The organism is Pseudoalteromonas sp. C2R02 (assembly GCF_018860845.1).
Classification (GTDB): Bacteria; Pseudomonadota; Gammaproteobacteria; order Enterobacterales; family Alteromonadaceae; genus Pseudoalteromonas.
The window spans coordinates 1-115,343 of sequence record NZ_JAHKQC010000036.1; the positions used below are offsets into that span (position 1 = coordinate 1).

Annotated in this window: 122 protein-coding genes (1 of these 122 running past the window's edge); 40 read left to right on the plus strand and 82 right to left on the minus strand. The window is 33.4% G+C overall.

Annotated features, from left to right (window positions below):
• The 8 genes from KO527_RS15605 to KO527_RS15635 all read left to right on the plus strand — a co-directional run.
• Nucleotides 1-877 (plus strand): AraC family transcriptional regulator (locus KO527_RS15605; RefSeq protein ID WP_216041219.1); only part of this gene is annotated, 877 nt, incomplete at its 5' end.
• A 120-nt stretch (nt 878-997) separates the two neighbouring features.
• Nucleotides 998-2,014 carry an ATP-dependent 6-phosphofructokinase gene (locus KO527_RS15610; RefSeq protein WP_216041220.1) on the plus strand — a complete coding sequence of 339 codons (1,017 nt, stop codon included), beginning with the start codon at nt 998-1,000 and terminating at the stop codon, nt 2,012-2,014.
• 84 nt (nt 2,015-2,098) lie between these two features.
• Nucleotides 2,099-2,428, plus strand: coding sequence for a hypothetical protein (locus KO527_RS15615; protein WP_216041221.1), 330 nt, complete (start codon nt 2,099-2,101; stop codon nt 2,426-2,428).
• A gap of 535 nt (nt 2,429-2,963) precedes the next feature.
• On the plus strand, nt 2,964-3,137 hold the full coding sequence (locus KO527_RS15620) for a hypothetical protein (protein ID WP_216041222.1): 174 nt from the start codon (nt 2,964-2,966) through the stop codon (nt 3,135-3,137).
• A gap of 685 nt (nt 3,138-3,822) precedes the next feature.
• Nucleotides 3,823-4,410, plus strand: coding sequence for a 3'-5' exonuclease (locus KO527_RS15625; protein ID WP_216041223.1), 588 nt, complete (start codon nt 3,823-3,825; stop codon nt 4,408-4,410).
• Between the two features lie 97 nt (nt 4,411-4,507).
• Nucleotides 4,508-4,861 carry a transporter substrate-binding domain-containing protein gene (locus KO527_RS15630; RefSeq protein WP_216041224.1) on the plus strand — a complete coding sequence of 118 codons (354 nt, stop codon included), beginning with the start codon at nt 4,508-4,510 and terminating at the stop codon, nt 4,859-4,861.
• Nucleotides 4,839-4,970, plus strand: a complete 132-nt coding sequence (locus tag KO527_RS26310; RefSeq protein WP_289847705.1) for a hypothetical protein — start codon at nt 4,839-4,841, stop codon at nt 4,968-4,970. The genes KO527_RS15630 and KO527_RS26310 overlap by 23 nt, the downstream gene beginning before the upstream one ends.
• On the plus strand, nt 4,951-5,286 hold the full coding sequence (locus KO527_RS15635) for a hypothetical protein (protein WP_216041225.1): 336 nt from the start codon (nt 4,951-4,953) through the stop codon (nt 5,284-5,286). Before KO527_RS26310 ends, KO527_RS15635 begins: the two co-directional genes overlap by 20 nt.
• Before the next feature lie 204 nt (nt 5,287-5,490).
• Here the strand turns inward: KO527_RS15635 and KO527_RS15640 are convergent, their stop codons facing one another.
• The 3 genes from KO527_RS15640 to udk are packed head-to-tail and all read right to left on the minus strand — an operon-like array spanning nt 5,491 to nt 8,254.
• Nucleotides 5,491-6,330: a 2OG-Fe(II) oxygenase family protein gene (locus KO527_RS15640; protein ID WP_216041226.1), complete on the minus strand. Its 840-nt coding sequence runs from the start codon at nt 6,328-6,330 to the stop codon at nt 5,491-5,493.
• Nucleotides 6,331-6,361: 31 nt separating this feature from the next.
• Nucleotides 6,362-7,585, minus strand: coding sequence for a NupC/NupG family nucleoside CNT transporter (locus tag KO527_RS15645; RefSeq protein ID WP_216041227.1), 1,224 nt, complete (start codon nt 7,583-7,585; stop codon nt 6,362-6,364).
• A 39-nt stretch (nt 7,586-7,624) separates the two neighbouring features.
• Nucleotides 7,625-8,254: a uridine kinase gene (gene udk, locus KO527_RS15650; RefSeq protein ID WP_216041228.1), complete on the minus strand. Its 630-nt coding sequence runs from the start codon at nt 8,252-8,254 to the stop codon at nt 7,625-7,627.
• A 343-nt stretch (nt 8,255-8,597) separates the two neighbouring features.
• Between udk and KO527_RS15655 the strand changes: the two genes are divergently transcribed.
• The 4 genes from KO527_RS15655 to deoD all read left to right on the plus strand — a co-directional run bounded on the left by KO527_RS15655 (nt 8,598) and on the right by deoD (nt 13,914).
• The gene (locus tag KO527_RS15655) at nt 8,598-10,724 is read left to right on the plus strand and encodes a TonB-dependent receptor (RefSeq protein WP_216041229.1); all 2,127 of its coding nucleotides are present in this window, start codon (nt 8,598-8,600) and stop codon (nt 10,722-10,724) included.
• Nucleotides 10,725-10,790: 66 nt separating this feature from the next.
• Nucleotides 10,791-11,864, plus strand: coding sequence for a PepSY-associated TM helix domain-containing protein (locus KO527_RS15660; RefSeq protein WP_216041230.1), 1,074 nt, complete (start codon nt 10,791-10,793; stop codon nt 11,862-11,864).
• 105 nt (nt 11,865-11,969) lie between these two features.
• Nucleotides 11,970-13,184 (plus strand): phosphopentomutase, encoded by a 1,215-nt coding sequence (locus tag KO527_RS15665; RefSeq protein ID WP_216041231.1) that lies wholly within the window; start codon nt 11,970-11,972, stop codon nt 13,182-13,184.
• Between the two features lie 28 nt (nt 13,185-13,212).
• Nucleotides 13,213-13,914, plus strand: a complete 702-nt coding sequence (gene deoD, locus KO527_RS15670; RefSeq protein ID WP_042143192.1) for a purine-nucleoside phosphorylase — start codon at nt 13,213-13,215, stop codon at nt 13,912-13,914.
• A gap of 65 nt (nt 13,915-13,979) precedes the next feature.
• On the opposite strand, the gene zwf is transcribed toward deoD, so the two are convergent.
• A complete protein-coding gene (gene zwf, locus KO527_RS15675; RefSeq protein WP_042143194.1) occupies nt 13,980-15,443 on the minus strand; it encodes a glucose-6-phosphate dehydrogenase in 1,464 nt (487 codons plus the stop codon).
• 286 nt (nt 15,444-15,729) lie between these two features.
• Here zwf and KO527_RS15680 point away from each other — a divergent pair, with 286 nt between their 5' ends.
• The gene (locus KO527_RS15680) at nt 15,730-15,960 is read left to right on the plus strand and encodes a response regulator (protein WP_216041232.1); all 231 of its coding nucleotides are present in this window, start codon (nt 15,730-15,732) and stop codon (nt 15,958-15,960) included.
• A 65-nt stretch (nt 15,961-16,025) separates the two neighbouring features.
• Nucleotides 16,026-16,934 (plus strand): EAL domain-containing protein, encoded by a 909-nt coding sequence (locus KO527_RS15685; RefSeq protein WP_216041233.1) that lies wholly within the window; start codon nt 16,026-16,028, stop codon nt 16,932-16,934.
• Here KO527_RS15685 and arfB read toward each other — a convergent pair.
• Nucleotides 16,931-17,344 (minus strand): alternative ribosome rescue aminoacyl-tRNA hydrolase ArfB, encoded by a 414-nt coding sequence (gene arfB / locus KO527_RS15690; protein WP_042143197.1) that lies wholly within the window; start codon nt 17,342-17,344, stop codon nt 16,931-16,933. The genes KO527_RS15685 and arfB overlap by 4 nt on opposite strands.
• A 33-nt stretch (nt 17,345-17,377) precedes the next feature.
• A complete protein-coding gene (locus KO527_RS15695; protein ID WP_216041234.1) occupies nt 17,378-17,950 on the minus strand; it encodes a hypothetical protein in 573 nt (190 codons plus the stop codon).
• Between the two features lie 193 nt (nt 17,951-18,143).
• Here KO527_RS15695 and KO527_RS15700 point away from each other — a divergent pair, with 193 nt between their 5' ends.
• From KO527_RS15700 to KO527_RS15710, 3 genes are all read left to right on the plus strand, one after another.
• Entirely contained in the window at nt 18,144-18,707 is a 564-nt protein-coding gene (locus tag KO527_RS15700; protein ID WP_216041235.1) for an RNA polymerase sigma factor, read from the plus strand.
• On the plus strand, nt 18,708-19,763 hold the full coding sequence (locus KO527_RS15705) for a FecR domain-containing protein (protein ID WP_216041236.1): 1,056 nt from the start codon (nt 18,708-18,710) through the stop codon (nt 19,761-19,763).
• A gap of 275 nt (nt 19,764-20,038) precedes the next feature.
• Nucleotides 20,039-22,795 carry a TonB-dependent receptor gene (locus tag KO527_RS15710; RefSeq protein ID WP_252733797.1) on the plus strand — a complete coding sequence of 919 codons (2,757 nt, stop codon included), beginning with the start codon at nt 20,039-20,041 and terminating at the stop codon, nt 22,793-22,795.
• A gap of 8 nt (nt 22,796-22,803) precedes the next feature.
• Here the strand turns inward: KO527_RS15710 and KO527_RS15715 are convergent, their stop codons facing one another.
• The 4 genes from KO527_RS15715 to KO527_RS15730 form a co-directional block, all read right to left on the minus strand.
• Nucleotides 22,804-23,520 (minus strand): transporter substrate-binding domain-containing protein, encoded by a 717-nt coding sequence (locus KO527_RS15715; RefSeq protein ID WP_216041238.1) that lies wholly within the window; start codon nt 23,518-23,520, stop codon nt 22,804-22,806.
• A gap of 150 nt (nt 23,521-23,670) precedes the next feature.
• A complete protein-coding gene (locus KO527_RS15720) occupies nt 23,671-23,871 on the minus strand; it encodes a hypothetical protein (RefSeq protein ID WP_042143207.1) in 201 nt (66 codons plus the stop codon).
• A gap of 24 nt (nt 23,872-23,895) precedes the next feature.
• Nucleotides 23,896-24,732: an SPFH domain-containing protein gene (locus KO527_RS15725; protein ID WP_216041239.1), complete on the minus strand. Its 837-nt coding sequence runs from the start codon at nt 24,730-24,732 to the stop codon at nt 23,896-23,898.
• A 90-nt stretch (nt 24,733-24,822) separates the two neighbouring features.
• Entirely contained in the window at nt 24,823-25,659 is an 837-nt protein-coding gene (locus KO527_RS15730) for a carbon-nitrogen hydrolase family protein (protein WP_216041384.1), read from the minus strand.
• A 645-nt stretch (nt 25,660-26,304) separates the two neighbouring features.
• Between KO527_RS15730 and KO527_RS15735 the strand changes: the two genes are divergently transcribed.
• The gene (locus KO527_RS15735) at nt 26,305-28,437 is read left to right on the plus strand and encodes a TonB-dependent siderophore receptor (protein WP_216041240.1); all 2,133 of its coding nucleotides are present in this window, start codon (nt 26,305-26,307) and stop codon (nt 28,435-28,437) included.
• A gap of 96 nt (nt 28,438-28,533) precedes the next feature.
• Entirely contained in the window at nt 28,534-29,658 is a 1,125-nt protein-coding gene (locus tag KO527_RS15740; RefSeq protein ID WP_216041241.1) for a PepSY-associated TM helix domain-containing protein, read from the plus strand.
• 23 nt (nt 29,659-29,681) lie between these two features.
• On the opposite strand, the gene KO527_RS15745 is transcribed toward KO527_RS15740, so the two are convergent.
• The 4 genes from KO527_RS15745 to KO527_RS15760 form a co-directional block, all read right to left on the minus strand.
• Entirely contained in the window at nt 29,682-30,938 is a 1,257-nt protein-coding gene (locus KO527_RS15745) for a Y-family DNA polymerase (protein ID WP_216041242.1), read from the minus strand.
• A complete protein-coding gene (locus KO527_RS15750) occupies nt 30,926-31,339 on the minus strand; it encodes a S24 family peptidase (RefSeq protein ID WP_216041243.1) in 414 nt (137 codons plus the stop codon). Before KO527_RS15750 ends, KO527_RS15745 begins: the two co-directional genes overlap by 13 nt.
• Nucleotides 31,340-31,457: 118 nt before the next feature.
• Complete coding sequence (locus tag KO527_RS15755) at nt 31,458-32,096, minus strand: ankyrin repeat domain-containing protein (RefSeq protein WP_216041244.1); 639 nt, start codon at nt 32,094-32,096, stop codon at nt 31,458-31,460.
• 545 nt (nt 32,097-32,641) lie between these two features.
• The gene (locus KO527_RS15760) at nt 32,642-33,811 is read right to left on the minus strand and encodes an alpha/beta hydrolase-fold protein (protein WP_216041245.1); all 1,170 of its coding nucleotides are present in this window, start codon (nt 33,809-33,811) and stop codon (nt 32,642-32,644) included.
• 227 nt (nt 33,812-34,038) lie between these two features.
• On the opposite strand from KO527_RS15760, the gene KO527_RS15765 reads away from it, so the two are divergent.
• Nucleotides 34,039-36,192: a winged helix-turn-helix domain-containing protein gene (locus KO527_RS15765; protein WP_216041246.1), complete on the plus strand. Its 2,154-nt coding sequence runs from the start codon at nt 34,039-34,041 to the stop codon at nt 36,190-36,192.
• A gap of 187 nt (nt 36,193-36,379) precedes the next feature.
• Here the strand turns inward: KO527_RS15765 and KO527_RS15770 are convergent, their stop codons facing one another.
• The 7 genes from KO527_RS15770 to KO527_RS15800 are packed head-to-tail and all read right to left on the minus strand — an operon-like array spanning nt 36,380 to nt 40,452.
• A complete protein-coding gene (locus KO527_RS15770) occupies nt 36,380-37,297 on the minus strand; it encodes an MBL fold metallo-hydrolase (protein WP_216041247.1) in 918 nt (305 codons plus the stop codon).
• A gap of 44 nt (nt 37,298-37,341) precedes the next feature.
• Entirely contained in the window at nt 37,342-37,713 is a 372-nt protein-coding gene (locus KO527_RS15775) for a MerR family transcriptional regulator (protein WP_216041248.1), read from the minus strand.
• 1 nt (nt 37,714) lies between these two features.
• Nucleotides 37,715-38,347, minus strand: coding sequence for a LysE family translocator (locus KO527_RS15780; RefSeq protein ID WP_216041249.1), 633 nt, complete (start codon nt 38,345-38,347; stop codon nt 37,715-37,717).
• 37 nt (nt 38,348-38,384) lie between these two features.
• Nucleotides 38,385-39,107, minus strand: coding sequence for an SIMPL domain-containing protein (locus KO527_RS15785; protein ID WP_216041250.1), 723 nt, complete (start codon nt 39,105-39,107; stop codon nt 38,385-38,387).
• 33 nt (nt 39,108-39,140) lie between these two features.
• The gene (locus KO527_RS15790; RefSeq protein ID WP_216041251.1) at nt 39,141-39,632 is read right to left on the minus strand and encodes a gamma-glutamylcyclotransferase family protein; all 492 of its coding nucleotides are present in this window, start codon (nt 39,630-39,632) and stop codon (nt 39,141-39,143) included.
• Between the two features lie 35 nt (nt 39,633-39,667).
• Nucleotides 39,668-40,030 (minus strand): VOC family protein, encoded by a 363-nt coding sequence (locus tag KO527_RS15795; RefSeq protein ID WP_252733799.1) that lies wholly within the window; start codon nt 40,028-40,030, stop codon nt 39,668-39,670.
• 2 nt (nt 40,031-40,032) lie between these two features.
• Entirely contained in the window at nt 40,033-40,452 is a 420-nt protein-coding gene (locus KO527_RS15800) for a GNAT family N-acetyltransferase (protein ID WP_216041252.1), read from the minus strand.
• Between the two features lie 104 nt (nt 40,453-40,556).
• On the opposite strand from KO527_RS15800, the gene KO527_RS15805 reads away from it, so the two are divergent.
• The gene (locus KO527_RS15805) at nt 40,557-40,862 is read left to right on the plus strand and encodes a hypothetical protein (RefSeq protein WP_216041253.1); all 306 of its coding nucleotides are present in this window, start codon (nt 40,557-40,559) and stop codon (nt 40,860-40,862) included.
• 521 nt (nt 40,863-41,383) lie between these two features.
• Here the strand turns inward: KO527_RS15805 and KO527_RS15810 are convergent.
• From KO527_RS15810 to KO527_RS15830, 5 genes are read right to left on the minus strand one after another with little or no spacing between them, the layout of a single operon-like run.
• Nucleotides 41,384-42,814 (minus strand): hypothetical protein, encoded by a 1,431-nt coding sequence (locus tag KO527_RS15810; protein ID WP_216041254.1) that lies wholly within the window; start codon nt 42,812-42,814, stop codon nt 41,384-41,386.
• The gene (locus KO527_RS15815; RefSeq protein ID WP_216041255.1) at nt 42,798-43,214 is read right to left on the minus strand and encodes a hypothetical protein; all 417 of its coding nucleotides are present in this window, start codon (nt 43,212-43,214) and stop codon (nt 42,798-42,800) included. Before KO527_RS15815 ends, KO527_RS15810 begins: the two co-directional genes overlap by 17 nt.
• Nucleotides 43,201-44,802, minus strand: coding sequence for an ATP-binding protein (locus KO527_RS15820; RefSeq protein WP_216041256.1), 1,602 nt, complete (start codon nt 44,800-44,802; stop codon nt 43,201-43,203). Before KO527_RS15820 ends, KO527_RS15815 begins: the two co-directional genes overlap by 14 nt.
• 39 nt (nt 44,803-44,841) lie before the next feature.
• On the minus strand, nt 44,842-46,116 hold the full coding sequence (locus KO527_RS15825) for a HAMP domain-containing sensor histidine kinase (protein WP_216041257.1): 1,275 nt from the start codon (nt 46,114-46,116) through the stop codon (nt 44,842-44,844).
• Nucleotides 46,106-46,783, minus strand: coding sequence for a response regulator transcription factor (locus KO527_RS15830; RefSeq protein ID WP_216041258.1), 678 nt, complete (start codon nt 46,781-46,783; stop codon nt 46,106-46,108). The genes KO527_RS15825 and KO527_RS15830 overlap by 11 nt, the downstream gene beginning before the upstream one ends.
• Before the next feature lie 150 nt (nt 46,784-46,933).
• On the opposite strand from KO527_RS15830, the gene KO527_RS15835 reads away from it, so the two are divergent.
• Nucleotides 46,934-48,661, plus strand: a complete 1,728-nt coding sequence (locus tag KO527_RS15835; protein ID WP_216041259.1) for an amidohydrolase — start codon at nt 46,934-46,936, stop codon at nt 48,659-48,661.
• Nucleotides 48,662-48,759: 98 nt separating this feature from the next.
• On the opposite strand, the gene KO527_RS15840 is transcribed toward KO527_RS15835, so the two are convergent.
• Entirely contained in the window at nt 48,760-49,941 is a 1,182-nt protein-coding gene (locus tag KO527_RS15840; RefSeq protein WP_216041260.1) for a multidrug effflux MFS transporter, read from the minus strand.
• Nucleotides 49,942-50,038: 97 nt separating this feature from the next.
• Between KO527_RS15840 and KO527_RS15845 the strand changes: the two genes are divergently transcribed.
• On the plus strand, nt 50,039-50,977 hold the full coding sequence (locus KO527_RS15845) for a LysR family transcriptional regulator (RefSeq protein WP_216041261.1): 939 nt from the start codon (nt 50,039-50,041) through the stop codon (nt 50,975-50,977).
• A 4-nt stretch (nt 50,978-50,981) separates the two neighbouring features.
• Here the strand turns inward: KO527_RS15845 and KO527_RS26000 are convergent, their stop codons facing one another.
• Together KO527_RS26000 and KO527_RS15855 are read right to left on the minus strand one after the other, a co-directional pair.
• Nucleotides 50,982-51,284 carry a hypothetical protein gene (locus KO527_RS26000; protein WP_252733800.1) on the minus strand — a complete coding sequence of 101 codons (303 nt, stop codon included), beginning with the start codon at nt 51,282-51,284 and terminating at the stop codon, nt 50,982-50,984.
• Nucleotides 51,285-51,382: 98 nt separating this feature from the next.
• Entirely contained in the window at nt 51,383-51,850 is a 468-nt protein-coding gene (locus KO527_RS15855) for a GNAT family N-acetyltransferase (RefSeq protein ID WP_216041262.1), read from the minus strand.
• A 335-nt stretch (nt 51,851-52,185) separates the two neighbouring features.
• On the opposite strand from KO527_RS15855, the gene KO527_RS15860 reads away from it, so the two are divergent.
• From KO527_RS15860 to KO527_RS15870, 3 genes are all read left to right on the plus strand, one after another.
• On the plus strand, nt 52,186-53,757 hold the full coding sequence (locus tag KO527_RS15860; RefSeq protein WP_216041263.1) for a BCCT family transporter: 1,572 nt from the start codon (nt 52,186-52,188) through the stop codon (nt 53,755-53,757).
• A 146-nt stretch (nt 53,758-53,903) separates the two neighbouring features.
• Nucleotides 53,904-54,335: a GNAT family N-acetyltransferase gene (locus tag KO527_RS15865; RefSeq protein ID WP_216041264.1), complete on the plus strand. Its 432-nt coding sequence runs from the start codon at nt 53,904-53,906 to the stop codon at nt 54,333-54,335.
• Between the two features lie 687 nt (nt 54,336-55,022).
• Entirely contained in the window at nt 55,023-55,385 is a 363-nt protein-coding gene (locus KO527_RS15870; RefSeq protein WP_216041265.1) for a CBS domain-containing protein, read from the plus strand.
• A 4-nt stretch (nt 55,386-55,389) separates the two neighbouring features.
• Here KO527_RS15870 and KO527_RS15875 read toward each other — a convergent pair whose 3' ends face one another.
• Complete coding sequence (locus tag KO527_RS15875; RefSeq protein ID WP_216041266.1) at nt 55,390-55,800, minus strand: helix-turn-helix domain-containing protein; 411 nt, start codon at nt 55,798-55,800, stop codon at nt 55,390-55,392.
• Between the two features lie 107 nt (nt 55,801-55,907).
• Between KO527_RS15875 and KO527_RS15880 the strand changes: the two genes are divergently transcribed.
• On the plus strand, nt 55,908-56,516 hold the full coding sequence (locus KO527_RS15880; RefSeq protein ID WP_216041267.1) for a hypothetical protein: 609 nt from the start codon (nt 55,908-55,910) through the stop codon (nt 56,514-56,516).
• 33 nt (nt 56,517-56,549) lie between these two features.
• A complete protein-coding gene (locus KO527_RS15885) occupies nt 56,550-56,885 on the plus strand; it encodes a DUF1971 domain-containing protein (RefSeq protein WP_216041268.1) in 336 nt (111 codons plus the stop codon).
• A gap of 16 nt (nt 56,886-56,901) precedes the next feature.
• On the opposite strand, the gene KO527_RS15890 is transcribed toward KO527_RS15885, so the two are convergent.
• From KO527_RS15890 to KO527_RS15945, 13 genes are all read right to left on the minus strand, one after another.
• A complete protein-coding gene (locus tag KO527_RS15890) occupies nt 56,902-57,423 on the minus strand; it encodes a GNAT family N-acetyltransferase (RefSeq protein WP_216041269.1) in 522 nt (173 codons plus the stop codon).
• 41 nt (nt 57,424-57,464) lie between these two features.
• Complete coding sequence (locus KO527_RS15895) at nt 57,465-57,662, minus strand: hypothetical protein (protein WP_216041270.1); 198 nt, start codon at nt 57,660-57,662, stop codon at nt 57,465-57,467.
• A 242-nt stretch (nt 57,663-57,904) separates the two neighbouring features.
• Nucleotides 57,905-58,315 carry a hypothetical protein gene (locus tag KO527_RS15900; protein ID WP_216041271.1) on the minus strand — a complete coding sequence of 137 codons (411 nt, stop codon included), beginning with the start codon at nt 58,313-58,315 and terminating at the stop codon, nt 57,905-57,907.
• Between the two features lie 189 nt (nt 58,316-58,504).
• Complete coding sequence (locus tag KO527_RS15905; RefSeq protein ID WP_252733802.1) at nt 58,505-58,723, minus strand: DUF3325 family protein; 219 nt, start codon at nt 58,721-58,723, stop codon at nt 58,505-58,507.
• A gap of 41 nt (nt 58,724-58,764) precedes the next feature.
• Complete coding sequence (locus KO527_RS15910; protein ID WP_216041273.1) at nt 58,765-60,321, minus strand: PepSY-associated TM helix domain-containing protein; 1,557 nt, start codon at nt 60,319-60,321, stop codon at nt 58,765-58,767.
• Complete coding sequence (locus KO527_RS15915) at nt 60,318-60,599, minus strand: hypothetical protein (RefSeq protein ID WP_216041274.1); 282 nt, start codon at nt 60,597-60,599, stop codon at nt 60,318-60,320. Before KO527_RS15915 ends, KO527_RS15910 begins: the two co-directional genes overlap by 4 nt.
• Before the next feature lie 103 nt (nt 60,600-60,702).
• Nucleotides 60,703-60,936 carry a TonB-dependent receptor gene (locus KO527_RS26005; RefSeq protein WP_252733803.1) on the minus strand — a complete coding sequence of 78 codons (234 nt, stop codon included), beginning with the start codon at nt 60,934-60,936 and terminating at the stop codon, nt 60,703-60,705.
• A gap of 7 nt (nt 60,937-60,943) precedes the next feature.
• Nucleotides 60,944-63,370 (minus strand): TonB-dependent receptor, encoded by a 2,427-nt coding sequence (locus KO527_RS15920; RefSeq protein WP_252733804.1) that lies wholly within the window; start codon nt 63,368-63,370, stop codon nt 60,944-60,946.
• A 145-nt stretch (nt 63,371-63,515) separates the two neighbouring features.
• Complete coding sequence (locus tag KO527_RS15925; protein ID WP_216041275.1) at nt 63,516-64,460, minus strand: FecR domain-containing protein; 945 nt, start codon at nt 64,458-64,460, stop codon at nt 63,516-63,518.
• Nucleotides 64,450-65,022 (minus strand): sigma-70 family RNA polymerase sigma factor, encoded by a 573-nt coding sequence (locus tag KO527_RS15930; RefSeq protein ID WP_216041276.1) that lies wholly within the window; start codon nt 65,020-65,022, stop codon nt 64,450-64,452. Before KO527_RS15930 ends, KO527_RS15925 begins: the two co-directional genes overlap by 11 nt.
• 44 nt (nt 65,023-65,066) lie before the next feature.
• A complete protein-coding gene (locus KO527_RS15935) occupies nt 65,067-65,528 on the minus strand; it encodes an isoprenylcysteine carboxylmethyltransferase family protein (protein WP_216041277.1) in 462 nt (153 codons plus the stop codon).
• A 1-nt stretch (nt 65,529) separates the two neighbouring features.
• The gene (locus tag KO527_RS15940; RefSeq protein ID WP_216041278.1) at nt 65,530-66,072 is read right to left on the minus strand and encodes a DUF4377 domain-containing protein; all 543 of its coding nucleotides are present in this window, start codon (nt 66,070-66,072) and stop codon (nt 65,530-65,532) included.
• A 432-nt stretch (nt 66,073-66,504) separates the two neighbouring features.
• Nucleotides 66,505-66,819, minus strand: a complete 315-nt coding sequence (locus tag KO527_RS15945; protein ID WP_216041279.1) for a cupin domain-containing protein — start codon at nt 66,817-66,819, stop codon at nt 66,505-66,507.
• 310 nt (nt 66,820-67,129) lie between these two features.
• Here KO527_RS15945 and KO527_RS15950 point away from each other — a divergent pair, with 310 nt between their 5' ends.
• Nucleotides 67,130-67,339, plus strand: coding sequence for a cold-shock protein (locus tag KO527_RS15950; protein ID WP_042144538.1), 210 nt, complete (start codon nt 67,130-67,132; stop codon nt 67,337-67,339).
• A gap of 101 nt (nt 67,340-67,440) precedes the next feature.
• Here the strand turns inward: KO527_RS15950 and KO527_RS15955 are convergent, their stop codons facing one another.
• The 10 genes from KO527_RS15955 to KO527_RS16000 all read right to left on the minus strand — a co-directional run bounded on the left by KO527_RS15955 (nt 67,441) and on the right by KO527_RS16000 (nt 75,352).
• Entirely contained in the window at nt 67,441-68,427 is a 987-nt protein-coding gene (locus KO527_RS15955) for a hypothetical protein (protein ID WP_216041280.1), read from the minus strand.
• Between the two features lie 203 nt (nt 68,428-68,630).
• Complete coding sequence (locus KO527_RS15960; RefSeq protein WP_216041281.1) at nt 68,631-68,942, minus strand: hypothetical protein; 312 nt, start codon at nt 68,940-68,942, stop codon at nt 68,631-68,633.
• 151 nt (nt 68,943-69,093) lie between these two features.
• Entirely contained in the window at nt 69,094-69,537 is a 444-nt protein-coding gene (locus tag KO527_RS15965; RefSeq protein ID WP_216041282.1) for a hypothetical protein, read from the minus strand.
• A gap of 313 nt (nt 69,538-69,850) precedes the next feature.
• Nucleotides 69,851-70,288, minus strand: a complete 438-nt coding sequence (locus KO527_RS15970; RefSeq protein WP_216041283.1) for a DUF2799 domain-containing protein — start codon at nt 70,286-70,288, stop codon at nt 69,851-69,853.
• Between the two features lie 29 nt (nt 70,289-70,317).
• Nucleotides 70,318-71,706 carry a tetratricopeptide repeat protein gene (locus KO527_RS15975; RefSeq protein ID WP_216041284.1) on the minus strand — a complete coding sequence of 463 codons (1,389 nt, stop codon included), beginning with the start codon at nt 71,704-71,706 and terminating at the stop codon, nt 70,318-70,320.
• 7 nt (nt 71,707-71,713) lie between these two features.
• Complete coding sequence (locus KO527_RS15980; protein ID WP_216041285.1) at nt 71,714-72,409, minus strand: energy transducer TonB; 696 nt, start codon at nt 72,407-72,409, stop codon at nt 71,714-71,716.
• Nucleotides 72,402-72,809, minus strand: coding sequence for a biopolymer transporter ExbD (locus tag KO527_RS15985; RefSeq protein ID WP_216041286.1), 408 nt, complete (start codon nt 72,807-72,809; stop codon nt 72,402-72,404). Before KO527_RS15985 ends, KO527_RS15980 begins: the two co-directional genes overlap by 8 nt.
• Nucleotides 72,806-73,204: a MotA/TolQ/ExbB proton channel family protein gene (locus KO527_RS15990; RefSeq protein ID WP_216041287.1), complete on the minus strand. Its 399-nt coding sequence runs from the start codon at nt 73,202-73,204 to the stop codon at nt 72,806-72,808. Before KO527_RS15990 ends, KO527_RS15985 begins: the two co-directional genes overlap by 4 nt.
• Before the next feature lie 16 nt (nt 73,205-73,220).
• The gene (locus KO527_RS15995) at nt 73,221-74,558 is read right to left on the minus strand and encodes a MotA/TolQ/ExbB proton channel family protein (RefSeq protein WP_216041288.1); all 1,338 of its coding nucleotides are present in this window, start codon (nt 74,556-74,558) and stop codon (nt 73,221-73,223) included.
• Nucleotides 74,558-75,352 (minus strand): DUF3450 family protein, encoded by a 795-nt coding sequence (locus KO527_RS16000; protein WP_216041289.1) that lies wholly within the window; start codon nt 75,350-75,352, stop codon nt 74,558-74,560. The genes KO527_RS15995 and KO527_RS16000 overlap by 1 nt, the downstream gene beginning before the upstream one ends.
• 233 nt (nt 75,353-75,585) lie before the next feature.
• On the opposite strand from KO527_RS16000, the gene KO527_RS16005 reads away from it, so the two are divergent.
• Nucleotides 75,586-76,692 carry a type 1 glutamine amidotransferase domain-containing protein gene (locus KO527_RS16005; protein ID WP_252733805.1) on the plus strand — a complete coding sequence of 369 codons (1,107 nt, stop codon included), beginning with the start codon at nt 75,586-75,588 and terminating at the stop codon, nt 76,690-76,692.
• Nucleotides 76,693-76,754: 62 nt separating this feature from the next.
• On the opposite strand, the gene KO527_RS16010 is transcribed toward KO527_RS16005, so the two are convergent.
• Nucleotides 76,755-77,558 (minus strand): AraC family transcriptional regulator, encoded by an 804-nt coding sequence (locus KO527_RS16010; RefSeq protein ID WP_216041290.1) that lies wholly within the window; start codon nt 77,556-77,558, stop codon nt 76,755-76,757.
• 14 nt (nt 77,559-77,572) lie between these two features.
• Nucleotides 77,573-78,172 carry a LysE family translocator gene (locus tag KO527_RS16015; protein ID WP_252733806.1) on the minus strand — a complete coding sequence of 200 codons (600 nt, stop codon included), beginning with the start codon at nt 78,170-78,172 and terminating at the stop codon, nt 77,573-77,575.
• 551 nt (nt 78,173-78,723) lie between these two features.
• Between KO527_RS16015 and KO527_RS16025 the strand changes: the two genes are divergently transcribed.
• Nucleotides 78,724-78,894, plus strand: coding sequence for a hypothetical protein (locus tag KO527_RS16025; protein WP_216041291.1), 171 nt, complete (start codon nt 78,724-78,726; stop codon nt 78,892-78,894).
• A gap of 5 nt (nt 78,895-78,899) precedes the next feature.
• Here KO527_RS16025 and KO527_RS16030 read toward each other — a convergent pair whose 3' ends face one another.
• From KO527_RS16030 to KO527_RS16055, 6 genes are all read right to left on the minus strand, one after another.
• A complete protein-coding gene (locus KO527_RS16030; RefSeq protein ID WP_216041292.1) occupies nt 78,900-79,829 on the minus strand; it encodes an ATP-binding protein in 930 nt (309 codons plus the stop codon).
• Entirely contained in the window at nt 79,822-80,367 is a 546-nt protein-coding gene (locus tag KO527_RS16035) for a heme NO-binding domain-containing protein (RefSeq protein WP_216041293.1), read from the minus strand. Before KO527_RS16035 ends, KO527_RS16030 begins: the two co-directional genes overlap by 8 nt.
• A 110-nt stretch (nt 80,368-80,477) precedes the next feature.
• Complete coding sequence (locus tag KO527_RS16040) at nt 80,478-80,915, minus strand: MBOAT family O-acyltransferase (RefSeq protein WP_216041294.1); 438 nt, start codon at nt 80,913-80,915, stop codon at nt 80,478-80,480.
• A 13-nt stretch (nt 80,916-80,928) separates the two neighbouring features.
• Nucleotides 80,929-81,387 (minus strand): hypothetical protein, encoded by a 459-nt coding sequence (locus tag KO527_RS16045; protein WP_216041295.1) that lies wholly within the window; start codon nt 81,385-81,387, stop codon nt 80,929-80,931.
• Nucleotides 81,388-81,426: 39 nt separating this feature from the next.
• A complete protein-coding gene (locus KO527_RS16050; RefSeq protein ID WP_216041296.1) occupies nt 81,427-81,699 on the minus strand; it encodes a hypothetical protein in 273 nt (90 codons plus the stop codon).
• Between the two features lie 714 nt (nt 81,700-82,413).
• Entirely contained in the window at nt 82,414-84,432 is a 2,019-nt protein-coding gene (locus tag KO527_RS16055; protein ID WP_216041297.1) for a winged helix-turn-helix domain-containing protein, read from the minus strand.
• A 133-nt stretch (nt 84,433-84,565) separates the two neighbouring features.
• Between KO527_RS16055 and KO527_RS16060 the strand changes: the two genes are divergently transcribed.
• Nucleotides 84,566-85,627: an alpha/beta hydrolase-fold protein gene (locus KO527_RS16060; RefSeq protein WP_216041298.1), complete on the plus strand. Its 1,062-nt coding sequence runs from the start codon at nt 84,566-84,568 to the stop codon at nt 85,625-85,627.
• A gap of 81 nt (nt 85,628-85,708) precedes the next feature.
• Here KO527_RS16060 and KO527_RS16065 read toward each other — a convergent pair whose 3' ends face one another.
• The 4 genes from KO527_RS16065 to KO527_RS16080 form a co-directional block, all read right to left on the minus strand.
• Nucleotides 85,709-86,221: a hypothetical protein gene (locus KO527_RS16065; protein WP_216041299.1), complete on the minus strand. Its 513-nt coding sequence runs from the start codon at nt 86,219-86,221 to the stop codon at nt 85,709-85,711.
• Nucleotides 86,222-86,375: 154 nt separating this feature from the next.
• Nucleotides 86,376-86,885, minus strand: a complete 510-nt coding sequence (locus KO527_RS16070) for a GNAT family N-acetyltransferase (protein ID WP_216041300.1) — start codon at nt 86,883-86,885, stop codon at nt 86,376-86,378.
• Nucleotides 86,886-86,964: 79 nt separating this feature from the next.
• On the minus strand, nt 86,965-87,591 hold the full coding sequence (locus KO527_RS16075; RefSeq protein WP_216041301.1) for a hypothetical protein: 627 nt from the start codon (nt 87,589-87,591) through the stop codon (nt 86,965-86,967).
• Nucleotides 87,592-87,646: 55 nt separating this feature from the next.
• A complete protein-coding gene (locus KO527_RS16080; protein ID WP_216041302.1) occupies nt 87,647-88,015 on the minus strand; it encodes a hypothetical protein in 369 nt (122 codons plus the stop codon).
• Nucleotides 88,016-88,246: 231 nt separating this feature from the next.
• Between KO527_RS16080 and KO527_RS16085 the strand changes: the two genes are divergently transcribed.
• Nucleotides 88,247-88,432, plus strand: a complete 186-nt coding sequence (locus tag KO527_RS16085; protein ID WP_216041303.1) for a hypothetical protein — start codon at nt 88,247-88,249, stop codon at nt 88,430-88,432.
• On the opposite strand, the gene KO527_RS16090 is transcribed toward KO527_RS16085, so the two are convergent.
• The 7 genes from KO527_RS16090 to KO527_RS16120 all read right to left on the minus strand — a co-directional run bounded on the left by KO527_RS16090 (nt 88,412) and on the right by KO527_RS16120 (nt 95,959).
• The gene (locus KO527_RS16090) at nt 88,412-89,893 is read right to left on the minus strand and encodes a carboxypeptidase M32 (RefSeq protein WP_216041304.1); all 1,482 of its coding nucleotides are present in this window, start codon (nt 89,891-89,893) and stop codon (nt 88,412-88,414) included. The two genes, KO527_RS16085 and KO527_RS16090, sit on opposite strands and share 21 nt — an antisense overlap.
• Nucleotides 89,894-89,986: 93 nt before the next feature.
• The gene (locus KO527_RS16095) at nt 89,987-90,433 is read right to left on the minus strand and encodes a GNAT family N-acetyltransferase (protein ID WP_216041305.1); all 447 of its coding nucleotides are present in this window, start codon (nt 90,431-90,433) and stop codon (nt 89,987-89,989) included.
• Nucleotides 90,430-91,359, minus strand: a complete 930-nt coding sequence (locus KO527_RS16100; protein WP_216041306.1) for a Gfo/Idh/MocA family oxidoreductase — start codon at nt 91,357-91,359, stop codon at nt 90,430-90,432. The genes KO527_RS16095 and KO527_RS16100 overlap by 4 nt, the downstream gene beginning before the upstream one ends.
• A 290-nt stretch (nt 91,360-91,649) precedes the next feature.
• The gene (locus KO527_RS16105; RefSeq protein WP_252733807.1) at nt 91,650-91,919 is read right to left on the minus strand and encodes a PAS domain-containing protein; all 270 of its coding nucleotides are present in this window, start codon (nt 91,917-91,919) and stop codon (nt 91,650-91,652) included.
• Between the two features lie 129 nt (nt 91,920-92,048).
• On the minus strand, nt 92,049-93,584 hold the full coding sequence (locus KO527_RS16110) for a trehalase family glycosidase (protein ID WP_216041307.1): 1,536 nt from the start codon (nt 93,582-93,584) through the stop codon (nt 92,049-92,051).
• Between the two features lie 13 nt (nt 93,585-93,597).
• Nucleotides 93,598-94,836 carry an MFS transporter gene (locus tag KO527_RS16115; RefSeq protein ID WP_216041308.1) on the minus strand — a complete coding sequence of 413 codons (1,239 nt, stop codon included), beginning with the start codon at nt 94,834-94,836 and terminating at the stop codon, nt 93,598-93,600.
• A gap of 100 nt (nt 94,837-94,936) precedes the next feature.
• On the minus strand, nt 94,937-95,959 hold the full coding sequence (locus tag KO527_RS16120; protein ID WP_216041309.1) for a substrate-binding domain-containing protein: 1,023 nt from the start codon (nt 95,957-95,959) through the stop codon (nt 94,937-94,939).
• A 221-nt stretch (nt 95,960-96,180) separates the two neighbouring features.
• Here KO527_RS16120 and KO527_RS16125 point away from each other — a divergent pair, with 221 nt between their 5' ends.
• Together KO527_RS16125 and KO527_RS16130 are read left to right on the plus strand one after the other, a co-directional pair.
• On the plus strand, nt 96,181-98,424 hold the full coding sequence (locus KO527_RS16125; RefSeq protein ID WP_216041310.1) for a TonB-dependent receptor: 2,244 nt from the start codon (nt 96,181-96,183) through the stop codon (nt 98,422-98,424).
• Between the two features lie 197 nt (nt 98,425-98,621).
• Complete coding sequence (locus KO527_RS16130) at nt 98,622-100,361, plus strand: hypothetical protein (protein ID WP_216041311.1); 1,740 nt, start codon at nt 98,622-98,624, stop codon at nt 100,359-100,361.
• On the opposite strand, the gene KO527_RS16135 is transcribed toward KO527_RS16130, so the two are convergent.
• Complete coding sequence (locus KO527_RS16135) at nt 100,358-100,792, minus strand: carboxymuconolactone decarboxylase family protein (protein ID WP_216041312.1); 435 nt, start codon at nt 100,790-100,792, stop codon at nt 100,358-100,360. The genes KO527_RS16130 and KO527_RS16135 overlap by 4 nt on opposite strands.
• Before the next feature lie 127 nt (nt 100,793-100,919).
• On the opposite strand from KO527_RS16135, the gene KO527_RS16140 reads away from it, so the two are divergent.
• A complete protein-coding gene (locus tag KO527_RS16140; protein WP_216041313.1) occupies nt 100,920-101,810 on the plus strand; it encodes a LysR family transcriptional regulator in 891 nt (296 codons plus the stop codon).
• Between the two features lie 14 nt (nt 101,811-101,824).
• On the opposite strand, the gene KO527_RS16145 is transcribed toward KO527_RS16140, so the two are convergent.
• The 3 genes from KO527_RS16145 to KO527_RS16155 are packed head-to-tail and all read right to left on the minus strand — an operon-like array spanning nt 101,825 to nt 103,152.
• Nucleotides 101,825-102,280, minus strand: coding sequence for a DMT family transporter (locus KO527_RS16145; RefSeq protein ID WP_216041314.1), 456 nt, complete (start codon nt 102,278-102,280; stop codon nt 101,825-101,827).
• A 43-nt stretch (nt 102,281-102,323) separates the two neighbouring features.
• A complete protein-coding gene (locus KO527_RS16150) occupies nt 102,324-102,653 on the minus strand; it encodes a DUF6176 family protein (RefSeq protein ID WP_216041315.1) in 330 nt (109 codons plus the stop codon).
• A gap of 22 nt (nt 102,654-102,675) precedes the next feature.
• The gene (locus tag KO527_RS16155; protein WP_216041316.1) at nt 102,676-103,152 is read right to left on the minus strand and encodes an AAA family ATPase; all 477 of its coding nucleotides are present in this window, start codon (nt 103,150-103,152) and stop codon (nt 102,676-102,678) included.
• Nucleotides 103,153-103,370: 218 nt separating this feature from the next.
• Here KO527_RS16155 and KO527_RS16160 point away from each other — a divergent pair, with 218 nt between their 5' ends.
• Together KO527_RS16160 and KO527_RS16165 are read left to right on the plus strand one after the other, a co-directional pair.
• Nucleotides 103,371-103,922 (plus strand): hypothetical protein, encoded by a 552-nt coding sequence (locus KO527_RS16160; RefSeq protein WP_216041317.1) that lies wholly within the window; start codon nt 103,371-103,373, stop codon nt 103,920-103,922.
• Nucleotides 103,923-103,931: 9 nt separating this feature from the next.
• The gene (locus KO527_RS16165; protein ID WP_216041318.1) at nt 103,932-105,650 is read left to right on the plus strand and encodes an LruC domain-containing protein; all 1,719 of its coding nucleotides are present in this window, start codon (nt 103,932-103,934) and stop codon (nt 105,648-105,650) included.
• A gap of 73 nt (nt 105,651-105,723) precedes the next feature.
• On the opposite strand, the gene KO527_RS16170 is transcribed toward KO527_RS16165, so the two are convergent.
• From KO527_RS16170 to KO527_RS16195, 6 genes are all read right to left on the minus strand, one after another.
• Nucleotides 105,724-108,510, minus strand: a complete 2,787-nt coding sequence (locus KO527_RS16170) for an ATP-binding protein (RefSeq protein WP_216041319.1) — start codon at nt 108,508-108,510, stop codon at nt 105,724-105,726.
• A gap of 140 nt (nt 108,511-108,650) precedes the next feature.
• Nucleotides 108,651-109,091 (minus strand): DUF1801 domain-containing protein, encoded by a 441-nt coding sequence (locus KO527_RS16175; protein WP_252733808.1) that lies wholly within the window; start codon nt 109,089-109,091, stop codon nt 108,651-108,653.
• Between the two features lie 95 nt (nt 109,092-109,186).
• Entirely contained in the window at nt 109,187-109,594 is a 408-nt protein-coding gene (locus KO527_RS16180; RefSeq protein ID WP_252733809.1) for a GNAT family N-acetyltransferase, read from the minus strand.
• Nucleotides 109,595-109,605: 11 nt separating this feature from the next.
• Nucleotides 109,606-110,019: a GNAT family N-acetyltransferase gene (locus tag KO527_RS16185; RefSeq protein ID WP_216041321.1), complete on the minus strand. Its 414-nt coding sequence runs from the start codon at nt 110,017-110,019 to the stop codon at nt 109,606-109,608.
• Nucleotides 110,016-110,417 carry a YkgJ family cysteine cluster protein gene (locus KO527_RS16190; RefSeq protein ID WP_216041322.1) on the minus strand — a complete coding sequence of 134 codons (402 nt, stop codon included), beginning with the start codon at nt 110,415-110,417 and terminating at the stop codon, nt 110,016-110,018. The genes KO527_RS16185 and KO527_RS16190 overlap by 4 nt, the downstream gene beginning before the upstream one ends.
• A 374-nt stretch (nt 110,418-110,791) precedes the next feature.
• Nucleotides 110,792-112,639, minus strand: a complete 1,848-nt coding sequence (locus tag KO527_RS16195; RefSeq protein ID WP_216041323.1) for a methyl-accepting chemotaxis protein — start codon at nt 112,637-112,639, stop codon at nt 110,792-110,794.
• A 240-nt stretch (nt 112,640-112,879) separates the two neighbouring features.
• Between KO527_RS16195 and KO527_RS16200 the strand changes: the two genes are divergently transcribed.
• Nucleotides 112,880-114,109, plus strand: coding sequence for an extracellular solute-binding protein (locus tag KO527_RS16200; RefSeq protein WP_354668628.1), 1,230 nt, complete (start codon nt 112,880-112,882; stop codon nt 114,107-114,109).
• Nucleotides 114,110-114,130: 21 nt separating this feature from the next.
• Nucleotides 114,131-115,343 carry the 5' portion of an ATP-binding protein gene (locus tag KO527_RS16205; RefSeq protein ID WP_216041325.1) on the plus strand. The gene runs 1,460 nt beyond the window's last position, so the window shows 1,213 of its 2,673 coding nt (coding positions 1-1,213); it begins with the start codon at nt 114,131-114,133; its stop codon lies beyond the right edge, outside the window.

Genomic DNA, 115,343 nt, shown 5'->3' on the forward strand with positions numbered 1-115,343 from the left:
TTCGCAGCTAAGGATCACACCTGATCAGTTTAGTAGATTAATGAGAGAGCTGTGGCATCAAGGAAATGACGACTTTTTAGGCCTTGCAAGTCAAGCAACAAAACACGGTGTATTTACCTTAATGGCAAAACAAGCTGCTCATTGTCCAAACTTAAAAGCGGTATATCGCCATATCTGTCACTTTTATAACCTAATAACAGATGCAGTGACATTAGAGTTTAAAGTTGAAGATAACCTTGCCTACTTTACAATGACTTTAGCCGATGAATCTCTTGATCCTGATTATTCTTTGCGAGAATTTTTGATGTTAGTTTGGCATCGCTTTCCAAGTTGGCTTATTGGCCAACATATACCTTTAAAGTCAATTCATTTGGCCTATCCAAAGCCTCTACATATTGATGAATACAGCTTAATGTATCCCTGCCCGGCAGATTTTAATCAAGAGAGTACGACAATTATATTTGATACCAAATATCTAAAAATGCCCGTGATCCAAACAGCTAAAGCCCTTAGAATCTATCTTAAACGTGCACCATTTGATTGGTTTACGCGCCAAGCTTATTTTCAGGTGTTTACACAAAGAGTTGTAACTTATTTAGAAAATAATGCACAAATAGCATCAACAAATATGGATGCAATTGCGCAGCAATTACATGTCACAACACGTACATTAAGACGTAAACTAAATGATGAAGGTACCAGTTTTCAAGCATTAAAAGATAATGTGAGACGTGATACTGCAATTCACTTATTAAGCCAACCCAACATTCCAATATCAGATATTTCACGGCAACTTGGTTTTTCAGAGCCAGCGGTATTTACTCGCGCATTCAAACTTTGGACGGGTGTATCACCAAAAATTTACAGGACTAAATAAGCTGATAATTTGTAATTTGTAATTTGGACTTTAAATTTTAATTAACCAAATCTTAGATAGATCAGATAGATAACTTACGTTAATCTAGCGTCAGCAAAGATAAATATAGAGTTTTATACCATGGATAAAATAGTAATAGCAGATAAACCCATACTTGCCATAATTACCTCAGGTGGCGATGCGCCGGGTATGAATGCCGCTATTCGCGCAGTCACCTTAAAAGCAATTCAAAATGGGTATCAAGTATTCGGTTTTATCGCTGGATTTCATGGCATCATTGAAAAAGACTATATCGATTTAACTTTAAAAACGGTTGATAATATTATTCATAAAGGCGGCACTGTTTTAAAAACAGCACGCTGTAAAGCCATGTATCAAAGCGCAGGTGTAGCACAGGCTGCACAAAGCTTAAATGATTTAAGTATAAATGCATTAGTTGTAATTGGTGGAGATGGTAGCTTTAAAGGCGCACAAGCTTTAGGGCAACAATGGCAAGGTCAGCTAATTGGCATTCCCGGTACCATAGATAACGATATTAATGGCACAGATCAAACAATAGGGTTTTGGACTGCGATTGATACGGCACTTGATTGCATAGATAAAATTCGTGATACCGCTGATGCTTTTGACCGTATTTTTGTTATTGAAGTAATGGGCCGAGACTGTGGTTTTATTGCCATGGAATCAGGCATCGCATCGGGCGCACAGCAAATTATTTGCCATGAATTAATTGAAAACGAATCAGAATTCATCTCGCAGTTACTTGAATCAATTAAAGATGCAACTAAACACAATTATCCGCAAAGTTATGTGATAGTGGTTGCAGAAAACGCCCTATCATTCTCTACTGCAGAGCTTGCTAAAAAGATTTCAGCGCATACCGGTGTCGATACCCAAAGTGCAATTTTAGGGTATGTGCAACGCGGCGGCGCACCTGTTGCAATGGATAGGGTTTTAGCGACTCAACTTGGGATTAGTGCCGTAGATGCTATTTGTGCAAACAAAACAGATATCATGGTGGGTATGAAAAAAAGTGAAATAATCTATTTCTCACTTGCTGAAACCAATCAAAAAAATATCAGCAATCAAGCATTAATTAAAAGACTTGAGCAGTTTAGTTTTAACCTGACGATTTAATAATGTATGTAGTTCTTTTTAAATTGTACTTTTGAATCAAAATAACTAAGTCTGCTCGGTAACAATTTATAAAAAGGATATGTGATGGTTAGCAAAATAAGCATAGAAGAAATGGTTAAACGAGATCATCTAGGGAAAGAAGCTAAGGCAGGACATAAAGCTAAAGATGCAATTAAGAATAAAAAATATGATGAAGCATGGGGGTTCTTACATGAACAAAAACTCCAATATATGGAACACGCCAATATAAGTGGCTTTAATGTTGAACAAACCTTAGCTTTAGATGCAGATGTTCATGAGAACTTGGCTAATGTATTACGCTTAGAAAACAAGCACAAAGATGCCTTAATTCATATTGTTTATTGGGTAACAGCCCAAAACCATAGACCTAAAAAAAATCATGAAAAAAATTAACATCATACTTTAATCGTTGTAAATTAAAAAATACTACTTTAGGAGATGCAATTGCTTTTTCTTCTAATGTAAAAACGGCCAGCTTTATAACTTCAAAAGATAAAGTTACTGCATGGTTCCATAATGAAAATTAATTAACAGAACAAAATAACTAAGTCTGCTCGCTTTTAGTGAGTAAAACATCAAGTGCTTAACTGCGTTTTTTTATTTTTGCAAATTAAGTTCGCTTTTAATGGGGTAAAACTCCGGTTAATTAAAAAAAATTAAATTATTTTTAAAATTAAAGGGGGTTTTTAAGTTGTTGAATTTAATGATTTTATTTATATTTTAGTGGTGCCGGTTTAGATTTTTGCGAATTGTACGCTTTTTTTTGATTAGGTTAAAGTTTTACCTATTATCTCATGTTTTTATTACATTTAAGCTTTAATCGTCATTTGAATCACATACAAATGATTTGGTATAATGATTTTATTGATTTAAGAATCAGCACTTTGGTTGGAGTGTAACGCTTTTTTTATCACTAAAGGAAGTTAGTATGGCAAAAGCCAACCAAGCAAGAAACTACAGCACAGATGTAAAAATAGCTTTAATAAAAGCTGCACCGAAGATAATGCGACAAGTAAACGTATTTATTGGGTTGTGCTTTGCTAGTGATGTAGAGGCAGCAAGGGTAATAATAGATATCATTAGTTTGCAGACTACTATCTAATACACCCAAGCCAAAAATACGAAATGGATTTCGTACTTTTTATTCGAAAAAGATATATCCTTTTCAAGCTCAAATGTAATGTATATACATATTAATTACAACAAATATTCGTCACGAACTCCTACATAATTAGGCTTCATTTTACTATTTTTAGTCAATATAAATTTTAAAATCAGCCAATTAGCTATAGCAATTTACTTTATTCTAAAAAAGAAACATAGCCGCACAAAATACCCCAAAGTGATTCAAAACCGCCTATATTTTGATTCGTCGACTTAACAAAGCGGCTTTCTAGGCCGCATTACATTGTTTTATTAATAAGGTTTTATCACTCAAAACCGTGCAAAACATATATATTTTGATTCATTGCTAAAAATAGCTCCAATAAAAGTCTTATATATCAATAATAGTAGTTCTTTAAATCAGTAAAAATATGTCTCACTTTGTAACTAATAAAGTAGCTGAAGATAGTTAGATAATAAATGATTCAACAGCTTTTTATGATTTGTTTATTTAGTGCTAATCCAGCATTAAATTTAACAAAACGAATAAGTATACCTAAAATTTATCCCTAATAATTACGCTTTTTGGGTTATGGTAAAACACTAAAAAGTTTAAAATAGATGATGCAGCTTAGCGTATTGATTTATGTCTGATTTTAAAAAGTAAAAATAACAGGAATAAAATGCAACGTCCTACTAAGGAACAAATAAGGGAATTACCTTTATATTCAGGTATAAGCCTTGTTAATATTAAAATTATTGAAAATGAACAAGATGCAGTTGAGGCATTAAAACAGTTAATACATGAGCCCTGTTTAGGGTTTGATACTGAGAGTAAACCTATTTTTCGTAAAGGCGCAGTGAGCCCTGGTCCCACTTTAATTCAGCTTTCAACATCATCAAAAGCATTTTTGTTTCCAACTAAGTTCTCTGCAGCGCTGGCAGCTGCAAACGAAATACTTGCGAATCCTAATATTAAAAAAGTTGGCTTTGGACTTAAAGGCGATAACAAAGAACTACGATCTAAATTCAATATTAATATTTTAAATACGGAAGATTTATCAGTTAAATTAAAGAATTTAGTGGGTGATAAAAATCAAATTGGCGCGCAAGCTGCTGTTGCTATGGTGCTCAAATCACGTTTAGCAAAAGGGGCACAAATGTCAAACTGGGGTGCATATCCTTTAAATAAAAATCAAATATTATACGCCGCAAATGATGCGCACTGCGCTATTTGTATTGAACAGTCATTAGCTTCTTTTAAAAATTAAAATATAAAGCAGTGTATTGCTCTGCTCGACTATTCTTGTTTATACTAAAACTCGAAATTTTAATACAAGCCAGCAAAAGCTAAAGTCGAGATTTATATTGTTCACAAAGAAGTATCTTTATTTATTATTACTTTTACCTACATTTACAAGGTCTGAACCTTTAACAGTCGCAGCAATTGATTGGTGCCCCCAGTTATGCCCTATTACTGATGATACAATTTATACCAATGATCAAAAACCGGGCTTTATTATTGATATTGTAAAATCTGTTTTCAAAGACTCTGACTTTGATTTACAAATAGTTTATTATCCTTGGTCACGTGCAATAAAACTCGTTAAAGAAGGAAAGATTGATGTCTTGCTCTCTCCTGCCAAAGCTGAAGCCCCGACTTTAAGATATCCAAAAGAAAAAAATAGGAATTCAACGTATGTGTTTTTTCTCTTCCGTTGATTCTGACTGGCAATATCAAGGTGCATCATCACTTTCAGATATGCAAATAGGCATAGGGAACGATACGTCTATTGAAGAGCTAAACGATTATGTCAAAACCCACCCCTGAACAATTTCAGTTTCAGCCTTACCTTGGTCGTTATATAAAACAAAGCATAGGTAAACTTGATAAAAAACGCATTGATGCTTTTTTATTTACCTACAATACAACCATGCATGAGTTAAATAAAATGCAACTTTCACATAAATATCGCAATGCGGGTTGTGTTAATACGACAAATATTTATATGGCATTTACGCCCCAAGCACACAAAGAAAGTATACAGTCTGCAATGGATTTATTTGATAAAAATATGGCAGAGCTTCAAAAGAATGGAACAATTGAACGCATTATGAACAACTACCAGTTAACGAGTTGGCGTTAATATTAATTATTTCTCCTAATTACTAAACTTTAAAACGAAAAAAGGGCCTTACGGCCCTTTGCTCTTCGTTCAATATTTGTCTACTGCCTTAACCCCTTAAGACACCAAACAGTCCTTTAATTGATCTGTCCTTTGAGTTTATAATTTGATTTAAGCAAGTTACCTAAATCAATATAAACTCAATTAATGCTTGTTAATTTCTAATTATTTTACACCTAATTCTCTTAAACGTTCGTTTAAGTACTCATCTGCTGTGTAACGCTCTGATAACACAACTTCTGGATGCGGATGTAAAAATAAAGGCAATGAAATACGTGATTTCGTTGACGCTTTACCTGTTGGATTGATCACACGATGAATCGTTGATGGAAAATAACCACCTGACGTTTCTTGTAACATGTCACCAATATTAATAATTAAGTTACCAAAGTCACATGGTACGTCTAACCAAGACTCATCTTTGTTGAGTACTTGTAAGCCAGGCTCATTTGCTGCTGGTAAAATTGTTAATAAGTTAATATCACCATGTGCCGCTGCACGTATTGCACCTGGTTCTTCATCACCTGTCATTGGCGGGTAATGTAAAATACGCAATAAAGTTTGCTCTGAATTTTTGATCATATCTTTTAGATCAATCGAGAACTTTTCACTTACTTCTTTAGGTGCATTTTCTTGAACCCAAGTTAATAACTGCGCTGCAAGTTGGTTTGCTAAACGGTAATACTCACGTATTTGTTCTTCAAGTTGTGCTGGTACACGACCTTTAGGATATACATGGTAATACTCTTTAATATCTTTTACTTTATGGCCTTTAGCGATTTCTGACGTTTCGGGACCAAAGTAACCATCTTGATTTTCTTTGCTAAAAGGAAAATCTCTTTTTTCTTCAGAATTAAAAAATGCTTGCCAATTTTCATAAATTGACTCAACCAATTCTTTTGGAATTGGGTGATTTTTTAATACACCAAAGCCTGTATTACGTAATGATTCAACAAATAATTCAGCTGCGTCATCTGCTTTAAAATCTACCGTTTGTAATTCCATGTAAGTCGCCCTTAAATTTATAGTATCAATTTTAACTAATTGATAAGAAGAAGCCGGCAATGGCAGCGCTCATTAGATTAGCCATGGACCCTGCCATAACTGCTCTGAGACCTAGGCGGGCGATATCCTTACGACGACTTGGAGCCATGCCACCAAGTCCACCTAGCAAAATTGCAATTGAAGATAAGTTAGCAAAACCACATAATGCAAATGTAATCACAACTTGCGTATGTTCACTTAACTGATCTCTAAATTTTATAAAATCAAGATAGGCTACAAATTCGTTTACAACCAATTTTTGACCTATAAAACTACCCGCAGTGACAGCTTCACTCCAAGGCACACCTAAAAGCCAAGCGACTGGTGCAAATATGTATCCTAAGATTTGTTGTATTGTAATATCTGGCATACCAAACCATTCACCAACACCGCCTAAAAGACCGTTTAACATGGCAATTAAAGCTACAAACGCAAGTAGCATTGCACCTACATTAAGTGCTAAATGCATACCACTTGATGCACCACCTGCTGCTGCGTCAATCACATTTACAGGCTTGTCATCGTCATCAACTTTTATGTTTTCTAGATTTTCTATCGGTGTTTCTGTTTCTGGCACCATCATTTTTGCCATTAAGAAACCACCTGGTGCTGCCATAAAACTAGCCGCTATCAAGTACTTAAGATCAATACCAATAATGACATAACCGGCAAGTATAGAACCAGCTACTGTTGCAAGGCCGCCTACCATTACGGCAAACAATTCTGATTGCGTCATAGTCGGAATAAAAGGTTTTACAACCAATGGCGCTTCAGTCTGCCCTACAAAAATATTAGCCGTCGCTGATAGAGACTCTGTTTTTGACGTACCCAATAATTTTTGTAAACCTCCACCTAATATCTTTATGATCCAGTTCATAATGCCTAAGTAATAAAGCACCGCAACTAACGCAGAGAAAAATACAATGATAGGTAATACATTTAATGCAAATACAAAACCTATATTATCGGAAACTAAGCCTCCAAATAAAAATTTAATTCCATCATTCGCATAGTTAATAATACTTGATACTTTAGCTGAAACAGCGACTAAAACATCTTGACCTGCTGGGAAATATAAAACAAAGCCACCAATTAAAACTTGTAAACCAAATGCACAACCAACTGTTCGTAAATTAATTGCACTTCTATTGGTTGATGCGATAAACGCAACCAATAGTAAGGTAGTCATACCGACCAATGTCATGATTGTTGTCATTAAAATATCCTAAAATTCTTTCTAGCTTTTTAGCTATTATTATTGTTGTAATATTTGAGTAATTTTACTTTTAATTAAATCAATCGCGACTCTATTTTTGCCACCACGCGTTACAACTAGATCTGCATTTTGCTTTGATGGTTCAATAAATTGATAAAACATAGGTCGAACTGTTGCCTGATATTGTTCGATAACCGATGGTAAACTACGGCCACGCTCTTCAATATCCCTTTGCATTCTTCGCATTAAACAAATGTCTAATGGTGTATCTATAAACACCTTAATATTAAATTCTTCACATAATTTTTCGTCAGATAATAATAAGATACCTTCAACAATAATTACTTTAGCCGCATTAATACGTCTGGTTTTATCACTACGTGTATGTTGTGCATAATCATATGTTGGTACTTCTACTGCATTTCCTGCACGTAACTGCATTAAATGTTCACACATTAGCTCATGCTCAAACGCATCTGGATGATCATAGTTAGTCTGTGTACGGTGATCAAAAGGTAAATGAGACTGATCACGGTAATAGGCGTCTTCTTCTAAAATAGCAATGGCGCCGGGTTCTAATTCATTAACTAACTCATTATAGATAGTTTGGCTAAATAAAGACTTTCCTGATGCTGATGCACCAGCTATAGCAATAATGGTTCTAGTCACAAAAAATTACATCCAATCGAATAACAAAAGTAGCCTACGATAACAAAAATTTAAAAAAAGATCTCTGTGGCTAGATAGAAAAACGATAATTTACCCGCTCACTTCAATTGCAAACAGGACAAATGTCCGCTCACTAAATATATCTGGAAATCAACTCCTTTAAATCAGCATAAATCGTTTATTTATTTTTTAAATTCAAAATATTTAATACCTTAAATCGCTATTCTTTGATTTAAATTTATTAATATAATTATTAAACAACAAACCAGTTGCAAACGATAACAGTTAACATTAAGATTCGCGTGATTTTAAAACTCGTATATCACAAGGGATTTTTCATACCATGTTCAAAACGTCATTTAGTATATTAGCCTTACTCGTAGCATCTAATTTATCAGCCAATACACAAACTCCTAAACAGCCAGAAGATCTAGAACGTATTATCGTAACTGGTAGTCGTATTATAGAAAATATAGACGAAGTACCCGCTTCTATCACAGTTATTACTCGCCAACAAATTGAAGCACATCTAAAAGTATCTTCAGAATTACAAAATTTGCTTTCAATTTTAGTGCCTGGTATGGCGCCGAGTACCGGAACATCAAGTAACTCAACACAAACTTTGCGTGGCCGTGCACCCTTAGTCATGATCGATGGCGTGCCACAATCTACCCCGCTTAGAAACGGTTCTTTAGGTGTAAGAACACTTGACCCAAGTGCAATTGAACGTATCGAGGTAATCAAAGGTGCAACTTCTGTTTATGGTAATGGTGCAGCAGGCGGTATCATTAACTACATTACTAAAAAAGCAAATACCGACAAAGGCTTCTCAGGCGAAGCCAGCTTCTCTACACGCTTTAGTGCCGTAAAACTTGAAGACAGTGCCGGCACGAGATTTAGCTCAGCAATTAATGGCCAGTTAGATAAATTTAATTATGTAATGAGTGCCAGTTCTGAAGAAAATGGGGTTCAACGTGACGCTGAAGGAGACATCATAGGGTTAAAATATGGATTATCAGACAGCACAACACAAAATTATTTTACCAAACTTGGATATCAAATTGATGGCAGTAAAGCGCTCGCTTTAAGTTACAACTATTATAAATCAGAACAAGACTCAGATTTAGTTGACGTTGTTGGCAGTATTAATACCGGCATTAAAACTTACGCTATTAAAGCACCCGTTGGCACCGAGCGTATCGGCGAACCTCAGGGTCAACGAGGTAATCATAATGTCATGCTTAAATATACCGATGATGAACTATTAGATAATACGCGTTTAACGTTAGATGTTTATAGCCAAACAATTGAAAACGTATTTTTCTACTCACCGAAGTTATCGAATCCAAGCGAAGGATATGAGGGCGGCCAATCTCTTATCAAATCGGATAAAAAAGGCCTAAGAGCGACCTTTAATAGTCAGTTTGATTGGGATAAAGTTGAAGGTACCTTTATATACGGTATTGATGCATTGAATGATGTTACATCACAACCCATGGTTGATGGTCGCATTTGGGTACCTGAAATGGACATGAAAAATCTAGCAGGTTTTGTACAAACTAAATGGGTATTAAATGACGAATTTATTATTAAAGCAGGTATTAGACAAGACAGTATCGATTTATCAGTAGATGATTTTAAAACACTTAAATTATGTACTAATGTAGATACCTGCTCTATACCATTTAGTGTCAAGGGTGATACCTTAAATTACGATGCAACAACTTATAACGTGGCTATGAAGTATAATTTCTTTGATGCATTTAGCCCATTTATCAGTTTTTCTCAAGGTGCTGATATTTCGGATATTGGCCGTTTATTACGTACTGCAACGGTAACTGAGATCTCAGACATACGTACTGAAGCATCAATCATAGATAATTATGAACTTGGTTTTAGTTCAGAGTTTGATGATTTACGTTTTGAATTTTCTGTGTATCGCAGCACCTCGGAGCTTGGTACAACCAATAAGTTAGATCCTCAAACTGGAATTTATTTACCAGTCCGTGCACCACAAAAAATTTGGGGCTATGAAGCCTTAGTCGTTTATAAAATTAATGAAGCACTTAACTTTAATGCCACTTATAGCCAAGTTGAGGGAAAAAACACCCAAGAGGATGTTTATTTAGGCGCAAAGCAAATCAGTGCACCTAAAGCAACTATGAATCTTCAATGGCAACCTATTGATAATACGAACTTATCATTAACCTACCTTTATGTTGGTGATCGTAAACGTTTTGATGCCAATGACGATGGTAACTATGGTGGTGATCAAGGACCTATAGATAGTTATAGCGTATTTAATTTAAGCGCTAATTATAATATCAAACAATGGTCGATATTTACTGGCATCGAAAACTTATTTAATCAAGATTATTACTCTGCTCGCTCACAAGGATATAGTTATAAGGGTTATAACACTAAAAGCTTAGGTACCACAGTAACCGCTGGTATCAAGTACAGCTTTTAATATTTACACATCCCGTCCAAGCAGCTCAATTGAGCTGCTTTTTGTATTTTTGGAGTAGTATAAAAAATGAAGATTTGGTTACGCCGCTGTCATCTTCTGTTAGCCCTTTTAAGTGGGCTGTTTTTAATAAATTTAAGTGTATCTGGTGCCTTACTGGTATTTGGCAAAGAAATTCAATATTTAGTAAACCCTAGTATTTGGAGCGTCACACCTAAAAAATCACATAAACCTTTAAGCGACTTAATAACTAAAATTGAAACCTATAGTGGCTCAAAAGTTAAAATGTTTACCACCTCTCCTGAGCCAGAACTTGCTTGGCAGGCTAGATTAATGGATAAAACATTTATAAGTATCAATCAATATACAGGAGATGTTTTATTACAGTATAATTTTGATGATACTTTTTATGGGTTTGTAATGTACTGGCATAGGTGGCTCATTTATGAAAGTGGCAATAATAAACGTCCGCTTAAATTATATATCTCGATCGCAAGTTTAATCCTTATCATCGAAATGCTCTTTGGCTTATATATGTGGTTCAAGCCCAAAAAGCGGCTCAAAAGATTAAAAGTTAAACCCAGCGCTAAGCCTAAAGTTTTAATGTATCAACTTCATACTGTGATTGGGGTATTTTCAATCGTACCTTTAATCTTAATTGCCTTTTCAGGCATGGCATTTCATTGGAAAGACCAAACAAAACAAATTGTGAACTGGTTGAGCCCTGGAGAAATTGAATCTCGACCTGAAGCACCTAAGTCTATAGTTAAACAACACATCAATTTAGACTTTGCCTACGAGCAAGGACAAAAGGTATTAAGTTCAGGTGATATTTATCGCATATATTTACCGACAGAAGCTGACTCTCCATTGGCATTAAGGATAAAAATGCCTAAAGAAACTTATGCTTATAGCTGGGTTTGGGTAGACATATATACAGGTGAAATTTTAAAAGTATATGATGCGCAAACTGCTTCTATGGCAACACAAATTTGGCATTTTAAATATAAATTTCATATTGGTGATTTTATTGGTTTACCTGTTCGCATTTTATGGCTGTTTATTTCACTATTACCATTATTTTTTGTAATAACGGGTGCATATATTTGGTATTTCAGGAAAAAGATTAACATTAGCCGATAATTTTACGGACAAATGTCCTTTGCTATAAGCTAAATATCAACTTAAATGTATACTTAAATAAATACGTAACATATTTTATTAAACGCATACATTTGAGGTTTAGTTATGGCAAAAGCGTTAATTTTAATGGCTGATAGTGTGGGCATAGGTGCGGCACCCGACGCAGCCGATTTTGGCGATGTGGGTGCAAATACCCTTGCTCATCTTTTAGCTGAGTATCACACACAAACTGGTGATAAACTTTCTTTACCTAACTTATCTCGAATGGGCTTAATTGACGCCTGTGAAGCTGCAGGAAAAGAGCCCTGTATTATTAGTGATCGCCAACACCCTATTACCGCTTGGGGATATGCAAAAGAGCTTTCGACTGGTAAAGATACGCCATCTGGTCATTGGGAAATGGCAGGTGTCCCAGTATTATTTGATTGGGGTTATTTTCCAAAAGAAGTCCCTACTTTCCCACAAGAGTTAATCGACGAATTAGTAAAACGTTCAGGTATACCTGGAATTTTAGGTAACTGTCATGCTTCAGGTACAACCATACTTGAGCAATTAGGTGAAGAACATATTAAAACGGGTAAGCCTATTTGTTATACCTCTGCTGACAGCATTTTTCAAATCGCCGCGCACGAAGAACATTTTGGTTTAGATAAATTACTAGAATTATGTGAAATAACACGTGAACTAGTTAATGAATACAATATCGGTCGTGTTATTGCTCGTCCATTTTTAGGTGATAAAAGTGATAACTTTGCACGCACAGGCAATCGACGTGATTATTCTGTATTACCCCCAAGCCCAACAGTATTAGACAAATTAACTAATGCCGGAACGCATGTTGTTAGCATAGGTAAAATTGCAGATATATATGCCCATCAAGGTATTAGCGAAAAACACAAAGCACCTGGTCTAATGAATTTGCTTGAAAAAACCAAACAGGTATTTAAAGAAGCTAAAGATAATACGCTTGTATTTACCAACTTAGTCGATTTTGATGAAAAATTTGGCCATAGACGTGATGCGATTGGTTATGCAAAAGCGCTGAAGCAATTTGATCTATACTTACCGCAAATATTAGATGAATTAAAGCAAGATGACTTGCTAATAATTACCGCAGATCATGGTTGTGATCCAACTTGGCCTGGAACAGAACATACTCGTGAGTATGTACCTGTTATAGCATATACCAAAGACATGAAACCTGTTGCTTTAGGACAAAGAGAAACCTTTGCAGATATGGGTCAAACCATAGCGCAATGGTTTGATATTTCAAAATTAAATTATGGCGAAGGTTTTGCTGAACAATTAAAAGCAAAATAATCGAAAAATAAAGATAAAGGATAACACTATGAGCACTCCACATATCGGTGCCAACGTAAACGATTTTGCACAAACAGTACTAATGCCAGGCGACCCGCTTCGCGCACAATATATTGCTGAAAACTTTTTAGATGATGCACGCCAAGTCACGGGTGTCCGTAATATGTTTGGTTTTACCGGTACTTATAAAGGCAAACCTGTCAGTATTATGGCTTCTGGAATGGGTATTCCTTCTATGTCTATTTACGCTCGTGAACTGATTGTCAGTTATGATGTTAAAAACCTTATACGTATTGGCACCTGTGGTGGCATTAGCAAAGATATCAAAATTAGAGATGTTATTTTTGCTCAAGGCGCAAGTACAGATTCAAATGTAAATCGTACTCGTGTACGAGGTTATGATTTTGCAGCTATTGCAGATTTTGATTTATTAGAGAAAGGCGTACAAGCAGCGCGTACTTTAGATATCGAAGCTAAAGTAGGTAATGTATTTACAACGGATACTTTTTACCAAGCTGATCCAACTTTTTATGAAGAGTTAGATAAATTAGGCATTATGGCTGTTGATATGGAAACGGCCGGCTTATACGGTGTTGCTGCAGAATACGGTGCAAATGCAATGGCATTATTCACTGTGAGCGATCATGTAATTACTGGTGAAGCATTACCTGCTGAAGATCGTCAAAATACATTTAATGAAATGGTTAAAATCGCTTTAGAATCTCTTTAAAAGTAAAGTAGTAAAAACAAAAAAGGACTGAATTACAGTCCTTTTTTATGTCTATAAAATTATTTTTATTCGCCTACGTTAAACCATTTATGCCCTTTTTGAGCGAGTAGTTCATCTGCAGCTTCAGGTCCCCAAGTACCCGCTCTGTATAAAGCAGGAGTACCTTCTTTTTCCCATTTTTCAATAATAGGATCAATCCAACCCCATGCTTGTTTTACTTCATTTCTATGGATAAATAACGCGGGGTTATTTGCAGCTGCATCTAGCATTAATCGTTTATATGCATCTGAGTGGAAGCCATTAGCATAATCTTTAGACAAATCTAAATTTAAAGTAACAGGCTCTAATTGCATATCTAAACTGTCTAATCGTTTTGACATAAGCGTTAACTGAATGCTTTCTTCAGGTTGTAAGCGTATTACCAAACGATTTGGAGCAATATCACCCACATTGTTTTGATATACGTTATGAGAAACAGGTTTATATTCTACTATGATTTCTGCACAGCGTTTTTTCATTCTCTTACCTGTACGTAAGTAAAATGGTACACCTGACCAACGCCAGTTATCAATGTTTGCTCTAATAGCAACAAAAGTTTCAGTATGTGAAGCAGCATTTAGCTCTTCTAAATATCCCGGTACCACTTTGCCATCAAGCTCTCCTGGTACATATTGACCACGGATCACATTTTCATCTACTGCTTCATCAACTAATGGACGAAGTGACTCTAATACTTTTAGCTTTTCTGTACGAATACTATTTGCAGATAATTTATTTGGTGATTCCATCGCAACTAAACATAATAGCTGTAATAAATGGTTTTGAACCATATCACGTAATGCACCTGCTTTGTCATAAAAACCAGCGCGAGTTTCAAGACCAACAGTTTCAGAAATACTAATTTGAATATTATCTATTGTTTTAGCATCCCAAAGATTTTCAAAAATAACATTTGAAAAACGCAGTGCCATTAAGTTTTGTACTGTTTCTTTACCTAAATAATGATCGATTCGAAAGATTTGATCTTCTTCAAAATACTCTGCTACTTTAGCATTGATTACTTCTGCTGATTCACCACAATAACCAATTGGCTTTTCAACAACGACACGAGACGTCGGGGTAATTAAATTCATCTTTGATAGCACTTCAGAGCAACTACCGTAAACAGCAGGTGGTAGAGATAAATAAAATACGCGAGATTTATCTGCAGAATCAGTTTCTAACATGGCTTTTAGTGCTTTCCAGCCATCATCAACTTCAGTCACATTTAGTGCTAGAGGTTTAATAAAAGTACTAAACTTCTGCCAATCTTTTTTATTGTATTCACCTTGAGATAAATGATCTTGTAGCGCTTGATTAACTTTCTCTATAAATTCTTGTTCATCTGCTAATTCACGTACCGTAGGTACAATTGAAGAGCCCTCAGGTAAATTACCTTCTTGATATGCACGATACATTGCAGGTAATAGCTTACGAAGTGATAAGTCTCCCCCGCCACCAAAAATTACAATATCAAATGGATTAAGCATGATTATTCTCTTATTAACAAAGCTAAGTAATGCACTATTGTGCAGATAGGCTAACAATAAACACAATTGACACCGGTGTCAATCTGTATGTAACGAAACTGCTTGAAGATTTATTGCTGCAGCAAGACAAAATTATCCTGATATTAACAATTATAAAATATATCGTCTTTATGATCATTTTATATATTGTGATTTTGACATTTATATATTTAATTCTACGCTTTTAATGAACTAAGTTTTAAATCACAAGAATTTAATTAACAATTTCATGGGTTGGCTTAACAAAATGGATAATAAATCACACTCTTGGATAAAAGCACTTGTTGTTGATGACAGCAAAGCAATTTGTTCGTTATGCAAAAATATATTAACTAAAAATTATGGCATTAATTACGTTCATACAACTAATTCTGCACCTGAAGCACTCGCTGTAATAAAAAGCTTTAAAGATGTTAATATGATTTTTTTAGATTTAAACATGCCCGGTACGGATGGTGTTCAGTTATTAAAAAAATAGCAGCTTGTAAGTTTCAGGGTTATATCGTTATTGTTAGTGGTGTTTCAACCAAAATAATTCAAAGTGTGGAAGATCTAGCCAATAAATATAATTTAAATTTTGTTGGTAGCATACATAAACCTATCGACCTAAAAGATTTTGATCATATTTTTACTTTAGTATGTAAAAACAAGCTCCCTGAATTAAAAAGTGAAACCCAACAATTAAAGATTTATGAAATTATACGCGCACTTGAAAATGATGATATTGAAGTTTTCTATCAGCCCCAAGTGAAATTAAGAAATCGCAAATTGGTAGGTGTAGAAGCACTTTGTAGATTACGACACCCTAGCCTTGGCCTTATATCCCCTGATAAATTTATTGATAAATCTGAAGAAACAGATTTAATATTCCACCTCACATTGAATGTGATTGATAAAGCCTTCACTGATTGGGTGGCTTGGTATAATCAAGGAATAGATATCACTTTATCTATTAATATCAGTCCTTATGTACTCAAATTTTCAGAGTTCACAGATCTCTTTTTAACAAAAGTAGCAGAACTTAATATTCCTAAGAATAAGATATGTTTAGAGGTAACTGAAAGCATCATAGAAGATAATCACGAGGTCGAGCTTGAGGCACTCAGTCGGTTAGCTATCCAAGGTGTATTACTTTCACTAGATGACTTTGGCACTGGTTCGGCTTCTATCGAAAGGCTACATAGATTACCATTTGATGAATTAAAGCTAGATAAATCATTTTTTCAACATTCAGTTACCAACAGAACACAGTATGATTTAATCAAAAGCTGTGTTGCTATGAGCAATGCATTAGATATGCACGTTGTTGCAGAAGGCATAGAAACAGCTGAACATTGGAAAGTTGCAGAACAAACTGGCTGTGACATAGTGCAAGGGTATTATATTTGTAAACCAATTGAGGCTTCTAATATTAGTCAATGGTGCTACCAATGGAAACACCGAGTAGATTAAAACTTCACTTTACCTCGTAAAGTTTTAGTATTGCCCTTTTTCGTTTTACTATCCATACGTTTACGTTGTGAGTTACGGCTTGGTTTTGTTGCTCGTCTTGATTTTTGTACTACCATTGCCGATAAAACGATCTCTTTTAAGCGTTTTAGTGCATCATCTTTATTCATCTCTTGGGTTCTAAACGATTGCGCTTTGATAATAATTACGCCGTCAGAGGTAATGCGACTGTCTGTGAGTTTTAGCAGCCTTTCTTTATATACTGAAGGTAAAGTTGATCTTTTTATATCAAACCTTAAATGGATAGCGGTTGCCACTTTATTAACTCTTTGCCCACCATTGCCTTGAGCTCGAATAGCACTTAACTCAATTTCCCACTCTGATAATATGACTGTGTTTGAAATTTCTAACATTGTAATTCCGTGAAACTGTTTAAGTTGTGTGATTTAGTGACTTTGATAATTTTCACATTTAGATTCATAAATATTACTCACGTTACTCATGCCAGTAAGATTTATAATACTTGTTTTATTATTAAGCTTTATCTGCATTTCACCACCCATGCCTTTATCAGCAATTGCATATAGAGTTTTAAATGCTTCTATAGTTGAATTTAATGTTGCTGATTGATCTATTTTATTATCAAGTATTAATTCAGAATTACCGGTATCAGTAATTGTACCAAAAACCTTAATTTTGAAAGCTCTGCCACCATAATTAACCTCAGCACTCATGGTCTTGCCATTTAATTGCTGCTTAATCGAGCCTTTCGAAATTGTTAAAGTAATATTCTGATGGTCTTTTGCGCAATTAACTTCAAATGTAGGTAATTTAGCATCATTTTGAAGACGCACGCGTATGAGTGAATTATCATTAAATATAACAGAAGCACCAGAGCGTTCTTTTACAAAATTTTGAGAGTGATAAACGGTGCTACCTGAAAACTTTTCTACTTCTACTGCAATAACTGTGTGGAGGGGGAAAAAACAACATGTTAAAAATATAAATAAACTACGCAAAAGTCACCTTGAACAGAAAATATTAAACTTTCATTAAATTTCAATCATAAAGTACATATTTTAACTTATCCATAATCAATAGGCTATCTTCAAAGCGTGTATTATCTAAGTTGGAAATTATTTATTTATTATTGAGCTCTCACAAAATTCGATCTACACTGGCTTTTCATAAAAAATAAAAAGTAAAAGGTTTATGGCTAAGGGAAATAAAATAACTGACATTTTTATTAATTATTCAGCCAATATTCGTTACTACATTAGCCGAATAGTCCGCCCTGAAGATATCGAAGATATTGTTCAAGAAACTTTCATAAAGAGCTACGAAGCAGATTTAAAACAAGAAATACAATATGCCCGTAGCTACATGTTAAAGACAGCAAAAAACCTCGCGCTTAATCACGTTCAAAAATGGGATAATAAATATAAAGATTCATTAGAGGATTCTTGCGAGCCACCTGTCCAATTAATAACACAGAATTTTGAAAACGAATTTGAAAGTAAAGAACGTTTTTTATTATTTTGCAAGGCAACAGATCACTTACAAGGAAGTGTTAAAAAAGCTTTTATTCTTAAAAAAGTATATGGCTTAAGCCAACGTGAAATAGCTGACTATTTAAATTTAAGTGAAAGTACTATTGAAAAACACGTAGCAAAAGGGCTTCTCACTTGTTCTGAATATATGGCAAGGGCAGAACAGCAAGCGAATGATAAAATGGCTAGTTATTCAACACTATCTAAAGGTAAAAAGAGTTCATAAATGGCAAAAGTCACCAAATTTAGCAGTAAGCAAACAATTCAAGAGCATGCCAGCCTTTGGATCAGTCGCATGGATCGAGGTTTAACAGCTGATGAACAAAAAACACTGTCAATTTGGTTAAAAGAATCAGACGCACATAAAAATGCTTTGTTTAATTTAGCTAAACTTTGGGATGATTTGTCGGTTTTAAATGAACTAAGTGATTTATTTCCTTTAGAAACTAAAAGTAAACAAAAACGTTTTGCGCCAATTGCTATGGCAGCAAGTTTTGCAGTCATTATGCTTTCTAGTGCGTCTTTAATCTTTACTGATATTTCATTGCCATTTATAACTTCAAGCCAACATATTGCACAAATTAAAGATTACCAAACAAAAATTGGTGAGCAAGTCAGTTTTTCATTAACTGATGGTACAAGTATTAGATTAAATACTAATAGCCAAATCCAAGTCGCTTTTACAGAAAGTCATAGGCAAATTTCTTTATTAAAAGGTGAAGCTCGGTTTGATGTTGCCAAAGATAAAGATAGACCATTTACGGTCAGTGTTGAAGATCAATCGTTCACAGCGCTAGGCACTATTTTTAATGTCCAGAAGAATGATACTAATAACTTAGAGTTAGTCGTTACTGAAGGAAAAGTTTTGATCAGTGATACGAATACTATCGACCAAAGGTTAGATAATATTATATCTAGCTTTAAAAGCTTAGAGCATAATAAACTAGCAGGTTTGGTTGTTAATTCGGGTGAAAAATCACTCGTTACTCACAATACTCAAATAAGTAAAATTTCGTTGGATCAAATTCAAAAAGAGCTTTCATGGCAGCAAGGAATGCTTATTTTTGACGCTACACCTTTAAATACAGCTTTAAACGAAGTATCTCGATATAATGATATTCAGTTTCAATTTACTGATAATAATTTATCAGATTTAAAAATTTCTGGTTATTTTAAATCTGGAGATATCGACACTTTACTGCAATCACTTTCTGATAATTTAAATATTCAGTTTATAAAATTACCAAACAAAACAATACAATTGAGTACTATCGAGGTTTAGAATACCCCATTGTAAAGCCAGCGTTACTTTCATTTTAAAAATGATGAAGTGTTTTTGTAACTTTACAGGTTATTTACTTTTGTACCTCTAGCATTTTGTGCCATTTTCATAGATTATTAATTACAAATAATAATTAAACTCTTGAGGCTTTTTTGCTATTTAGTATTTTAAACGCTATTGTATGCAAATCTCATATCTATACGTTTTTTATGCAATTTAAAATTAAACTTTTTTTAATTTTAATCTTTGCTGCTCCCGCATGTTTTGCACAAACCATGCTAAAGTTTGACATAAAAAAGCAACGTGCCGATAAAGCTTTAATTTCCTTTGCCAAACAATCAAACCAAACCATTCTTTTTTCTTTTGAATTAACTAAACAATATCATGCTAATGACATTCATGGCTTTTACTCTTTTGCAGCAGGTCTAAACCAACTTTTATTACACTCAGGCTTACGCGCACAAATCACAGATACTGGCAAGGTGACCATTAGTGCTGATGATAAAATAGCGCAAATGAATGATATTCTAAAAACAATTCCTATTGCTGCAAGCAATATAATAGAAGAAGTCGAACCAACTGAAAAAATATCAATTATTGGTAGCCGAGTCGCCGTGCGTTCAGCCGATGACTTACCTGTTCCGGTAGATATTTTAACAAATGATATTTTGAATCATACTGGTCAAACTGAACTTGGTAAAATATTGCAAACTATTGCCCCCTCTTTTAACTTTTCTAACTCTGCCATTAGTGATGGTACCGACGCACTTCGCCCCGCAACACTCAGAGGTTTAGGGCCAGATCAAACTTTAGTACTGATAAATGGCAAAAGACGCCACCAAGCAAGCTTAATACATATTAATCCTACTGTTGGTCGCGGCACTGCAGGTACAGATATCAATGCGATACCTGTATCAGCAATAAAACGAATAGAGGTTTTAAGGGATGGGGCTGCCGCACAATATGGCTCTGATGCTATCGCAGGTGTAATTAATATTGTTCTAAATGATATTTCACAAGGTGGCATATCTGCTTTAACTTTAGGAAAGTATACCTTAGGTGATGGCGATAATATCAATCTTAATTTATCTAGAGGCTTTAATTTAAATGATTCTGGTTTTTTAACTGCTACTTTAGATATAAAAAATGCGAAACCAACTAACCGCGCTGGTTTACATGGTTCGTGTCAATTTGAAGGTTGCTCTTCCATTAATGCTAATATTAAACTTTCAAACAATTTTCGAGAGCATAATGCTGCCAGAAAAACCTTTCGGATTGGTGATACTGACACAAAACAAATAGGGCTTACAATAAACTCTGCTTATGAAGTCGATCAAGGAGAGTTTTATGGTTTTGTTACTTATTCTCATCGGGATAATGAATCAGCTGCTTTTTTTAGGCACAACGCGAATCAAAGTTCTAACCCAAAATTACAGGATAATGATGCAGTTATTCCTTCTGGATTTTTACCTAAAATTAATTCAGTAATTAAAGATGTTTCATATAATTTCGGTTATCAAAATACCTTTAGTAATAATTCGTTTATTGACCTATCTTATACCTATGGTGAAAACACCATAGATTATACAACGCGCGATTCAATCAATGCTTCATATGCTAACGCACTGCAATATACCTCAAACTTAACAGCACAACAGATAAGACAAAGCCTACCAAGCGAAGCATATGCCTATGGGTTATCACTGAGTTTGAGAACAATCAATTTCGATTTTACCCATGAATTTGATTTTCTTTCTTTGGCAATGGGAGCTGAATTTAGAACCGATGAGTTTAAAGTACTTCCCGGCGATGAATATGCTTATAAAGACTATGATACAGATAATTTAGGAAATAGCCTATTTGAAACTGACGCTTTAGCTGGCACTCAAGGTTTTATCGGCACAGCACCAGGGCAAGCCGTTAATGAAATAAGAGATGTTGTTTCTTTTTATACAGATATAGAAACACAAATAACGCCAAAATTGCTTTTGAGCAGTGCGCTAAGATTCGATGATTACAGAGAGTTTGGTCAAAGTACCAACTTTAAACTGGCTGCTAATTGGAGTGTTTCTGATAAAGTTTCAATACGTGGTGCTGCCAGTTCAGGGTTTAGAGCCCCCTCAATGCAACAGCTTTATACTGATAATATCAGCACACAATTTTTTAGTAATTCAGATGGCGGTGACCAATCAGCTCAACAAATTGGTATATTTAGAAATGACAGTTTTTTAGCTAAAGCGTTATCAATTCCACAATTAAAAGAAGAAGAAGCGACTAATTTTAGTTTAGGTTCGGTTCTTAAAGTTAATAATTTAATTGATTTCACAATCGATTTTTATTCTATTTATATCGACGATCGCATTGTATTGAGTAATTCATTAGGCCAAGGTTTATCATCAACATTAGATGCAACTTTAAAAACCTCAGGTGTAAGTGCTGCACAATTTTTTTTAAATGGTGCAGATACACATACACATGGTGTAGATATTATTGCAACTTATAATGCTCCACTTCTCTATGGTAATTTAGATTTAACTTTTGCTGCAAATTTCACAGATACGCAAGTTGATAATGTATTTACACCACAAAATAGTGCGCTAGGTAATATCGCACCTAAAGATATTTTTTCGCAGCAGTCTATTTCTATTATCACCCAGTGGCAGCCAAAAGATAGAGTTAGCCTCAATACATTATACCAAGTAGATGATTTTACATTCAATTTAGCATTTAACCGTTACGGGGAATACACTGTAATAGATGGCGGCACGCAAACCTACGGAGAAAAAATACTGACTGATTTACAAGTCAATTACCAAGTTAATGCAAATTTGTCATTTAGCATTGGCGGAAATAATATTTTTGATATTTACCCAGATAAAAATAAAATAGGTAACTCTCATGCGGGTACGATAATTGACAGTGAAGGTAATATTATAGTCAGTAGTGAAGGCGTTTTTACCTACTCTCGACGTTCTGCCCCTTTTGGATTTAATGGTGCTTATTATTATTTAGGTGTGAAATATCAGTTTTAGTTAAACCTCTACTGAGTCTGGTTAAATTGTTGTAATTCTTCTATTTTTACTTTCATTAACGACTTTTGCAATGCTTCTATAAAAGGTTTAGGCACTTGCTTATTACAGGCAAAGCCTAGTTGAGAGTTTTTAAGTACTGATATCACTTTGTATTGGGATGGCAAAATACCCGCTTTCCCAAATTGAAACTTTGCAATGTTTTCACCATACGCGATTATATCAACTCTGCCCATGGCTAACATTTTAACCATTTCATAGCCTGTCGATAAAAATACAAAGCGCTTTTCAGACATACCTTTTTTAAGCAATAGTTGATGTCCAATATCATTTTTTACAACGCCTATGCGCATTTTTGTGAGTGCTTTTGGGTGTGTTGCTAAATTCCGATCTGATAAAGAGATCAAGGATATTCGAGTATCAATGATCGGACCTATAAAATTAAATTGTTCAGCACGCTCTTGAGTATGTGTCATAGAGAACAGACAGCTGTTTTTGTCTTGTTGTAATGTTTTATACGCCCTAGCCCATGGGTATAAGCTTAGATTTAATAACTCAGGCTGGATATCTAAATTAGAATATATTTTCTTGATCAATATTACTGAAATGCCTTTAATTTCTCCTGATTCTATATAGTTATAAGGAGGGTAGTCTTCTGTCATCCAGTTTATACTTGACGCGATATGATCTATCGACTCTTTTACCGGCAGCGTAGTGACCTGTGCCAAACTTGTTTCAATATATGAGAAGTAAAATAACAAGAACAAAAGATTACGCATATATGAAAAATATCACTTACTAAACCTTAATTTAAAGTTTAGTAAGTAGTTATCGTTAGTCCACTAAATTCATTAAACAATTTCAGCGGACTTAAAGCACTAATCTTTTTCTTGTGTCTTATCTTCTAGTTCAGTGATAACTTTTTGCACTATTTTTACTCGCCCTGACTTAACTAAGGCATCCCGTAATATATATTCTATTTGTGCATTGGCACTTCTTAACTCATCATCAGCCCATCTTTGCACTGCGGCTAAAACATCTGGGCTAATTCGTAGTGGATAGCTTTTTTTACTGGCCACAATTTAAACCTTTATTTATAAACATTAATAAAGAGAGCCTGCATTAACAACAGGTTGCGTATTTCTTTCACTACATAATACAACTAGTAAATTACTCACCATAGCGGCTTTACGTTCTTCATCGAGTTCAACAATTTCTCGTTGTGATAATTGAGTCAGTGCCATATCTACCATACCAACCGCACCATCAACAATTTTTTGTCTCGCAGCAATGATCGCAGATGCTTGCTGGCGTTGTAACATGGCGCTTGCGATTTCTGGCGCATACGCTAAATGACTTATTCGTGCTTCATGAATTTTCACACCCGCCTTATTTAATCTATCTTGTATTTCAACTTTGAGTGCTTCAGATACAATTTCAGGATCACTTCTTAATGCTGTTTCATTGCTATCTTGCTGATCATATGGATATCGGCTAGACATATTTCTCAGTGCTGCTTCACTTTGAATGTTCACAAACATGGCGTAATCATCAACTTCAAATGTGGCATCGTATGTATCTTTTACTGACCAAACAACCACAGTGGCTATTTCTATTGGGTTACCATGAGCATCATTAACTTTAATTCGGCTACTTTCAAAGTTTCTTAATCTTAATGATATATTTTTTCGGATAAAAAAAGGGATTGTCCATCTTAACCCTGGCGCTTTAACAGTACCGACATAACTTCCGAATAACATTAATACGCGCCCTTGGTTTGGCTGAACCATAAATAAACCTAATAAACAGGCTGCATCAATACCTAGTAATAATAGCCAGGCAGGGTTGTTGACTGCGCTTGCCAAGGCAAAAATAGAAATTATAACAATACTTAAAACCGCAATATAACCATTGAGTGAGAATCCATCTTTTTCTTTCATTTTATACATCCTTAAAACTAAAGTGATATCATTTTGATATCACTTTAGTAATATTTACCACAAATGGCAACAACAAAGTGTAAGTAATTATTACGTCTTTAAATATGTCTTAAATTGATTTTGTATCAGTATTGGCATGTTTTTTCTGATGGTAGTCAGTTCTGTTTGTTTAAAGTCTGTTGTAATAATCCCCTCACCTTGCTCTAAAGAACAAAGTATCTCACCCCAAGGGCTTATTATCATACTGTGCCCCCAAGTTTCGCGGCCATTTTTATGTATGCCTTCTTGTGCAGGTGCAACTATATAAACTTGATTTTCTATGGCACGAGCTTGTAATAATGCCTGCCAATGTGCCTTCCCTGTCACACAAGTAAAAGCACTTGGTACAGTTATAATATCAGCGCCTTGTAAGCGTAACTCTTGAAATAAAGAAGGAAACCTTATATCAAAACACACTGTTAACCCTATATTTGTTTCAGGCGTTTGTACCACAGTGATAGAGTCTCCCGCTTGTGTATAGCGAGACTCTAAATAGCTGTTTTTGTTATCATCTACAGCAACATCAAATAGATGGATCTTATTATATTGTCCTAATATTTCACCTTTTGGTGAAAATACACAACTTGAATTGAAAAACTTATTACCGCAAGGTGCTAATACAGGAATTGTGCCCGCGACCAATGTGATTTGATACTGTTTTGCTAGCCTAGCAAGACTTTGCGTTAAATATTCCTTACTATCATTTCGCTGTGCCAAATTCAGCTGTTGTGTTTCTTTGCCTCCAAAAAATAAACAGCATTCAGGTAAAGCAACAATATGCTTACATTTCTTGTCTCTTTCTATCAAGACATTTAATTGATTTTCAATTGATATTAGATTTTCTGCTACATTAGGTGATGAACATAATTGTATCGCTGATAATTTCAGCATAAATTTTCCTGTCTATTTAAAATAGAGATACCTGAGTTTAAGTTATTGTAGTAAAACGCAAAAGGTTAAATTTTATTTACTAGATAAATTTCATTTTTATATATGAAACTCGTGCTTGAAAGCTATACTTAAAGGTGTGTTTTTGATACAGAGGTGAGACATGTTTTTAAAGTACAGAAAAATATCGATATGATAGATGTGAATGAATTAACCCATTTAACAAATCTGTTCTATAAAAAGTAAAGGTCGCTATCAATAGTGAGCAGAATTACAAGATCCTGAAGAGTTTAATAAAATGGATTCAGTCTTTTTATCCCCAGAGTAGCTCCCCGATGTTTGACAGATCCGAACTACCGTAAATCATAAATATAATCCCTTTCAACTCTCAATCTCTAGGTAATTAGTTTCTGAAGTAACCCTTAAAAGAAATTAATTTATTATAAATCAAAAATTATAACGTCTTATTTTGTTTATTGATTGTTATTTCAAAGTTAACGTTTGTTAGTCTTGTACCTATAACCTTGATGGTTAATGTAATTGATAATGGTTTTTATTTACAATTGTATTTCGAGCCGTTACTCTATCGCTGAATTTTACATAGAACAACAAAAAGTTAGCCAATTTTAACTTTTCAATAATGGGATGAAACAATTGAAAACATATAACTTAAGTTTGATTACAGCTTCAATTTTATTTGCTACATCTAGCATGGCAAACGATAAAGCTGATGAAAATATCGAAAAAATAGATGTACAAGGTACTTATATTGAAGGTTATGCTGCCAATGAAGTCGGCGGAGCTTCTCGATTGGATTTATCTATTATTGAAATACCACAATCAGTATCTGTGATCACTAGTGCACAAATGCAAGACTTCCAATTAAAAGATATTAACTCTGCACTTGATTCTGCTACCGGTGTGAATGTGGAACGCATAGAAACTGATCGTACTTATTATACAGCTCGTGGCTTTGATATTACTAACTTTCAAATCGATGGTGTCGGTTTACCGCTTACCTCAGGTAATAATCATGCCGATGAAGATACTGCGATTTATGAACGTATCGAAGTTATACGTGGTGCAAATGGTTTAATGACAGGTGTTGGTAACCCATCTGCAACCATTAATTTTATTCGTAAACGCCCTACTTTAGATACAGAGTTAAGTGTTAATGCCACGGTAGGTTCTTGGAATAATCAACGCATAGAGTTAGATGCATCTACACCATTAACAGATAGCGTAAGTGCGCGATTTGTTGCTGTAAAACAAAAGAAAGATTCTTACCTAGATAGATACCAGCAAGATAAGAGCATTGCTTATGCTTTTATTGGTGCAGACTTATCAGATAATACTTATTTATCTATCAGCCACAGCTTTATTGATAATGATGCAACAGGTAATAACTGGGGGGCTTTACCGCTATATTATACTGACGGCAGTGCAACAAATTATGATGTTTCAACTAATACATCTGCAGATTGGTCTAACTGGCAAGTAACAAAAAACAATACGGTATTAGAGCTGAGTCACTATTTTAATGATGATTGGCGACTACGAGCTACTTATTCACATAAAACCACAGATGAAGATACCGAATTATTTTATGTTTATGGTACGCCAGATAAAGCTACAGGCTTAGGTTTAACAGGTTATGGCAGTGAGTACGATTTAGATGATAAGCATGATTTATTTGATGCATATGTCAGTGGTGAATTTGCATTATTTGGTCGTGAACATCAACTAGTAACAGGTATTAATTACGCAAAAACCAGTTATATTGATTCATCTTTATATGACTACACAACAGGTCATGGTTTTCCTGCAATGCCTGATCTTGCGGTATGGGATGGAAATGCGGTTAAACCAACATTTAAGGATGGTTTAAATGGCAGTGATGTCGTTGCAAAACAAAAAGCGGCTTATTTTACAGCGAGATTTAATTTAGTAGACGATTTACATGTGATCACTGGTGGTCGTTACAACGACTGGCATGCAGAAGGCGTTGCATACAACAAAGTACAAGATGCTTCAGATAAAGAGTTTATTCCTTATTTAGGTGCTGTTTATCAAATTACACCTCAATTGATGGCATATAGTAGTTATACCGAAACATTTTTATCGCAAGAAGAACTAGATATCAATGATGAGATTATTAAACCTGTTACAGGAAAAAGTAAAGAAATAGGCTTAAAAAGTGAATTTTTCGATAGTCAACTGATCACTTCTTTTGCTTACTTTGATGTAGAACAAGTTAACTTAGCACAATTAGACCCTTTAACAGAAGAAAAACCAAAAGATCAACATAGATATATTGCCTTAGATGGCATTAGCAGTGATGGCTTTGAACTAGAGCTTGCTGGAGAGCTCTATCCAGGACTACAAGTAAGCATAGGTTTAACTGATTTTAATATCTCTGGTGATGATGTCGTTCGTGACTATACGCCAAGTCGTTTATTAAAAATGGCGGCCACTTATCAAGTTGAATCTATTTCAGGTCTTAGCATAGGTATGAATATGCGCTGGCAAGACGATATTTCTCGCGATCAAGGTGTTGTAGCTGAAGATCATGCAAACGCGGGACAAAAAATTGTAACTCATCAAGATGCTTACAGTGTTATTAATTTAATGGCCGAATATGATATTAACGAAAAAGTATCTGTTTCTGTCAATGCAAATAATGTGACTGATGAAAAATACATAAATAGTTTATATTGGGCACAAGGATATTACGGCGCGCCGGTTAATTACACTGCAACGTTAAGTTGGCAGCTATAACTCATTCCACTGACTATGGAATTGCTCCCTCAGAGCTAATACCAAGTGATACAGATTATCTGTATCACTTTTTTTATTATTGAAACGGTAAACCAGATGAGAAAAAAAATCTTTAAATGGCACTCTTATTTAGCTTTAATAGCCATGTTACCTTTAATTATAATTTGTATAACAGGCAGTATCTTAGTTTTTAAAGTTGAAATTGATACGGTGCTAATGCCCAAAAAAATGCAAGTAAACGTTTTACCAACCTCCCCTCGTCTATCTTTAGATGATTTGATTAGTAATATTAAAAGTAAATTCCCTAACTATGAAGTGGGTACTTGGGAAATATTTGATGGCATTAGCAATAATCAAGCTAGAACTGATACAGCTTATATTATTCGCCATCAGGATAATATTTGGAAAAAGGTTTATATCAACCAATATACAGGCAATATTTTATCAGAGCCCGTCAATTTAGATCATGATTTAACAGACTGGTTACTCGACTTACATTATCAGTTATTGCTAGCAACAAAAGGTGCATTTGTTGGTTTTGTCATCGCGCTGATTTTTTTATTTTTAGCTATTAGTGGCATTATTTTATATCGTCAATTTTGGTTGAAGTTCTTTACTTTACGTTTAAGTAAAGCAAAACAAATATTTTTCAGTGATTTGCATAAAATGATAGGCATTGCATCTTCCCCTGTTTTATTAATTCTTGCTTTTACCGGGGCTTATTGGAACGCATCTGTTGTAATACATGAAGTATCAGAACATATCATTGAAGAGCCTGTCATTATGAACGCACCATATCATAACCAGCAATTATCAATTGAAAAACTGAAACATACCAGTTCACAGTTAATCGACTCCTTCACTGCAACTTATTTAGTGTTACCCTTTGAACCCAACTTAGATATCACTTTTTATGGTGTTGTAGATAGCCTGAACCCCTTACATAGTGAGTATGGTAGTTTAGTCTCTTTTGATAAACATTCAGGCATTCTAAATATGTCTCAAGACATCAGGCAAACCGATGCTTTAACAGTGACATTAGATAGTTTTCGAAAACTGCATTTTGGTTATTTTGCGGGTCTTTCAAGTAAAGTAATTTGGTGTATTTTAGGTTTAAGCCCTGTATTTTTATCTATAACGGGGTTTTATTTATATTGGCAAAGAAATCGTCGTAAAAATAAAGCTAAATCAAACCGTAAAGCAAAAAGTAATTTAGATTGAACACATATTTATTGGAATTAGTATTAGCACCTAATTTTAGGGATGTCTTGCCAACAACTGGTAAAATGAGGCGATAAAAAATGTCGTTTCATTTGCCATTGCTCGGTACTTTTTTCACTGGCAAGTTGTAATGTCCCTTGGCCAAATCTGTGGTTTATTTTGTCAAAACAGACCATTAATTCAGGCTTGTCTTGGCTTGTATTAAACATATCACTTTGCTTAAATTGCGCAGTTTCTAAATCAATCGCCCCCACACCACAACGATAAAAACGAATCCCAGGTTTAAATAAAGTTGGTAAAACCGTGCTAACAGCATGAGCTAATACACAGGTATCTGCAGTGGCAACAGGAAAGTCATATAAAAATGACTTTTTATAATAATGCGCTTCATGGGGTGAGCTTGCAGCAAAAATAACAATGCGCTTGGTGAGAGAGTTTTGTTGTCTGAGTTTTTTGGCAACAATTGTGCTGTGCGCCGTTAATGCAGAGACAAGACTATCTCTATCTTCAATGCGCTTACCAAAGCTACGCGTCGAAAAAATTTCTTTTTTTGCTTGTTTAATTTCATCCCAGCTTAAACATTGAATGCCATTTAACTCACTTATGGTACGCTCCACCAGCACACTAAAAAGTCGCCCCATGTCTCGCGCATTACAATTTGATAAATCAAGCGCTGTATTGATATTCATAAGTTGCAGTTTTCTTCCTAACCGACGGCCTATACCCCAAACATCTGTCACGGTCATTTTTGCTAATATTTCTTTACGGCTTGATTCAGTATCAATAATCGCCACTCCATTATAACCACTTAACTTTTTAGCAGCGTGATTAGCCGCCTTTGCTAACGTAGGTGTTGTGCCAAAGCCCACTCCGACTGGTAATTTAGTTTCTCGCCATACAGCGCTCCTGATCTGGTGCCCATACTCATGCCAATCATCAATTAAATGTTTAAATCCTGTAAACTGTAAAAATGACTCATCTATTGAATATACATATTGATTATCACAATACCGGCCGATCACATTCATCATCTTTTCACTTAAATCGGCGTACAATTCATAGTTAGAAGAACGTATCACCACATTATGCTTTGCTAAATAATCTTTAACTTTAAAATAAGGCTGAAATTTAGGGATATTAAATTTTCGAGCGATAGGACATATAGCACAGATACAGCCATCATTATTTGTCAGTACCACAACAGGTTTAGAGCGAATGGCAGGATCAAATACTTTTTCAGCACTGGCATAAAAAGAAACCGCATCAACTAAGGCAAACATTGTAATAATTCACTTGCTTGACGATGTAAACGAATTGAACGTGTGACCACACCCTCTACCTGAAATTCATCTGCTTGACTCACTTTGACTGGCGGATGCATTGGTGATGCAGATAATAATAAAGCATTGTTTTTATCTAATAATTTACATACAAAGTTACCATTGAAATTTGCAACAATCACATCACCACATCTAAGCTCTTCAGCTCTATCTACTAATAATAAATCTCCTTCAAAAATACCGATGCCCTGCATGGACTGCCCTGATGCGATACCAATAAAAGTCGCATTAGGATGTTTTATTAATAACTGATCTAAAGATAAGCCCAGTTCTTTATATTCTGCCGCAGGTGATTCAAAGCCTGAGATCCCCGCTTCAATATAAATTGGAATAACTTTCATTTTACAACTCTAAATACTGTATATAAAAACAGTATAAACTAAATAATGAGTTTAGACAGATTTGTTTTAAATAAAAAAGGCCGCATGAGCGACCTAAATTGATGAATATAATAAATAACTATGCTTTTGCGCCGTTATTTTCTAAATATTGTTTAATCTTCATATTTCTAGCACCATTAAGTGGGCTGCGATATTCTGTGCCATCTCGTAATTGTACCTGCACACCTAAATTAACATCGGCGCCACTTTCTACTAAAAATTTGACCATTTCAAAATGCCCTGCGCGTGATGCCGTGATCAAAGCCGTTTCATCATTGACAACAATCGCATCTAGATCTGCACCATGCTCTAAAAGTAATTGAGCTATTTCAATATTATTTTTCATCGCAGCATTAATTAAAGCATTCGCATCGATATCTGTAGCTTGATTAACATCAGCTCCTAAATCAATTAATGTTTGTACAAGCTCAATTTTATTACGCTGAACCGCAATAATTAATGCGGTGCCATCACCTTCAAGGTTCTCATTTATACCCACACCATTTTCTAATAAAGTTTTAACTTTATTTAAATCATTATGTCTGATTGCTCGGATCATCAACTCACTATTTGGATTGCTTAAATGAGATTTTTGGTGGTCTCCTGAGACTACAATAGCCGTATTATTATCATGGGCGATACTGATTGTCGCAGTAGAAATAGCAATACAGCTAATAGCGATACTTAATAGTTTTGATTTGTTGTTTATTTTTAGCATTTCATTGTTCCTTTATGAATTTTATATAGTTGTTCAGTTGTAAATTCATATAAGGTATATCAAGCATCATGCCAAAACATAACTGATTGAAAAATATATATAATATATAATAAATATTTGATTTTCATCTCCACCGGACGGACACCGAACAGTCCGCGGACAAATCAGCTGAACTTATTGCAAATAATTATCATTTAGATGTTGACTTGGGTATGATTCTAATTGATAATCATTATCAACGAAACGCAGTACCTAACCTCAGACCACAAGGACGATATTTTGGCAGGACGCCATGCTTTATTTAGATACAGAAAGAACCCTGTAAACGTTAAGCAGTACGTTAAACTGTAAGATCATTGATAGCTTGGAAACAATCGCCCCTTGCTACTAGGCTATCAATGCTCACCCCTTATTACTTGCTACATTGCTCATATCGGTGACGGTTGATATGGATTCTCAAAAAAGCCCTTTAGGGCTTTTTTTTTGCCTGTAAAATTGATATTAAACAATGTAATAGGCGGTTTTTAACTTAAGCAGAAATAAGGTTATAACTTATTATTGTTAATTAAAGCCAATAAGTGGGCTTTATGATGTTTAAATGAGTTGCTCTCAACATTTTCCTGCACACTCTTATTAATCGCGAGATTTGTCATTTTTAGCGCCTTTTCAAATTGACCATCGGCTTCTAAAGCATAGGCTAATCGAGAATAACCATCAGCGATATTAGGATAGTTTTTGACATTGAACTCAAAGAAAGTAATCGCCTTAATAATCTCTTTTCTATATAGCGCATTTTTCCCTGCTTGAGTAATAGTCGAGTAACTAGGCTTTATTTGATAACCATATTTTGTAGATTGTTTCTTATAAAAATTTTCAATTGCAGGTAATCCCTGGGCAATTATCTCTTGTGGGCATTGCAATGTGTTATATAAATATCTGAATGCGAGTGTTTGCCCTATCAGCGCAGAAGTACCATGATTTTCTCGTTCGTCAATTTCTGAATGATAGTTAAAACCTTTAATAGTCTGTTTTTTTAGTAACTTAGTATATTTCTCAAAAGCGCTCAGCATATTACCACCTTCATCAGCCAAATTTAGATATAAATAGTTATTAAGCTCAGTTGTATTAGCTAAAAAGCTTTCAGCTTGCTTAAAAATTACTTGGTCATGCCACCATAAACTTGGGCTGAACGCAAAATGTGCTTGAAATAATTGTGGTCTTGATTGCAGTGCATACACAGTTAATAAGCCGCTTAAAGAATGACCTGATAATATTTTAAAATTATTTGTACGATAGCTTTTATCCACATAAGGAATAAGTTCTTGCTCCATAAAATCTAAAAACTTATCTGCACCACCTGACATTCCCCAGCGATTATAATTTTCATCATAAGTTGGCGTAAAATCTCTGGTACGGTGCGTATTTTTAATGGCGATAATAATCATTTCTTGCGCCATGTAAGATTGGTTTAATAAATCTAATGAACCGATAGCATGATTGAAATTTCTCTGACCGTCTAATAGGTAAAGTACGGGATAGTTTGTATGTGTATTTTTGTGATAATTGTTAGGTAAGTGAACCAGTAGTTCTCGTTGCTCTGCTAATATTTTTGAAGGCAATCCATCAACGAATGATTCCCCTCGCACCTTGGCATTAGTCACCCCTATATTGAGAAAAAATGTAACAATGAAAACAGTAATTATGTGTTTAAACATAAGATATCCTTTAATTTAACTTGGTTAGTGTTTTAAAGCTACAGTTATGTTTTTGAATAGAAAAGTAATGAAATTTTAAGGAAAAAAAGTGAAAAACAAGTGAATTCACCATATTATTATCAAAATAGACATTTATTTAATCCACTGTTTTATATCTGTTTTACTGCATGATAGACTTATTTACTTTTAAGGGCACTAATATTTAACTTTTTGGACAACGATACAGTATGATTCAATTTGGTGGGTTCATCCTTGATAGGAAACAAACAAGATTATTATATCAAGATAAAGAGTTAGCGATTGATCCAAAACTATTTGAGCTACTGATGATATTTGTAAGTCAGCCTAATACCATCATTTCTCGGGACTATATTTTAGAACACCTATGGTCAGGCTCTATCGTTACAGATAATGCAATTAATAAATTAATCGCAAACTTGCGTAAAGTGTTAGGAGATGATCCTAAGCAACCTCAATATATTCAAACCGTACCAAAACGCGGTTATCGATTAATATGTGAAGTAACTTTAGTTGAAACTTCTAATACACGTCCACAAATAGCGCAACAGAATACCAGCATAAAAAAGGTTAGATTAAGTACATTTAGTATTGTAACAATAGCTGTAATATTAATGCTTTCAAGTGTACTTCTTTGGCAAGTTGTTAGCTCTACTGAACAGCCAAATTATAAGGCTGACACAATAGAATTAACACGTTCAAAAGGGGCTGAAAAATCTGCGAGAATGCATCCAGATAAAAAGCATCTTTATTACTTGAAGATGAACTCAGAAAATATCGCAAATCAACTTTGGGTAAAAAACATTCACAGTTCAAAGGTACATCAAGTCGATATAGGTAAAGCAACTATTAGTAGTATAGTTGCAGTGACAAAAGACTCGAACGATGAAACCACCTACTTGTTTTATTTTGATAAAACCCAAGATACTTGTGGTGTATATAAAGCAAGGCTTACTGCAAACAGTCAAATAGAGCAATCAAGCCAAGCTAATTTAGTCATGAACTGGAAACAAAACGATAAATTGTTTGATTGTGGTAACAAACGAATAAAAGATATTGATTACCATGAAACGCGGCAGGAGATCTACTACGCTGCTCAACCGCAAGATTTATGGCCTAATCAAATTTATTTATTTGACCTCAAAACTGAAAATCATCGCTTTGTTACGCAAGATGAGCCTAAAGGTTGGGGGCATCACGGTATTGATATTTCACCAGATGGTAATAAGTTACTCATAATGAGTACAGATAGTAATTACAAAACCCAATTATTAGCTTTAGATCTGGCTAGTAACAAGATAACTAAAGGCTTTAAATTTAATCACCCTGTCATTGAGGCCATTTGGCACCATGACTCCGAGCAAGTTCTTTATTATGCAGCACCTCCTCTACATAAAATAATTAAAAGTGATCTCTATGGCAAAAATGCCACAACTGTTGTGAGCGTATCTGAGTATTTATCATCACAGATGTCATTATTTCCGGATGGTCGTAACCTACTATTTAGCACTGAGCAAAAAAACTTTAGTAATCGCTGGTTAATTGCTCCAGAGTCAATGCGTAATATTGATAACTCAAGTGTTTATGATGTTAACCCTGCTTTATTTCATAATAGCTCAAATTATTTATTTGTTTCCAAACGTAGTGGTCGAAGGCAATTGTATTTAGGCCGCCAGAATACTCATCATGCACAGATAGTTACTAATTTTTCAGAACTACTTCCACTGAACTATTTATCCCTGTCAGCTGATGACCAAAGTATTTTAATAAATATAGAAGACAAGGTTTATCATATTTCGATAAGCGATTTAAATACATTCGATCCAGCAAAGGAAGTTAAAAAAGAACAACTTATTTTCACAAGTGAACACCCAATAATCTCACTCGATTGGCTTACAACAAATAGCGCTGCAATTACTATCGTTAAAAATGGCACACCAGAATTAAAACTGATTAATTTGGCTAATAATAGAGAGGTAAAACTTGAAGGGAAATGGGCATATGGGATAAGAGATAGCAAACACCTGGTATATAGCTATTTAATTGAACAACATACTAACGCTTTATACCGAATCAATACATTTAAAATATCTGATGAGATAGATATAAATCAGCATAACCTAACTCATACTCAACTTACGCTACCCAAAGGTTTTTTTCACGTCAAGGTTGACTCAAACACTTTGTATTATGGCAGCGGCGAAAATGATGGCGATTATTTAAATGCAATTCCATTAAATGGCAATAATGAAAGTAATAAATATCTTATAAATGACTTTAATAGTTATGATGTTTATAACGGTAAGATAATGCTAAGTGATATAGAAAGTATTGAAGGTGACGTGCACCGCTCTTTGTATTGAAATAAAACTAATGATCAGCTTAATAAAGCCCAAGTATTAAATTTAAAAAATACAATTAATCATATTTATAATCGATGAACAGCAGAAGTTGTTCATCGATTTTGACTAATGCTAAATAAGATTGACACATTTGCAGGACTAAATTGGAGAAACTTTATGAAATAAACAGCTTAACAGACGCATCAGTTTATTTCCATGCGCTTAAATCATGAGCAGGGATAATTTTAAGATCTGGATTTTTATCTTTTAAGGCTTTGAGTTTTAGTATTGTATTATCAGTGGTATTCTCATTATGATCTAGCAATAATGATGCGGCCCATGACTTACGTTTTAAATTATCTAAAGCAGATAAGTTCCAAACGACATCTCCAATAAAAAACCGCCTGATACCGAATTTATCATTAACAAATAAACCAACACTTCCTGGAGAATGGCCTGATAACTCAACAATAACAGCAGAACCATCGTTAAAAATATCAAAACTGCGATCAAAGCCAGCATAAGCACCATCATTTAATTGGTAGCTATGCCACATTATACTTTTAGAGTTTACTTGAGATGGAAACACACTTGGGGGTTTTGCTGTTTTTAAATAGTCAAACTCTTGTGATGAAATCCAAACATTTGCTTGAGGAAAATCAACTAAACCACTGGCATGATCCCAATGACTGTGACTTAGAAATATTCTATTTGGCAAAGGCAGATTTGGATTATTTTTGATTAGATCAACAGCTGGTGTAGACTTTTTATATGTCATAAATGGCTTTGACCAAAAAGGCATATCTAAATGAAATTGTTTATCTATTTGTTTGCCTAACCCAGTATCAAATAAAAAGCTGCTACTACCATGTTTCACTAAAACAGCGCCATGAACCATTTCGAAAGGTTTAAATAATGAACCTTGCGCCATTGAAAATGCTTCAGGAACAGTAATGTAACCTGTTTTTAAAAGGTGAACATCAACTTTAGAAGACGATGCTGGAATACGGGGCAGTTTAAATCCTTCAATGGCATTATTGGAAATATTGCCAGATATATTAAAAATATATACACCAAAAAAAACAATAAACACCAGAACACATAAAATAACTTTTAAAATTTTCATTTATACTCCTTTAACTAAATGTTGAAAAGAGTATAAACCTTGCCCTATACGGGAGAGTCAAGCATACAAGGTGAGCTTTTTAATTCAACAGCTAAGTTTTCTAACATTTTAGCCTTTAGTTTTAGATTTTGTATTTCACCATCAATTTGTTGTTGTTTATTATTTATTGCTGTTAGCATTACTTGCACAGGTAATCCTCGCTCAATATTCTCGCCTTGTATAAAATATTTTATTTCTGATAATTTAAAACCTAAGACTTGGGCTTGTTTGATCTGCTTTACGGTTTCGACATAAGTATCATCATAGTGTCTATATTTACCTTGCCTTTTAGATTCAGGCAGTAAACCAATACTTTCATAATATCTAATCGTTTTAACTGTCACCCCTGCTTGGGTTGCGAATTCACTAATAAACATATTATTTACTTGTTGCTAAACGAGTTGCTAAGCCCAAAAAGATAAAACCTAATAAGCCATCAATATGACGACCAAGTTTGAACTTATTGCCAATTAACCTAGCAAATTGACTAAAAGAAAGTGCAAAAATCGTATTTGAAATTAATCCTACTAAGCTAAGTAATGCACCTAGAATAATAATCTGCACCGATAAAGCTGCACTGCCAGTTGTAAATTGGGGTAAAAATAAACTAAAAAATAATAACGCTTTTGGGTTTAAGAGATTGTTTAAAAAGCCTTTATTGATAAGCTGTAAGTTTGAAGCTTGATGAACCCTGTTTGTTGTACTGTCTTTATAATTATTTTGATACCAAGCACGTAGCATATTGATACCTAAATACGCCAAATACAAAGCGCCCACTATTTTAATAATAAAGGCAAATATAGGCATAGCTTGCATTAACTGTCCTAAGCCAAAAGCTACCAGTAAAGTTTGTAAAATACCTGAAAAAAATATTCCAAGGGCGATCAGCAAGCCAGCTTTAAACCTTTTGGTGGATGAATATGAAGATATCAGAATTAAATCAGGACCAGGCGATATTACTAAAAAGAAAACCGCAGTGAAAAATAATGGTAAAACCGATATATCAATCATTTAAAGCCCTGATGTTTAGTCTAAAAAACAGTGTAGACTACTTTACTTCTAAATCAAAAACAACACTAATAGAGGCAGAAAATTTAATGTTTTCCTGTAAGTAGCGCCCAGGTTTTGGTGCAGCCCCTTTCATTGCACTCATTTGTACCATTTCAGCATCTTGATTTGCACCATAGCGATATACGCTATTATTTGAGTTTGCATTAATGCTATAAATTCGGCCTAAATCGGCATCAAAAGCGTTTGCTAAAGAGCGCCCTTTTTCTTTCGCATTTTTTACAGCTAATGCATTCACTTCATCTTTAAATACTGCTTCTTTAGACGATTTTAATTCGATATTTCTCACTGAGTTTATTTTTACACTGAGCGCAAAATCAATAAACGTATTAAGTTTTTTAATATCATTTAAAGTCACTTTTAAAGTACGTTTGGCAACATAACCTGTAATTTTTGGATTTTCATTATTGCGATATGAATATCTAGGCTCAGTGGAAATACTCGAAGCAGATACATTGCTCTCGTCTACTTTAAATTTACTTAAACCATCAAGTAAATTATTAACGCGAGAGTCTACCTCTGTTTTAGCCGCTAAACTTGTTTTATTATTACTTTCTACATGTAAATGGATCACAGCAATATCTGGTTTAGCACTGAGTTCTGCGTTCCCAGTCACTGAAATATGACGATTATTTGGTAATTGCGTATTTGCTAAACTTGTAAAAGACATTGCGACTAGTGCAATCGAAGTTATTAATTTCATAGGGTTTCCTATTATTTTATAATAAAAAGTCATTTAATTATGTATTGCCTGCTGCAATGCATCTCTGTTCTTATCTAAATCATCTAAGCTTTCAACTGATTTAATTCTATCAATATATTCTTTTGGTAAACTTGATTCGATGGCACCTATTAAAACGTGATTTTTATACCAGGAGTAAGGCATTAGATGAACATCAATCTGTGTGGCACTATATAAAAAAGCCTGAACTTTTTCATTGTGATCATTGAGCAATGTTACTTGCTTTTCATCATATCCAACACCTAGACCTTCAGCTTTATCCAAATAAATTTTGTCTGCTTCATCAATTTCAAATAAAGCACCCAATACATAATCAGATTTGTTTGCAGTATAAAACGCATCACATTTCCCTGAATTATCTTGTCCTGCTTTATGAAACCTTAAGCTGTGAGCCAATAACTTAAAGCTACCACAGCGTTTCGCGCTTGGTGTTCTTTGTTTTAATCGGGCTAAAGACATATTAGAACCATATGTAAAATACTTCACTGGATATGAACCTTCCCTTAACTAAACCTTTAATATTAAACTTTTAATTCAAAAATCTCATGCACGATACCTGATGGATCTTTAAATGCCGCATAGCGACCCCATTGATTTTCATTTGGCGTTTGATGCACAAATTCAACATCTTGCTTTTTTAAGTAGATAATTTTTTCATCTAGGTTATTCACAGTTAACACTAATGTCGAGTTTGACTCATATCCATGTCGATAGCCTACGGCAGTGTTATCACCTTCAAAAATAGCAACCTCATGCTCACCAATTTTTAACTGGACACAGTTGTCATGCACAGAAACTAATTCTAAACCTAATATGTCTATATAGAATTTTTTGGAAACTTTAAGATCATGTACGACAAGTAAAGTCGATACAGCTGAAATCATAATTAATTATTTCCAAGGCTTAATTTTTTCATATAAGTAGCAGGATTATCGATAGAATTAAAGCCATATTTTTCATATAGGCCTTGTGCATCACTGGTTCTTAATAGCCAATTTACATTTTGTAATGCATGATGACTAAATATTTCATCAAGTAGTAACTTGCTTATTCCTTGTTTTTTAAATTCGTCAAAAACAAATACATCTAATAAATAAGCAAAGGAGACAGTATCTGTCACAACACGGGCAAAAGCGACTTGTTCATTTTTATAAAACACACCAAAACAGAGTGAATTTTCAATACTTGCTTCAACTTGTTCTAAAGTTCTGCCTTTAGCCCAATACGATACATTTGAGAGATAGTCATGAATTTTAGCTAAGTTTAATCGTTTTTTATCCGTAGAAATTTGATATTTATGACGCATTACTTCCCTTTATTTACTATTTTGAGTCTTTTGATAAATATTCAATCGAAAATAAGCTGTATAATAGCGATTACAAATAGATTAGTAAGAACTAAATAATACAAATGAAACTATCAAAAATATGTCGTAAATTAAATGAAAAATTACTTAAAACATTAGAGATATTGACTGAACAAGCTGATAAAGAATTAGAAGGCTTTACACAATTAACGCATACGGTGCAGTTTGACCTATTCCCAAGTAGTGTTTTAGTTATATGTCATTTTGAGGATGAAGAAAAATTAAAACAAGCGATTAAATCAGGAGCTGAAAAAAACTTTCAAAAACAGCTTCATAAACAATTAAATAAACGCGGTATCACACTAAAAGATGCGCGTGAAAATTTAAAGTTTGAACTTAAAGAAATTTAAAACTAACTTTAAATAATGACTCTACGATTCTAAGTATTCATCAAACAAGATGTCAGAGTGGTAATAATACCAATTCCAATAAATATTTGATCAATCTAAATGGTTAAAATATACAATAGCTGCATGGATGCAGGTACTTAGGTTTAGTCTGGAAATATAAACCTATACTATTGAAAATTATCCTAATTTATAATAGGACACTAACTTAATAGGATTGGTATCACTAGTTTAAAATCTTTTCTGGGGTAATGTTCTTTGCTCAGCATCAGCTGATTTTTCATGATCATAATTTGTTTTCGCCCACTCTTGCTATGATTAAGTTCAGAGAGAAAAGTGCCAATTTCAAACTTAGCTTCTCCTTTGATATAAGTGAAAATCAAATGCATCACCTAGAATAGCCCTTTTTTTACTTGAAATTCAATAATAATATTCCAGTTTTCAAGCATTGTATGACCGCCAGAACCTGGCAAAGGAGTTTTTATTTTACTGTCTACGATACTATGGCGTTCAAGTAAAACAGACTAAAAATTCAAACGAACACCGGCTTTGAACAGAAATTTATCGCTTTGAATCCCTTCATATTGATCTGAATCTCGTTTTGTTTTTTCTGCCACAAGAAAGATATCAAACCTGTCATTAAGACTATATATAAGCTTAGATTTAATCGCGCTACTTTTGTCTTGCTGATCACCAGAATATGTAAAATCATCTGTATAATCTAAGGTTAGACTTAACATTGTGAGCGATAGTTTCAAATCTGGAGTAAAAGAGTAAATGATAGAACTAGAGTATTTTATGCCTGTATGGTCAGAGTTACTATATTGATCATAGTAATCAAAATCTGGATATTGTGTTTGCTCATTGATATCTAAGTAATCGAACTTAGCTAATAGAAATAGATCATTATTTAAAAATAATTTAGACCAAGCTAAAGACAGGTTACGTGTATTACTTTTAACCTCATCAAAAATATAGGCATAAATGTCCCTTTCGATAAAAGACTCTTCATAAATTCTATCCATCCAATTAAAGCCAATTTGCCATTTTCCTAATGCGTTATAATAAGCCAAACTAGCCTCTAAACCATAAGATTGTACTTGAGTTTGGCTATCTCTTTGTAGCAATCTGTAATGCGCTAAATAGCTCATTTCAATTTCTTTATTTAGCTTCCAATTAATTTCAGAATCTAACTTTATTTGAAATTTACTATAAGTTTGTAAGTCTACGTTGTTTGTTTTCTTAAAATTTAAAGCGTTATTCCAAGTAATGTTCTTATCTGAATTAAAAGCATATTTGTGATGTAAATTTAAACGTAATTCGTTAAATTGACTGCCTTTTTTAACATTAGTTGTTTCGTATTGGCCATCATTTTTAAATAATTGATTTCCGTCCATATCATAAACATACCCATCATTGGCAATTATCAATAAAGTGCCATCACTTAACTCAACATAATAGCTATCATAATAAGGGTCATCTTCTAAAAAATAATCACCGAAACTAAAGCGTACATTATCATCATAACCCAAACCTATTTCAGCACTACCTTTAAAAGTGCTGTTGTTATCTTTTTTATTAACCTGAGCAGCTAATTTTTGATTAAGCTCCGTCAAAGCTTGAATTTTTAAATTTAAGATATTTTTACGTACATTTTCAGGCAGGTTTGTTACAGAGAGTACTTTATCAAATTGAGCAATCGATAAGTCGTGTTCATTTAAATGCATATATACAGTTGCAAGCTCAACCCTTGCTCTGTGTAGGTTTGCATTTAATTGTAAAAGAGATTCAAAAGCATCTTTTGCTTCAAGCCAATTATTACTTTTAGATTGTGTCATACCTAAAGTAAACAGCTTATCAACTTCAGTTTGCTCATTACTCAGCACTTGAGGTGTTAAAAAAATTAATAAAACATAACATGTTAACTGATTAATAAACTTAAAATTCAGATTCATGACTAAGCTCCTGTTTTAATTCAGCTTCCATGGCTTTTAATTCGGCCATCATTTGCTTAATATTTTTAGGTTTCTTCATTTTATCTACCGCTTTATTATTATTTTTTTTAACCAGTACGCCATTGGTCTTATCTAATAGGTTACTCTTATCTAATTGATTAAGTTTACTTTCAATATCTCCTTGTATACCTACTCCATATTTAGGTTTAGCTAAGGTTGGGCTATTCCAATCACTCCATTGGTCTACGCTATCCTTTTTATTTTTAGAAATTTGAACTTTAGCTTTATTTTTAACGCCTTCTTTTTGTGATTGCGCATTAACAAATGTACAAAAAAGTAGAAGAAAAACGATAAGATTTATTCTCATCAGTTTAAAAGTAAAAGCTTTAATTATAGGCATGATTTTCACCTTCAATTAGTGCTTTAAATTTTGTAGGAAATAATAATGTAAAACGTGCGCCCCCTAACTCATTATTACAGGCTGTAATACTCGCATTGTGCTGCATTGCAACTTGCTTTACGATTGCCAAACCTAAGCCATAGCCACCATATTCACTATTCCTACTGCTTTCTTCCCTATAAAAAGGACTAAATAATTTTGGAATCGTTTTATCATCTAAACCATTACCGTCATCATCAATTTGTAGTTTTAAATACGCATTTTTGATAGTGAGTGAAATGCTCAAATTAGTGTTTGCATATCTTGCACCATTACTCACTAAATTATCTAATAGTCGGTTTATTAAAGGCTCATTTGCTTCAAATGTGAATTTTTTGGGAAGCTTTGATATTACTGTAATCGTTAATTTTGGATACAGTAATTTATAACTTTGTAATTGTTCTGTGACTAACTCAATAATGTCGATTGGGTATAAATCGACACGAGATTGCAATGTAAGCTTTTCATAGGTCAGAAGCTCATCAATTAAAGTACCTAATTGGTCTAAGTCTTTATTACAGCCTAAAACAACGGGGTGATTTTCATCTAAATCTTGTAATAACATCTCTAAACGAAATTGCATTTTAGCAATAGGTGTTCTCAGATCATGCGAAACAGCTCTTATCATATAAGCTTTTTCATCTAATAAACTCTTGATCCGCTCAGCCATATTATGAACTTTTAGTGATAAAACAGCTATCGCACTGCTGTCTGCCGTTTGCTCTACTTCTAATGTATTGTTAGGGCTAATTGCATCCACTTTATCTTGTAATTTATATAACTGCCCCGTTAAATGTTTAATAATAAAAAATACACTTAGCGCAATTAAAATTAAAGCAAAAATAAAAAATGAGACAACAATATAAACTGGATAAGGTTCAAAGAAATCAATTGAGCCTAGAAATAACACATCTGATGTACTTCCCCAAGGAGCATATACATTGATAGATAAACCTCGGCCGTACTGTTTATCCCATTCAATGATAGTTTCACCCCGATCTAAACGTTCAATTTGTCTACTGTCTAAAGATAAATCTTGACGGGAACTGCGATAGACGGGATAAGAAAACATTTGAGTGATATTATCAAAGGCTTCTTGACGTTCACTTACATCAAAACGACCTATCTCATTTAACAACAAGAAAGCGGTTGCAGTCGCAATTTGTTCTGTAAAACTTTCAAATCTAAATTCTAAAATGTTATTTTCAAAATTAAGTTGTTGCTGAATAACAAATAGATCAGATTTTAACTTCTCTTTAAATATAAATGATTGGTTATTTTTAAGATTTTGGGGAATTGTTTTTAAGTTTTTTATCGACAGATCAGCATTCAATAATGACGCTGATAATGTTAACCACCTTTGTTGGTTGTCACCTTCCTGTCTGTCTACGCCTGCTTTTAATAAATAAGCAGTACCAGACATCACCTCTTGAAGATGTGTTTGGTATCTATGTTGGTTAAGGTAATTAAAAGCGGAATAAGAAAGCAATAAAACAACAAAAATACTTAATAGTATAACGCTATAAATTTCCCAAAATAGGCGGTTCAAAAATGAAATCTCACAAGTGTTAGATAAATTAAATAATATTTAAATTATAGTTTGATTTTTAAACTGAATTTTAACACTAAAAATAAAATTTGTTGTATCCGTTTGTATCATCCAATTATTATCAGTACATATTTTCTTAACTATATATAAACCAATGCCAAATCCAAACGATTCATTGGTATGTGTATGTAAATCATTGTCAAATTGGTTTGATATAATTAAAACATAACCATCTAATTTTATGTGAATTTTGCCAGTTGTTGTGTATTGATGAGCATTTCTAATTAGATTGCTCATCACAATTGAAACATGTGTTTTATGGCCCTGAAAACTTTTAATATTATTATGTGTTACTTCAACTATGCTGCTATTAACTTGTGATTCTTTTATTTCGTAGGCAAGTAAATCGCCTAAAGATATCTGGGTTATTTTTTCTGAAGTTGGTTGATTACGCCATAATTGTAATAAAGTTTCAGTTAATCTTTTCATATTATCATTAGCATGGCTTAATTTTATCAGCGCTTTTTTATCTTTATCTGATAACGCATTTCTTTTCTCTAATAACGCACATGCTGCAGAAATAATAGAAATTGGCGTTCTTAATTCATGACTCAAAGAGCTTAAAAAGGCTTGCTCTCTTTTTAATACAGCTTGTTTCTTTGTATTTAATTGCTGCTGTTGTTGATAGCTAAGAGATACTACTGAAGCGATTTGTATTAGCTCATCAAACTTAAGGGATTTTGGTAATGAAGCTGAATTTATATTGTCAATATTTAAGAATCTAACCCACTTTTTTAAACTACTCACTTGTAATGAAACTTGCCTATTGGTTTGCAATACAAAATACATTACAACTAACAAAGCGATTGAAAATAAGATACTTAACTGTATATGCAATTTTTTTTCACTATATGAGTGTGCGCTCTTATCAAAAAGGTGAACAACAACAAAAGTTTCCGGCAAGTTTGCTGCGTTATAGGGCAATATATAAATAAAATGAGAATCGGTTTCTAACAACATCATTATATTTTCGTCCAATGATCTTTTATCTAAAAATTCTTTATAAAGTTTCGGTAATTTATCTATTCCCCAGTAATATTCTTTTATGCCTTTATCGAACTCTAAAATATCATCTTCTTTTTGATAATATTCGCTTAGTACTTGCGCTTCATATTGCATGTAATATGAAGTGGTATCATCCATTGCATTGAGATTTATAAAACCAACAACAAACACATAAATAATAGATAAACTAATGAATAAAAATGTAAATCTTTGAGTCAAAAATCGATGTAGAGATTTTTTATGTGCCATTAGCATTTGTCCTCAGTACAATACCTGTACCACGAATGGTATGAATTAAAGATTGTTCTTGCGGTAAATCAATCAAAGTTCTGACTCTAAAGACTAAAGTTTTAAGCATGTCTTTACTTGGTATTTGATCTGGCCATATGGCATTTTCTAATGTAATGCGATCCACTACATTTGGGCTATGGTTTATCAATGCTTTTAATAATGACCACTGAGTGCGTGTTAATAATACCTCTTTATTGCTTCTATAGATTTTACATTGTTGAATATTTACATGTAAGGTATCAAGTTCAAAGATTGTTGATTTTGGCTTGTTTCGTTGTGCAAGCACTTTTATCCGTGCACTTAGTTCAGGTAGTTCAAAGGGTTTTGTTAAATAATCTTCAGCACCTAAAGAAAAACCAGTCAATTTGTCATCAAGGGCGTCTCGTGCTGTTAAAAATATTACAGGTGTATGATCGCCCTTACTTTTGAGTTTATCGCATAAAGTAAACCCATCCATTTTTGGCATGTTTACATCTAAAACAATTACATCATAAACATTTGAACTTAAGAGATTTAGAGCCATTTCACCATTATCTGCATAATCACATTCAATATCATCTAATTCTAAAAATTCTATGGTTAGCTCAGCTAAGTCTCTCTCATCTTCCACAAAAAGTACTAACATAATTTAGGTAACTATCCTTTTAACCGACGGTATTATCATAGCATCTCATATTGGCGAAACACTATATCATAGCCCATAAATCTACTGTTACCTTGTGGTTACCTAAAGCTGTTTATAATGACTTAAATTTAAAGAGTTGGAGAAGCATTAATGAAAAATTTTATAACATTAAAAGTCAAAATGATCATTTGGATTACATTGTCTACTTTGATAGCAGCAGGTTGCTCTAGTTCAGAGAGTAAAAAGGAAGATAATAATATGGGAATAGTAGCAACAAAAATATTTAGAAATGCAGCGATCTACACTGTCAACGAACAGCACGAGTGGGCACAAGCAATTGCCATTAAAGATAATGAAATTATTTTTGTTGGTTCTGATAAAGAAGTTGAAAACTATATTGGACCAGAAACAATTATCACAGATCTTAAAGGCAAAATGATGATGCCAGGTTTTCACGATGTGCATATTCACCCTATAGAATCTGGCTCACAAAACACTCAGTTTAGCCTAGATACAGATGAGCTAAATGCTGAAAATTTTATAGATACGATAGCGCAAGCTTCATATCAAAATCCGAATTCTAAATGGTTAATTGGTTATGGGCATTCAATTTTCGCATTATTTGAATCTTCAATATCACCACTTGAGATCATTAATGAAGCTGTGCCTGATAGACCTGTCATTATCATGGAACAGACATCACATTCCATGTGGGTTAACTCTGCGGCACTTGAACTTGCAAATATTGATAGCAATACGCCAAATCCAATTGGCGGCATTATTGTAAAAGATGAAATCACAGGTGAGCCAAATGGCGTCTTAATTGATAATGCTGGTAATCTACTGATGGACTTAGCTATGACACCGACAGCTCAAAGTATGCAAGCTGACTATAACGGATTAGTACAATATACATTACCTGAACTTGCAAAAAATGGCATCACCTCTATTAGCGATGCCCGTAGCTTTTGGAAAAGAGATGATCATTTAACATGGCAAAAAGTACAAAAGAATAATGAATTAACAGCAAGAGTTGCAGTTGGGTTATGGGCTTACCCGGAACTTGATGATAATACCCAATTAGAAAGCTTAATATCGCTGTACTCAAACCAAGCGGATAGCTTTTTGAGGTTTAACCAAATTAAGCTCTATTCTGATGGTATTTTGATAAATACAACTGCAGCAATGTTTGACGAGTATGAAATCAAGCTACTTGATACTAAAACGAATAATGGCGTTAATTATTTTACACAATCTAGGGTAGAGAAATATATTAAGGCATTAGAGCCTAAAGGTTTTGATTTTCATATTCATGCCATTGGCGATCGCGGTATTCATGAGAGCTTAAATGCGATAGAGAATGCAGCATCTTCACAAGGCCGACACAGAATCACGCATGTAGAAATAGTAGACCCAGCAGACTATACACGCTTTGCACTATTAAATGTGACTGCCGATGCACAAGTGGCTGGAGAGTTTACAAATCCAGAACATTGGCATGAAAATGAAGAACTAATAGGCGTAGTAAGATCTGACAATGCAGTACCCATCAAATCATTAAATGATGCAGGGGCACGTATAACTTTGAGTAGTGATTGGAGTGTGAGTCCATTTAATCCATTTTTAGGGTTACAAAATGCAGTCACCCGTTATCCTCAAGCATTAACTTTAAAGCAGGCAATAAAGGCATACACAATAAATGGTGCGTATGTCATGCGTCAAGAAAATACCGTTGGCACAATAGAAGTTGGTAAACTTGCTGATTTAGTTATTTTAGATAGAAACATTTTTGATATTGACCCAAATACAATAAATCAAACTAAAGTTGTCATGACTGTACTTGATGGTGAAGTTATATATCAAGATCAAAGAAAATAACCAGATCTGTTGCTAAGCTAATAAATCAAAAATTGTAATAAATCAGATAGCGTCTAAAAATAAAATATTAGACGCTATTGAAAGGAACTGCTTTAAATTTAAAGCGCATCTTGAGACAAAATACTTTTTATTTTGGGTAATTTCCAGCAGATATAAATAGGGATAAACACCGACACAATCAAAGCAAATTGTTCAGGAATACTCATAGGTAGTAGCTGCAATAAAAATACTAATAAGGATGCACCACTCATTTGAATAAACCCCAATAACGCTGATGCCATACCCGCATTATTACCAAAAGGTGATAATGCCTGCCCTGAACTTACCCCCATAAGTAATGAAATACCAATAGAACTTACCATTACAGGTAACATAAAGCCTGCAGGATGGCTCCATGATGTTAAAATTAGCATTAAAACACCAGAAAATAATACTGTGATCATGCCTGCTCCGGTGGTATTTATTACGCCAAATTTAATTAATACTTTTGGCGCAAGTATATAGGCTACAATATTTAAAGCTGCGTTTAAACTAAACCAAAAAACAAACGTCTTTTGACTTTGCTGCAGATGGATCATTATCCAAGCAGGGGAGCTAGTTACAAATGCCAGTATAATTGTCATCGTTAGCATAATAATCAAAGTATTAAATATAAATATTGGGTTTGCCATAATGGGTTTATAGTGTTTAATTGATATTAACTTTTTATGTTTAACGGTATCGATTGGACGTGTTTCCGGCAAAGCTAAAAATACAGCCAGTCCAGCAAATAAGGCATAAAAGCCCATAGCATAAAAATTACTTCGCCAGCCTAATTGCTCAGTTAATATATTACCCAACAAAGGTGCCAATGCTGGTACGCAACAAATTATACTACTAAGGTAGCTATACATTACGCCACTTTTGATAGGATCGTATCTGTCACGAACACTTGCAAATGCAGAAACCACAATGGCACAAGCACCAAAACCATGTGTTATTCTAAAAAATAGAAATGCTTCAATGCTGTTTACGCTCGATAATACGAATGACGAGACCCCGTAGATAACTACACCACATATTGCGATCGGGCGCCTACCATATCGATCTGATAATGGGCCACTTATTAATTGCCCAAAACCAAGGCATAAAATAAAAACAGAAATACTCAACTGCATTTGAGTAATATCAACTGACAATTCTTGCGCCATTATCGGTAATGCAGGTAAATAAATATCTATGGCTAAAGGGCTAAAAACAACCATCAACATAAGCAAGACCAAGGTGCTATTGTGTTTCATTTGAGTCTCCTTGAATAAGAAACCTAGTATATGAAAATATCATTATGAGCAGAAATGAATTATAATAAAAACCATTATTCCATATTGGAATTCAGCCTTGAGTAAACTAGATTTAAATTTATTAAGAGTATTGCAAATATTACTAGAAGAATTAAATGTAACCCTTGCCGCTGAACGCATGCATTTAAGTCAGTCAGCTGTCAGTAAACATTTGGCTAGGTTAAGAGACATGTTTAATGATCAACTTTTTGAACGCACTGCTCAAGGTTTAAAAGCAACACCTCGCGCACTTGAATTAGCACCTCAGCTACATCTAATCATTCAACAATTAGAACAATTAACCCGCCCTACTGCATTTGAGCCAAAAAAGAGTAAACGACAATTTACTATTCATTTATTAGATACTGCTTACTCTTTAACTTTTCCATTTTTTATGCCTGAACTTTTAAATAAAGCACCCAACCTTCGTTTAAAAACAAAAACTTGGAACCCTAATAGTTTAGATGAATTACTAAAATGTGAAATAGATATTGGCATCGCCTGTAGAGAGTGGGATAAACGTTCTCCCATTCATATTGACGATATTCCAAGTGAATTAAACCATGTTGAGTTAATTAAAGAGCATTCCGTGTGTTTGGTGAGAGAGCACCATCCGGCATTAAAAACGAAGTGGGATCTGAAAACCTTTCTACATTATCGTCATATCCAAGTTTCTTTTGGCGGTATGGAACAATGGTTATTAGATGATGTATTGAACTTACAACAATTAACTCGAGATATTGCCATTGATATGCCGGATTTTCATAGTGCTATGAGCTTATGTGAGCAAAGTGATTTAATTTTATGTGCACCAGCTAGGTATGCAGAAAAATTAGCATCTAGTTTTAAGATACGTGTACTTGATATCCCTGTAAATATTGAACCCGGCGCCTATGTTTTACTGTGGAATAAACACTTTGAACAAGATCCCGGACATCAATGGTTACGTGAGCTGATTATAAATAATGTAAATGAACAAAGTGTATTAGGCATCTAAAATTCTAATCATGTGTCTGATTGTATCCTTGCTCTGCGGCTTTCATATACCAGGTAAATGCTGTATCAAAATCTTTATTGACACCTTTGCCTTTGCTATACATGTAGCCTAAATAGCTTTGAGCTGGAACACTGTTATGTTTGGCTGCAACTTTGAAAAGTGACATTGCTTTTGTGTAGTTGCCATTTTTATATTCGACTTTTCCTTTGGCAAACTCATCGTTAGCTACCACGGAGAAAGATAAAAACATAATTAAACAGCTTTGTATTAACATTAATATGATGAAACGTCTCTGAAAATGATACATATCTTATCCTTTATTATAATATCACCCACAGGATTACACTTGTAATACTAAGTGTAAATTACGAGTGTAATATTAAATTTTAAGAATAAGAAATATACTTAAAGAGCTTTAACCATGTGCAAGGTTTCAGGTTCAAAACCCAAGTTATTATAAAAACCTTTTGCTTTTTCATTATTAGCGAATACTTCTAAATGCAATAAACGATACCCTTGCTGTTTAGACCATTTTTCAGCTGCCTGTATTAACAATTTACCCACGCCCATTCCTTGAGTTTTTGCAGAAACTGCAAGTAAAGGCACTGTACCGCAAGCTTCATTTGATATGCTATCTTGGTGCTCACAAGCATGAACAAAACCTAATGACACACCATTTTTCTCAGCAATCAATGTAATATTATTAACTGATGTTTGCTTTAACATTTGAGCTATATAGTCATCTTGCATTTTTGAAACAGTATTATCATCATGCCATTTTAGATTTGCGACTTGTGCCAAGTCTGGTGATAGCGTAAAAATGAAGTTATGATCTGTTTGTTTTGCATTTCTGATATTGATTTTATCTGTCATTCTAAATATTACTTCACCGATTTATCATTCATTTATCAGATAATACCGTTTATTTTTCAAAACACACAACCTATGGATATAAATTTTGCATATTATAAATGTTTGAGTTGATTATGAAATATATAAACATGAAATTATGTGCTACTTCGACTTAATTAGGCTGTTATGCTAAGATTCACTAACAAATCTTTGCTTACTCACTTCAATTCTGTGGGTAACACGACTCTTTTCTCGGTTTTACTCAGCTTGCCAACAATGGACTGTGACTAAGTTAGCAGCATTGAGAATAGTTAAAGCCAAGCTTTAACTGACACAAAAACACGGCTAATAAATTTATGAAAAATAATACAGATATTTATAGTATTGATAGTACAGACTATAAAATAGGGCAAGATAATGTTCAAAAATGGGGCTTTGATGTTCATAACCCTGTTTTTGGCGTCAGTACCGCTTTAATATTCATGTTTCTTCTCGCTATTTTGGTGAGTGAACCAGAAACAGCAAAAACAGCTTTAGATGGTATAAAGTGGAAAATCATTGGGACGTTTGATGCTTTATTCATGTGGTCAGGAAATATCTTTGTATTATTTTGCTTAGCACTCATTTTTTCACCGTATGGTAAAATTCGCATTGGTGGCACTGATGCTAAAACAGATCATTCACGCCTTTCATGGTTTGCAATGTTATTTGCAGCAGGTATGGGCATTGGATTAATGTTTTGGGGCGTAGCTGAACCCGTTGCTTATTTAACCTCATGGTATAAAACACCATTAGGTGTTGAACCTAATACTGCAGAGGCTGCACGCTTGGCTTTAGGTGCGACCATGTATCATTGGGGTCTTCATCCTTGGGCAATATATTGTGTTGTCGCTTTATCTTTGGCGTTTTTCACCTATAACAAAGGATTACCGCTGTCTATTCGTTCTATTTTTTACCCTTTATTAGGCGAAAGAACTTGGGGCTGGCCTGGACATGTTGTCGATATACTCGCCGTTTTAGCAACTTTATTTGGTTTGGCGACCTCCTTAGGTCTAGGCGCACAGCAAGCCACCAGCGGCATTAATCATGTATTTGGTACTGAAGGTGGCATTGGCATGCAAATATCTGTGATTATTGGTGTGACTGCATTAGCAGTTTTCTCTGTTGCCAGAGGATTAGAAAGTGGTGTAAAGCAACTCAGTAAAATTAACATGGTACTGGCTTTTGCTTTACTGGTATTTGTAATTTTCACCGGATTTTCAGTCTCGATTGGTACAATTCCAACAACTTTATTTGCTTATGTTGAGAATATTATTCCTTTAAGTAACCCTCATGGACGTAATGATGAAGCATGGTTTCAGGGTTGGACTGTGTTTTATTGGGCTTGGTGGGTATCGTGGTCTCCGTTTGTTGGTATGTTTATCGCCCGAATATCTAAAGGGCGAACTATTCGTGAATTTATTCTTGCAGTATTAATCATTCCAACACTTGTAACAATTGTATGGATGTCGGTATATGGTGGATTAGCGATTGATCAAGTTATGAATAAGGTAGGTACTTTAGGCACTGACGGTTTATCGGAAGTGCCTTTAGCTATGTTTCAGATGTTCGATTCACTCCCTATGAGTTCATTACTTTCGCTTATCGCTATCGTATTAGTCATAGTGTTTTTCATTACTTCATCTGATTCAGGCTCTTTGGTAATTGATAGCATTACTGCTGGTGGCAAGATAGATGCTCCGGCACCTCAAAGAATCTTCTGGGCTATCATTGAAGGTGTGATTGCAGCGGCTTTATTATGGGTCGGAGGTACGCAAGCAATAGAAGCGCTTCAAGCTGGTGCGATATCAACAGGCTTGCCCTTTACCATACTCTTATTATTAATGTGTATTTGTCTATTAAAAGGTTTAAAAACTGAACCGAGATAATCTTTGTTCATGCTCTGGTTAGTAAGTTATTTTCTGCCAGAGCAGAATTCATGGTGAAATATTTTCTACTGTATTTATTCAATCTTGATTGATAATATATCCATTCGCGGCTGCTCATCAATTCAATACTAATAAAAGAGAATATTATGATTGTTGAAAATGTGCTTCCTGAGCATTATGCTGAAATGCTAATTGTCTGGGAAAACTCAGTCCGAGCAACACATGACTTTATCACTGAAAAAGATATCGCGTTTTTTAAACCAATTATCATGGAACAAGCTTTCCCTGCAGTTACATTAAAATGTGTTAAAGATAAATTAGGTTCAATCATTGGTTTTGTGGGTGTCCATGAAATGAAAGTTGAAATGTTATTTATTTTAAACAAAATAAGAGGAAGTGGCGTTGGTAAGTTATTATTGCAATACGCAATTGATAATTTAAATGCAAATAGTGTTGATGTAAACGAACAAAATCCATTAGCTGTTGGGTTTTACCAACATATGGGTTTTAAAGTGATATCTCGCTCACCCATTGATGATATGGGGAAACCTTTCCCTATTTTACATATGAAGTTATAAGTCTCGGTTTTCCATAATCCGAATTTGTTAGAAGAAGTGCCAAAAGCCAATAACCTAGGCACTTCCGTTTCCTTGCTTATAACAAGATTTGATCCTTAAATTTTATAATACTTCCCTAACAATTAATTTAAATTTCAGTAAAATTAATTTATTTCCTATTAAATTCAACACGTTAAATCATTTTGTTATTTGTATTTAAGGGCACAATAATGTAATTTAATACTACCAACCATTTATGAGGGTGTTAATTTATGAAATATGTTTTATTACTTGGGTTATTAATCACTTCTTATTCCGCTTCTGCAACACTATAAAAATGCAATATCAATAATGTGCTCATATTTAGCCAATTTCCATGTTCAAATATACAAGAGGAACAAAACGTAAAACCTGTTAATACAACTAATATAAAATCAAAGTTAGCAGTAAATAAAACGAGTCATGTGTCTAAAATTGAACATATGCTTTTCGATAATGTAAAAAAATTAAAAAATCAAAATTAGTTTTACAATTCATTATTAGACTATGAATTAACTTTGATTTCTAGCTTTAACCTTCCTGATCTTATGTAATCACCCTGTATATTAATACTTAATTCTAAGGATACAATTATGACTAGCGTAATCTCAATCATGGCAGATGACCTTTTCACTCTTGGTAAAGAAAATACCTTAAGATGTCGGTATTATGATGGTCCAAAATCGCATTAGCCATATTCCAATTGTGGATGATAATAATGCCCTTTTAGGGATCATAAGCCAACGTGATGTACTTGCTGCTGAAGAATCTAGCTTAATAATAACCGATACATTTAAAAGATTTGATTACGAACAAAGTGTTAAAATTATTGCGTTTTATCGCAGTGAAATCATGACGAACAATTCAAAATCATCAGTTCATCAAGCGGCATTAACAATTCAAAAATATAAAATTGGCTGTTTACCGATATTAGCTAACGGTAAGCTTGTTGGCATAGTTACAGCAAGTGACTTTGTAAACGTCTCAATTAATTTAATAGAAGAATTGGACGCTCAAGAACCAGAGCAATGACCATTCACTTTAAGTTGTCTAATATTTGTATTGATAAAGCGAGTTTATCCTTTTCAAATGCTTCAATAAAACTGTCGGGGGTATTTGTAGTCGCATCATGTTTACAACTCCAAGCTGTAATTTCAAGCATGATAGGCAGAAAATCTTTACCTTTATCAGTTAAAGCATAAATAAACTTAGACTTATTTTGCTTATCGATCTCTTTAATCGCAATACCTGCTGCTTCAAGCTTCTGCAGCCTATCAGCTAATATATTCGTTGAGATTTTTTCATTTGATTGTAAAAACTCACCATAGGATCGCTTTGATTTGAACATCAAGTCACGAACGATTAATAAGGTCCATTTGTCTCCAAAAATTTCTAATACAAAATTAATTGGGCAGTTTGAGCGAAAGTTTTCTGAATTTTGTTTCATTTATTCATTATAAATAAAAGCACTTGCAAAAAACAAGTTGATTTGGCACTGTAAAAGCACTTGCATTATACAAGTACTTTAAATAAAACTATAGAATGGACTTAACAATGAACAAAAGTAACACATCAAAACTACTTTTAGGCTTGCTAGCTAGCGTAACGATAATCTTTATTATTTGGTATCACGGAGGACATTCTCCTTTGACTGATCAAGAAGTATCTTATTATATTGAACAGATTGAAGCGCAACACAATAACTCAGGAAAGCATAACATAAAGGTACTTAAATCTTTTTTAGAAAACGATGATGGTAAAGCATTTTATACTGTGAATTTATATCAATACGCTAAAATAGCGCAATATCCACAGAAGAAATTAGATACGATATCAGGAAGAGATGCATTTGATATTTTCAGTGCCCAGATGATTAAATTATTAGCCAAACAAGGTTCGCATCCTATTTTTGGTAGTGATTGGACTCATAAACTAACCTCTTCTTGGGATAGAATTGTAATAGTGAGATATAGGAGCAGAAGAGACATTGCCGAAATATTTATAAACCCCGAATTTACTCAAGCAAGTGTCCATAAATGGGCCGGGATCGCCAAACATGATCGTTTGTTAGTTCAAGGATTACATATACCGAGTTTTTACCCTTTTTTATTAATTGGTTTAATTTTGGTAATCCTAACTATGATACGATATTTAAAAAAGTAAGTTTAGTTACTTCGTAGTGAAGGAAAACATGCAATGGATAACATCCCTGAAGATTTCATCAATTACAAAACAACAAAATCCTTAAATAAGGAAAATGTGCCCAAAATGTTTTTACATCTTCATAATACCCGCAATGGTGTTTATGGAAAGATATGTGTTTTAGCTGGTACATTAAAGTTTTATGGTTTTACAGACAGACGCGGAGAAATTGAAAAAGAGATCACGATAAAAATGGGAGAGCATGCGATCTCTCCTCCCCAATATTGGCATAAAGTAGAATTTTTATCTGATGATACGCAGTTTGTTGTGGAATTTTATGCTCAAAAGGATTCACAAATTGTGCTAGATAATTTATCTGAACGCCAATAAATTAAAATGAGTTAATTTAAATCCTTCTTTGATAAATATTCAATTTTTGATTTGAATTAGCTATTTCCATATAGTTTGGTAAGGAGTTAACAAGTACTGCACCAGATTTTTGTGCAATGTTAATACTAGCTAAATTTTCTTCTAGGCACCTAAATTCTATTATTTTTGCGTTAGTATTTTGTTTTAAATAATGAGGTAGGTTTTTAACTATCGAAGTCATGATACCTTTTTTATAAAAGTGATGAGAAAGCCAATAACCTAACTCTGCTAAACCCGTTGTATCACAAATAGACTTGATGGCAAAAACACCACAGTCGTTAGAATTAAATTGTATTTTGAACCAACTGGCGCCACTTAAACCACTATTTATACGCTGTGAGATATAGTTTTTTGCTGTTTCAGGATCAATGACATCTTTCACCCAATATAAATATTCACTTAACTCATCTCTACTTTGCTCTACTAAATTATAAATACTGAATGCATCTGATGCAGTTAACTGAATGAGTTTTATTTTATCTGTTACTTCAATATCCAAAGATTAACACCTTTATAAATGACTTATAAGAAAGCGAAACATCAAATCTTTACCAGTTTGATCGATTTTATTTCTTGTGGTTTAAGTATGGAGTACAAATGATTCATAATATCATGTGAGCGACCCTTAACTTGAAAGTCATACCCTTGGCCATTTCCAACTTCTATAAAAGATAAGTAATTATTTGAAACCGTAATTTCACCTATCTTATCAATCAGTAAAATAGATGCAGGACTCATACTTGTACTTTGACAAAACAGTAACTGCTCCTCCCTTCTAATTAGGTATTTAATATTATTTTTCTTTTTATAAGTATTCGAGCTTTTAAATGCAAGCGTTATAAGGTTTGCTAACGTAAAAATAGACATCAGGATATATTGCAACTCAATTTCATCCAATACAGAATAAAAGTACGCAAATGTTATCCCGAATATAACCGCTAATAATATTAAAAATTTGGATAAGGTGTTTTCATTTTTAATCATAATTTCCACACTATTTCATTACGAAGTTTTTTAACCAAAGCAACATCAGGACCTGCAACTGAGGTATAAACAAATGTTTTACCATCTAGCTTTGCACATGTAATAGATGCCCTGTTATCATTGAATTTTCCATATACATACTTAGCTTTATCATATTTTAAGTTTTTGGTAATAGATTTAAAGCTAAGGGATTCAAGGATATTTTTACCTTTCATAGCGCATAATTCAGCATCTATCTCTAATACTTTGAAATCGGACCATAAATGGGGTGTATAGGTTTTAGTGAGCTCTTGTATTTCTTCTGGTGAGTCAAAATAATTCATTACAATAGAACTGAATGTTTCACCATAATTTACTGCACAATATACTAAAACTAAAAACACTATGAGTATTACTTTATTAAACACTGCTAATCCTTTAACTATCTTTAACACCCTATAAACAGTGGGGTTAAATGAGTTTTCTAGTAAAGGAACATTAACGAAATTTGAGTAAGGTTACAATAAATATCTTGTTTAAGGGGTTTTAGAAATGAATTAGAAATGAAGTAGTACAGCAATTAAATTACTTCATTTCTGAAAAGTGTTATTTTGAGTTTATTGTGTTGATGAACACGAGGCATTAATAAGTGCCACAATGAAAATATTTAATGCGAGATAGGAAACCCAATAAACACTCATCATAGCCGTGTTTTGATAAGCCACTATCACGAATGACACTAATAATAAAAACCAACCTAACACTGTAAATCTTTTTCCTTTTTTAGCTGTGAAAGGTGTATTTAATACTGAGCGAAAATGTTTAGTCATTGTCATAGATAAACACCATAGAGCAATGAATTGAAGGATAAAACTGATTAACATACAGCTTCCTCTTTGTTTTTAAATTGAGATACAGCATTTTTATTTTTTCTGTTTATACCTTTGAGCCATGAATATACTTTTAAACACACGCCTCCAGATATGAGTAAAGCTAAATTAAAGCCAATATAGGCCATATTTTGATTTACTAAAGCGTTAACTAGCCAATTTTTTTCGATAAGAAAATCAATTAAAGGTAATAAAGATAAAGCCAATCCTGTTACTAGCATAATATCAGCCCAGGCTTTTAAAGCAGGCCTTAAAAAACTATAAATCAAGCAAATAAGCCAAACTATCAAAAAAACTGATACTTCTAATTCTGCTCTCGATTCAATATTTATAGGGATAATTCTATTAGCATAAAAATAACTTGTAATGGCTAATAGTAACCCTGCTATTCCAGCTATATTTAAACGCTCAACTAATAAGTGTCCAAAATGACGTTTTTTAACTTTATCTAAGCGTTTTTTTAACCAGATAATCAAACCACTGGCAATTAAAATACAGCTGGCTACCCCCATAAAAAATAACAACCAACGAAGCATAGGTGTTGCAAAATGCGCTTCATGTATTCCATAAAATATTCTGCGTATTTTTCTTGCTGTACGTTCAGCTTCAATTGGGGCTAATTGATCACCACTTTGTGCATTAAATGCTAATACTTCCTCTTTATTTGATAATGAGATAAGTGGGTTTCGATAGACTATAATGCGGCCATTTGAATCAAAAGGTCTTTCATATACGATAGATTTGATTGCAGATTTTTCAGGCCAATGTTTTTTAACTGTATTCACAATAGGCATAAGATCTTTGATTGGTTCAACAGCAATATTGGAAGAGATGACTTTAGGTAAAGACGTTGATACTTGTTTGTTTAAATCTCTATAGCCATTATCAAAATGATGTTGTGCACTAAAAGGGACATAGATACTAATATAAATCAGCAAAGCACTAAAACTAATTACAAAACAAAAAGGTATGGTGATCACTCCCATAACAGCATGTGTATCTGTGAGTGTTTTCATTAACTTATTAAGCCGTATGGTAAAAAAATCTTTAAAAAATCGCCTATGTGTAAAAATACCAGTAAAAACGCCTATCAACATCACCATAGCTACAATGCCAGCAATATAACGACCACCAAATTGACGTAATTCTAACGTGTAGTGAAATGTTCTAAAAAAATTACCACCATTCGAATCTCTCACTGAGATTTCTTTATATGTTTCACTATCTAATACTTTTGAAAAGCGCTTGGCTCTTTTTTCACCAGGGATAAACCAAGAGATTACAAATTGATTATTGCGTTGCGTAGGTAAATTAATTTGCCATCGTTCAGAGTCATTTGATTGTTTATTTAATAAAGTTAAAGATTGATTTAGTAATTTATCAGATGATTTATTACTACCAAGTTCAGGCTTCATCCATTGGCTGATCTCGGGATTAAAATAACTGAGTGTGCCTGTTACAAATATTGCAAATAAAAGCCAGCCTATTAATAATCCACTATAAGTATGCAACCAAATCATACATTTTCTAAAATTGGGTTTCATGAAACATTTCCTATGTAATGAATTAAACAGAAAACTGAACTCACCAATGCAATATCACGCCAAACCAATAAAGCGCTTGACCGAGAGAAGCTAAAAATTACACAAGCAAAATAAAATACGTAGCTAAAAATAGTTCCTAGATAAACGGCATCTGCTTTAAAGCAACCAAATACATGCATAAATATTGGAACCAAAGCAAAGCTGCTGGCAACTGCGAGTCCATAACTTCCAAAAATGGCAGCTAAAGCGCGAAAAGTAATACTCAATCTATGATTCATTATTAATTTAAAACTTCCGATTTAGATGTATAAACATTAAAACCAATCAGGCAAATACCTGATTGGTTTTAATCGTTAATATTGTTTTTTAAACTTTAATTATTTAAAAGGTGTATCTCACAGTTAACTTAGCGTTACGACTATCACCTGGTAAACCACCGATAAATAGTGCTTTAACATAATAGGTTTCATCGGTTAGATTTCTTAAATTTAGTTGTACATTCCAGTTTTCAACATCGTAACTAACCGCAGCATCCAACACTGTATATGCGTCTATGGTTGAATCGGGTAAACCAAATGCGTTTGAATTAATACTTCGCTCACCGGTATAAGTCATACCTAAACTAAGCTTTATCGGATTCACTAAATGATGTTTCGTAACTCGTCCAGATACTGGCAAACTTTTTAGGGATCCCTTTTCTTTGCCCCGATTGTGCTTGTTCATTTTGGTTTATGATTTCAACAGCATCTTGATACGTGGCATTCAAATTCATAGACCACACATCATTAATTGCCATATTCATATCAAACTCATAACCTTTAGTATTATCCTCATTATCAAAAACATACTTAGGAACACTGATGTTGTATTCACTGTCTTCAGGATTATCATTGTATAAAGGGTGTGAACGACGAATATTTGTTTTTCTTGTTTCAAAATAAACGAGAGAAGCTAATAATTCTTCATCAAATGCAGTAAAACGTATGCCTAAATCAAATGACTTAGATTCAGAATCAGGAATATCGCTAAAGCCTAGAATACTGGAAGCTGTACGACCTTTTGAAAAGTTTACAAAAGATGCAAAATCATCTGTGATTCGATAATTTAAGCCCAAGTTGTAAGTATTTCCTGAATCTGAAAAATCTTCTTCTTCAGAAATATCAGGGGTTCTTGGCGTGCCTTTATGCTGATAGGCTTGCTTAATTTTAGAGTGTGCGAATCCAAATCTACCCGTTAATATATCATTAAAATAAAGCACTTCCTGAAAACTTAAGCCATACGAAGTAACTGAAGAATCATAATTAGAAGTTAAAGTTGGATCATATTCCATAAAGCTTTTTGTTGGCCAATTTGGATTACGAATATCTAGAATATACGGCAGCGGCTCTGCGGCAGAGCTACCATCAGCATCACTTAAACTCCAGCTTTTAACTGTCATTGAACGGTCTTCATAGTTAGCACTTATTAAATGTTCACCTTTAAACGGACCTAATGACCAACTCGTATTAAAATCAGCAAAATATTGCCAACTTTTTTCACTTGCATCACTTCTTCTGTATTGCTGGCGCCTTGCTGCAAATGGATAAATCACATCATCAATAATAAGCGGAGCACGAGGATCTGCGTTTATTTCTCCTCGGCGATCCCAATAAACATAGTTAAAAGCTCCTGTTTGACGAATAAAATCTGTTTCATACTCTCTAAACTGAACTTTTTGTAATAAGCTAGTATCATTCGAAAAATCAACGCTATGACTTATTTTAAATCTTAATTCTTCACCTTTATTAGGCTTAGACATAGGTGAAATTAAACCTTGGCTACCTAAATCAAATGGTTTTAAACCATCAGTTGCAGCCAATGACTTAGCTAACTCCTGTCTTTGTACATCACTAAGTTGTAATCCCCAATTGCCATCATTATCTGCATCAGTATCATTGACTAAGTCTTGCCAAGTGATCTCTCCTGGATTGGCGTTAATGCTATCTAAGTTCAAAATACGAACTGGATGACCGATAGAGTCAACTTGATTTTCATCATCAATAAAGGCTGTTGAAAATATTAACTCTTGATCTTGTGGTAAATTCAAGCGTAAAGAGGCATATACTTCATTTCTGGCAGAGCTTAGGCCACGATAGCCATCAGTTTCTTCAAAATTAGCAACAAACCTATATGCCATAGCATCATTTATAGCGGATGTTGCATCTAACATCATGCTTTGATTATCCCATTGCCCTACTGTTACTTTTACTTGATAGAAAGGTTTATCTAATGGTTTTTTTTCTACTAAATTAATAACGCCACCGGCAGAACCTGTGCCATATAGTCCAGTAGCTGGTCCTTTTAATACTTCAATACTGTCAACATTTGTTGTTGTTCTGGTTGGATTGTAACTGTTGCCTAAACCAGCACCACCATACATACCATCATAAATATAATTAGCACCTAAACCACGAATAATTAAATTATCACCAATACCGTAATTATTACCTGATTGCGTTAATCCACTTATGTTTCTTAAACTATCTTGTAAAGTAGACGTAGATTGTTCGTCTAATAGAAACTTATCAACGACAACTATGGCTGCAGGAGTCTCCATTAAACTCATATTAGATTTAGTTGCAGTACCTGATTCTAAAATCAATTTATTATGTCGGCCATAAATACTAATATGTTCTAATGTTTGATTATTTCTAACTAAATTATTTTTTGGATTTACAATACTGCTCGCTTTGACTTCGCGTTCTTTATGCTTAATTACAACATCAGTTTCAGATACCCATTGTGCTTCTAATTGCGTATTGTTTAGTAACTGCATTAGAGCATGCTTAACAGATTTAGCTTGATATACACCATTCACATTTAAACCATTAATAACTTTATCTCTGGCAAAAATTTGTATATCACTTTGTTTGGCTAAGCTTGTTAGTGCGTTTGCTAAAGATTGTTGTTTAATTGTGATTGATGTATTTGATTCAAGTGCAATAACAGAACCAGACATTGCAACAGCAAATGCCAAACTACTTAATTTAAATGTTGATTTACCAGACATGGATTTACAACTCTCCGATAGTAATGTAAGTGATAACTATATTCATTACCAATAAGGACGTTAGTCATATTCAAAACCCGTAAAAATAAATTAAAAAAGATGAATTTAATTCTTAATTCACCTTTCATATAAAATAAAAGCTTAATTATTTTAGTTTTACCTCATTGTTTTCTTGTATGATTTCTAATCCTAAGCCATTTGTGATTAATTTTAATGCTTGCATGGGTTTTTCAAGATTAACAGTGCCTGAAATCAATTCGTAAGCCATATCTTGATTAAGTAGACTGATAGGCTTTGAGACATAAGGCTGTATTTGCGTTAATACATCTTTTAAATATCTCGCTTTAAAGTTTAGTTTAACATCACGCCAATTCTGATCTGATTGAATGACTTTAGCTGTTTGCCAATAGTGATTAAATTCGGTCAAGAAGCCTTCTTGGATCACACGGTTTGTGTGTTTGAAGTTCACTTTTACTTTATGCTCTGTTACTGCTAATTGTAAAAAAGGCCGAGTATTAACCGTAAATGCGGTTCCTAGAGCAGTAAATTGATGTTGTTCATAACGTACTACAAATGGTCTTGCTTTATCTTTAGCAACATCAAAATGTGCGTCACCATTGAGTATTGTTATTTGACGTCTATCATCATTAAAATATACAAGCACTTCACTTTTTGCATTTAAACTTATGGTACTACCATCAGGTAAATCGAAATCAGCTTGTTGTGCAACCTGTGTTTTATAACTTTTAGAATAATATTGTGTGTCTAAATTAAAGTAGATAATGGAAAAAAAGAAAAAACTCGCTACCAAAGCCATATATGAGATGAACTTAATTGGCACTTTTTTAACATTTTGTGCTGACTTAAAAGTGATAGGACTTACTTTTTTAATTTCAGTATCTATGACTTTGTTTGTTGATATGCTTCCAAGGGATTGCCAATTTTGATTGAGTGAATCAAATATCTGTTTATGACTTTCTGAAGTATTTAGCCAATTGATGAATTCAGGATCAGAGGTAAGTGATTTATGTTCGCATTTCACTATCCACATCGCTGCTTCCATTTTGATTTCTGCTATATTATTTTCCATGAGTATTTTTCTCCTGCGCGATGTCGCTGCACATAATAAGACTAAGTGCTAAATTTTTTTCCACCCAACTCAATGATTTATTTTTATGACTTGCAATTTGTTGATTTGTCCATCCATGTACTCTGCTTAAAGTAACTAGATCTCTTTTATCTGTTGGTAATTGATTTAATGCTGATCCAAGTAGCTCAACCATATTTTGATTAATCGCTCTTTGCTCAGGCGAAATTTGATCACAAATCGCTAAGTCAATTTGCTCCTCCTGGCCTGTTTCAATTGCTTGATATGGTTTACGACTATTATCAATAATCAAATTTCTAGCAGCTGTATTTAAATAACCTTTTGGGTTATTTATTTCCTTATTTTCAGGAACTGAGTGTAACTTCAGGTAGAGGTCTTGAAGTAAATCAGAAGATAGATCTGGGCATTTAACTTTATACTTAATAAATTTGAAAAGATTTTGGTATTCCTTTTGGAATACCTGTAATACATTGAGTTTACTAATAGACATATTAAAGATATAAGAAATAGAGGAACTGCGTATGATAATGATTATCATACGCATAGCAAGTAGCTATTTTGACTCACATCAAGTTTAATCGCTTTTAACTATAACCACCTTCTTACTTTTGACTTGTACTGTTCAAATTCATCACCAAAAACTTTATTTAAAGCAGCTTCCTCAGGCATAATTTGAAATTGATTCATATAGCAAACAAAAACTACCACACCCAATATAGACAGCATAGATGCTAAATATACAGACCAAGCTAACAAAAATAACGCAAAACCAAGATACATAGGATTTCTTGAATATTTATAAATACCGGATACTACAAGGGATGTTGCAGCTTCAGGTTTTAAAGGGTTAGTCGTTGTTTTAGCTAATTTAAAAGAGACAACACCTGCTATACAAAAAAGCATTCCGAATAATATCAGTGTTAATAAACTCAACATTCGAATTAAATAACTCATTTCAATATTAATTGATATTTGAGATATACCCCACATTAAAACAGCGAAAATTAGCATTACGATAGGTGGTGGAACTCTATTTTTAAATTTATCCATTTTAATTCCAATTCACTAAAGTGATATTACCTGAACCAGCATATTCAAAAGTAACATCAACGACACCACCTGTATCATTAATGCCAACTAAAGCATCACAATCGACATCACTTGAGCACGTAAACTCCTTTCCTAAAAATTTGTATTGATTAGTTTCAAGGCCAATTGTGAAAGTATTCGAGAGCAATCGGATAGATTTTATTAAATACTGCTGTCCGACATTATCTTCAATATCAGAAGTTACCTCTATAACTAGCCATTTTTCACTTGAGCCATCTGCAGGAGGATTATCAAGCTGAGTAACTTCAACTTTTAGCTGATAATTATGACCCCAAATAAAATCAAAATTTTCAATCCAGGTATGAATGTTTTTAGGCTCACCAGTATTTTCATTTATCGATACTGAACATAAATATTGCACCATGCCAATACAAGAGTTTTTATATGATAGAACAGAGAGTTCTTCGATTTTAGATTTTGAATCACTACCGCAAGACATGAGTATTAGAGATAAAAAACAAATATAAAACATACGATTAAACATAACTGTTCCTTAGTCTTGTTATATTGTGACTGATTATCAGCTCTCCGGTTATTATTTGCAAACAAATAGGAACAATTTAGAATAGTTCGTGATACATATATTAAGGAAAATAATTGTGAACAATATTTACTATAAAATGAAGTGGTCAGGCCTGTTAGTCATGCCTTTATTTCAAGGGCTGCCATTATAGGAATTTCACAACACCCTATTGTTAAAAGTATTGCTGAACGCTATGTGCCCCAGTTACCTTACGTATTACTTATTTCAATCATTTTGTTTTTAGTTGGTATTTTTAAAGAGGGTTTTAATACAAAATGCCCTGTTAAATCAAAACGATATTTTAATTTTATTATAAATGCGATTGGTATATTTCTTTTGGCTTCATATACTACCATTTTTGTACTTGGTTATTTAATATAGACTGATGTTGTTTTAATCATAGTGAATTGCTAACCAGATGGTTTCTTCTTCAGATGTAGTCCAACTTACTTTGTGTTTTTGATGAGCTGCAATGTTTAAATAATCACCTTGGCATAGCTTTATATCAGGCTTATTATCAAATGTTAAAATTGCTTCACCTTTTAATACAATAACCCATTCATTTTGGGTTTGATCATACCATCCTGTTTCAGGTGAACTGTGACCTTTAGAAATAATCCGTTCGATTTTTATGTTTTTACTTTTTGTTAAGTCTTCAAAAACTTCTAAGCTAAGATCTTCTGGAATATCTTTAAAAATGTTGTTCATTACTTTTCCTTATTAAATTCAAAGACTAAGAAGTAAAAATAAATATACAATAATTTCATTGGATTAAATATAAATTGAACCTTAGTTTGATTATTACATAAAACACAGCCTGTACAAAAAATAAACAAAACACTTTACATTAAACCTCTATTGTATATAATTCACTCAGTTTGAAAGCACGCAGTATATTTATGTTATATCATTTCGAAGAGTCAGTTAAAGTTCCTCGTTCTGTTTTTTATAAGTAACAGTAAGACTTCCAGCATCATCGCCTCATGGCTCATTTACTTTTAAAAAATAGGATTCAATTATGTCGAATACAACTACTGGTACAGTAAAATGGTTTAACGAAGCTAAAGGTTTCGGTTTTATCGAACAAGCTTCTGGTCCAGATGTTTTTGCTCACTTTAGCGCAATTCAAGGCGACGGTTTTAAAACCTTAGCTGAAGGCCAAAAAGTGGAGTTTGTTGTTACTGACGGGCAAAAAGGCCCTCAAGCTGAGAACATTGTTGCTCTATAACTGTTTGTTAATAAATAACTGAGTAAATATTATCATTTTAGTTAATTCTTAATGATCAAAAGGTAAGACTAATGTCTTACCTTTTTTGTTTTCTGCTATCGTTATAAATCTTTGTTGCCCCAAACTTCTAAAACACCATCAGAAGTAATTGAATAAACATCTTTGTTGTTTGTTACTGCAAAATCTAAGATCATGCTGCCAAAGTTATAAGATCTCACATTTCCAAATCCAATTTCTTTGCCTGTTTGTACGTCCCAAAGAGAAAGTTGGAATTTTGATGAGGCTGTTAACAGTTTACTACCATTTGACAAAAAGATTGCCTGCCTAAAAAACCTAAATCTTTCTATATATTTGAGGGAGATATCTGATCCTCGAGAGGCTAAATTTATTATTTTTTGTGTTTTAAGCGCATCTGATATAAATATTCTCTCATTAAAACTATCATGTGCAAAGCTGGTGATCCTTTGGCTTAATGCCGCTGAAGCGATTACCTCACCTGTATAAGCATGCCATTGCACCACAGTACCATCATTTCCTGCTGAAAAAATACTTTGACCATTTTTATGCATTACTAATTTAGTGACAGAAGAATTGTGAATTTTATGAAGAGATCTTTTATTATATTTTAAGTCAACATTTACAATACTGCCCTCATTTAGGCCTATATAAACATTATCTCCTGAGTAATTAAGCAATATTTTTGTAATTTGAATATCTTCACTAAATCCTTTAACCTGCCATGTCGTAATTACTTTTCCCGTATTAACTGAAAACAGAGTAATATATTTTTTGCCTGCACTGGCAATGATTGATTTATCACCTGAAAGAACAAGATGATACTGTAACTCTTTAAAGTGAGTACTAGGATATTCAATCATTTTTTGTTTATTCGTATTATTGAAAATAGAAATATTTTGATTAATATCTAACAAAGCAGACAATAGGCCATCTTCAGATAAATCTGCATCAACAACTCCTACTTCTACAAATTTATGAAATGATACCGCTTTCAGCTCTTTTAATTTGTCAGTACAACCAAAAATAAAAGTAGATAAAAGTACAAGCAATAAATGAGAAATATAACTCATAGTGAAACGACAAACTAAATAATGGCAAGAATGATACATAGTAAACAGTTAAATAAACTAGGTCAAAACCAAGTGAGTTTTAATTAATATATCGGACACAGTCCTAAATTTAATTGACTGGGTTATAGGGCATTGTTCAAAAGTTATAAGCTACTGCAACTGACTTTATCTAAAAAGTGTTATCTATAAACCTTCTATTAATTTTATTGAGGCTTAGTTTGAAAAGTTATCCCGCCAGTATATTTTGCAACTAGGTTGTATGCGATACAAAAAGCAGCAACTAGTATATAAGTAGCTGCTAAGGTATAAAAAGGTAAAAATAAATATAATAAAAACGCGCTCGCAGTATCGGTTACAGTTATTGGAATAATAAATTTAAACGTTATATCAGTTTGTGCGCTGGCAGCTAGTGTCATTATCCCAATACCAGCTATGAATACGGTTAAGATTGCGACTACTAAAGCGAGCGTTCTTGAGGTTTGAGTTACATTCAGTACAGTTATTTCACTTTTCATTTTATTTCCTTGTTAGCATGCTGAGACATCATGATTCCTATGATAATCTGAGTTTCTAGGGTAACTTAACAATAAATGAGAACCATAAATAGCAAAGATAACATATCATAGCTTACTTATCTTACTAAATTGTAATGGTTTTTTATACAAATTAAGATAACTTTTTACAAAGTGGATAATATATTAATCCACTGATTAAAACTGAAAATGAGAGACCTAATATTGAGTATGCTATATTTGGAACCACCACCTTAGAGCTGTCTATATCAGAGTTTGCCAGTAGTCCTATTATTACTATAAATATATAAATGATTGCAGCAACGATAGAAAAATTAATTTGGCATTTATAAACTTTACTTAACTCGAGAGCACTATTTTCTTTTTCTATAAAAAGGTATTTTAAACCAACAACAGAGCTCAAGGTTTTAGAAAGTCCAAATGTGACAAGTGAAAGACCATAAATATAAATAGATATGAATAAAATTGCAGGCCAATGAATTATTAGCCGTATATCACCAGCTTCAAATTCAAAAATAATCCACACAGAAGCAACAGTGATTAACCAAGAAATTCGAGTACTTAGTTTATTTCTCATGACATCTCCTTTTCAAATATCTAGTTAATAAGTAAGGATTGTTATATTTTAAGAAGTAATAAATATTAACTGGGTATTTACTAAGATTGTATCGATACTTAATTATCTACCCATACTTATTATTAGTCTTATTAAAATAATATTAGAATATTTATTGAAACATGCATGATCTGAATTTTGTGTTGATTTAACGTTTTGTGATGTTGTTATAATAGTAGTTTAAACTATTAAAGCTAACCTAATTATCTATACAATTAAGTTAGTTTAAATATAAAATTAAAAACTATTTTTAGGGCTATATATTACTTCAAATTTAATTAGTATTAATAGGTTGGTATCTCTTATTTGCCTCTTGCTGATCTTGCATTTTCTTAAGGTTTGCTTTTTGTTCTTTGAGCACTAATGCAGCCATTTTATAGCCCTTTTCAAATTGTTCTCTTAATTCAAACGGACATGTATTTTTGTTCGGTAATGCTTTTGATGCAAGCTTATAGCCATTATCATATGTACAATATTCTTTAATACCAGATGTAAAACCGTCTAAATAATGAGACTTTGCATCTACGGCTAGTTTTTCACCACACTGCTCTTCATATTTATTGAAAAAACGCACAGACTTGCCAGATAATGCAGTTTCATACCCAACATCAGCCCAATTATTATTAGCACATTGCGCTAAATTCACTGAATCAGATGTGCTATTACAAGCTGACAGCCCCAATGCAACAATGGGTATAATTAATTTGTACATAAAATATTCCTTTTCTATTTATTTTTAAATCACGCTTGGTTTTTGTTTTTTAATCTAATGATATTTTGAATTACTTTAATTTGTTCACTCAATGCAGCCAACTCAGGATAGCGACTATATGCTTTTTGTAACTGAATAAGTGCTCCAGTATGGTTTTGCATATTTAAATACAATTGTGCTTTGCCCAATAAAGCTTGTTTTTCAAACTCAGGCATTGATTCAGCACGTATATAAAGTAACTCAGCTTTTATATGTGCTTTTTTGTCACTTGAAAATAAAGCATATTTTAATAGCGCATCACCATTAGTTGGATCAGCATTTAACGCTTTTTTATAATAATCTTCAGCTATATTTAACTTGTGTCTTTTACCATTAATATTTGCAGTTTGAACAAATAGCACACTTTGTTCTTTAGCGCTTAAACCACTAATTTTTGGTTCTATTTTTTTCAATAAATCACTTGCTTCTTGCCACATTTCAACTTGATCTAACCAAGTCAAATATTCGTTCAAAGTATTGGTATTAAGTAATTTTTGATCAACATGTTTAGATATGAGTTCAAATGCGCGTTCGTAACTTTGTAACTGTAAATGAAGCTGAGCAGCTGTTTTCAAATTACCATCATCTTTATCGCCTAAAAGAATTGCCATTTCTAGACTTATCAAAGCTTCTTTATTATTATTTTGATTCAATGATAAAACAGCTTTATTGAGCCAAAGATCAATTTCGTTAGGATTTTTAACTAACATTTCAGCTAATAAAGCGTGTGCCGTTGGGTACATTTTTGCTTGTGATAAAGCACTAAATAAACCTTGTTGCCATTGAATTTCATTTGGTTGCAGTGCCATCGCTTGTTGATATTCACTAATAGCGCTAAAAGGACTATTTAAAGTTAAGTTTAAATAGGCTAATTGCCCATGTACTATTGCTTCATTAGAGCCTAATGAAAGTGCTTTTGAAAAATGCTTTTGTGCTCTTTTAGGTTTGTCTTGTAATAAATACAACTGCCCCAAATCTCTGTGTACTCTTACCAATTGCGGCTTTCTCGCGAGCACCTTTAAATAAAGGACTTCTGCTTTATCGTATTTTTGCATAGAGAAATAAATTTGCGCTTTTAGCGTTAACATTGCTGGACTGAGCTCTAAATCATAAAAGCTCTCAAGTACTTTTAGCACTTCGAATTGGTTATCATTTTCTAATAAAGATCTCAGTTTTTCTGCATTTTCATACTCATCAGGCGCTATACTTGCTTCTCTTTCTCTGTATGGTCCACTAAATTGCGGTAATACAAAAGTTGGTTTGCCAACTTTAATGTTAAAAGCCAGATTTTGAGAAGTATTTGAAGCAAATACATAACTTGAATATATCAAGGTAAAAACTGAGGTTAATAGAACTCTATTTTGATTAATTTTAAACATCTACTTATTACCTTCCATAGTTAAAGTTAATGCCATATAAATATACGGCTTGCACTGGCTGACCATTTTTTTTGGGAACAGTAAATCGTGCATGTTTCACCCACTTTCTAATTGTGTCTATCATCTCAGGGTAAATAGGATCGATAATTTTTCTAATATAGGGCTTACCTTGTTGATCAATAATAATCTCAACTTCAGTTGGTATTCGTTTAATACCCTTACGTATTATTGATTTTGGCGGTGGAAAAAACTTTGAAGAAATTACTTGTGGAATTTGATCTAAACTTTTTACTTCTAAAATAGGAAAATCAACTGAAATAGCTTGTCCTAAATTAAGCGAACTCATATCAAACTTTGGTAATTTCAACTTAGATTTTTTAGGTTTTTCTAATTTAGGTGTATCTGAATACTTTATTTTAGGACCCTGCCCCATACCTATTAAATCAATAGAGGCTGCACTTGATTCTGATTTAGTTTGCTCAACTTCCATTGGAGGTGGCGGAGGGGGTGGCAAAGGTAAAGCAATATCTATGGTACGGATAGTGATTATTTCTTCAGGTTTTAAATCATTTGTTTTAAACACTAACATCGCCATCACTAAGCACCCTGCTAATAATAAGCTAAACACCCAAGGCATCATCTTAAGTAATATATTAACGGCATTCGTCTGTTTTTTATCATTCTCAGTCATTAGATCACTCATTTACCGTTGCTATGCTGACGCTTAACACACCGGCAAGTTTAGCTTGATCTATTACTTGTACTAACAAATCTGTCGGTACCATTTTATCTGCTTGGATCACTAGCGGTTTAGCTTGGGTTTTAATCGCTTGCGTTAAAGTGGCTCGTACACCTTTAATGCCCACATTTGTGCCTGCATACATTATTTCTCTGTTTGCCGTGATGGCAATCATAACGACTGATTTTTGCAATTGTTTAGTTGAAACTGCAGTCGGTTTATCAACTTCAACGCCAGTTTCTTTTACAAATACCGTAGTAACAATAAAGAAAATTAAAAGTATAAAAACGACATCTAGCAAAGGAGCTAAATCTAGCTCTTGGCTTTTTGTTTCTTCAATTCTATTTTGTATAAATGATTTCATAAGTTAACGACCATCCAACGATTTTTTTTAGAATTTAAAAAAGACAACATTAATAAGCCTGGGATCACCAAAATTAAACCCAGCTGTGTGGTAAACATAGCATCTGCAATGCCACCACTGACAACCTCTTGTAAGTTAAAGCCATTATCAACTGACATACGAAAGAATGTTGTTAATAAACCTGTGATTGTGCCAAGTAACCCGAGTAATGGTAATGAGGCTAGGATTGTTTTTATACATGATGTCCAATAAAGTGTTTTATCAAACCAGTTTTGAGACTTTTTATTAAAAAAACATAAATCAATCAAAATGCCATAGCTAAACACTGCCACTAGCAAAATTGCCCAAATAATTATGTTATTAAATAGAAAAATGTTCTCATTTAAAATTGACATAAACTCCACCACTATATTAACTAAAGTTAATTTTACTTAACTTAATCGCATTCGCTTCAAGTTTTGCACTGTAACTTTTTGTTTTGCAACTTAATAATGCACTCATAATTAATGAAGGTATGGCAACGATTAACCCTAATTCGGTTGTGATCAATGCTTCTGATATACCACCCGAAACAGTCGACGCATCACTGGTTCCAAAGGTTTTCATCATCATAAATGTACTGATCATTCCTGAGACTGTACCTAGTAAACCAAGTAATGGGGCTATTGCAGCACTTGTTGCTATGGCTCCTAAAAACCTTTCAATTTTATGCTTATATTCAATAAGGTAAGCAACTAACAAATCATCTCTTTCTTGCGATATTTGAGTTTTCATAGCAATATCAATGAGATTTTTTTGCGCTCCTTTAGTACTTGTAGAAACTAAATTAACTTGAGATTGTGTGGCTATTTCATCACCATGAAGTAGCTCTTTAAGTTTATCTGCAATATGAATATCAATTTTAGGTAATCTCATCAGTTGAAAAGCTTTAATAATTGAAACTATTAAAGAGAAAATACCAAAAAAGATAATTGGCACTGCCCACACACCACCTTTTTGCAGATGATCTATAATACCGCCTCCTTGATTCATTATTTTATAGGCGTTGCCTAACGTAGGATCAAAGGTCAACAATCCAGTTTGGTTATCTTTTAAATTATCTAATTGTTTAATTTCATTATTACCAAATACACCATTTAGCAGCTTTACTTGATTTGAGTTTTCGAATGTAACGGGTCCACCAATATTGCTTGCTTGTGAAAAAGCAACATCAATAGGGCCTATGTTTAAGAAATTCATATTTTCAATACGTCCTTGCTCATTTACTATCTCTTTTAGCTGCCAACTTGGCGTTAATTTTTGAGTTATGTCATTAATAATGATATCCATAGCATGAATATTAACAACAGGTTCACCATCAACTTTTGATAAACGATTAGTATCTATAGTTGCGCTTTCTAAGTAACTTGAAAGTAATTGTTTTTGATAATTACTTTGAGCAGACCACAAATCGACTCTGGTTTTTAATGCTTCAAAACTGATTAACTGCTCATCGGCCAGACGCTGCAGACCCGCAGCATTTGTACGTAAAGATTCAATATCGTTTAACTGCTTTGATAATTGACTATTTAAGGACGTAGATTGTCTGTTTATACGGTTTTGAATCGTATTTAAACTTTGTTTAGAGTTTTCTATTCTTTGTAATAATTTAGAAACTGCATCATCGTTAGCAAAACATTGATGACTAAACAGCGTTACCATAAAAAGTGTGATATAAATTTTATGTATTGAAATGAATATATTTGGCATTAGCTAATATCCTTTTTAGCTTTTAACTTTATAGGCAAGCTCATATATGTTGCTTTTGTAGGGTTATTAATCATATCTGTAAGATTCAACAAATCCGAAGGTGTTAAGGCGTAACCTAATTCTTTGTCTGCAGCTTTATTATGAAACCAAGACCAACCTAAATTTTTTGTACTACCAAAACCATAAGTTTTCCCATCATCACTGATATACCATGCTTGTGAGATCCCTAAAAATATCTGAGTAACTAATAAACTCTGTATTTCACCTTTAGTATTTGGCACTTTCATTGAAGTACGATTTATGGCAATTCGTTCATCAAATTCATTCACAAGCTTAAATAATGTCAGAAGGCGTTCTAGTTTTTCACTTGATGATGCTGAATTTTGTTTCAGTATCAATAACTTTTCTTTCCATTGGATTTGTAATGGCGGAGGTAGTTGAGGCAATAAACGATAAGCAAGTTCACTCACTGCTATCACTTTATTTTTTACTATGATATTTTCTTGCTCTAACTGGGTTTGTCGCTTTATTAAAGCAAGCCTTTTGTCATCTACATCGCTTTTACTGAGTTTTGCTTGATGTAAAATTTTTGATAAAGCTATTTTCTCGGTCTCTAACAGTTTCGATTTTTGTTTTAGCTGTTGCTGTTGGGCTTGCCAATTTCGTTCTAATTGACCCTTTTGACTTTCAATACTGATCCACTGATCCATGAGTTCATTTAAGGCAGGGATTGGTGCTGCAACAGAAACGGTTGACAGCGCTGTCATTAATGTGTAAAAAAATAGTTTTTTCATTCTACTTCCTGTAATGATTATTATTTTTTTTAAGTTGGTGGTATCAATTAAAGTTTTTATCAAACGAACTAATATACTGACGTACCGAATTTACCCTTAATTGATAAACTGAGTCAAGCAGTTAATAAGAATTAATTACCAATAATTAATACCGTTTTCACATTATTTTCACAATGAAACGTTTACTTTAAGCTTGTAGACACCACAAGTCCTAAATAAATGAGGAATTTAATATGAATTTAAAATATGTTTTATCATGCGTTATCCCCTTAATAATGTGCTTTTATAGCTTTTTTGTAGATGCCGCTCCTAAAGTACTTATTGTACTCAGCAGTTATGGTGTAGATAAAGGGGAAACAAAACCTGGTTTTGAATTTGATGAGTTTTCTCAAACTTATTCTATTTTCAAAAATAACGGTCTAGAAATAGATATTGCATCGCCAAGAGGTGGCAGTATAGAAGCCGATAAATATGATGCTGACAAACCATATAATCAAGATTTTCTCAATGATAAATACGCTGTTGAAAAGCTGAGTAACTCATTAAAACTATCCCAAGTTAATAGTTCAGATTATGCTGCCATTTTTGTAGTTGGTGGAAAAGGTGCGATGTTTGATTTACCTTTTGATCGTAATTTACAGAGTTTAATTGCTGAAGTTTATGAAAATAAAGGCTCTATTGGTGCTGTTTGTCATGGCCCAGCAGCTTTGGTAGATGTTAAATTATCAAATGGTGACTATTTAGTAGCAAATAAAATAGTTAATAGCTTTACTAATGAAGAGGAAGCTATGTTTGGTAAAAAATGGTCTAAAGAGTTTGACTTTTTATTAGAAAATAAACTTAATGAACGCGGTGCCAAATTTCAAAACAGCCCTATGATGTTAGCCCATTTAGCCAGTGATGAACGTTTATTTACCGGACAAAATCCCGCATCAACAGTGAAAGTAGCAGAAGCCTTAGTCGTATCTCTGGGCATTACATTAGCTAAACGTGTGCCATGGGATGATGAAAGAACGTATGATCTGATTGCGCAATTAATTGACTCAAATAACAGTGCAGCTGATGAATACAAAAAATCATCAAAGGGATACCAACCTCAGTTACTTGCTATGTATGGTTTTTATAGTTTAAAGGTAGCTAAAAATGTTAGTGATAAGCTAATATCTTTATCTTTAATGGAGCTTGGGGCACTATATTTTGATCACCCAAAATTGAGCTTAACGATGGCTAAAGGATTTAAAGACCTAGGCCAAACACAAAAAGCGAAAAGTACATTACAAAATTTAATTAAAATTCATCCAGAACAAGAAGAAGCCAAAACAATGCTGAAGTTACTTTAATCGTTTTATAATTAATGTCAGCAAACATGATAAGGGAACGATTCGATTTAGAATGTTCCCTTTTATATAAAAAAACCTTGATATTGCTTAGGGGTAACAGCCAATCTTTTTTTGAAATTGCGTTGTAAATGACTTTGATCAGCAAAGCCTAATAAATGGGATATTTCAATAATTGAATGGCCAGATTTTAATAAGTTTTTAGCTTTTTTTATACGCTCATCTAATTGATAAGCATGGGGGGATAAACCATAAGTTTGCTTAAAGCTTCGTATCAAATGGAATCGACTCAAGCCTGATTCTTGGACTAAATCATCCAGTGAATGATTAATATTAATTTCATCCGACAAAAGTGTTTTTACTTTTCGTATATTAACAGGATCAATCTTCTCTTGTTTTTTTATTAAAAAATGCTGTTGTAAATACGATATCAGCATGCTTTCTAATATTAGGGGATTTTTTTCTGACATTAAGCTGGAGAATAATGCACTAAATTGCTGGTATGCTATTTTGGAAGAACTTAAGACATCTGAAAAAGGTAAATAATCATAAGAATCTGTATTTGTCATTTCAGATTGTAATGGCCCAATCCAGTGTGTATCGATAAAGAGCATCCGATAAGACCAATCTTTTAAGTCGGGATTACATGAATGAACATCACCAGGATTGATAAATACTGTATCACCCTGCCCTACTGTATTTATGTTGTTTAAATTTTTATATTGCGCAGAGCCGCTATCAATAACACCAAATGAAAATTCATCATGAGAATGACTATGATAACAAGCCGTAGACAAATTAGCTTGACGCATTTCAATAAAAGGAAGTGTTTCATTTCTTTTAAAAAACATAGTTTTGTCTTGTTTCATAGCTCTCTCTATATTTAACTCAATAAAATTGAAACAACAGTACCGCTTAAAAGCAGACCCATAAACACATTAAAACCAATTTGACGTTTTTTTGTTGATAATAAACCGCTAATACTATGCCCCATTGCAGCCCAAGTTGATATGCCAATTATGCAAACTAAAAGTGAGATCATGCAAAAAATTGACAAATACAGGAATGATTGTATTTGTGAACTTACAAAAAGGCTGATCCCAGACATAGATACCAACCAAGCTTTTGGATTTAAAAACTGTGCAAGTGCTCCTTCAATAAATAAAGGCGATTGTTTATTTGTTTGTATTTCATTAACTTGATTTGGTTCTGCTGTTGCTATTTTATAAGCCATATAAAGTAAAAATGCAGCACCAACATATTGTAGTATATGCATAAACTGTGGGTATAAACTTATCCATTTATTTAACCCAAGACCAACAAATAAAACGATTAATCTATAAGCGATGCTAGCTCCCATTATATGTGGTAAAGTTTTTTTAAAGCCAAAACTTGCGCCTGAACCCGTTGCGATAATATTGACTGGACCAGGAGAGATAGCACCTATTAGCGCAAATATAAACATTGACGTTATAACTGTCATGATTGAGTTCCTATTCATTTTTATACTGTGAATATACCCAACGTGGATTTAAAAATATTGAACAATATTGCTGTTTATAACAATTATATTTTCAAACGCGTTTTTAAGTAATTAATACTTAAACTTATGAAAATTCATGCGTATCATATTAAAGTCGGGAACATGACACACAGGTGTCATGTTGGTGTCGCCTTAATGACAGCACCATTTTAGCCAATTTTGTTTATTATCAATGTTCGAATTAAAATATAAACAAGGTGATCTTTATGAGTAACTGTATGAAACTAAATTATAAAAAATAAAAACCTCAGAGAAAAACATTGTTGGAGCCAGGAGGAGCTAGCATCGATATCAGGACTCAGTATAAGAACAATTCAAAGGGTTGAAAAAACAGGAAGTAGCTCATTAGAAACAATGAAAGCCTTAGCATCTGTATTTAAAGTAGATCCGTTATCACTCAGTAATCAAACGCCTATTCAGAACATCACTTTTAGCTTTATTAGTAAGTTTGGCTGGACATTATTTTATTAGGTGCGTGGGTTATTGATATAGTGATACCTACACTCAAAGGTGGCGACTTTAATAATCAGTATGAGATCCATGATAACTTTAGATATCTAGATTTTGCTACTATGAGTTTTATTATTGGTTTTGTATGGCTAGGTGTAAATGTTGGACTTCAACATCATAAAAGAAAAGTTATTATTCAAACTAAGCAATAGATGAATTAAACGGGTAGGTGAATAAAAAAACTTGTTCCTTTACCCTCTTTACTTGTAACTTGAATATTCCCACCGTGTTTAGTGATTATTCCAAAAGAAATAGACAGACCAAGACCAGTGCCAACACCGACTGGCTTAGTGGTAAAAAATGGGTCAAAAATTTTCATAAGCGTAACTTTAGACATCCCTTTGCCATTATCAGTTATTTCTATGACTATAAATTGCTCTTCGTTAATGCACTCTAATGTTGTTTTTACTAATAAGGCACCCTCAGTTCCACATGCGTGACTCGCATTAACAAACATATTTATCAATACTTGGTGAATTTTACTTTCATGGCAATTTAATAAAGGCAAATCAGAAAAATCTTTCTTAATTGCCATACTATATTTAATTTGATTCCATACGACTTTTAAAGATTCATCTATTAAAGAATTCACATTACACTTTTTCTTTGTTAACTCTCCACCATGACTTACTTTTTTTAAATTAGAAACAATATCATCAATACGATGAAGTCCCTTTAATGTACCTTCCATAAGTGGCGCAATGTCTTCGATAATATAGTCAATATCTTCACTATCTCTTAAGGTATGATATGAATGTTTTTTATCAGAAGAAGGTTGATTTTTCATATGCGTATCTAACTTGATGAATGCTTGTATGTATTCCTGTAAAATAGATAAATTACATAAAGCATACCCTACTGGATTATTTATTTCATGTGCCACACCTGCAGCAAGTTGTCCTATAGATGCCATTTTTTCAGATTGTATTAAATGCTCCTGCATTTGCTCTAACGAATTTAATGTTTCTTCAAGCTCTTGGCATTTATCATATAAAGTACGCGTTTTTTCATCTAAAAGTTTTTCAGCTAATACCCTAGCTTTCCTTTCTCGCTCATATGCAGTTTTATATGGATTTAAATCAGGCATCAAATTTAACTATCAACTTACATTTTTCTGCACCGTGATGCATACATTCAGGATGAGAAATTGTCACAGGTTCATTAAATTTATTTGAAGCACCCTTTATTAAACCAACACTCACAGCGCATAATTTTCTTTTTGAGCTGTAATACATAATCAAATCTCCATCATTTCCCTCTTCATATTCAAACTGAGGTAAATACGCATTAGGGTATAGACGCTGGACCTCAACATGTATCACATTATCGATTGCGAGTAGAAAATCTCTTAAATTATCAATGGAAGAGACATCAACACCACTATTTTTATATAGAATATCGAATACATAAGTTCCAAATGATTCTATTAAGTCATCCACCGCAATACCTGTCTGCTCTGAAAGCAAAACAACCATGTTAATGAGTTCACTGTCCTCGTATTGGGCACCAGATGTATAAACGCCGCCTGAGGAAGGATTTGTTTTTTCAAGTAACTCATTCCACTTTTCCATTCCCATTTGGTCGATAATCATATCTGAAAAAGCTGTAAATATTGATCCTTGCATAAATTTCCAACCTTTAACTTTTAACCTTTAACTTTTAACTTTTAACTTACATCATAAAATTAAATATAGCCTAATAATTTATATGGATAAAATTTAATTGAATAACTTTTTTAATAGAGGTGTGTTGATAGTATAAATGTACCGGTCAAAAATGAAATATTAATTATTGCACATCCATAAAAGTTCAGCTGTATATATTTAAAGCTAAAATATTCTGTAATTACTATTGATATTCCTATCAACAAAAACCAAGGAGTTATTACGAGCTCCATTTCTCTTTTTATCAAAGAAACTATTAAATCATGCAAAAAACCACTAAATGTAAAAGTGAAAACAAGTGCAATACTGGTTGGAAACAAACTTTTAAGCGGTGAAAATATAAAACGACCTAAATAATATCCCCATATCGGATTCCAATATCGCCAAAATTCACTAAATGATCCTGCACCAAGAGAGCGTTGTAACATATTAAACAAGGAACCTGAACTACCTAAAGGAACACCATTTCTACGTTTAACATATTGAGATAAACTGAGTTTACGTTTCATTTCCTACCGATTTTTACTTAGATAACAATTGCCATTTTTTATATATTCCCGTAATAAAAAACAAACTAAATATCAAACAAATCAATGATGTTGTTATCATAAAAGTAGGTCTTGCTTGAAGCTCATTAAGGTATGGATGATTAATAGTTATGAACATAAAAACAATACCAAATACAGCTCTTAACATTAGAATTGAAGAAATTAAAACTAAACAAATCTTTAATAATGGTAAGCGCTTTATCACGCCAGCACCTGAAAAGGCGTACGCTGACCAAGTAAATAAAATTAATGCGATAATTGAAGTCACAATAGCAGGATAAGCTAATCCATCTTCAGCCATTTGGGCCATGCCCTCTCCCGCCCCCATAAAACGATAAAAATCAGGACCGCCAATTATGGTAGCAAGGTGCATCAGAGCACTTATGACACAAAGTATTCCAGCAATTATTAAAGAAGTATTCTTTGAATGCATTTTAGATTCCAACAAGTTTCTATAAAAAAGAAAGTTAATTTACATAGTGGCTAAAAAACCAGTGCCAATACCAGTGAAAATAATTGTCAGGAAGCCTAATTTACTTAATATTTTTTTAAATTTATCGGTTTCAATTTGATAAGCAGACACTCTTTGACGCCCTACAAATAAAACAATACAAGCAAGCGATACTATCGAAGGTACTAATACTAATCCCCCATTCAACGCAGACAATAATGCAGATAAAAAGATGATTGAAGCTATTATAAACCATACACCAGCTAAGATTTTATTCTCTTCTTCTATAATCATAATACTTCCCCTAAAGATTTCACATTAATAACATCTGCATACGACTGATCATATTACATTTTTATAAGGTAAAACTCTAGGGTAAGAATATTCCGCTATAAACCTAATGATAAACGCTCTCTTATTAGCCTTTTCTACTCAATTTAAAGAAGATTACATATGAAAAACGGATTCAGAATATTACTGTTAGTGATTGTTATGTTTGCTTTATATAGCGGCCTGACGACTCAATTATGGTCATATCCCATCGGGATTGTTACGCTGTGTTGTTTATGTTTTCTGGGTACTTTAAAAAAGACTAGGAATACAAATACTGCCAAAACAGATAAAACAGTAACACTACCCCAATAATTATCAAATCAAGTGTCACATCTAATTCATCATCAAGTAATAATTTCTCAGGTTTTGCTGGCGGTTCTAGTGATGCAGACGGCGGGTGCTAACTTAAATTAGAAATCGTTAAGAAACATTAATTCTTATAAATACCAATAGGTAAACGCTTTCTAAAACATAACATTAGCAAATTAAGTAACTCAAATAATATCTATATTTTAGTTACTTGTTTTGATCACAAAGCCTTATAGTTACCAATATAATTGCTGCTTGTCTAAAAGCTCTTACGCTTTTGTATTTAATTTGTATTCTCTATAAGAGATCACTAACCCTATTTATGCAGCCATCCAAAAATAAGCATATGTAAAATTTTGTTTTATCTTAATTTATTAAATCTAAAATTGCGATTTCTCTTTTTACACTTAAAGGAGAATGAAATAATAATGCTTCTTCATTTTTTGAAATATCAGAAATCATTAACCTAGGATCTAGATCATGGTAAACCTTCCTACTTTGAAGTGACTTTAAGTCAACCATCCAAATTTGATTGTTATTTTTGAAATTAACTTGAACTACAGCATTTTTATCTGTTATTAGAATATTCTCAATATCCCCCGTATCACTATACCAAAACTTTGAAACCTGATTATTGTTATCAATTTTTGATATCTGATTATTGTTATTAAAGTATATATTATCATCTGAATCTAAGACCGAACAGCTTGCTGGTATATCCACTAAAACGTCTATCTTTGTGGATGAAAGATTTAACTTCGCAGGTTTTGATTGCCCATTTTTTATTAAGTTAACGAGTAAAGCATGATCTTTATTAAACCAATCTCTAATATATATTTTACTCTCTAACTTTTCTTTTGTTAATTCTAACGCTGTATTAGCATCAAATATATACAATTGAGTCGTAGTGGCTAAAGCAACTTTACTGCCATCAGGTGACCATGTAAAACCGAAGAATTCTTCCTGCTCAGGATTAATAAATAATACCTTTTCACTTTCCTCATCACTAATAACTAATTGCGCGAACCCTCGCCTGCTTGTCTGATATATAAATCGACTTTCAGAAGGAGAATATAACGGCTGTAAATCTAAAGATTCAGTATCTATCAGTTTTGTTAATTCTTGCTGCTCTTTAGGTTTAAACTCCAAAATATCAATATCATAGTTACCTAACTCCATGACCACTTTATTTAAACGCTTTGTACTTGAGGCATTAGAAATAATTTTATAATTTGAGAATGGAATTTGCTTTTTCAGCCCTTCTACAGAAATATTAAACAATTTGTCTCTACTAGAGATCAATAACGATTCGCTACTTGCTTGCCAAGATAGGCTATGAATGCCATTTTCTATATGTACTAACTTTTTTAGGTTTGATGAAATAAAATCATACAAATCAATTCTATACACATTTGCTTTTTCACGGATAGATATTGCTAATTTTTGTGTCTCTCGAGACAAAGCAATATCAATAACCTCTAATTCAGGTTCTGTATATTGGTAGAGTACTTCGCTGTTATTTTTAGCTAAATTTCTTTTTATAATTGAGAAAATGTTATCGTTTGATTTAACCGCGACTATAAATTCATTATCTGACAACCATTCGACTTTACTTATAATATCGCCAGATGTGCTAAACAATACGTGTGATTTCTGTGTCACTTTCTTAGATATAGGATTAAAAGCATATAATGAAATATGGTTATTTCCTCCACTTTTATAAACAACAGTTAATCCATTATCCTGATGGGCCCAAGAAATTGATTTCAGCTTCGAAAATTTTACATCCACTAAAACCTCATCTTCATTAGTGAGATCTTTTATTAAGATATGCTGCTGATCAGAATTTCTTTCTCGTACAAATGAAATGAATTTTCCATTAGATGAATAACTTGGTAAATATTCATTATTACTATTTGAAGTAAGAGGTGTGAGAGAATGATTTTGAGTTTTATGAGACTCATTAATTGTCTGATTAAGATACAAACTAATGAAGCATAAAGTACTTACTAATAAAGTGAATATCGCAGCTATGTTTTTATATCTATTATTTTCTTCTTTCGATTTATTAGCAACTGCTTCAATTGGAATACCGATACTATAACCCCGTTTGGGGTGCGTTATTATAATTGAAGAATTATTAGCGGTTTCTCCAAGTGCTTTCCGTAATAAAGAAATACAACGCAAAATGGATGAATTATTAAATGTTGTTCTAGGCCAAAGAAGCTCATGGATCTGTTGCTGACTTACAACATTACCGGAGTTCTCACAAAGGACTATTAACAAGTCCATTACTTTTGGTTCTAAGCTAATAGTTTGTTCATTTCTAATTATTTTACAGCGACTCACATCAACAATTGAATCGCCTAAAGTAAATACTTCCATTTTAAAGTCTTATTATTTTTATATATAAAACAAACACTAAGGAAAACATAATAAAAACATAAGCCCCTTGTTATTGTTTTATTGGGTCAAATCAATAATGTAAGTTGTTCTAAAAATATTACTTGGAATATCAATGAAACATTGCTTACTTGCTCTCATACTTATAATTTCTTTGGCATCTGATTGCTCTGAACAACTACCTTATGCAGAAAAGCATACATTTTATTCTAAGGAGTTTGATCAACAAAGAGATTATTACGTGCATTTACCTGATAACTACAACACATCACAAAGAAAGTACCCTATCTTATATTTACTACATGGACAATGGGATATGTTACCTGCTGTTGCAAGCATAGCACTTCTTAGCGATGAAATACCTGAAATAATAATCGTAGGAGTTCAGAGCAAAGGGCAAGAGCTGCACGCTATAAAGGGAGATATTAAAAGACAAACAAAACTATCAAAATTCCTAAACATTGAGCTTATCCCTCATATTAAAGCTCGCTATCGAACAGCGCCATATGAAATATTGTTAGGTCATTCAAATGCAGGTCGCTTTGTGATGAATGAATGGATCAGAGGGGGTCTAGCATTTTCATCGTATTACGCATTTAGCCCCTCTCTCGACGATAATCAAACATATGATCATTTATCTAAATTAACGACTAACGAGTTTAAACAAAAATCACATCTGACAATGACCTTAGCCAATGAAGGTGAGCACATGCTCAAGCCATTTAAAGAAATAAAAACAATACTTACAAACTATAAAAACAAAAAATCATTAAGTATTCATTTTCCTGATGAGACTCACAGTTCAACTCGCCACAAATCACTTATGTTCGCTTTAAGAAATACATTCACTGGATGGCAGCCTTCATATGAAACTAAAATAAGTAACTTTACCAATCTAAAGCAGCACTATGATGATTTTGGTAAACGTTTTGGATTTGATGCCCAAATTGAATTGGAGTTACTACAAAAATTAAGTGTTTATTTTGCAATGTCTACTAAGCCAGAAGATGCGCTAAATATTAAACATGTGATTAATTATGGTTTAAATTTAAATCGAAATAACGCTACTTCTTTTTGGGAAATGGCCAATTATTTAAAAGAAATTGATAATTTAGCATCAGCAAATAAAATTAAAAAAAACATTTGTGACTTACAACCTGACTTTAACCTTTGTTAGCCTTAAATAAACCTATGATTTAGAGATAAAAAAGAGCAGTTATACTGCTCTTATTACAATTACTCAATTTTTAATTTGTTTCTAAAGTTTATTAAAAGCCGTTTCTACTTGAGCAAAGTGCGTTAAAACTTCTTCAACTTCATGTTTTGCTTGTTCACGCTGTTTATCCGTTTTAATACCAATCACAGCCATCGCTTGTACTGTTGCTGGATGAACTAATAAATCTTTAGCATGATAACAATTAGCATCTGTAAGTTGTGGCAATTTACCATCTGCATGGTAACCAGATTCTATTTCACTTAATGGCAAAGTAGGAATAATATCAGCAGCTTTACTTACTGCAGTTAAATACTCATCACACTGAGGAAATTTTGCAATGAATGCTTTTATGATGGGTTGAGATACTTCAACTAGAGCCGCTGAATACTTTTCAACTTTTGAATCATTACCCTTTTCTGAAATCAAAGAAACTAGTTGCTGAGCATTATCTTTATAATTTGCAAATAATGCATCTGGATTTTGCGCTACTTGGTCTTTTGTCATAGAACATGCTGATAACGCTATAACAGCTGAAATACATAATAATTTTTTCATAATAACCTAGCTTAAACACTAATAATAAAGGTTAATGATAACTATTATTAATAACTTTGACTAGCTTAATATTCGTTATATATAGAATTACATTTAACATTTTTAGAAACTAGTATATCAAAGGGAGTATTTTTAAATATTAAACAAGATACGCTTATTTAGATTCTTTTTTAAAGCCGGGTAATTGATAGCGCATTACTTCAGCATTTTTTTCATGGCTGTATATTTCATTGATAAATTTTCCGCTACAACTTTCAATGACTTTTCTTGAAGCAATATTATTTGATTCACAGGTAATAATCACAGTTTGGCTGATGATATTTTGTTGCAGCCAAGAAAGCATCAATTTGGCTACCCCTTTACCTCTTGCCGTAGGTTTAGTTTCATATCCTACATGACCAACAACGCGTTCTATATAAGGTGTTGTGCCATGCCTAAATCTAATTGCCCCTAAAATCTCATCATTTTCAATGCAAAAAAACGTAGAGGTTTTAGGCCAATCATCAGGCAGAAAATCCTCTATGGTATGCGACACTATCTTTTCTAGATAGGATTTTGGGTCTTGCAATGGTATTTCATATTTTTTGATACCACTATCCAAGCATGCTTGCAAAAAGTCTTTGTAAGATTCTAAGTGATCCAATGTTGCGGGTAAAACTTCCATTCTTTACCTTGTGTAAATAAGTTCTTGAAACTTATATTAGCTGCTTTAATCAATTGAGTCATAAATTTAACATGATATTTTATAATAAGTATTTATTTGAATCTTGTATCTGATTATACAAAGGATTAATTTTATCGGTCTGTTTAAACTCAAGCGCTTTAAATGGTTCAAGTTCTTCAGGCGTTTCTCCTTTCATTAAAGCTGCCTTTTGTTCTTCCAATTGCATTTTAAGAGCATTAATGCGTTCACGAAATATATCTTTATCTGATTGTGTTAAAGCTGTTGAACTTTCAATATCTTGACCTGTTAATGTAAGCATCTCAATTTTGATTTCAATTTCTTTAACTTTTAAGAAATCAATACCTAAACGTGCAAATAAAATAGCCTCTTTCATCTCATGGCGCTCAACTTCCACTTTAATGGGTACTTCGGTGATCTCTTTAATTATCTTATTAAAGTAGCTTAAATCGTATTCTCTTCTTTCTAAACCTGAATCCATGGTTTGTGTAATGTCTTGACGAAGTTGACCATAGAGTATTTTAGCTTTCTCTGAAATTTTCTCACTGTTAAAACTATTTATTGTATCTGATTCAATTGATGATGCTTCAAATAAAGTAAAACCAGCAGCGCTAGTATTTGCGGTTTTATTAGCATCTGAACGACTAGTAGAAGATACTGCAGGTAACTGATTACTTACAATTGACATGTTATTCCCTTAACTGAAAAATTTAAGTAATTATCTAAGCAATCAATAAGCCAACTTATTGTGGATTGATTATGTTAATCATCTTTTTAATGAATTTTTTCACAGCCTTTTTATCATTAAACTTAAATGACAATCCGTAAAAAATTTCATTAATGCCCTTATGCACTCTTTTAGGAAAGCGAGTCATTTCTGCATTGTGAAAATAATCAGCTTTTTTACTCACACCTTCAATATCACATAAATCAGCAGAAAATACTTCAAATACCGGACGAATAATTATATGTGGTGTATTCCCCTCAATATGAAGATAAAAAGCCTCTTTCACATTTGGTAGCATATATTCAGTGATTTTTTTCATTGTAAAGTTAGTTCTGCATTCTAGGTTTGTTAACAGTGTTTTTATTTCTTGTTCTTCAATACTCAAAACTGACTCTCTTATTATTACGATTTTAAAGCTAAGGGTGCTTAGTGTAAGGGTTTCCCTCCTAAATGCTATATACATTTATTCAGTTTCGAAGTGAATTGATTCAAAATGATGTTAATTTATTACAAACAGTTAGTTTTCCCCTTCACTTGCATTAAATTAAGCCGCATATTTTTTATCTGGTGAAGGTTTTTAATATTAAATACAGGTTATTTATTTGTAGGCTTGATCATGGAAAAAGGTTTGAGAGTGCATCACTTTACAGCTATGAGGGATCGTATTTTTACGCCATTTTCATTAGTAATTAGCAATTACGGTGGCGTAGAAAAATCTTGTACTTTAAAGTATGAACCAATAATCATAGCGCACCATTATTACGCTATGATTAAATTTAGTTTACAAGTAACGGTTTTCTAAATGATTTTTAAAGTGTTGGGCATTTAAAGTATCACCAGTTGCCTGCTTTACTAATTCATCTGTTGATAATAATGATGCTTTTGACCAAATATTTTGAGCTAACCAATCAAATATAGGGCTCAGGTTTTGCTGCTCAACTAAACTACCTACATTAATTTCTTTATTCATTGCCGACATAAATTGCGCTGCGTACATAGCACCTAAGGTATATGATGGAAAATAACCAAATGAGCCATCTGTCCAATGTATATCTTGCATACACCCATTTTTATAATTACCTTTAGTTGTCAAACCTAAATAATTTTGCATTTTCAGATCCCATAACTCCGGGATATCTTTATGAGATACTTTTCCATTCATTAAATCACGTTCGATTTCATAACGTAAAATCACATGTGCAGGATAAGTTACTTCATCTGCATCTACACGAATAAAACCAGGTTCTACGCGCGTATAAAGCTTTAAGAAGTTATCACTTGTAAATACTGGTGACGCTGATTGTTTAAATGCGTAAGCTGCCATAGGTGCGAGGTTTTTTATAAAATTTTCACTTCGCCCTAATTGCATTTCAAAAAATAAACTCTGAGATTCATGTATGCCCATAGAACGCGCACTACCAACAGGTAATGAATTTAACGCTTTAGGGAGACCTTGCTCATAACGTGCATGACCTGTTTCATGAACTATACCCATTAATGACTGTACAAAATCGGACTCATCGTAGCGTGTGGTAATGCGAACATCAGAAGGTACCCCACCACAAAATGGGTGTACACTAACATCTAACCTGCCATGGTTAAAATCAAAACCTAACATCTTCATAACATCTAAGCCTAGTTGCTTTTGCTGTTCTTGAGGATAGGTACCTTGAGGCAAAATAAATGATTCTTTGGACTGTTTATCAGCGACTTGTTTTATCAAATCTGGCAGCCAAGTTTTTACGTTACTAAATAACATATCTAAAGACTGCGTAGTTGTACCTGGTTCATACAAATCCAGCATGGCATCATAAGGTGTTAAATTCGCTTCTTGTGCTCTTATTTGTGCTTCTTCTTGTGACAAAGCAACAACCTGAGCAAAGTTACTTTCAAATCCTTGCCAATCATTATTACTTCTTTGAGTTCGCCAAGCATGTTCACATTGTGAGCCTGCCAAAGATTTAGCTTGAACAAGTTTTTCAGGCAACACGGTTGCATGCTGCCAATGACGTTTCATTTCTGTAAAGCTGGCAACTTCAGTCGTTGATAATTCACTATGATTTACATTCGAAAACCAATCAGCCAGTTGAGGAAGCGTTAATAGCTGATGAATATGAACTGATAGTTCAGCCATTGATTCTGAACGTGCCTGGTTACCGCCACTTGGCATGACAGCCGCCTGATCCCAACCGCAAATAGATGCCAAATGTTTAAATCGAGAAATCTTTTCAAAATGCGATACCAGATTTTGATAATCCTGCATAAATCGTCCTTATACCATTTCCGGTAATTAACTGGTCATTTAATTATCGGAAGTAGTATTATCATATGATAAATAGATTAATAATACGAAATGCTAACATGGCACGCGATAATATACATTGTCATTATCTATCTCAAAATTCATAGCGCGATATAACTGCATTGCTCTTTGGTTTTCTTTACCCGTTTTTAGCTCAATACGTATTGCTTGTGTTTCTTTTGCGAAGCTCTGTACTCTTTGAATAAGCGCTTTAGATACATTTTTGCCTCTAAAATCACTTGATACACCTAAATCATTTAATATCCAAAGACGCTTTAACGCTAAGCTAGAATAACTTGGGTATAAATTAACAAATCCCATAACACTATCCGAATCAGAGTCTACTGCAATAAACATCACTGAACCTTCATTTCGCACTAATTTAGCTAAGAATTCATAAGTCTCTTTTGGACTAGGTTCACAATCACAAAAAGCACGGTACTCTTCAAATACAGTGACTAATTTTGGTAAATAGTGTTCATTTATTCTGATTATTTTCATTTAAAATCCTTTTCAATTTGCTTAACAATATCTTCGCACATTAAATGTGTCGATAAAATATCATCTAAACGATCTGAATTAGCAATACCTGAATTTAAATCAATAAGCCAATTTTGAAGCATATCTTCAAAACCTCTTGTATATAGATGACTTTGCCAATCGCTAAATCCTAATTGGGTTAATTCACCACACTTGTAATGTTCTCCTCTTACCAGACTTTTAATTTGGTACTTTTCATCTGTTACAAAAACATCAAGTAGCTCTTCCGTTATACCACAAATCCGATTCATTGAACCTTCAACAAAGCTATCTAAGTGTTTAAATTGAATATGTACATTAGCTAACAAATTATCTTGTTTAAAGGTATTCACATGTATTTCAGCTGGTGTTTCATTCGGTGCTAACTTAGCTAAAAACCTCAAACTATCTACTACATGGATAAAATCATTATAAACTAGCGCTCTGGGTGTAGCGGCCAAACCCATGCGGTTTTTTTGCCAACGAATATGCAATGCGTCTTTTTCTGCTAAAGGTTTTATAAGCGGTGCAAAACGGCGATTGAAACCAACAAAAAATGGAAGATTATTAGTTTTGGCTAAATTGACTAATATTTCACATTCCTCAAATGATAAACTTAAAGGTTTATCAACAAAAGTCGCGATACCTGCAAGTAAACACTGTTTTGCGATTATAAAGTGACTCTCTGTTGACGTGTGTATCATCACCGCATCTGGTTTGTTACTAATTAAATCAATTATGTCTGTGTAGAATTCCTCTATACGATATTGTTTTGATAACTCTTTTAAAGTGTTTAAATTTCTAGTACATAAAATTGGTTGAATATCTTTATGATTGGCGATGATAGGTAAATATGCTTTCTGAGCAATATCTCCTAATCCTATGAGTGCAATACGAAGTTTTTTCAAAATTCCATTTATAACTTTTTAAAATACGATATCAGTATATTGGGGATATCCTGATTAATTTTCAACAGTACTCATGTAAGTTGATATTTATTATCATTTTGAGACCGACTAAAAAATCTAAAAACTAGGCTTTCAAAACTAATAATGAAGAATTCTGATCATTAAAAGTTAAAGAGCGATTAACAACCAGAAGTGTTTTCAACAAATATGTCATAAATTATCTTCTCTATTTCATTAGCATAGCATCGAGTATGAATGAACTGACCATTGTCATGAAAAACATTTGAATTTTAAAGTACATACTTTATTTCATTTTTTCCCTTAACTTTAGCTGGATAAATTTTTAAAACATCTAAGTTATTTAGCCTAGTCAGCATATCATCTAAACAATTAGAATCGACTTGAAATCCGCTTACATGATGCCCTACATATTCATTTTTTTCATAACCTAACATCTCTAATTCATAACTATTTGCATAAAGAATGACTCCATCAGCAGACACCGAGTGTATCCCAACCGATGAATGCTCTAAAAACTGTTCTGGATTTTCATTGAACATACGTTAAAACTCCTTGTGTTTTACACTTATAAATTTAAAACCTCTGGATTGAGGCTTTAACTAATTTTTAGATATATCAATAGTGAGTATTAGAAAAATGTCGTATCTGCCAAATTTCATTTCAATTTATTACTTTAATTTTGACATAAATGCCTTATAAACCCCATTTGTCCAGCCAAAGCCTTCTTGTACATCATACTCCCCACCTTGTGCAGCTATATTTTCTTCACAAACATTATACTTTTCCATAAGTTTTCCCGTTTGTTCAAAGTAACTTTCAACTGTTTGATTCCAGCGTTCCATGATGCTGATAGCCAATTCTCTTTTATCGTAATTAATCAATCCTTGTACAGCAAACCATTGCAATGGCGCCCAACCATTAGGTGCATCCCATTGCTGTTCCGAACTCGTTAATGTTGTTACTAAACCACCTGATTTGATGAACTCGTTCTTAATTTGTTCACTAACAAATTTTGCTTGGCTGTCAGTTGCTAATTTAACAAATAAAGGCAAAATGCCTGCTAAAGATTTCACATTACTGATACTTTTATCGTCTAAATCATAATCTAAATAAAAGCCATGATTGTTTGACCACATATAATCATTAATTGCTTTGGCTCTTTGTTTCGCAAATTTTGCATACATATTACTTTTATCCGACTGATTTAGCAGCTGATAGTAATCACTCAGAAGACGCTCGTTTTTATACAGTAAACAATTTAAATCAATCGGAATAATACGTGTTGTTTTTATAGATACTAACGTATTTGAATCATCCAACCAGCGAGAACTAAAGTCCCAACCCGACTCACATGCTGCACGAATATTCCTATAAAAATTATTTTTATCTTTAATGCCTTTAATTTCGTATAATTCAATGTCTTCCTTATAAGATTCAGGTCTAGGCCTATTACTTTCGTCCCAATAGCGGTTTAATATCGCACCATCAGGCATAAGAACAACCCTTTTATGCTCAGTGTTAACGGTGTTCAAGTTAGACTTTCCCTGCATCCAAAATAAGTATTCTTTTTCGATCCCGTCAATACACTGTTGAATAAATTCTATTTTGTTTGATTTTGACTCAAGTAATAAATCTGTGAGCAAGCCCAAAATTGGAGGCTGAGAGCGAGATAAGTAATACGCTCTATTACCATTAGGAATACAATTGTATTGAGTTTGTAAGTCTATAAAGTTGAATAACATAGACTCCGCAACTTGGTCACTTTTTGAATTAACTAGCCCTAAAGCTGTAAAATAGCTATCCCAATAGTATATCTCTCTAAATCGTCCCCCAGGTACAATATAAGGCTTTTGCAATGGTAATAATGATCCTAAGTTTTCTGCATCTGCTTTTTTGGTTAACTTCTCCCAAAGTAAATCAATATGTTCATCAATACCACTTGTTGATTCTGTAACTTGTATATCCTGAGGAATTGGGAGCTCAAAATTATCAATAATAAAATCCATCATGTTAAAGTCATTATTGTTTGATAAATGCCTGTCATAACTCGCTAATATTTCATTAATTGGTGATTTTGCAATGGCATCAGCAAATGTTTTACTATCATTAAATATATTGCTCATTTGTACTGCTTTAAAAAGATCACTTTCAAAGAATTGTAAATTTTGCTCAGCCTGATCCGCTAAATTATTTATTTGACTCATTTTAATACCTTAATTACGTATTCTTTGAAGAAGATTTATGTGTTGCAGTTTTGAAAAAATATAGGCTGATTAAAATGAGCCCAATTGGGAATAAAGATAAATAGAACGCTTGTTGGCCACCAAATAATTCAAAAAAGTATCCAGTGATCATAGAACCCGTTGTGCCGCCTAAAGCAGAAAACACAACGATTAATCCCGTCATAGCCGCATGTTTTTCTTGAATTAAACTACTTAACATCACTGAATTTAAAACCGGATAAATGGGTGCCATCATTAAACCGATCAATGGTAAAAGGTATGCAACCATAGGCGCATCAAAAATACTGGTAACACTTCCTAACTTTATTGATTGTGTCAATGGCAATAAAACAACAATAATTAAGGCCATACTCACTAAACAAATATTTAGAAACGCATACCAATTAATAAACTTTAAAATTTGTCCAGCCAATAAACGACCTAAAGCTAAAGCAGCCGCAAAGATACTGGTCATTTGAATACTAACATCACTCGGTAAGCCTAATACTTCATTATTAAATGTCGGAAGCCAAGTACCTATACCCTGCTCTATCAATACGTACAGAAATATTGAAATAACAAAAATTAAAACTAAAGATTGATAACTCATTTTTATCATTTCAATAAAATCATTTAAAAAGCTGGTAGTGTGTGCTTGACTAGGTTTGTTATTAACAGATGAAAACAATACCAGTACAAAAATAACGGTAATTAACCCAGTTAATAAATAATAAACATTTAACCAATCTAGCGATTTATTAGGTGTAGGTGATACATAGAAACTAAAAATCCAATATCCAGCCAAACTTCCCAACATGAAAATCCCTTCAATTGTATTTAATAGAGCAGAATGAGATTTAACGGAGTCTGTTAATTGCCCAATTATGGAATACACAGATACTTTGACTAACGCAAAAGAGACTCCTATGCTGGCAAAAAGTAGTTTTATTACAATGAAATTACCGATCACAGGTGTAAAAAAACACGCTATGCCAACGATAAGTAATCCAGCTAACAGTGCAACTTTATAACCGACTCTAGGAATGAGTGCAGCCACAAAAAAAGAAACAAAAGCGATTGATAAATCTTTAAACCCTTCTAAAACACTCGCTTCAGGTTTTGTCAGTTCAAAACTATTAATAGACTGCAAAATTACAGTGCCCACACTATTGAGTAAAATAGCAAATACAAAGTAACTTGCTGCAATCGCAGCTATGGCAATAAATCTCGACATAAATAGACCAACATTGTTTTCAATTAGCCTAGTCTATAACTGGGAAAAACAAAATGCAATCGTTTGCATTAATTTTAAAATAAAGTGAAAAACACTTTATTTAGCTTTCTCTCACTGATTTTCTTTCAATAAGTGTAATATCAACAACAACTGAATCGGCACTTTGTTGCTTAAATTGCTTTAAAAGTTGTTCAACCATAATTGTCGCGGCTGACTTTGTGTCTTGTTGAACTGTTGTTAATGCCGGATGAAATAATTCAGCCATTGCAATATCATCAAAACCAACGATACTGACATCACTAGGGATATTTATATAACGTTCTTTAAGTGCCTTCATTGCACCAAGTGCCACCATATCACTTGTTGCAACAATACCGTCGAAAAACAAACCCTTAGCTAGAATTGTATCGTTAATTTTCTCATAAGCATCTTTACTAGTAATGTCACAAGATAATGTAAAGTTGGGATTAAATTCTAATGAACTATCAGATAACGCTCTTTTATAACCTTTGTAACGCTCACTCATTTCAGCGTGTTCAGGATCACCTACAAATAATATATTTCGGCAATTAGCCTCTATTAAATGCTTAGTAGCGAGAAAACTGCCTAGTTCATTATTACTGCCAACGACTGAGTAGCCTGATGCTGTTGTAGGATCGCCCCAAACCACTAAAGGTGCACCAGATTTTGCTACTTTTTCAATTTTTTGAGTGCTTTTACCTTGACCTATTACGATAATGCCATCTGCCCGACTACTGCTAATATAATAATTAGCCCAATCATCATTTGCCATTAATGAGTTTGATAACAGTAATTCATAACCATGTTTATTTAACACTTGATTCAAATCACCTACCACTTTTAATAAAAATGGATCACTAATACTTTGATCTGTTTCATCATCTAAATTTAATATCACAGCAACCACATTGGTTTTTTGCGTTCTTAATCGACTTGCAGCATGATTTAAACTGAAATTATACTCTGCTGCCAAAGCTTGTAATCTATCTCTTGTTTCCTTTTTTATCAGTGGGTTATCTTTTAAGGCGCGAGATACTGTAGAGGTAGAAACCCCTGCTAATTTGGCAAGTCCTGCAAGCGTTAGTTTATTTTCGTTAGACAATTTTTCATACTTCCTGGTAGGGATAAATAAAACTTCATAATAATTATTACATAACTGAGGTTTAATGCAATCAAAGCAACCCTATAATGCAAACGATTGCAAATAAACCTTGCAAACGTTTGCATTGTTGTTTTATATTGCTCCTGGGGAAGGAAATAATATCAAATAAAATTATTAGCTAATGAAGCAGCTGCTATTATTGGCAAACGGGGTTATATATTATGAATAAACACTTAAAACATTCTTCTATTGCAGTTGCTATTGCATTAAGCTGTCAAGTTACAAACGTATTTGCAGAAGAAAAAGAGAAAATAGAAAGCATTGTTGTAACAGGCAGCTTTAGTGGAAAAAGCATCGCTAAAGAAGAAGCAAGTTATGCCATTAGTTCTTTTTCTGAAGATGATATTATCAAACTGGCACCAAAAAGTACTGCAGATTTATTTAAAGCAATTCCTGGAGTTTGGGCGGAAAGTTCAGGTGGTGTTTCAGGAGCTAATGTGTTTGTTCGAGGCTTCCCCGGTGGTGGAGATGCACCTTTTTTAACGGTTCAGTTACAAGGTGCGCCAATATTTCCACCACCAACTCTTTCTTTTTTAGAAAATTCAACACTATTTCGCTTAGATGAAACAGTAGAGTTTATGGAAGCCCTGCGTGGTGGTCCAAATCCTGTTGTTTCAAACGGCCAACCAGGTTTAACAACAAACTTTTTATTAAAAGAAGGCTCAGAAAGTACAGAAGGTCTTGTAAAATATTCAACATCCGATAATGGATTGCAAAGAGTTGATGCAGTACTCAGTGGCACTTTAGCAGATGACTTATATTTTATGATTGGCGGCTATGTTAAAAACTCCCCAGGAGTGAGAGATGCCGGTTTTAATGCTGAAAAAGGTAATCAGGTTACAATTAACATTACTAAAAAGTTAGATAATGGCAAAATAAACCTATATACCCGCCAAACAGATGACTCCGGTGTATGGTATTTACCCTCTCCTATTAATGTAAACACAGTAGATAATGAGTATACCCAGATAGGGACAAATAATCGCCATGCTACGATTCAATATGGCCCAAATAATACCAGTGAAACAGTTGATTTTGGCCAAGGTAGAGGTTGGGACGGTTCAGTATCTGGCGGCAGTATCGATTTGTCTTTTGATGATGGTTGGGGCTTAGTTAATCGATTCATTTTAACTAAAGGCGATGCTGATACTTATGGCTTAGTACCTAATGGTGATGCTACTGCACTTTCAAATGTTGCTGATAGTGGTAATACAGCAATAGGCGCAATAACAGGTACTGAATATGATGGTTCTACTATAGTACAACAAATAGGCCGTTGGGTTGTTAAAAAGCAAATAGAAGCATTTACCAATGATTTAGCCATCACTAAAACCTTAGATAAAGGTTCTATAACAGCGGGTTATTACCACTCTACATTTGAAGCGAAAGATTGGTGGTCTTTGGGTAATCAGGCATATCACGTTGTTGAATCTGGCGGTGAAATGCTAAACGGTATTGATTGTAATGATAATCAAGACAGCTGTGGCTGGAATTACGATATAAACAGTATTGGTGATGGCGCTACATCAGCACTATATGTTGCAGCATCTTATGAAATAAACAAACAAATAACTTTAGATGCGGGTATTCGTAATGAGAATCACCAAATTGAGTATACAGTAGATGAAGATTTAGATAGCACAATTGATAAAGCAGTATCTTATAATGAAACTGAAATTGCTTGGACTACTGGTGCAAATTGGATGTTCACAAAAAAACAAGGCGTTTTTGTTCGTATAAGCAAAGGTAGCAAAATGCCATTTTTTGATGATTTTAGAGATAACTTCTCAGCTTATGAAGGTGGTGAAGATTTAATTAAAGAAGTGAACCAATATGAACTTGGCTATAAAGTCTTAAGTGTTAATTATGAATTATTTGCTACTTCGTTTTTTAATGAAGTAAAAGGCGATACTTTTGTATCTCAGCCCGGTCAACCAGCTGAAATTTTAACAAATGAAGCGTACGGTTTAGAGGTAGATTTCAATTATTATAATGATAGTGGTTTAACCGTAAACCTAAATTCAACCATTCAAGAAACCGAAATTACCCAAAGCCCTGACAACTTAGGAAACGAGGCGCAAAGACAACCTAGCTGGCAAGTAAGAATGACACCAAGTTACGATATTGATTTTGCCAATGGTATGTATGCTACTTTATACGGAACTGTATCAGCTGTTGGAGATCGCTTTGCTAACAATGAAAATACAGTCACATTGCCTGGATATGAAAAAATCGATTTAGGTTTGATATTAAACTTAAATGACGAAGTTAGAATGCAAGTTTCAGTAAGCAACTTAACAGATGAAGAAGCACTTACCGAAGGAGATCCACGTAATGCACTATCTTCAAACGGTCGTTACATTTTACCAAGAACATTTGATTTAAATATCAGCTATCAATTTTAAAAACCTAACATTTCAATATTATACTTTGTAAAAAGTTCAAACGCCCAATGTATTCCATTGGGCGTTTTTTACATTTCAAAATTAGAATCTATCAATGCGCTATCTAATTGAGCTATTGTAAAATTTCAGTTCATCATCTAAGTTATAATACTAAAATCAAGGATAAGGTTATTTAAAAGTACATGATGAGTTTTAGCATGGTTAAATTTAGTGTAGTTTCAATTTTCTCAGTATTACTCGGTTCTTTAATTACTTATATCAATCTAACACCACAGATTATTGCTAAAAATAAGACATTAGAAAACCACAATACTGACGTATCAACCAAAATCATTGTTAATAAAGTCAACACCACTCATAGCGCATATAATCAATCTGATGTGGAACTTGTTAAATTAACTAACTTTGTACAAATAGCCAAAATTGGCACTGGGTTTAAACAAGGTTTAGCAGCACATAATTTAGCAAACACTATGAACTTTAATCAGTTATCAGAAAGTTTGACAATGCTATTTGACTTAGAAAAACATGACCCAAAAATTAAGCTATCGCACATTGTTCGACAAAAAATGCTATTAATAGATCCCTTATCAACCGCAGAATTATATTACGCTTACTTTAATTTAAATCTAGAACCATTAGATAAGAGTGCCCCTCGCACTTTTAGAGGTATATTGCATGACTGGGCTTTAATCGATATTAAAAGTGCACTTTTATTCGTTCAAGATAATTTTCATTTAAAACAGCAAGAGTACTATTTCAGCTATTTGTTAAAAGATAATCACTTTAAAAAAAGTGACTACTTATTTGCACAAGCCGAGTTATTTTCTCCTGCAATGCAACAAAAAATATTAAGGGCTAAGCTAGATTCAATGGATCCAGAACTCGTATTTGAAAAGCTGCTAGCATTAACAATGCCTTCACGAGAAAGGTATTATATGTTTCGCACTGCTATTGAAAAGTGGCAATCCTCTTCAGCAGATAAGTACCTCTCTCTACAAAGTATGCTGATAAGTTCGAATTTAGGAAATCGTGAAAAAGAAAGGTTGATAAATGAAGTATTTATACAATGGGCTTATTCAGATCCTGAATCAGCATTAGCTGCTGTATCAGAAGTGAAACATGGTAAACATACAACTTATATAACCAGCATCATGTCTGAACTCGCTAAAAAGGATGGTGAAAATGCTGTGTTAATAGCACAATCATTTTCCGAACAGTTTGGTAATGAAGTTATTGATACTGCCATTTCAGAGTGGGCAAATTATGATCCACAAGCTGCAACTTTATATATTGAAAAGAATGGCTTAACAAAAAATAAAAGTTTATTAAATAAGATAGCACAAACATATGGTCGCAAATCTCCAAAAGAAGCACTGCAATGGGCAGATAATATAAATGCACCTAAAAGTATATTTCGCAATCTTTCAAGATCATTAATAAGATCATCTCCTGAAGCGGCACAGACTTATTTAGACTCAGTCATTAATCAAAAAGCTAAGAGCGCAATGTTATCGGCATTGATTTATGAGAAAAGTCGATATAACATTGAAGAAGCTAATACTTGGTTAAATCAATACAATGAATACCCAGATTTTAAAGATGCACAACAAACGCTTTTTCATAACTGGAGCCGCCAAAACCCACAACAAGCAGCACTCGCATTAAATCAAGTAACAGATATTGCGCAGCTTGAAAACTTAATACCAAGCATCGCCTCCCAATGGTATAAAAAAGATGCTACGGCAACAGAGAGTTGGATCAGACAATTAGATAATAATAAAGCAAAAGATTTAGCTCTTTTTCGTATCATTATTCAAGAAGCACCTAGCGATTTTGAACATGCAAAAATGCTTATATCACAAATACAAGATAATAAAGTAGCTCAACGCGCAAGAAAAACTTTGAGCCATTTTGAAAAAAACAAAGGTAATTAATGGCTCATTTTTGTAGCGAGTGCGATGCGATTCCATGCATTAATAGTCACAATATGCATAATGCATTGCGCTGTAAGTTCTTCTTCTAATAAAGTGATGCATTTTTGATATGTTAAATCCGTTATTCCTTGCTCAGACAATAAAGTCACCTCCTCAGTAAGTTGCAATACCGCTCGTTCAGTTTCGTTAAATAAAGGCGACTCTTGCCAAGCAGACAAAGCATATATTCTTTGTTCTGTTTCACCATTTTTTCTAGCCTCAGTTGAATGCATTTGAATACAATAAGCACATTTATTAATGATAGAAGCATTTAATTTAATTAGCCCTTTTAGGCTAGGCTCGATATCCGTTGAATTCAAATATACTTCTAAAGCATACATAGGTGTTAAAGCTTGTGGTTCAATAGTCTCTATTTTAAGTCTGTTTTGCATTATATTTCCTGCTATAGGTTAATTGTTAAGTGGATAAGATAATTGTATGCCCTTCTAATTACGTTTAGAATAATCACCATAAGCGAATCAGCTTTGCGTAATAAGCAAAGATAAATTGGATACTTCAATGCTAGATTTAATTCGAATTTTTATTAAAACAGTCGATTGTGGAAGCTTTTCAAAAGCGGGGGTTATTTTAAATATGGCACCCTCTTCTGTTGCTAGGAATATTGATAATTTAGAAAAGAAATTATCGGTAACTTTATTTAAACGCAGTACACGCAGTTTGATATTAACTCAAGATGGACAGCAATTTTTAGAAGGTGCTGAAAAGTTATTAACTGAAGCAGATTCTCTTATATCTTCGATGAAGCAGAGCAATGTCGAACCTGAAGGCTCACTTAGAATATCTGTTTTTGAAAGCTTCGGCCGTTTATGCATATCAACTGTTCTACCTGAGTTTTTAAACCGATACCCTAAAGTTAACGCGACAATAGATTTAGATAATCAAATGGTCGATTTAAATAGCAATAATATTGATATCGGCATTCGAATCGGACAACCTGCAGACTCCAGTTTACGCGCCAGAATGTTATTACGTAACGAAACCTTATTATGTGCTTCAAACGAATATTTAGAGCAGCATGGTATACCTAAGAGACCTGAAGATCTGGGTGATCATAATTGCTTATTATTAGATAACGATAGGCAAAGAACCTATTGGCATTTTCATAAAAAAAATAAATACCTCAAAGTACCCGTACAAGGCAATTTAAGATCTAAAGGAGGTACACCGCTATTAGAAGCTGCAGTCGCTCATGGCGGAATTGTGCAAATGTCAAACTGGATGATGAAAGGCTTAATTACTCAAAAAAAGCTAACTGTATGTTTGCCTGATTGGAAACCTTCATTACATGAAGGTTCAAGCGGTGATATTTATGCGGTTTATCTTGGTAGTAAACACCCAAAACCTGTGATCCGTGTTTTTATTGATTTTTTAATAGAAAAGTTGAGCTGATCAAATACAAACCGTTATTTTTTAGCAACCAAAACCAAGCCTATAACAACAAATAGTGCACCTATTATTCGGTTAGTATTAATTTCAATTTTTGGATATCCTAGCCAACCATTATGATCAAGTGCCAAAGATGCAATGACTTGACCACATACTACAGATACCGCTAAAACCAAGGCACCTAACTTAGGTGCTAAAAAAATAGACATTGCAATATTAAAGGCTCCAAGCAAACCGCCAATCCATGCCCACCAAGGGATCTGAGCTAATGAACCAGGTTTGAGCCATGCATCTCCTTGTATAAAAGCAACTATACCTAAAATAATTGTACCGAACAAAAACGAAATAAAAGCTGCTTGAATTGGGTTACTTAAGGCAAGTCTGAGTTGTGAATTTACGCCTGCTTGAGACGCTAAAGAAATACCAATTAATAAACTAATTGGTAATAATAGATATACTCCGAAGTTACTCAAATTAAATTCCTTTGTATAATGATATAAAATAAATGTACAGATATTACTCCCTTGGGATATCAATCATAGGTGTCGCTAAAATATTACCGTTTTGAGCTGTGATCTCAGACATCAATTCATAATGAAATTTATCAATAGGATGCTTCAGCTGCATTGATATTTCAAAGACTTGCTGAATCGACTTCGCTCTTAAGTACCATAATAAATACTGTTTATTATCAATTTCTATTTTAAACCAAGATTCAATTTGTACCTCTTCATCTTGTAAAGTCGCAGCAGCTTCATCAAGGCGTGATGCAATTACACTGCGCCAGTGCTCTACCTTGTCTTCAGTATTAGGCTTAAGCTGAATCAACCCTGATGCATATTCCATTTTTATTATCTTATTCTTGTTATCAGTTAGATGTTATCTGTTGTTTTTTACCTGAGAAACTTTGATAAAGTTCATTATGACAAGCAAAAGAAAATGTATCATCACGTTCGTAATATCCAGCAATCCAGTCTAATAACATAGGTAAGTTTTTATCTTGAGCTGCCTTTGATTCATATTTATGAGGTTCCCAAGGCCGGTTCTTTGCATTATTTTGACAAAGTATTTTAGGAAGATTTAAAAAAACTAATTCGTCAGCATATTCAAAAAGACATTGAATTAAATCACCATAACAACCTTCTATTACCCAAGCGTCATGTTGATTAATAATCTCTTGAATTTCTGCGATAGACTCTTGTAATGGCTTTCTTTGTATTGGATTGTCTTTTTTAAATGCGACTGTATCTAAATCTAAATGTACTAAGTTTTCATTTAAGCTTAGCTTTTTAGCATAAGTTGATTTTCCTGAACCTGAATTACCAAATACTAAAACTTTTGTCATTGAAAACCCTTTTTTAAATTTTGTGATATCAGTTAAATATCTTATTGCGCATCAATATATATTAATTAACACAATAACAAAATCATTGTTAAAGCCAATCTGCATTGCATAATGCAAATAAGTAAAAGATAAAATTAATTTTGTATAATTAACAATAGTTTAATAGTGGCTCGCTTTATGCGTTATTAACATTTTAAAGTAAACTAAGGTTCTTAATCATGACAAAGTTACGCATACTATTAGTTTCAGTTTTTCCATACCTTATGGCATGTGGTGGTGGCAGCGATAAAGCGAAAACGTCTTCCACTGAGCTAGAACCAAGTCCTATCGTTGTTGAAGAACCTGTTCAATCAACTGGTTTTTCAGATATTACAGTATCAGATACCTTTAATTGGTCAATGCAATCACAAGCAAATGCAAATCTTAAATTAGTAAGTAATTTTACTGATAATCAAGTTGCTAAAAGACCGATTTCAGTTGACGGTCAATCTATCTTACCTCAAGTAGATAACATGCCTGTAGCTGGTTCATATATAGTGAAGATATTTGGTATTGATCAAGATGAAAATATCATTACTTCACCTGTATTTACAGGTTTGACTGATACGTATGGTGAACTACCCATTAATTTTAATATTCCAAATGATTGGTTAGGAATTTTAGTCGATGTTACATCAGATGCTATTTCTTGCTCTCAAAGAGTTGAGAGCTCTGAAATTCAACAAATTATTCCCGTAGGCTGTGATATCGCAACTACTTCAGATTTATAAGGTGTGATTATGAATATTTTAAAGACAATAAAAATAGCATCTATTTTCACCTTAGGCTTTATATCTTCTAGCGCTTATGCTTCACCTACAGAACAAAATACAGTCGATAATGGTGATGGCACATTTACTTATACTCAAAAGATTACAGGAAGTTCAACCTCACCTCATTACATCAAGCCCAGTGGTTACGGTTTTGATGAATATTCTTGGTTTAATGAAGATTATGGTTGGCAACATAATTTTGCTGACTACAATAATGATAGCTATCAGATACAAAGTGCAACCTTGCTGGTCAGGGGTTGGGATGTTGATTCAGAGGCGACTCATGGCCAAAATGGTGAATATGACGGCATTGCAGTTGATGGCATAGATTTAGATCCAGGTCTACTTCAAGGAACAAATAATACATGGTCAGAAACTTTTTTTAATGTGCCTTTATCTAGCATATCAGATGATGGTTTAATAAATGTATTTTTAGATATTGATATGAACCATAATCAAAGATATTGGGCTACAACTTTAGATTATAGCTTATTAACAATTACTTACTTAGAAATAAATAATTCTCCTCCTTATCAACCTGAAATTAGCTTTACACCTAATACTGCTTCCTCTGTAAATGATGACTTAACAGTCGCTATTATTGGGCCTACACCAGCTGATCCGGATAATGATTCAGTTACATACCACTATCGTTGGTTTGTGGATGTTGGCCAAGGATACTTTGTAGATGATACCTTTGCAGGTAAATCAGAACATACTGGAAATACAGTACCTTCAAGTCAAACAAATCTTGGCGAACGCTGGCGTGTTACCATAACACCAACTGATAGCAACGGTATTGTTGGTACTGCAACAACTATCACTTTTCCAACAATAGGTGACAGTGATAATGATGGCGTATCTGATTCTGATGATGCCTATCCACTAGACCCGCTGAGAGCTTTTAAAGCAAGAACACCAACAACTGGCGAATATACTTTAGCGTTTGAAGATTTATGGCCTAAACAAGGTGATTATGATTTAAATGACTTAGTATTACATTATTACTTTGAAACAATTACTGATAGCAGTAACAAAATAAAACAGATCAACTTTAATGCTGAGTTTGTCTCACGAGGCGCCGCTCAAGCAAATGGATTTGCACTGAGTTTTGATGGTATGGATGAGGCTAATGTCGAAAATGCAACAATCTCAATTGAGGGTAATGCACAAGAAACCTCTCCTGAAGCTGGCCACAGCGGTGAGTTAGTATTTGTATTAATGAATAATTTACATGATTTAATGCCTTCATCTGGTGAGTTTGAATTTTTTAATACCATGCCTGGCGATATAAAAAGCACAAAGAACGTCAATTTTTCGTTCAGTTTTATACAAGCGGTTAATTCCTGGGAGTTAGACACAGCTCCTTACAACCCTTTTATTTTCTCCACATATAACAGAGGGTTAGAAGTTCACCTGCCAAATAAATCTCCAACAGATTTAGCTGATATGTCGCAATTTGGTAGTCAAGATGATGCTTCTTTAGCTCATATTGGTAAATATTACGTGACATCTGGAAATCTACCTTGGGCACTTAATATTACCTCACGTTGGAAACATCCTTTTGAACGCGTAGATATTACAATCGCATATCCACAAATAACGCCATGGGCACAATCTTCAGGTCTAAATAGTCCTCAGTGGTTCAGTTCGCCAAGCGGATTACATTGTTGGAAATGCCAGTAAATATAATTAATCCATCAGTTAAATGATACATTTAATACTCTGAGTGAAAATGATGCTCAGAGTATTTTTAACGCTATCTTTTTTCACACCATTTATTAAGCACAGATAGTAACACCTCGCTTTCTATCGGTTTACTTATAAAGTCGTTCATACCGACCGCCAAACATCTCTGTTGATCTTCATCAAATGCATTAGCCGTCAAAGCAATGATAATAGGTGTTCCATACTTATCAGGAGATTGTCTAATAAGCTTAGTAGCCTCTAATCCATCCATTATCGGCATTTGACAATCCATTAAAACAGCTGAATATGTTGTTTGAGATAACTTGTTTAAAGCCTCCTGCCCATTTTCAGCTATTTCTACATTAGCATCAAAAGACTCCAATATAGTGTGTGCTACGATTTGGTTTACTATGTTGTCTTCTACTAATAGAATTTTTTTACCCGATAAATTTATGACAGGTTTAACTTCTAGTATTTCTCTAATTTTTGTATCAGATGTTGTCACTGGGATCATGACTTTAAAACAACTGCCTTTATTAATTTCACTGTCAAGCTCAATTGAACCGCCAAACAATAAAACAAGTTTACGACAGATAGCTAAACCTAAACCAGTTCCACCATATTTTCTAGTAGTAGAGCTATCTGCTTGATTAAATTCAGAGAACAAAGTTTTTTGTTGTGACTCATTAATCCCTATTCCCGTATCAACTACAGCAAAACGTAATTTATCATTTGAATATGTCATATTTAATTTCACTTCACCTTGATGAGTGAACTTACCAGCATTACTTAATAAGTTTGAAATGATTTGCTTCAACCTAACAGGATCTGTATCTACCCAAATAGGTAATTTTTCTAAACCATTAACTTTAATTGTTACCCCTTTTTGTAATGAAGATAGCTTAAAAATTTGTATCGACTGTTCAAATAGCTCATGAAGATTAGTTTTACATTGCTCAAGCCTTAATTGGCCTGCTTCTATTTTAGAAAAGTCTAAAATATCATTTAGTAATGTCATTAATGTATTAGCAGAGCTTTGGGTTAATTGCACTTTTTCTAAGACTTCATCTGGTAAATCAGGCATTTTCAAAATAATATTGTTCATGCCAATAATACCATTCATTGGCGTTCTAATTTCATGACTCATATTGGCAAGAAAAATAGATTTAGCCTTATTAGCCCTCTCAGCAACTTGCATGCTCAGCTTTAAACTACGCGTTGTTTTTTCAACTTCTGAAGCTAAATTTTCATTGTACAAATTTAGCTTTTTATTTAAATCAGTATTTTCACTATCAGAACGTGCCAATTCTGAAAAGCTAATATTGAGTTTATTAGCCAATTTATTAAACTGCTGTTGCAACTGATCTATTTCATACCAAGCCTGTTGTTTTTTGAGTGCTACCTCAGTATTTTTCATCGGATCAAAATCATTCATTTGCTGACTTAAAGAATGTATTCCAGATACTAACCAGCGGCTTAATTTGGTTGTAAAAATAAAGACTAAGACAAAAATACATGACATCGCCAATATCGCTTTTAGCCATGATAAAGCTGATTGCATTTCTATATAAGACTGTTTAAAAAACAACACAGAACGCCATTGGCTTTGCTCTGATTTTTGACTACTTACAAAATATGCTTCGTTATCTTTTGTCGTAAATACAGGATTGTTATCATCAGTTTTTAAAAGTGATAATTTATCTTGGGATACTTTACTTAAAATTGGGAAATTCATATCACCAGAGTAAAATACAACTTGATTCCCTTTATCTAAAATCATCAAATCCACAACTTGATCAAATAATTTTGGTTGATAATTTGAAAAGTCTTTTAAATTTAATGAGCCTTCAATAATACCTGTAAAATGATCATTATCATAAATACCTTTAGCGATTGCTACGATAGGATCATTGCCAAAACCTCTACCTTCAAAGGCATCTGATATGTTTACCTCCTGAGTCATTTTACTTTGCTTAAAATAATCTCTATCAATGACGGAGAAGCTGCCACTTTTTAAATTTTCAAGAAAGCTGTTTGGTACGGCACTTTCTATATTACCTGTTTTATCTGCCGTAAAGCTGGTTAAAAAATTTGGATAGTTGTCTGTTAAGTTATTAATGACATCTTGACGAGATGAACCATTTATAATGCTTTGAGTGCCAACTTTAATCGCATTAGCATGGCGTGTTAAATGTGTATCAACTAAATTAGCAATATCACCCGCTTTATTGGCTAATTGTGTACGCACATCAAATTGAAACCTTTGGTGGTTAAAATTAATCACAATGAGCGTAACAGCTAAAATTGCTAAACCAACCAAAGTACTAATTGTTTGATTAAGTAAACTTTCTAAAGACGTTTTATACTTTTGATTTTGTGATATCAGATGAGGTGAATATAAAAAAAACATATTTGCGATTGATAAACACACCATGGCATTTAAAAAATACTTAACCTGTGCAATGACAATCGATAACCAAGGAATATTGAATACAAAAACCCCAATTACGCCAATAATAGGGATGCCTATTAATAGCCAAAAAACGATTCCAGTGCTAAAGATAGGTTTATGTTTCTCAATTGAGAATCTATATAACCACAATAATTCAAGAGTAAGTACAATTGCAGACCAACTATGTCCCCATTTTATAAAAAGGAAACTACTCGCTAGAGAGCCTGTTACAAGTGAATAGCGCAGTCCGCATGTGAATAGGATATAAAATGCAAATAATTGACCAAAAAGAAATTCAGTGTTTGATAAAAAAGAAAGCGGTAATAAATTGGCTAGACCACCAAAGCAACCAAAGACAATTGATTTTATCCAAAGATTAGAAATTAAAGTTGTCTTATTAGTCATATATTCGCTTTTTTTTACTTTTAAAAGCTAAAATACCATTGAAGTTAGATATTTAAAACTATTCACTAATATATTTTAGTTTAAAATAATGATTATACTTTTAATAAAGGGCGTAAAATTTATTTAAGTCTCTAAAAAACCTATTTATTCCTTTTTTCATATAAATCAATCCACTGATCAACTGACATTTTTTGCATTAATTGTGCAATCAATTCGTAGGGGATTTTATTCACATTTTTAAACCGGATACAGCTTTTCCCCATATCTAGTTTTGTGGAGCTATGATTAGGATATTCACTAACAAACCAATCTAATATTTCTTTATCCGCATAAATAGATGAGCTATATAAAGCAATAAAGTTTTTTTGGTTAGCAATACTTGAAAAGGGTAATGGCAAACTAGGATCACAATGATAACCAGGGGGATATAAACTATGAGGCACAACATAACCTGGCATGCTATAGCTCATTTTCTCTTCAAAGCCTTTAGGTAGGTTATCTAATATTACTTGCCGTAATTTAATAAATGCAGCTTGTCGCTCTTGTGGGATATTTGATATGTAATTCTCGATTGTATCCATTAGTTTATTCATCCTTTCAAAATACTTATAGAATTAGCCAGTTAGGTAAGATTATAATTTGTATCGACCTTTATCACTTTATCTAAACTAACTATTCAATTTAAGTAAACCGCCATTTTAATATACATAACACCGGATTTATCAAACTCTTTGCCTCGTTGTTTTAAGCCTAATTTTTGATAAAAGCTGATAGCTGTTTTTCGGGCATCACACCAAAATAACGTAATATCTTTAGATTTTAATATTTCTATAATATGTTTGATTAGGTATGACCCTAATCCTTGCCCTTGAAAATCAGGTAAAGTTGCAAACTTTCTCAGTCGTGCATTTGTGCCATCTATATATATTGATGCCACTGTCACTAACTGGCCTTTAATAAAAACACCAAAATGAAGAGCGTTTTCATCACCTTCGACTACACAAAATGATACTGGTTTATCTGGCCATAAAACCGTGTGTCGTACTGGCAATGCCACTTGGCAAGGTATTTTTTTTATTATCAAATGACTCTCAATTATAAAGTTTTGACCATAAAGTATTTACAGCCTGTTTTTGGATAGTTTTCTTGCACCCATTGTGTTTCATAACCATGCTTTTTATAAAAAGGCATCGCTTGAAAATTAAGTGTATCTAATAAACATTGAATACACCCTCTCGTTTTACCGGCATCTTCAAAACTCTTCAATATTTCACTGCCTATATCCTGATCACGTAACTGTTCTGAGACCCACAAGGTACTCAATTGTAACCAATTACCAAATGAGCGCCCTGCAGCACCTGCAATAACTTGTCCTTGTTCATTTTTAATTTGCACAGCTAAGGGTTTTCGTTCTTGTACCTCCCAATTAGCCCAATTAAAATCCGCTATTTGTTTATCTAGGTAGTTGATTAATTCTGGTTCTGGGTTTTGCAAAACTTCTATTTTCATACATCTCCATAAGGCGGGCGACTATCTATCATCAATATATCAAGTTTGATTTGTGCTTTTTTTTGGTTGTTAATATCTGAGGCTTCAATCATTTCACATTCATCGGTGATCATTTCAGAAATGCTGGTAGGGTAATGTCGGCAGTCTTCAGGGCGATCATGATAAATAGAACAGGTATATCTTACTGGATGATCATTTTCCTGTGCCTCTGTTTCTAAAAATGGACATTGCGCAAGTTGTTTTCCCGTATCAGGATCAAACCAAGCTTTTCCATTTCTTATATATTCAGATATATGTGGAGTAAACAACTCCCACATATTAATTTCTTCTCTCGTAATGCTTAAATCAGCACCGCCATATTTAATACAGCATTTTCCACATTGGTTACACGCTTTCATGGGTAATCTCCGTGGTTTGATGAAGTAGTAATTATGAATACTAACACTTAATAACTTGTAGTTAAAATTTAGTACCTAATAACTTAAAAATTACCAAGGATTTAAAAATTATTGTGATATAAAAGAATTAGTTTATTATCAAGCCTAGTTATAAAACCATGTATATAGTGTAGGTCGCATAACGAATAAAGTTGATAGTATTGGTGGTTATATGCATGATTAAAGAAAAAGATAGATATAATATACTCAAAATAGTTCGCAAGATTAAACAAATACTCGCTAAAATTTGTATAAAACTTTAATTTAGCTGTGACAAATAAATCAAAGATTCTAAGTATGGTACTACCAACTTAGAATCATTCTACTCAACTTAGTTATACTATAAACTTAGCCACATCTTCTTTCATTTGATGTGCATCTCGTTCTAAACATTCACAATTTTCACAGTTTTCACATGAATCAATTAAAAGTTGTTCGGCCGTGACTGATATATTACGTGTTGCATCTTCAACACTTTTAACTGTATACCTTTGCTCTTCTGTTGCACCAGCAATTTGCGTTACCATATCTCTGATCTGATCCATTGCGTCTTTATTAGATAACATAGAACGATTAGCATCTTTTATTGAGCTGTTCATTGTATTGCTTAAATCTAAACTTTTACTGGTGGCATTATGAGAGCTTTTTACATGCTCTTGCAAGGTATTGATCATACGCTCAATTTCAATTGTACTCGATTGGGTTCGTTTTGCTAAAGTACGTACTTCATCGGCAACAACAGCAAAACCTCTTCCGCTATCACCAGCGCGAGCAGCTTCTATTGCCGCATTCAATGCCAATAAGTTTGTTTGTTCTGCAATTTCACGGATTACATTAGTTACTTTTTCAATATCACTACTTGCATGTGTGACTGAATTAATTATTAAACTATTTGATTCAATATGCTGAGTTAGTTCAACCATTTTTCCACTCGCTTGTAACATAGTTTGAGAGCCTATGTTAATTTGTGCATCAGCATTGGTCACACTTTCTTGAACAGCCACACTACTTTGGGCGATTAAATCAACAGCAGTTGCTAATTCCGTTACAGCTTGATTAACTGCTATCGTATTATTTCTTTGTTCTTCTATTGCTTCTTGTGAACGTTTATTTAATTCTACTGAATGATGCGCACCATTCTCAACAGTTTCACCTTTTTCTTTAATTTCACGTACTAAATTGGCAGTAGTATCTATAAAATCATTGACGGAATGCGCAAGTTCATTGACTTCATCTTTACCCGATAAATCCAGATGTTGGGTTAAATCCCCTCCCCCTTGACTGATATTTGCCATTTTTTCGTTTGCAATCTGAAGTCGATTAAACACCCGTTTTGTTTGCATTATTAATAAAGTTGCAATCGCAATCGTCATAATTGCGGCAATTAGCGTGCCTTGTTTTTTAGAATTACTAAGAGATGTAGTAATTGTAGAATCAAGCTCATTTGATACATTGCCAACAAGCGCTTCCACTTTATGAATACTTGCCCTTAATTCACCTCTGAGTCCTGAATTTTGGTCTAATCCACGCATTTTTAGCGCATCAGCCAAATTTTGAGCTGCAATATCGAATTGTGCAATATCATCGACTGCTTGGCTACTTAACATATTAAAGTAACTTTTAGCCTGAACTAGCTCTATTTCGACATTTGATTTTACTTTTAAGTCTAAATTACTTTGAAAATCATTTTCTAATAAAACTAAATGTAATGTATTCGCAATTGCTTGGCTATCTCCTGTTTCGCTAACACTCAACTTAAGATTTTGCTCTGCTTGATTGAAGGCTCCCCGTAAACCTTGATTTTTTTCTAATCCAATTTTTTCATCAATTTCCACTAAATTAAACAGTTGTGCTTGATAAGTCTTTAAATTCTGTTTGGTGTCATTCAACATATTTTGAATATTGGTATTTTCATTAAGATCAGATTTTAACTGTTCAACATGCTTATTCATTATCAACATTCTATTTTCAAATTTTGCGATGTACTTTAAATCTTTACGTAATATGAAGTCTTTTTCATAACGTCGTAACATCAACATATCTGATGTAAGTTCTTTTGAAAGGGCATATTGCTCACCTATTTGAGCAATGTTATTACTCGTATTCCATAAAATACCAGCCATCGTACTCATAGCTAAAATGACAAAAAATGAAACTAAAAAAAATGTATAACGAATAGACATGAAGCCTCCGTGCTAAATGATATGAATTCCTATTTCCACTATAGTCCCTAATTAATTAACAGTCCAATTGTGTTATCATAAAAACGATTTAATAACAAAATTGAACAAACTTTAATTTATCCTATACTGATGATTATTCGATTAGTTTCTCTGTTATAGGGATTAATTTCTTTGAACAAAAAACAAGAAAATAAAAAGTTAGTTATCTCTGATCCACAAAAAAGATCATCATTAAAGAAAATCCTATTTACAGCTGCAACTGCTGGATTAATCACTCATATTCCCTATGTTTTCGCAAAGAAAAAATATAAGCTCCGTATTTTGGGTACACATGTTACTTTACAAGAAGAACTTAGACTCAAAGCGATGGAAGATTTAGGAATAGAGCTCAGCTTTGAAGCAAAAGGCAGTGCAGCTGTCTTACAAAAAGCCTCATTTAACCCATCAGCTTTTGATCTTTACGAACAGTGGTCAGATAGCATTAATGTTTTATGGGAATCAGGATCAATTCAACCGATAGATAAAAAAAGACTTAAATACTGGGGGGAAATAAATAGTTTAACAAAAACAGGGAAAATAACTCCAGATGCCAAAATAGGTGCTGGAGATGCACCTTTCAAAATCCTTCATGTACAAAAAGATAATACTTTAGGGATAGAGCATACAGATAAATTAAGTTTTTTACCTTATGTGCATAACGTCGATTCTTTTGGTTACAATACAAAAGTTATTCCACAAGGTATTCCTTATGAAACCGAAAGTTGGGGTTGGTTATTAGATAAAAAATATTCAGGAAAAGTTGCGATTGTAAACGCACCTACAATTGGATTATTTGACTTAGCACTCGCAGCCAGCGCACAGGGGTTAATAAAATTTAATAACATAGGCGCCATGACTAAGGCTGAACTAGATAAACTTTTTACAATCTTAATCGACTTAAAACAACAAAATCATTTTAGTGGTTTTTGGACTTCTGTACCAGAATCAGTCAGGTTCATGAGTACTAATCGAGTTGTAATTGAAAGTATGTTTTCACCTGCTGTATCTGCCCTAAATGGACAAAATGTCCCCGTAACTTTTGCAGCCCCAAAAGAGGGATACCGAGGCTGGCACGGTGTAATGTGCTTATCTTCACAAACTCAAGGAAGTGCAAAAGATATCGCTTATGAGTACATGAACTGGTGGTTATCGGGATGGCCAGGTGCTTTTATTGCGCGTCAGGGATATTATATTTCAAATCCAAATCGTTCTGCTCAATATCTAAACAAAGACGAATGGGACTACTGGTATCAAGGTAAGCCTGCTAAAGAAAACCTTAAAGGCACTGATGGCAATATCTCTGTGCGACACGGTGAAATAAGGACTGGAGGTTCCTATGAAAAAAGATTCAGTAATGTTGCTGTATGGAATAGCGTTATGCCCACTTATGATTATAGTTTGCAAAGGTGGTATGAATTTATCAGCTCATAACATTACCAGAGACTGTTAACCTTGTATCGCTCGATTAAATTTCAAATTTTATTTGTTTTATTATCTTTAATTATTCTGATAATTGCTCAAGTCGTATTATCCAGAAGTGATCAATTAACTTTTGATGAAGGGTTCAGACTAAAACAACTTGCTATTGAACAAGTAAATATCGTTGGTGAACTTGGAAAAGACGTTGTTGATTTACAACGCATCGTATTAATTTATAAACAAACTGCACGGACTTCTGTCATTTCTAAATTTGATAAACTGATGGAGAACTTAAACCGAAATTTATCAACTTTAAGCACTAAAACCCACAGCAAAAAAAATGCATCTCAATACCAAGATTATATTGCTCGAATGCATGCACATTTAAAAGATTATAATATCAATTTTAAAGATGTCGTTGCCTCGAGACAAAGAAGAGAGTCATTATTTAATGAAGATTTGCTAAATAATTTTAATAAACTAGATTTACTTATATCTGATTATTATCAAATACCAAATACCTCCACTGAAAAGTTGCAGCTCAAGTTATATATTTCTCAAATACAAACAATTTCATCACAATACATGCTTAAGTTCGATTATCATCAAAAAACTATATTTAAAAATAAAATATCTCAGACAAGTGCTTTAATTGAACAACTCAATATTGAACAAGTTAAGAAAAATACTTTACTTAAGATAATCAATAAGATCGCCCTTACCTTCAGATCATTAACCCGTACTACTCGAAATTATAGTGAACTTGTCAATGTCGTAATGACAGGCTCTGCTAATGAATTTATTTATCTCACCAAAGAATTAAATACACTCGTAAGTAATCAGCTAAAGGATACAGATAATAAAATAAATACAAGCTTATCAGTAGCAAAATTACGAAATACAATTAGTGCATTGGTAGTTATATTTCTAGCGCTTATAACTGCTATTTTCATGACATTTCGTATTATTAAACCAATTAAACGCATTACTCAAGTTTTTACTATCTTGTCTCGCGATCAAGATATAGAAAACATCCCCGAACTCAGACGTAAAGATGAAATAGGCCTATTAGCCCAAGCTGCGAATATCTTTCATGCTAAAAACAAACAAACAATTGAATTGCTCCGAGATGCAAGAAAATCGAATGAGAAACAAATTCAATTAAATAATGAGTTAGAACAAGCTAAGATATTAGCTGAGCAAGCATCCAAATCCAAAAGTATGTTTTTAGCAAATATGAGCCATG

Coding starts and splice junctions, on each gene's coding strand:
- KO527_RS15705 (WP_216041236.1), top strand. CDS start 18,708: ATGGCAAAAGTCACCAAATTTAGCAGTAAGCAAACAATTCAAGAGCAT.
- KO527_RS15765 (WP_216041246.1), top strand. CDS start 34,039: ATGATTCAATTTGGTGGGTTCATCCTTGATAGGAAACAAACAAGATTA.
- KO527_RS15745 (WP_216041242.1), bottom strand. CDS start 30,938: ATGTTTGCCTTAGTTGATGCGGTTTCTTTTTATGCCAGTGCTGAAAAA.
- KO527_RS15990 (WP_216041287.1), bottom strand. CDS start 73,204: ATGTCAATTTTAAATGAGAACATTTTTCTATTTAATAACATAATTATT.
- KO527_RS15640 (WP_216041226.1), bottom strand. CDS start 6,330: ATGGAATTACAAACGGTAGATTTTAAAGCAGATGACGCAGCTGAATTA.
- KO527_RS15620 (WP_216041222.1), top strand. CDS start 2,964: ATGGCAAAAGCCAACCAAGCAAGAAACTACAGCACAGATGTAAAAATA.
- KO527_RS15880 (WP_216041267.1), top strand. CDS start 55,908: ATGAACAAAAGTAACACATCAAAACTACTTTTAGGCTTGCTAGCTAGC.
- KO527_RS15830 (WP_216041258.1), bottom strand. CDS start 46,783: ATGTTAGTACTTTTTGTGGAAGATGAGAGAGACTTAGCTGAGCTAACC.
- KO527_RS15870 (WP_216041265.1), top strand. CDS start 55,023: ATGATGGTCCAAAATCGCATTAGCCATATTCCAATTGTGGATGATAAT.
- KO527_RS15835 (WP_216041259.1), top strand. CDS start 46,934: ATGAAAAATTTTATAACATTAAAAGTCAAAATGATCATTTGGATTACA.
- KO527_RS16115 (WP_216041308.1), bottom strand. CDS start 94,836: ATGTCGAGATTTATTGCCATAGCTGCGATTGCAGCAAGTTACTTTGTA.
- arfB (WP_042143197.1), bottom strand. CDS start 17,344: ATGTTAGAAATTTCAAACACAGTCATATTATCAGAGTGGGAAATTGAG.
- KO527_RS15915 (WP_216041274.1), bottom strand. CDS start 60,599: ATGAATCATAGATTGAGTATTACTTTTCGCGCTTTAGCTGCCATTTTT.
- KO527_RS15875 (WP_216041266.1), bottom strand. CDS start 55,800: ATGAAACAAAATTCAGAAAACTTTCGCTCAAACTGCCCAATTAATTTT.
- KO527_RS15995 (WP_216041288.1), bottom strand. CDS start 74,558: ATGCCAAATATATTCATTTCAATACATAAAATTTATATCACACTTTTT.
- KO527_RS16130 (WP_216041311.1), top strand. CDS start 98,622: ATGGTTAAATTTAGTGTAGTTTCAATTTTCTCAGTATTACTCGGTTCT.
- KO527_RS16035 (WP_216041293.1), bottom strand. CDS start 80,367: ATGCAAGGATCAATATTTACAGCTTTTTCAGATATGATTATCGACCAA.
- KO527_RS16055 (WP_216041297.1), bottom strand. CDS start 84,432: ATGGAAGTATTTACTTTAGGCGATTCAATTGTTGATGTGAGTCGCTGT.
- KO527_RS15810 (WP_216041254.1), bottom strand. CDS start 42,814: ATGAATCTGAATTTTAAGTTTATTAATCAGTTAACATGTTATGTTTTA.
- KO527_RS15755 (WP_216041244.1), bottom strand. CDS start 32,096: ATGCTAAAAATAAACAACAAATCAAAACTATTAAGTATCGCTATTAGC.
- KO527_RS16075 (WP_216041301.1), bottom strand. CDS start 87,591: ATGTCAATTGTAAGTAATCAGTTACCTGCAGTATCTTCTACTAGTCGT.
- KO527_RS15960 (WP_216041281.1), bottom strand. CDS start 68,942: ATGAAAAGTGAAATAACTGTACTGAATGTAACTCAAACCTCAAGAACG.
- KO527_RS16085 (WP_216041303.1), top strand. CDS start 88,247: ATGGAAAAAGGTTTGAGAGTGCATCACTTTACAGCTATGAGGGATCGT.
- KO527_RS15615 (WP_216041221.1), top strand. CDS start 2,099: ATGGTTAGCAAAATAAGCATAGAAGAAATGGTTAAACGAGATCATCTA.
- KO527_RS16185 (WP_216041321.1), bottom strand. CDS start 110,019: ATGAAAATAGAAGTTTTGCAAAACCCAGAACCAGAATTAATCAACTAC.
- KO527_RS15680 (WP_216041232.1), top strand. CDS start 15,730: ATGGATAATAAATCACACTCTTGGATAAAAGCACTTGTTGTTGATGAC.
- KO527_RS15930 (WP_216041276.1), bottom strand. CDS start 65,022: ATGCGTATGATAATCATTATCATACGCAGTTCCTCTATTTCTTATATC.
- KO527_RS16045 (WP_216041295.1), bottom strand. CDS start 81,387: ATGCATTCAAAGAATACTTCTTTAATAATTGCTGGAATACTTTGTGTC.
- KO527_RS15710 (WP_252733797.1), top strand. CDS start 20,039: ATGCTAAAGTTTGACATAAAAAAGCAACGTGCCGATAAAGCTTTAATT.
- KO527_RS16195 (WP_216041323.1), bottom strand. CDS start 112,639: ATGTCTATTCGTTATACATTTTTTTTAGTTTCATTTTTTGTCATTTTA.
- KO527_RS16150 (WP_216041315.1), bottom strand. CDS start 102,653: ATGGAATATGCATCAGGGTTGATTCAGCTTAAGCCTAATACTGAAGAC.
- KO527_RS15635 (WP_216041225.1), top strand. CDS start 4,951: ATGTCAAAACCCACCCCTGAACAATTTCAGTTTCAGCCTTACCTTGGT.
- KO527_RS16040 (WP_216041294.1), bottom strand. CDS start 80,915: ATGAAACGTAAACTCAGTTTATCTCAATATGTTAAACGTAGAAATGGT.
- KO527_RS15785 (WP_216041250.1), bottom strand. CDS start 39,107: ATGAAATTAATAACTTCGATTGCACTAGTCGCAATGTCTTTTACAAGT.
- KO527_RS15985 (WP_216041286.1), bottom strand. CDS start 72,809: ATGAAATCATTTATACAAAATAGAATTGAAGAAACAAAAAGCCAAGAG.
- KO527_RS16005 (WP_252733805.1), top strand. CDS start 75,586: ATGAATTTAAAATATGTTTTATCATGCGTTATCCCCTTAATAATGTGC.
- KO527_RS15980 (WP_216041285.1), bottom strand. CDS start 72,409: ATGAGTGATCTAATGACTGAGAATGATAAAAAACAGACGAATGCCGTT.
- KO527_RS16050 (WP_216041296.1), bottom strand. CDS start 81,699: ATGATTATAGAAGAAGAGAATAAAATCTTAGCTGGTGTATGGTTTATA.
- deoD (WP_042143192.1), top strand. CDS start 13,213: ATGAGCACTCCACATATCGGTGCCAACGTAAACGATTTTGCACAAACA.
- KO527_RS16135 (WP_216041312.1), bottom strand. CDS start 100,792: ATGCAAAACAGACTTAAAATAGAGACTATTGAACCACAAGCTTTAACA.
- KO527_RS15865 (WP_216041264.1), top strand. CDS start 53,904: ATGATTGTTGAAAATGTGCTTCCTGAGCATTATGCTGAAATGCTAATT.
- KO527_RS16010 (WP_216041290.1), bottom strand. CDS start 77,558: ATGAAACAAGACAAAACTATGTTTTTTAAAAGAAATGAAACACTTCCT.
- KO527_RS16070 (WP_216041300.1), bottom strand. CDS start 86,885: ATGGAAGTTTTACCCGCAACATTGGATCACTTAGAATCTTACAAAGAC.
- KO527_RS15950 (WP_042144538.1), top strand. CDS start 67,130: ATGTCGAATACAACTACTGGTACAGTAAAATGGTTTAACGAAGCTAAA.
- KO527_RS15805 (WP_216041253.1), top strand. CDS start 40,557: ATGAAACTATCAAAAATATGTCGTAAATTAAATGAAAAATTACTTAAA.
- KO527_RS15665 (WP_216041231.1), top strand. CDS start 11,970: ATGGCAAAAGCGTTAATTTTAATGGCTGATAGTGTGGGCATAGGTGCG.
- KO527_RS15655 (WP_216041229.1), top strand. CDS start 8,598: ATGTTCAAAACGTCATTTAGTATATTAGCCTTACTCGTAGCATCTAAT.
- KO527_RS15935 (WP_216041277.1), bottom strand. CDS start 65,528: ATGGATAAATTTAAAAATAGAGTTCCACCACCTATCGTAATGCTAATT.
- KO527_RS15775 (WP_216041248.1), bottom strand. CDS start 37,713: ATGTTTATTAGTGAATTCGCAACCCAAGCAGGGGTGACAGTTAAAACG.
- KO527_RS16105 (WP_252733807.1), bottom strand. CDS start 91,919: ATGTTCAATGAAAATCCAGAACAGTTTTTAGAGCATTCATCGGTTGGG.
- KO527_RS15645 (WP_216041227.1), bottom strand. CDS start 7,585: ATGACAACAATCATGACATTGGTCGGTATGACTACCTTACTATTGGTT.
- KO527_RS16125 (WP_216041310.1), top strand. CDS start 96,181: ATGAATAAACACTTAAAACATTCTTCTATTGCAGTTGCTATTGCATTA.
- KO527_RS16060 (WP_216041298.1), top strand. CDS start 84,566: ATGAAACATTGCTTACTTGCTCTCATACTTATAATTTCTTTGGCATCT.
- KO527_RS15970 (WP_216041283.1), bottom strand. CDS start 70,288: ATGTACAAATTAATTATACCCATTGTTGCATTGGGGCTGTCAGCTTGT.
- KO527_RS16165 (WP_216041318.1), top strand. CDS start 103,932: ATGAATATTTTAAAGACAATAAAAATAGCATCTATTTTCACCTTAGGC.
- KO527_RS15885 (WP_216041268.1), top strand. CDS start 56,550: ATGGATAACATCCCTGAAGATTTCATCAATTACAAAACAACAAAATCC.
- KO527_RS16155 (WP_216041316.1), bottom strand. CDS start 103,152: ATGACAAAAGTTTTAGTATTTGGTAATTCAGGTTCAGGAAAATCAACT.
- KO527_RS15735 (WP_216041240.1), top strand. CDS start 26,305: ATGAAACAATTGAAAACATATAACTTAAGTTTGATTACAGCTTCAATT.
- KO527_RS16110 (WP_216041307.1), bottom strand. CDS start 93,584: ATGAGTCAAATAAATAATTTAGCGGATCAGGCTGAGCAAAATTTACAA.
- KO527_RS15975 (WP_216041284.1), bottom strand. CDS start 71,706: ATGTTTAAAATTAATCAAAATAGAGTTCTATTAACCTCAGTTTTTACC.
- KO527_RS16090 (WP_216041304.1), bottom strand. CDS start 89,893: ATGCAGGATTATCAAAATCTGGTATCGCATTTTGAAAAGATTTCTCGA.
- KO527_RS15825 (WP_216041257.1), bottom strand. CDS start 46,116: ATGGCACATAAAAAATCTCTACATCGATTTTTGACTCAAAGATTTACA.
- KO527_RS16160 (WP_216041317.1), top strand. CDS start 103,371: ATGACAAAGTTACGCATACTATTAGTTTCAGTTTTTCCATACCTTATG.
- KO527_RS15895 (WP_216041270.1), bottom strand. CDS start 57,662: ATGAGTCCTGCATCTATTTTACTGATTGATAAGATAGGTGAAATTACG.
- zwf (WP_042143194.1), bottom strand. CDS start 15,443: ATGCTTAATCCATTTGATATTGTAATTTTTGGTGGCGGGGGAGACTTA.
- KO527_RS15815 (WP_216041255.1), bottom strand. CDS start 43,214: ATGCCTATAATTAAAGCTTTTACTTTTAAACTGATGAGAATAAATCTT.
- KO527_RS15610 (WP_216041220.1), top strand. CDS start 998: ATGGATAAAATAGTAATAGCAGATAAACCCATACTTGCCATAATTACC.
- KO527_RS15905 (WP_252733802.1), bottom strand. CDS start 58,723: ATGACAATGACTAAACATTTTCGCTCAGTATTAAATACACCTTTCACA.
- KO527_RS15660 (WP_216041230.1), top strand. CDS start 10,791: ATGAAGATTTGGTTACGCCGCTGTCATCTTCTGTTAGCCCTTTTAAGT.
- KO527_RS15795 (WP_252733799.1), bottom strand. CDS start 40,030: ATGATTTCAGCTGTATCGACTTTACTTGTCGTACATGATCTTAAAGTT.
- KO527_RS15750 (WP_216041243.1), bottom strand. CDS start 31,339: ATGAAAGTTATTCCAATTTATATTGAAGCGGGGATCTCAGGCTTTGAA.
- KO527_RS16095 (WP_216041305.1), bottom strand. CDS start 90,433: ATGAAAATAATCAGAATAAATGAACACTATTTACCAAAATTAGTCACT.
- KO527_RS16140 (WP_216041313.1), top strand. CDS start 100,920: ATGCTAGATTTAATTCGAATTTTTATTAAAACAGTCGATTGTGGAAGC.
- KO527_RS15840 (WP_216041260.1), bottom strand. CDS start 49,941: ATGAAACACAATAGCACCTTGGTCTTGCTTATGTTGATGGTTGTTTTT.
- KO527_RS15945 (WP_216041279.1), bottom strand. CDS start 66,819: ATGAACAACATTTTTAAAGATATTCCAGAAGATCTTAGCTTAGAAGTT.
- KO527_RS15925 (WP_216041275.1), bottom strand. CDS start 64,460: ATGGAAAATAATATAGCAGAAATCAAAATGGAAGCAGCGATGTGGATA.
- KO527_RS26310 (WP_289847705.1), top strand. CDS start 4,839: ATGTGTTTTTTCTCTTCCGTTGATTCTGACTGGCAATATCAAGGTGCA.
- KO527_RS26005 (WP_252733803.1), bottom strand. CDS start 60,936: ATGACTTATACCGGTGAGCGAAGTATTAATTCAAACGCATTTGGTTTA.
- KO527_RS15860 (WP_216041263.1), top strand. CDS start 52,186: ATGAAAAATAATACAGATATTTATAGTATTGATAGTACAGACTATAAA.
- KO527_RS16190 (WP_216041322.1), bottom strand. CDS start 110,417: ATGAAAGCGTGTAACCAATGTGGAAAATGCTGTATTAAATATGGCGGT.
- KO527_RS15770 (WP_216041247.1), bottom strand. CDS start 37,297: ATGAAAATTTTAAAAGTTATTTTATGTGTTCTGGTGTTTATTGTTTTT.
- KO527_RS15965 (WP_216041282.1), bottom strand. CDS start 69,537: ATGAGAAATAAACTAAGTACTCGAATTTCTTGGTTAATCACTGTTGCT.
- KO527_RS15800 (WP_216041252.1), bottom strand. CDS start 40,452: ATGCGTCATAAATATCAAATTTCTACGGATAAAAAACGATTAAACTTA.
- KO527_RS16175 (WP_252733808.1), bottom strand. CDS start 109,091: ATGGATACAATCGAGAATTACATATCAAATATCCCACAAGAGCGACAA.
- KO527_RS15740 (WP_216041241.1), top strand. CDS start 28,534: ATGAGAAAAAAAATCTTTAAATGGCACTCTTATTTAGCTTTAATAGCC.
- KO527_RS15780 (WP_216041249.1), bottom strand. CDS start 38,347: ATGATTGATATATCGGTTTTACCATTATTTTTCACTGCGGTTTTCTTT.
- KO527_RS16030 (WP_216041292.1), bottom strand. CDS start 79,829: ATGCCTGATTTAAATCCATATAAAACTGCATATGAGCGAGAAAGGAAA.
- KO527_RS15760 (WP_216041245.1), bottom strand. CDS start 33,811: ATGTTTAAACACATAATTACTGTTTTCATTGTTACATTTTTTCTCAAT.
- KO527_RS15700 (WP_216041235.1), top strand. CDS start 18,144: ATGGCTAAGGGAAATAAAATAACTGACATTTTTATTAATTATTCAGCC.
- KO527_RS15940 (WP_216041278.1), bottom strand. CDS start 66,072: ATGTTTAATCGTATGTTTTATATTTGTTTTTTATCTCTAATACTCATG.
- KO527_RS16170 (WP_216041319.1), bottom strand. CDS start 108,510: ATGACTAATAAGACAACTTTAATTTCTAATCTTTGGATAAAATCAATT.
- KO527_RS15910 (WP_216041273.1), bottom strand. CDS start 60,321: ATGAAACCCAATTTTAGAAAATGTATGATTTGGTTGCATACTTATAGT.
- KO527_RS16000 (WP_216041289.1), bottom strand. CDS start 75,352: ATGAAAAAACTATTTTTTTACACATTAATGACAGCGCTGTCAACCGTT.
- KO527_RS26000 (WP_252733800.1), bottom strand. CDS start 51,284: ATGTATCATTTTCAGAGACGTTTCATCATATTAATGTTAATACAAAGC.
- KO527_RS15625 (WP_216041223.1), top strand. CDS start 3,823: ATGCAACGTCCTACTAAGGAACAAATAAGGGAATTACCTTTATATTCA.
- KO527_RS15955 (WP_216041280.1), bottom strand. CDS start 68,427: ATGAGTTATATTTCTCATTTATTGCTTGTACTTTTATCTACTTTTATT.
- KO527_RS16015 (WP_252733806.1), bottom strand. CDS start 78,172: ATGACAGTTATAACGTCAATGTTTATATTTGCGCTAATAGGTGCTATC.
- KO527_RS15920 (WP_252733804.1), bottom strand. CDS start 63,370: ATGTCTGGTAAATCAACATTTAAATTAAGTAGTTTGGCATTTGCTGTT.
- KO527_RS16065 (WP_216041299.1), bottom strand. CDS start 86,221: ATGAAAAAATTATTATGTATTTCAGCTGTTATAGCGTTATCAGCATGT.
- KO527_RS15725 (WP_216041239.1), bottom strand. CDS start 24,732: ATGAAAGAAAAAGATGGATTCTCACTCAATGGTTATATTGCGGTTTTA.
- KO527_RS15855 (WP_216041262.1), bottom strand. CDS start 51,850: ATGACAGATAAAATCAATATCAGAAATGCAAAACAAACAGATCATAAC.